General features: G+C 71.5%; 107 protein-coding genes (1 of these 107 only partly in view). 31 read left to right on the top strand and 76 right to left on the bottom strand.

Translation table 11 applies throughout. The annotated features are described in order from the left end of the window. On the top strand, positions 1-1033 hold a 1033-nt coding region (locus tag ABT070_RS22495; protein WP_351763389.1), incomplete at its 5' end, for a PucR family transcriptional regulator. Between the two features lie 409 nt (positions 1034-1442). Here ABT070_RS22495 and ABT070_RS22500 read toward each other — a convergent pair. From ABT070_RS22500 to ABT070_RS22530, 7 genes are all read right to left on the bottom strand, one after another. Then, entirely contained in the window at positions 1443-1895 is a 453-nt protein-coding gene (locus tag ABT070_RS22500) for a bifunctional DNA primase/polymerase (RefSeq protein WP_351763391.1), read from the bottom strand. A 124-nt stretch (positions 1896-2019) separates the two neighbouring features. Further along, positions 2020-3438, bottom strand: a complete 1419-nt coding sequence (locus tag ABT070_RS22505) for an NAD(P)/FAD-dependent oxidoreductase (protein WP_351763393.1) — start codon at positions 3436-3438, stop codon at positions 2020-2022. Between the two features lie 30 nt (positions 3439-3468). Continuing rightward, the gene (locus ABT070_RS22510) at positions 3469-4269 is read right to left on the bottom strand and encodes an ABC transporter permease (protein ID WP_351763395.1); all 801 of its coding nucleotides are present in this window, start codon (positions 4267-4269) and stop codon (positions 3469-3471) included. After that, positions 4270-5199, bottom strand: a complete 930-nt coding sequence (locus ABT070_RS22515; protein WP_351763397.1) for an ABC transporter permease — start codon at positions 5197-5199, stop codon at positions 4270-4272. Then, the gene (locus ABT070_RS22520; RefSeq protein WP_351763758.1) at positions 5199-6353 is read right to left on the bottom strand and encodes an ABC transporter ATP-binding protein; all 1155 of its coding nucleotides are present in this window, start codon (positions 6351-6353) and stop codon (positions 5199-5201) included. The genes ABT070_RS22515 and ABT070_RS22520 overlap by 1 nt, the downstream gene beginning before the upstream one ends. 5 nt (positions 6354-6358) lie before the next feature. After that, on the bottom strand, positions 6359-7606 hold the full coding sequence (locus ABT070_RS22525) for a polyamine ABC transporter substrate-binding protein (protein WP_351763399.1): 1248 nt from the start codon (positions 7604-7606) through the stop codon (positions 6359-6361). A 57-nt stretch (positions 7607-7663) separates the two neighbouring features. Then, positions 7664-9178 (bottom strand): gamma-aminobutyraldehyde dehydrogenase, encoded by a 1515-nt coding sequence (locus ABT070_RS22530; protein ID WP_351763401.1) that lies wholly within the window; start codon positions 9176-9178, stop codon positions 7664-7666. Positions 9179-9400: 222 nt separating this feature from the next. Here ABT070_RS22530 and ybiA point away from each other — a divergent pair, with 222 nt between their 5' ends. Then, the gene (gene ybiA / locus ABT070_RS22535) at positions 9401-9961 is read left to right on the top strand and encodes a riboflavin biosynthesis intermediates N-glycosidase (RefSeq protein ID WP_351763403.1); all 561 of its coding nucleotides are present in this window, start codon (positions 9401-9403) and stop codon (positions 9959-9961) included. A 360-nt stretch (positions 9962-10321) separates the two neighbouring features. On the opposite strand, the gene ABT070_RS22540 is transcribed toward ybiA, so the two are convergent. Further along, entirely contained in the window at positions 10322-11251 is a 930-nt protein-coding gene (locus tag ABT070_RS22540; protein WP_351763405.1) for a DUF4190 domain-containing protein, read from the bottom strand. Positions 11252-11622: 371 nt separating this feature from the next. On the opposite strand from ABT070_RS22540, the gene ABT070_RS22545 reads away from it, so the two are divergent. Further along, positions 11623-12744 carry an adenosine deaminase gene (locus ABT070_RS22545; protein ID WP_451101385.1) on the top strand — a complete coding sequence of 374 codons (1122 nt, stop codon included), beginning with the start codon at positions 11623-11625 and terminating at the stop codon, positions 12742-12744. A 27-nt stretch (positions 12745-12771) separates the two neighbouring features. Continuing rightward, positions 12772-13458 carry a glycerophosphodiester phosphodiesterase gene (locus tag ABT070_RS22550; RefSeq protein WP_351763407.1) on the top strand — a complete coding sequence of 229 codons (687 nt, stop codon included), beginning with the start codon at positions 12772-12774 and terminating at the stop codon, positions 13456-13458. A 14-nt stretch (positions 13459-13472) separates the two neighbouring features. Here ABT070_RS22550 and ABT070_RS22555 read toward each other — a convergent pair whose 3' ends face one another. Beyond that, positions 13473-14066 (bottom strand): NADPH-dependent F420 reductase, encoded by a 594-nt coding sequence (locus tag ABT070_RS22555; protein WP_351763409.1) that lies wholly within the window; start codon positions 14064-14066, stop codon positions 13473-13475. Between the two features lie 136 nt (positions 14067-14202). Here ABT070_RS22555 and ABT070_RS22560 point away from each other — a divergent pair, with 136 nt between their 5' ends. Then, a complete protein-coding gene (locus ABT070_RS22560; RefSeq protein WP_351763411.1) occupies positions 14203-14562 on the top strand; it encodes a winged helix-turn-helix transcriptional regulator in 360 nt (119 codons plus the stop codon). Here ABT070_RS22560 and ABT070_RS22565 read toward each other — a convergent pair. After that, the gene (locus tag ABT070_RS22565; RefSeq protein WP_351763413.1) at positions 14544-16244 is read right to left on the bottom strand and encodes an RNA polymerase sigma factor; all 1701 of its coding nucleotides are present in this window, start codon (positions 16242-16244) and stop codon (positions 14544-14546) included. The two genes, ABT070_RS22560 and ABT070_RS22565, sit on opposite strands and share 19 nt — an antisense overlap. 260 nt (positions 16245-16504) lie before the next feature. Here ABT070_RS22565 and ABT070_RS22570 point away from each other — a divergent pair, with 260 nt between their 5' ends. Continuing rightward, complete coding sequence (locus ABT070_RS22570) at positions 16505-17653, top strand: serine hydrolase domain-containing protein (RefSeq protein WP_351763414.1); 1149 nt, start codon at positions 16505-16507, stop codon at positions 17651-17653. 13 nt (positions 17654-17666) lie between these two features. On the opposite strand, the gene ABT070_RS22575 is transcribed toward ABT070_RS22570, so the two are convergent. The 6 genes from ABT070_RS22575 to ABT070_RS22600 all read right to left on the bottom strand — a co-directional run bounded on the left by ABT070_RS22575 (position 17667) and on the right by ABT070_RS22600 (position 22778). Beyond that, positions 17667-18188, bottom strand: coding sequence for a hypothetical protein (locus ABT070_RS22575; RefSeq protein WP_351763416.1), 522 nt, complete (start codon positions 18186-18188; stop codon positions 17667-17669). After that, positions 18172-18672, bottom strand: coding sequence for an RNA polymerase sigma factor (locus tag ABT070_RS22580; RefSeq protein WP_351763418.1), 501 nt, complete (start codon positions 18670-18672; stop codon positions 18172-18174). Before ABT070_RS22580 ends, ABT070_RS22575 begins: the two co-directional genes overlap by 17 nt. Further along, complete coding sequence (locus tag ABT070_RS22585) at positions 18669-19280, bottom strand: class F sortase (protein WP_351763420.1); 612 nt, start codon at positions 19278-19280, stop codon at positions 18669-18671. Before ABT070_RS22585 ends, ABT070_RS22580 begins: the two co-directional genes overlap by 4 nt. Beyond that, the gene (locus ABT070_RS22590; protein WP_451101382.1) at positions 19277-19651 is read right to left on the bottom strand and encodes a GVDTG sorting domain-containing protein; all 375 of its coding nucleotides are present in this window, start codon (positions 19649-19651) and stop codon (positions 19277-19279) included. Before ABT070_RS22590 ends, ABT070_RS22585 begins: the two co-directional genes overlap by 4 nt. Positions 19652-19750: 99 nt before the next feature. Continuing rightward, positions 19751-20944, bottom strand: coding sequence for a polyamine ABC transporter substrate-binding protein (locus ABT070_RS22595; protein WP_351763422.1), 1194 nt, complete (start codon positions 20942-20944; stop codon positions 19751-19753). Between the two features lie 385 nt (positions 20945-21329). Beyond that, positions 21330-22778: a gamma-aminobutyraldehyde dehydrogenase gene (locus ABT070_RS22600; protein ID WP_351763424.1), complete on the bottom strand. Its 1449-nt coding sequence runs from the start codon at positions 22776-22778 to the stop codon at positions 21330-21332. Between the two features lie 164 nt (positions 22779-22942). Here ABT070_RS22600 and ABT070_RS22605 point away from each other — a divergent pair, with 164 nt between their 5' ends. The 7 genes from ABT070_RS22605 to ABT070_RS22635 all read left to right on the top strand — a co-directional run bounded on the left by ABT070_RS22605 (position 22943) and on the right by ABT070_RS22635 (position 29858). Next, positions 22943-23461, top strand: coding sequence for an Lrp/AsnC family transcriptional regulator (locus ABT070_RS22605; protein ID WP_020128673.1), 519 nt, complete (start codon positions 22943-22945; stop codon positions 23459-23461). Positions 23462-23480: 19 nt separating this feature from the next. Beyond that, entirely contained in the window at positions 23481-24845 is a 1365-nt protein-coding gene (locus ABT070_RS22610; RefSeq protein ID WP_351763426.1) for an aspartate aminotransferase family protein, read from the top strand. 195 nt (positions 24846-25040) lie between these two features. Continuing rightward, the gene (locus ABT070_RS22615; protein ID WP_351763428.1) at positions 25041-25784 is read left to right on the top strand and encodes an ABC transporter ATP-binding protein; all 744 of its coding nucleotides are present in this window, start codon (positions 25041-25043) and stop codon (positions 25782-25784) included. Then, a complete protein-coding gene (locus ABT070_RS22620) occupies positions 25766-27289 on the top strand; it encodes a hypothetical protein (protein WP_351763430.1) in 1524 nt (507 codons plus the stop codon). Before ABT070_RS22615 ends, ABT070_RS22620 begins: the two co-directional genes overlap by 19 nt. A 113-nt stretch (positions 27290-27402) precedes the next feature. Continuing rightward, complete coding sequence (locus tag ABT070_RS22625) at positions 27403-27822, top strand: VOC family protein (RefSeq protein ID WP_351763432.1); 420 nt, start codon at positions 27403-27405, stop codon at positions 27820-27822. A 35-nt stretch (positions 27823-27857) separates the two neighbouring features. Beyond that, positions 27858-28985, top strand: coding sequence for an LOG family protein (locus ABT070_RS22630; protein WP_351763434.1), 1128 nt, complete (start codon positions 27858-27860; stop codon positions 28983-28985). Between the two features lie 162 nt (positions 28986-29147). Continuing rightward, complete coding sequence (locus tag ABT070_RS22635; RefSeq protein WP_351763436.1) at positions 29148-29858, top strand: LAETG motif-containing sortase-dependent surface protein; 711 nt, start codon at positions 29148-29150, stop codon at positions 29856-29858. Positions 29859-29967: 109 nt separating this feature from the next. Here the strand turns inward: ABT070_RS22635 and ABT070_RS22640 are convergent, their stop codons facing one another. The 9 genes from ABT070_RS22640 to rpsB form a co-directional block, all read right to left on the bottom strand. Continuing rightward, entirely contained in the window at positions 29968-30987 is a 1020-nt protein-coding gene (locus tag ABT070_RS22640) for an ABC transporter ATP-binding protein (RefSeq protein ID WP_351763438.1), read from the bottom strand. After that, positions 30988-32658 (bottom strand): ABC transporter permease, encoded by a 1671-nt coding sequence (locus tag ABT070_RS22645; RefSeq protein ID WP_351763440.1) that lies wholly within the window; start codon positions 32656-32658, stop codon positions 30988-30990. Continuing rightward, the gene (locus tag ABT070_RS22650; protein ID WP_351763442.1) at positions 32634-33710 is read right to left on the bottom strand and encodes a thiamine ABC transporter substrate-binding protein; all 1077 of its coding nucleotides are present in this window, start codon (positions 33708-33710) and stop codon (positions 32634-32636) included. The genes ABT070_RS22645 and ABT070_RS22650 overlap by 25 nt, the downstream gene beginning before the upstream one ends. Positions 33711-33967: 257 nt before the next feature. Further along, positions 33968-35074: a dual-specificity RNA methyltransferase RlmN gene (gene rlmN, locus ABT070_RS22655; protein ID WP_351763444.1), complete on the bottom strand. Its 1107-nt coding sequence runs from the start codon at positions 35072-35074 to the stop codon at positions 33968-33970. A gap of 351 nt (positions 35075-35425) precedes the next feature. After that, positions 35426-36607, bottom strand: coding sequence for a phosphatidate cytidylyltransferase (locus ABT070_RS22660; RefSeq protein ID WP_351763446.1), 1182 nt, complete (start codon positions 36605-36607; stop codon positions 35426-35428). Further along, positions 36607-37164 (bottom strand): ribosome recycling factor, encoded by a 558-nt coding sequence (gene frr / locus ABT070_RS22665; protein ID WP_020128692.1) that lies wholly within the window; start codon positions 37162-37164, stop codon positions 36607-36609. The genes ABT070_RS22660 and frr overlap by 1 nt, the downstream gene beginning before the upstream one ends. A 170-nt stretch (positions 37165-37334) precedes the next feature. Continuing rightward, positions 37335-38093: a UMP kinase gene (pyrH, locus tag ABT070_RS22670; protein WP_351763448.1), complete on the bottom strand. Its 759-nt coding sequence runs from the start codon at positions 38091-38093 to the stop codon at positions 37335-37337. A gap of 185 nt (positions 38094-38278) precedes the next feature. After that, on the bottom strand, positions 38279-39115 hold the full coding sequence (tsf, locus tag ABT070_RS22675) for a translation elongation factor Ts (protein WP_351763450.1): 837 nt from the start codon (positions 39113-39115) through the stop codon (positions 38279-38281). Positions 39116-39261: 146 nt separating this feature from the next. Continuing rightward, entirely contained in the window at positions 39262-40215 is a 954-nt protein-coding gene (gene rpsB, locus ABT070_RS22680) for a 30S ribosomal protein S2 (RefSeq protein WP_351763452.1), read from the bottom strand. Positions 40216-40495: 280 nt separating this feature from the next. Here rpsB and ABT070_RS22685 point away from each other — a divergent pair, with 280 nt between their 5' ends. Continuing rightward, positions 40496-41071: a M23 family metallopeptidase gene (locus ABT070_RS22685; protein WP_351763454.1), complete on the top strand. Its 576-nt coding sequence runs from the start codon at positions 40496-40498 to the stop codon at positions 41069-41071. Positions 41072-41340: 269 nt separating this feature from the next. Here ABT070_RS22685 and ABT070_RS22690 read toward each other — a convergent pair whose 3' ends face one another. From ABT070_RS22690 to proS, 18 genes are all read right to left on the bottom strand, one after another. Then, on the bottom strand, positions 41341-41898 hold the full coding sequence (locus tag ABT070_RS22690; protein WP_351763762.1) for a TetR/AcrR family transcriptional regulator: 558 nt from the start codon (positions 41896-41898) through the stop codon (positions 41341-41343). Positions 41899-42006: 108 nt separating this feature from the next. Then, positions 42007-42849, bottom strand: coding sequence for an RNA polymerase sigma factor WhiG (gene whiG, locus ABT070_RS22695; protein WP_307165625.1), 843 nt, complete (start codon positions 42847-42849; stop codon positions 42007-42009). Positions 42850-43113: 264 nt separating this feature from the next. Next, the gene (gene dprA / locus ABT070_RS22700; RefSeq protein ID WP_351763456.1) at positions 43114-44274 is read right to left on the bottom strand and encodes a DNA-processing protein DprA; all 1161 of its coding nucleotides are present in this window, start codon (positions 44272-44274) and stop codon (positions 43114-43116) included. Continuing rightward, the gene (locus tag ABT070_RS22705) at positions 44271-45896 is read right to left on the bottom strand and encodes a YifB family Mg chelatase-like AAA ATPase (RefSeq protein ID WP_351763458.1); all 1626 of its coding nucleotides are present in this window, start codon (positions 45894-45896) and stop codon (positions 44271-44273) included. The genes dprA and ABT070_RS22705 overlap by 4 nt, the downstream gene beginning before the upstream one ends. Position 45897: 1 nt before the next feature. After that, complete coding sequence (locus tag ABT070_RS22710) at positions 45898-46305, bottom strand: YraN family protein (protein ID WP_351763460.1); 408 nt, start codon at positions 46303-46305, stop codon at positions 45898-45900. A gap of 87 nt (positions 46306-46392) precedes the next feature. Beyond that, the gene (locus ABT070_RS22715; protein WP_005311352.1) at positions 46393-46701 is read right to left on the bottom strand and encodes a DUF2469 domain-containing protein; all 309 of its coding nucleotides are present in this window, start codon (positions 46699-46701) and stop codon (positions 46393-46395) included. A gap of 56 nt (positions 46702-46757) precedes the next feature. Continuing rightward, entirely contained in the window at positions 46758-47294 is a 537-nt protein-coding gene (locus tag ABT070_RS22720; RefSeq protein ID WP_351763462.1) for an NUDIX hydrolase, read from the bottom strand. After that, the gene (gene lepB / locus ABT070_RS22725) at positions 47284-48060 is read right to left on the bottom strand and encodes a signal peptidase I (protein WP_351763464.1); all 777 of its coding nucleotides are present in this window, start codon (positions 48058-48060) and stop codon (positions 47284-47286) included. Before lepB (ABT070_RS22725) ends, ABT070_RS22720 begins: the two co-directional genes overlap by 11 nt. A gap of 122 nt (positions 48061-48182) precedes the next feature. Continuing rightward, a complete protein-coding gene (gene lepB, locus ABT070_RS22730; protein ID WP_351763466.1) occupies positions 48183-49163 on the bottom strand; it encodes a signal peptidase I in 981 nt (326 codons plus the stop codon). After that, positions 49051-50148 carry a signal peptidase I gene (gene lepB, locus ABT070_RS22735; protein ID WP_351763468.1) on the bottom strand — a complete coding sequence of 366 codons (1098 nt, stop codon included), beginning with the start codon at positions 50146-50148 and terminating at the stop codon, positions 49051-49053. Before lepB (ABT070_RS22735) ends, lepB (ABT070_RS22730) begins: the two co-directional genes overlap by 113 nt. Next, on the bottom strand, positions 50141-50875 hold the full coding sequence (gene lepB / locus ABT070_RS22740; protein ID WP_351763470.1) for a signal peptidase I: 735 nt from the start codon (positions 50873-50875) through the stop codon (positions 50141-50143). Before lepB (ABT070_RS22740) ends, lepB (ABT070_RS22735) begins: the two co-directional genes overlap by 8 nt. A gap of 45 nt (positions 50876-50920) precedes the next feature. Beyond that, positions 50921-51271, bottom strand: a complete 351-nt coding sequence (gene rplS, locus ABT070_RS22745; RefSeq protein ID WP_020128707.1) for a 50S ribosomal protein L19 — start codon at positions 51269-51271, stop codon at positions 50921-50923. A 137-nt stretch (positions 51272-51408) separates the two neighbouring features. Continuing rightward, a complete protein-coding gene (trmD, locus tag ABT070_RS22750) occupies positions 51409-52242 on the bottom strand; it encodes a tRNA (guanosine(37)-N1)-methyltransferase TrmD (RefSeq protein WP_351763472.1) in 834 nt (277 codons plus the stop codon). After that, positions 52242-52868: a ribosome maturation factor RimM gene (gene rimM / locus ABT070_RS22755; RefSeq protein WP_351763474.1), complete on the bottom strand. Its 627-nt coding sequence runs from the start codon at positions 52866-52868 to the stop codon at positions 52242-52244. The genes trmD and rimM overlap by 1 nt, the downstream gene beginning before the upstream one ends. Before the next feature lie 105 nt (positions 52869-52973). Then, positions 52974-53213 carry an RNA-binding protein gene (locus tag ABT070_RS22760; RefSeq protein WP_003973401.1) on the bottom strand — a complete coding sequence of 80 codons (240 nt, stop codon included), beginning with the start codon at positions 53211-53213 and terminating at the stop codon, positions 52974-52976. Between the two features lie 5 nt (positions 53214-53218). Beyond that, entirely contained in the window at positions 53219-53638 is a 420-nt protein-coding gene (gene rpsP / locus ABT070_RS22765) for a 30S ribosomal protein S16 (RefSeq protein ID WP_351763476.1), read from the bottom strand. Between the two features lie 285 nt (positions 53639-53923). Next, complete coding sequence (locus ABT070_RS22770; RefSeq protein WP_351763478.1) at positions 53924-54520, bottom strand: hypothetical protein; 597 nt, start codon at positions 54518-54520, stop codon at positions 53924-53926. Positions 54521-54781: 261 nt separating this feature from the next. Continuing rightward, the gene (gene proS, locus ABT070_RS22775; RefSeq protein WP_351763480.1) at positions 54782-56197 is read right to left on the bottom strand and encodes a proline--tRNA ligase; all 1416 of its coding nucleotides are present in this window, start codon (positions 56195-56197) and stop codon (positions 54782-54784) included. A gap of 199 nt (positions 56198-56396) precedes the next feature. On the opposite strand from proS, the gene ABT070_RS22780 reads away from it, so the two are divergent. Then, positions 56397-57278 carry an SAM-dependent methyltransferase gene (locus ABT070_RS22780; protein WP_351763482.1) on the top strand — a complete coding sequence of 294 codons (882 nt, stop codon included), beginning with the start codon at positions 56397-56399 and terminating at the stop codon, positions 57276-57278. A 30-nt stretch (positions 57279-57308) separates the two neighbouring features. Here ABT070_RS22780 and ABT070_RS22785 read toward each other — a convergent pair whose 3' ends face one another. The 7 genes from ABT070_RS22785 to nsdA all read right to left on the bottom strand — a co-directional run bounded on the left by ABT070_RS22785 (position 57309) and on the right by nsdA (position 67918). Further along, positions 57309-58244: an alpha/beta fold hydrolase gene (locus ABT070_RS22785; RefSeq protein WP_351763484.1), complete on the bottom strand. Its 936-nt coding sequence runs from the start codon at positions 58242-58244 to the stop codon at positions 57309-57311. A 253-nt stretch (positions 58245-58497) separates the two neighbouring features. After that, a complete protein-coding gene (locus ABT070_RS22790) occupies positions 58498-59790 on the bottom strand; it encodes a COG1361 family protein (protein WP_451101370.1) in 1293 nt (430 codons plus the stop codon). A 479-nt stretch (positions 59791-60269) separates the two neighbouring features. Then, entirely contained in the window at positions 60270-61820 is a 1551-nt protein-coding gene (gene ffh, locus ABT070_RS22795) for a signal recognition particle protein (RefSeq protein ID WP_351763486.1), read from the bottom strand. A 122-nt stretch (positions 61821-61942) separates the two neighbouring features. After that, a complete protein-coding gene (locus ABT070_RS22800) occupies positions 61943-64390 on the bottom strand; it encodes a [protein-PII] uridylyltransferase (RefSeq protein WP_351763488.1) in 2448 nt (815 codons plus the stop codon). Between the two features lie 26 nt (positions 64391-64416). Beyond that, positions 64417-64755, bottom strand: coding sequence for a P-II family nitrogen regulator (locus tag ABT070_RS22805; protein ID WP_003997576.1), 339 nt, complete (start codon positions 64753-64755; stop codon positions 64417-64419). Continuing rightward, positions 64752-66098 carry an ammonium transporter gene (locus ABT070_RS22810; protein WP_351763489.1) on the bottom strand — a complete coding sequence of 449 codons (1347 nt, stop codon included), beginning with the start codon at positions 66096-66098 and terminating at the stop codon, positions 64752-64754. Before ABT070_RS22810 ends, ABT070_RS22805 begins: the two co-directional genes overlap by 4 nt. 335 nt (positions 66099-66433) lie before the next feature. Continuing rightward, positions 66434-67918: a transcriptional repressor NsdA gene (gene nsdA / locus ABT070_RS22815; protein ID WP_351763491.1), complete on the bottom strand. Its 1485-nt coding sequence runs from the start codon at positions 67916-67918 to the stop codon at positions 66434-66436. A gap of 447 nt (positions 67919-68365) precedes the next feature. On the opposite strand from nsdA, the gene ABT070_RS22820 reads away from it, so the two are divergent. Beyond that, positions 68366-69022 (top strand): bifunctional DNA primase/polymerase, encoded by a 657-nt coding sequence (locus ABT070_RS22820; RefSeq protein WP_351763493.1) that lies wholly within the window; start codon positions 68366-68368, stop codon positions 69020-69022. 161 nt (positions 69023-69183) lie between these two features. On the opposite strand, the gene ftsY is transcribed toward ABT070_RS22820, so the two are convergent. Continuing rightward, positions 69184-70389 carry a signal recognition particle-docking protein FtsY gene (gene ftsY / locus ABT070_RS22825; RefSeq protein ID WP_351763495.1) on the bottom strand — a complete coding sequence of 402 codons (1206 nt, stop codon included), beginning with the start codon at positions 70387-70389 and terminating at the stop codon, positions 69184-69186. 57 nt (positions 70390-70446) lie between these two features. Then, positions 70447-70650 carry a hypothetical protein gene (locus tag ABT070_RS22830; protein ID WP_351763497.1) on the bottom strand — a complete coding sequence of 68 codons (204 nt, stop codon included), beginning with the start codon at positions 70648-70650 and terminating at the stop codon, positions 70447-70449. Between the two features lie 90 nt (positions 70651-70740). Here ABT070_RS22830 and ABT070_RS22835 point away from each other — a divergent pair, with 90 nt between their 5' ends. After that, positions 70741-71712, top strand: a complete 972-nt coding sequence (locus ABT070_RS22835) for an LLM class flavin-dependent oxidoreductase (protein ID WP_351763499.1) — start codon at positions 70741-70743, stop codon at positions 71710-71712. Between the two features lie 87 nt (positions 71713-71799). Here the strand turns inward: ABT070_RS22835 and ABT070_RS22840 are convergent, their stop codons facing one another. From ABT070_RS22840 to ABT070_RS22855, 4 genes are all read right to left on the bottom strand, one after another. After that, complete coding sequence (locus tag ABT070_RS22840; RefSeq protein WP_351763501.1) at positions 71800-73218, bottom strand: sugar porter family MFS transporter; 1419 nt, start codon at positions 73216-73218, stop codon at positions 71800-71802. Positions 73219-73434: 216 nt separating this feature from the next. Further along, positions 73435-77016 carry a chromosome segregation protein SMC gene (gene smc / locus ABT070_RS22845; RefSeq protein WP_351763503.1) on the bottom strand — a complete coding sequence of 1194 codons (3582 nt, stop codon included), beginning with the start codon at positions 77014-77016 and terminating at the stop codon, positions 73435-73437. Between the two features lie 267 nt (positions 77017-77283). Beyond that, entirely contained in the window at positions 77284-77487 is a 204-nt protein-coding gene (locus ABT070_RS22850) for a hypothetical protein (protein WP_020128723.1), read from the bottom strand. Between the two features lie 379 nt (positions 77488-77866). Beyond that, entirely contained in the window at positions 77867-78148 is a 282-nt protein-coding gene (locus tag ABT070_RS22855; protein WP_351763505.1) for an acylphosphatase, read from the bottom strand. Between the two features lie 210 nt (positions 78149-78358). Between ABT070_RS22855 and ABT070_RS22860 the strand changes: the two genes are divergently transcribed. Continuing rightward, entirely contained in the window at positions 78359-79489 is a 1131-nt protein-coding gene (locus ABT070_RS22860) for a CAP domain-containing protein (protein ID WP_351763507.1), read from the top strand. Between the two features lie 317 nt (positions 79490-79806). Next, the gene (locus ABT070_RS22870; protein ID WP_351763509.1) at positions 79807-80967 is read left to right on the top strand and encodes a tyrosinase family protein; all 1161 of its coding nucleotides are present in this window, start codon (positions 79807-79809) and stop codon (positions 80965-80967) included. 96 nt (positions 80968-81063) lie between these two features. On the opposite strand, the gene ABT070_RS22875 is transcribed toward ABT070_RS22870, so the two are convergent. Continuing rightward, complete coding sequence (locus ABT070_RS22875) at positions 81064-81651, bottom strand: flavodoxin family protein (protein ID WP_351763511.1); 588 nt, start codon at positions 81649-81651, stop codon at positions 81064-81066. Between the two features lie 107 nt (positions 81652-81758). Between ABT070_RS22875 and ABT070_RS22880 the strand changes: the two genes are divergently transcribed. Then, a complete protein-coding gene (locus ABT070_RS22880) occupies positions 81759-82160 on the top strand; it encodes a winged helix-turn-helix transcriptional regulator (protein ID WP_351763513.1) in 402 nt (133 codons plus the stop codon). Here the strand turns inward: ABT070_RS22880 and mutM are convergent. The 8 genes from mutM to recG form a co-directional block, all read right to left on the bottom strand. Then, positions 82133-82993 carry a bifunctional DNA-formamidopyrimidine glycosylase/DNA-(apurinic or apyrimidinic site) lyase gene (mutM, locus tag ABT070_RS22885; protein ID WP_351763515.1) on the bottom strand — a complete coding sequence of 287 codons (861 nt, stop codon included), beginning with the start codon at positions 82991-82993 and terminating at the stop codon, positions 82133-82135. The two genes, ABT070_RS22880 and mutM, sit on opposite strands and share 28 nt — an antisense overlap. Positions 82994-83088: 95 nt before the next feature. Beyond that, complete coding sequence (gene rnc, locus ABT070_RS22890; RefSeq protein WP_351763517.1) at positions 83089-83901, bottom strand: ribonuclease III; 813 nt, start codon at positions 83899-83901, stop codon at positions 83089-83091. A gap of 19 nt (positions 83902-83920) precedes the next feature. Next, positions 83921-84094: a 50S ribosomal protein L32 gene (gene rpmF, locus ABT070_RS22895; protein WP_007493396.1), complete on the bottom strand. Its 174-nt coding sequence runs from the start codon at positions 84092-84094 to the stop codon at positions 83921-83923. Positions 84095-84096: 2 nt separating this feature from the next. Next, on the bottom strand, positions 84097-84750 hold the full coding sequence (locus ABT070_RS22900) for a YceD family protein (RefSeq protein ID WP_351763519.1): 654 nt from the start codon (positions 84748-84750) through the stop codon (positions 84097-84099). A gap of 163 nt (positions 84751-84913) precedes the next feature. Next, positions 84914-85978, bottom strand: coding sequence for a F0F1 ATP synthase subunit B (locus ABT070_RS22905; protein WP_351763521.1), 1065 nt, complete (start codon positions 85976-85978; stop codon positions 84914-84916). 111 nt (positions 85979-86089) lie between these two features. Continuing rightward, on the bottom strand, positions 86090-86569 hold the full coding sequence (gene coaD, locus ABT070_RS22910) for a pantetheine-phosphate adenylyltransferase (RefSeq protein WP_351763766.1): 480 nt from the start codon (positions 86567-86569) through the stop codon (positions 86090-86092). Positions 86570-86595: 26 nt separating this feature from the next. Next, positions 86596-87180 (bottom strand): 16S rRNA (guanine(966)-N(2))-methyltransferase RsmD, encoded by a 585-nt coding sequence (rsmD, locus tag ABT070_RS22915; RefSeq protein ID WP_351763522.1) that lies wholly within the window; start codon positions 87178-87180, stop codon positions 86596-86598. Positions 87181-87447: 267 nt separating this feature from the next. Then, positions 87448-89679, bottom strand: a complete 2232-nt coding sequence (gene recG, locus ABT070_RS22920) for an ATP-dependent DNA helicase RecG (protein ID WP_351763524.1) — start codon at positions 89677-89679, stop codon at positions 87448-87450. A 167-nt stretch (positions 89680-89846) separates the two neighbouring features. On the opposite strand from recG, the gene ABT070_RS22925 reads away from it, so the two are divergent. Further along, on the top strand, positions 89847-91703 hold the full coding sequence (locus ABT070_RS22925; protein ID WP_351763526.1) for an HSP90 family protein: 1857 nt from the start codon (positions 89847-89849) through the stop codon (positions 91701-91703). After that, positions 91703-94702, top strand: coding sequence for a tetratricopeptide repeat protein (locus ABT070_RS22930; RefSeq protein ID WP_351763528.1), 3000 nt, complete (start codon positions 91703-91705; stop codon positions 94700-94702). Before ABT070_RS22925 ends, ABT070_RS22930 begins: the two co-directional genes overlap by 1 nt. An 88-nt stretch (positions 94703-94790) precedes the next feature. On the opposite strand, the gene ABT070_RS22935 is transcribed toward ABT070_RS22930, so the two are convergent. Then, positions 94791-96512: a DAK2 domain-containing protein gene (locus ABT070_RS22935; protein WP_351763530.1), complete on the bottom strand. Its 1722-nt coding sequence runs from the start codon at positions 96510-96512 to the stop codon at positions 94791-94793. Between the two features lie 279 nt (positions 96513-96791). Here ABT070_RS22935 and rpmB point away from each other — a divergent pair, with 279 nt between their 5' ends. The 3 genes from rpmB (at position 96792) to ABT070_RS22950 (ending at position 101517) form a co-directional block, all read left to right on the top strand. Next, the gene (gene rpmB, locus ABT070_RS22940; protein ID WP_013000438.1) at positions 96792-96977 is read left to right on the top strand and encodes a 50S ribosomal protein L28; all 186 of its coding nucleotides are present in this window, start codon (positions 96792-96794) and stop codon (positions 96975-96977) included. 148 nt (positions 96978-97125) lie between these two features. Continuing rightward, positions 97126-100203: an AfsR/SARP family transcriptional regulator gene (locus tag ABT070_RS22945; protein ID WP_351763532.1), complete on the top strand. Its 3078-nt coding sequence runs from the start codon at positions 97126-97128 to the stop codon at positions 100201-100203. A gap of 108 nt (positions 100204-100311) precedes the next feature. Further along, positions 100312-101517, top strand: a complete 1206-nt coding sequence (locus tag ABT070_RS22950) for an FAD-dependent monooxygenase (RefSeq protein WP_351763534.1) — start codon at positions 100312-100314, stop codon at positions 101515-101517. Here the strand turns inward: ABT070_RS22950 and thiD are convergent. Together thiD and ABT070_RS22960 are read right to left on the bottom strand one after the other, a co-directional pair. Further along, complete coding sequence (thiD, locus tag ABT070_RS22955) at positions 101492-102307, bottom strand: bifunctional hydroxymethylpyrimidine kinase/phosphomethylpyrimidine kinase (RefSeq protein ID WP_351763536.1); 816 nt, start codon at positions 102305-102307, stop codon at positions 101492-101494. The two genes, ABT070_RS22950 and thiD, sit on opposite strands and share 26 nt — an antisense overlap. Further along, positions 102304-103269: a thiamine-phosphate kinase gene (locus ABT070_RS22960; RefSeq protein WP_351763538.1), complete on the bottom strand. Its 966-nt coding sequence runs from the start codon at positions 103267-103269 to the stop codon at positions 102304-102306. The genes thiD and ABT070_RS22960 overlap by 4 nt, the downstream gene beginning before the upstream one ends. A gap of 206 nt (positions 103270-103475) precedes the next feature. Between ABT070_RS22960 and ABT070_RS22965 the strand changes: the two genes are divergently transcribed. After that, a complete protein-coding gene (locus tag ABT070_RS22965; protein WP_020128743.1) occupies positions 103476-103709 on the top strand; it encodes an Lrp/AsnC family transcriptional regulator in 234 nt (77 codons plus the stop codon). Between the two features lie 20 nt (positions 103710-103729). Continuing rightward, a complete protein-coding gene (locus ABT070_RS22970) occupies positions 103730-104212 on the top strand; it encodes a DUF3515 domain-containing protein (protein ID WP_351763540.1) in 483 nt (160 codons plus the stop codon). A 25-nt stretch (positions 104213-104237) separates the two neighbouring features. Here the strand turns inward: ABT070_RS22970 and ABT070_RS22975 are convergent, their stop codons facing one another. The 3 genes from ABT070_RS22975 to ABT070_RS22985 are packed head-to-tail and all read right to left on the bottom strand — an operon-like array spanning position 104238 to position 107403. Next, entirely contained in the window at positions 104238-105395 is a 1158-nt protein-coding gene (locus ABT070_RS22975) for a D-alanine--D-alanine ligase family protein (RefSeq protein WP_351763542.1), read from the bottom strand. Positions 105396-105454: 59 nt separating this feature from the next. Then, positions 105455-106465: an NAD(P)H-dependent glycerol-3-phosphate dehydrogenase gene (locus ABT070_RS22980; RefSeq protein ID WP_351763544.1), complete on the bottom strand. Its 1011-nt coding sequence runs from the start codon at positions 106463-106465 to the stop codon at positions 105455-105457. Beyond that, positions 106462-107403 carry a lysophospholipid acyltransferase family protein gene (locus ABT070_RS22985; RefSeq protein WP_351763546.1) on the bottom strand — a complete coding sequence of 314 codons (942 nt, stop codon included), beginning with the start codon at positions 107401-107403 and terminating at the stop codon, positions 106462-106464. Before ABT070_RS22985 ends, ABT070_RS22980 begins: the two co-directional genes overlap by 4 nt. A gap of 164 nt (positions 107404-107567) precedes the next feature. On the opposite strand from ABT070_RS22985, the gene cofC reads away from it, so the two are divergent. Next, a complete protein-coding gene (gene cofC, locus ABT070_RS22990) occupies positions 107568-108206 on the top strand; it encodes a 2-phospho-L-lactate guanylyltransferase (RefSeq protein ID WP_351763548.1) in 639 nt (212 codons plus the stop codon). 9 nt (positions 108207-108215) lie between these two features. Continuing rightward, the gene (locus ABT070_RS22995; RefSeq protein ID WP_351763550.1) at positions 108216-108419 is read left to right on the top strand and encodes a hypothetical protein; all 204 of its coding nucleotides are present in this window, start codon (positions 108216-108218) and stop codon (positions 108417-108419) included. Positions 108420-108523: 104 nt separating this feature from the next. Here ABT070_RS22995 and ABT070_RS23000 read toward each other — a convergent pair whose 3' ends face one another. The 4 genes from ABT070_RS23000 to leuC all read right to left on the bottom strand — a co-directional run bounded on the left by ABT070_RS23000 (position 108524) and on the right by leuC (position 111873). After that, positions 108524-109198 (bottom strand): HU family DNA-binding protein, encoded by a 675-nt coding sequence (locus ABT070_RS23000; RefSeq protein WP_351763552.1) that lies wholly within the window; start codon positions 109196-109198, stop codon positions 108524-108526. Positions 109199-109336: 138 nt separating this feature from the next. Beyond that, positions 109337-109567, bottom strand: coding sequence for an SCO5555 family protein (locus ABT070_RS23005; RefSeq protein ID WP_028806672.1), 231 nt, complete (start codon positions 109565-109567; stop codon positions 109337-109339). Positions 109568-109842: 275 nt separating this feature from the next. Next, entirely contained in the window at positions 109843-110436 is a 594-nt protein-coding gene (gene leuD / locus ABT070_RS23010) for a 3-isopropylmalate dehydratase small subunit (protein WP_351763554.1), read from the bottom strand. A gap of 6 nt (positions 110437-110442) precedes the next feature. Then, positions 110443-111873, bottom strand: a complete 1431-nt coding sequence (gene leuC / locus ABT070_RS23015) for a 3-isopropylmalate dehydratase large subunit (RefSeq protein WP_351763556.1) — start codon at positions 111871-111873, stop codon at positions 110443-110445. A 189-nt stretch (positions 111874-112062) separates the two neighbouring features. Between leuC and ndgR the strand changes: the two genes are divergently transcribed. Next, positions 112063-112779, top strand: a complete 717-nt coding sequence (gene ndgR, locus ABT070_RS23020) for an IclR family transcriptional regulator NdgR (RefSeq protein ID WP_267027425.1) — start codon at positions 112063-112065, stop codon at positions 112777-112779. Positions 112780-112936: 157 nt separating this feature from the next. On the opposite strand, the gene ABT070_RS23025 is transcribed toward ndgR, so the two are convergent. Further along, the gene (locus ABT070_RS23025) at positions 112937-113431 is read right to left on the bottom strand and encodes a DUF4188 domain-containing protein (protein ID WP_351763558.1); all 495 of its coding nucleotides are present in this window, start codon (positions 113429-113431) and stop codon (positions 112937-112939) included. A gap of 38 nt (positions 113432-113469) precedes the next feature. Here ABT070_RS23025 and ABT070_RS23030 point away from each other — a divergent pair, with 38 nt between their 5' ends. After that, positions 113470-113916, top strand: partial view of a MerR family transcriptional regulator gene (locus ABT070_RS23030; RefSeq protein WP_351763560.1) — the 5' portion only. The gene runs 198 nt beyond the window's last position; 447 of the gene's 645 nt are visible here — the first part of the coding sequence; its start codon is at positions 113470-113472; the stop codon falls past the right edge of the window.

Raw genomic sequence — 113916 nt, forward strand, 5'->3', positions numbered from 1 at the left:
CCCCGAACGCGGGCAGCAGCTCCTGCATCACCACCGCCGACACCTGGCGGGCGGTCACCGCCTCCGTCAGCGCTATGGCCACGACCGGATCGAGCTGCACTCCCTGGGCACCGGCCGGCGCCCGCGCGCCGCGCTCGCGGTCGGCACCGCCTCGGCGCCCGGCACCGCCGAGCGGTACGCCGTCCACTCGGCCATCGCGCTGCTCACCCTGACCACCGAACGCTCCCGCTCGCTGCACGCGGCGCAGCAGCGGATCGGTGCGGCGGTGCTGTGCATGCTGCTGGCGGGCGAACCGGACCACGCGCGGGCCGTCGCCGGGGACCTGTACGGCGATCTGCTCGACGCCCCGTTCCGGATGATCGTCGCCGACGCGGCGGGCGCTTCGGCCGCGGGCGACGCGGGCGGTGACCCCTTCGACGGACTCACCGAGGCCGTCGAGTCGGCGGCCGCCCGGGCCGGGGAGGCCGTGCTGGTGGTGCCCGAGGGCGACCGGCTGGTGGCCCTGGTCGCGGACGGGGGCGCGGCGGAGGCGGCGTGCGCGCAGTACACGTCGGCGCTGGAGGGCAGCCGGGCGGCCGGGGGCGCCGGGCCCGAGTCCCACGGCGAGGACGGACTCGTCGTGGGCCTGTCCGCGCCGGCCGGGCCGATCGCCGCGGCGGCGGCGTACAAGCAGGCCGAGCAGGCCCTGTCGGTGGCCCGGCGCCGGGGACGGGTCCTCGTGGAGCACGAGCAGCTCGCGGCGGGCTCCGTGCTGCCCCTTCTCGCGGACGACGCCGTGAAGGCGTTCGCGGACGGTCTGCTGCGCGCCCTGCACGAACACGACGCGACCGGCCGCGGCAACCTGGTGGCCTCGCTGCGGGCCTGGCTCTCCCGTCACGGCCAGTGGGACGCGGCGGCGGCCGACCTGGGCGTCCACCGGCACACCCTGCGCTACCGGATGCGGCGGGTGGAGGAGATCCTCGGACGTTCACTGGACGACCCGGACGTCCGGATGGAGCTGTGGCTGGCGCTGAAGGCGACATCGACGGAGTAGCTCGACGGACAGAACGACGCGAGGCCGCGCGGGGCAACGCGGGCCCGGACAGGACAGCGCGGGCCCGAACAGAGCAGCGCGGGCCCGGACAGGGCAACGCGGGCCCGGACAGGGCAACGCGGGCCCGGACGGGGCGGAGGCGGCAGAGCGGGGCAGCGTCTTCGGCAGCATGCGCGAGCACGCACCGGCAGACCGCAGGCGGCAGGCACCGTCAGGCCGCAGGCACCGGCAGGCGGCAGGCGGCGGTGCCGGGCGGTCGTCGCTGTGCCGGAGGCGGACGCGTCCGCGTCGGCCGCGCGGGCGGCCGACGTGAAAGGGATCCACCTAGCCTCCCGGTACGGGGGACGTGGAGGCGCGTCGGCCCCGACCGGGTCGGTGGCCGGGTACCGCGGCGGAGACGTCCGGTCGGTCAGCCGCCCTCTCCGCGGGCCAGCTCCGCCGCCGCCTCGTGCATCGCCAGTTCGAGCAGCGCCGGATCGGTCAGGGTGCCGGAGCCGTCAGGCGGGACCAGCCAGCGGACGCCCCGGGTCGAACGGCCCGGATACGGCACGACGATCCAGGTGCCGGCCCCGGCCGTGCGGATACCGGTGCCGAGCCAGCGGGCGGCCGTGCCGGGCGCCACGAAGAAGCCCATGCGGTTGTCTCCGAAGTCGACCAGCACGGGACCCGGTCGGTGCAGGATCCGGGTGAGCACGTCGAGGGTGGGATAGCCGAGCTCGCCCGGCAGGATGAGTACGTCCCAGGCCCTGCCCGCGGGCAGCAGCGCCACCCCCAGGGGGTTGCGTTCCCACTCCCAGCGGCATGCCTCGGGATCCGGTGCGACGGATGCCAGCCATTCGACAGCCGTCTTCGCCCCAGCCATGAGAAGACCTCCCTTTCCCTCGTGGACGCGGTCGCGTCACGAGGGAGAGGGAGGTTCCCGGCCGGCATTACGCGGGTCGGGGCCACCCGTTGGAGTGAACCGGGTCACAGCTCACCGGAATCGGTCAGCTGTCGAAGCCCAGCCCCAGCCGGTCCATCGTCCTCAGCCACAGGTTGCGCCGCCCGTCGTGCGCGTCGGCGCGGGCCAGCGACCACTTGGTGAGGGCGATGCCGGTCCAGGCGAAGGGCTCGGGCGGGAAGGGCAGCGGCTTCTTGCGGACCATCTCCAACGACGTCCGCTCGGTGCTCTCCCCCGACAGCAGGTCGAGCATCACCTCGGCCCCGAAGCGGGTGGCTCCGACGCCCAGGCCCGTGTACCCGGCCGCATAGGCCACCTTCCCCTGGTGGGCCGTGCCGAAGAACGCCGAGAAGCGCGAGCACGTGTCGATCGCCCCGCCCCACGCGTGGGTGAAGCGCACGCCCTCCAGCTGCGGGAAGCAGCCGAAGAAGTGCCCGGCGAGTTTGGCGTACGTCTCCGGCCGGTCGTCGTACTCGGCGCGCACCCGGCCCCCGTAGGGGTAGACCGCGTCGTACCCGCCCCACAGGATCCGGTTGTCGGCGGACAGCCGGAAGTAGTGGAACTGGTTGGCCGAGTCCCCGAGGCCCTGCCGGTTCTTCCACCCGATCGAATCGAGCTGCTCGGCGCTCAGCGGTTCGGTCATCAGCGCGTAGTCGTAGACGGGGACGGTGTACGCCCGCACGCGCTTGACCAGGTTGGGGAAGATGTTGGTGCCGAGCGCGACCTGCCGGGCCCGCACCTGCCCGTAGGGGGTGCCCACGGCCATGCCGGCGCCGTAGGGCTTCAGCGTCAGGGCGGGGGTGTGCTCGTAGACGCGGACGCCCAGCCGCAGGCAGGCCTGCTTGAGACCCCAGACGAGCTTGGCGGGGTGGAGCATGGCCACGCCCCGGCGGTCGTGCAGACCCGCCTGAAAGGTGGGCGAGGCGACCTGCTCGCGCACCGCGTCCGCGTCGAGGAACTCGATCCCGCCGGCGAGACCCTTGCCTTCGAGCTCCTCGTACCAGTCGCGCAGTTCCCGCGCCTGGTACGTCTCGGTGGCGACGTCGATCTCGCCGGTGCGCTCGAAGTCGCAGTCGATGCCGTGCCGGGCGATCGCCGCCTCGATCTCGTCGAGGTTGCGCGTCCCCAGCTCCTCCAGCCGGTGGATCTCGTCCGGCCAGCGGGCGAGCCCGTTGGCCAGCCCGTGGGTGAGGGAGGCCGCGCAGAAGCCTCCGTTGCGGCCCGAGGCGGCCCAGCCCACCTCGCGGCCCTCCAGCAGCACCACGTCCCGCTGCGGCTCGCGCTCCTTGGCGACGAGCGCGGTCCACAGTCCGCTGTAGCCGCCGCCGACGACCAGCAGATCGCAGGTCTCGGGGCCGGTGAGCGCGGGTTCGGGGTGCGGCTTGCCGGGATCTTCCAGCCAGTACGGGACCGGCTGTGCGTCGGAAAGAGAAGTGATCCACCGGTTCATGGCGCTTGGGGCCATGATTTCAACTCCCTACAGGGGCTTTTCTGATTACGCCTTTTGCTTGTTGCGGCGATTTCCGATGACCATCGAGGTCAGGACGAACAGTACGGCGATCAGGAACATGGCCGTACCGATGACATTGATCTGAACGGGCGTTCCGCGCTGCGCCGAACCCCAGACGAACATGGGGAAGGTGACGGTCGAGCCCGCGTTGAAATTGGTGATGATGAAATCGTCGAAGGAGAGCGCGAAGGCGAGCAGCGCGCCCGCGGCGATTCCGGGGGCGGCGATGGGCAGCGTCACGCGCAGGAACGTCTGCGCCGGCCCGGCGTAGAGGTCCTGGGCGGCCTGCTCCAGGCGCGGGTCCATCGACATGACGCGCGCCTTGACCGCCGTCACGACGAAGCTGAGGCAGAACATGATGTGCGCGATGAGGATCGTCCAGAACCCCAGCTGGGCACCCAGGTTGAGGAACAGGGTGAGCAGCGAGGCGGCCATGACGACCTCGGGCATCGCCATGGGCAGGAAGATCAGCGAGTTGACGGCGCCCCGTGCGCGGAACCGGTAGCGGACGAGCGCGAAGGCGATCATCGTGCCGAGCGCGGTCGCGCCGATGGTCGCCCAGACGGCGATCTGGAGGCTGAGCGACAGCGACCCGCACAGCCCGGCGACCCCGCACGGATCCTGCCAGGCATCGGTGGAGAACTGCTGCCACTGGTAGTTGAAACGCCCCTTCGGTTTATTGAAGGAGAACACCGTGACGACGACGTTCGGCAGCAGGAGATAGGCGAGCGTGAGAAGCCCGGCGATGACCACGAAATGGCGCTTGAGCCAATTGACGAGAGGCATTTAGACCAGATCCTCCGTCCCGGACCTGCGGATGTAGAGAGTGACCATGAGCAGAATCGCGGCCATCAGGATGAAGGAGAGGGCCGCCGCCGTCGGATAGTCCAGCACCCGCAGGAACTGCGTCTGGATCACGTTTCCGATCATGCGGGTGTCCGTCGAGCCGAGGAGTTCCGCGTTGACGTAGTCGCCGGCCGCCGGGATGAAGGTCAGCAGCGTCCCGGAGACCACGCCCGGCATCGACAGCGGGAAGGTGACCTTGCGGAAGGTGGTGACCGGCCTGGCGTAGAGGTCCCCGGCCGCTTCGTGCAGCCGCCCGTCGATGCGCTCGAGCGAGGTGTAGAGCGGCAGGACCATGAAGGGCAGGAAGTTGTACGTCAGACCGCAGACCACCGCGAGCGGGGTGGCCAGGACGCGGTCGCCCGCGGTCCAGCCGAGCCAGCTGGTGACGTCGAGGACGTGCAGCGTGTTGAGGGCTCCGACGACCGGGCCGCCGTCCGCGAGGATCGTCTTCCAGGCGAGGGTGCGGATCAGGAAGCTGGTGAAGAACGGCGCGATCACCAGGATCATGATCAGGTTCCGCCAGCGGCCCGCCCGGAAGGCGATCAGATAGGCCAGCGGATAGCCGAGCACCAGGCACAGGACCGTCGCGGCGGCCGCGTAGAGGACCGAGCGCAGGAACTGCGGCCAGTACTCGCTCAGCGCGTCCCAGTAGGTCGCGAGGTGCCAGGTGACCTTGTAGCCCTCCTCCAGGGAGCCCGTCTGCACGGACGTGGAGGCCTGGTAGATCATCGGCAGCGCGAAGAACACGAACAGCCAGAGCAGACCGGGCAGCAGCAGCCAGTACGGCGTCCAGCGCCCGCGTTTGCGGGGCGGCTTCTGCGCCGGCGCCGCCGGGGAGAGAGGCGGGGGCGCCTCGGTGAGCGTCGCCATCAGAGGGCCGCCTCTTCCTGGATGCCCGCGTCGATGTCCTGGGCCGCGTCCAGACCGAAGGTGTGGGCCGGGCTCCAGTGCAGGACGACCTCGGCGCCGGGGGCGAGCCGGGCGTCCCGGTCGATGTTCTGGGCGTAGACCTCGAACTCGGGGCAGACCGAGCTGTCGATGACGTACTGGGTGGAGACTCCGATGAACGACGAGTTGGCGATCCGGCCGGTGATGCGGTTGCGGCCCTCGGGTATCTCACCGGCGTCGTCGGCGTGGGTGAGGGAGATCTTCTCCGGGCGGACGCCGACCAGCACCTTGCCGCCGGTCGTCGTGGGCGCGGAGCAGCGCGACTCGGGCAGGACGAGCTTGCCGCCGCCCGCCTTCAGCACGATGTCGTCGCCGCTCTTGGTGTCGACCTCGGCCTCGATGAGGTTCGACGTGCCGAGGAAGTTGGCGACGAAGGTGGTGTTCGGGTTCTCGTAGAGGTCGGCCGGCGAGCCGAGCTGCTCGACCCGGCCCGCGTTCATCACGGCGACCGTGTCGGCCATCGTCATGGCCTCCTCCTGGTCGTGCGTGACGTGCACGAAGGTGATGCCGACCTCGGTCTGGATGCGCTTGAGCTCCAGCTGCATCTGGCGGCGCAGCTTGAGGTCGAGGGCGCCGAGGGGCTCGTCGAGCAGCAGCACCTTGGGGGTGTTGATCAGAGCGCGGGCCACGGCGACCCGCTGCTGCTGGCCGCCGGAGAGCTGGTGCGGCTTCTTGCGGGCCTGCTCGCCGAGCTGCACGAGCTCCAGCATGTCCTCGACCTGCTTCTTCACGCTCTTGATGCCGCGCCGGCGCAGACCGAAGGCGACGTTCTCGAAGATGTCGAGGTGCGGGAAGAGGGCGTAGGACTGGAAGACGGTGTTCACCGGCCGCTTGTACGGCGGGAGTGCCGTCACGTCCTGGTCGCCGAGGTGGACGGTCCCGGAGGACGGTTCCTCCAGACCGGCGATCATGCGCAGGGTGGTGGTCTTGCCGCAGCCGGAGGCGCCGAGCAGGGCGAAGAAGGAGCCCTGCGGGACGGTCAGGTCGAGCGGGTGGACGGCGGCGAAGGAGCCGTAGGTCTTGCTGATGCCGGTCAGGCGGACATCGCCGCTGCCGCTGTCGGTGGTCTTGATCATCGTCGTCACGCCCCGGTGAGCTTCGCGAACTTCGCCTCGTAGGCGGTCTCTTCCTTCGAGCTCAGCGAGCGGAAGGAGTGGGACTTCGCCTGCATGGCCTTGTCAGGGATGATCAGCGGGTTGTTCGCCGCATCCTCGTCGATCTTCGCCAGCGCGTCCTTCACGCCGTCCACGGGACAGACGTAGTTGATGTACGCGGCGAGTTCGGCGGCCGGCTCCGGCTCGTAGTAGTAGTCCATGAGCCGTTCGGCGTTCGTCTTGTGACGCGCCTTGTTGGGGATCAGCATGTTGTCGCTGGACGTCAGATAGCCGCTGTCCGGGATGACGAAGTCGACGTCGGGACTGTCCGCCTTCAGCTGTACGACGTCACCGGCCCAGGCGATACAGGCCGCGAAGTCGCCGCTGGTGATGTCGGAGGTGTAGTCGTTGCCGGTGAAGCGGCGGATCTGACCGCTGTCGACGCCCTTCTGGAGGCGGGCGATGGCGGCGTCGTAGTCGTCGTCGGTGAACTTCGCCGGGTCCTTGCCCATGTCCAGCAGCATCATGCCCATGCTGTCGCGCATCTCGGTGAGGAAGCCGACGCGGCCCTTGAGCTTGGGGTTGTCGAGCAGGTCGGAGACCGACTTCACCTCGACGCCGTCGAGCGCCTTCTTGTTGTACGCGATCACCGTGGAGATGCCCTGCCAGGGGTACGAGTACGCCCGGCCCGGGTCCCAGTCGGGGGTGCGGAACTGGCCCGACAGATTGGCGTAGGCGTGCGGCAGGTTGGACGGGTCCAGTTTCTGGACCCACCCGAGGCGGATGAGACGGGCGGCCAGCCAGTCGGTGAGGACGATGATGTCGCGGCCGGTGTCCTGGCCCGCGGCGAGCTGCGGCTTGATCTTGCCGAAGAACTCGTTGTTGTCGTTGATGTCCTCGGTGTACTTGACCTTGATGCCGGTGCGTTTCGTGAAGGCGTCGAGCGTCGGGTGGTGCTTTCCGCTGTCGTCGACGTCCATGTACTCGGTCCAGTTGGAGAAGCTGACGGTCTTCTCCTTCGCCGAGTGGTCGTCGGCGGACGTGCCGCCCTCGGTCTTGCCGGCCGCGGGGATCCCGCAGGCGCTGAGCGCGCCGAGGCCGCCCAGCGCCAGGGCGCCTCCCGTGGAGGCGCGCAGCAGCGACCGGCGGGTCATGGCAGCCCTGCCGTTGCGGAGGCTGCGCCGCATGGCGGCCACTTGGGCCGGGCTCAGGCGGTCGGGCTCGTACTGCTCCATGCGCGTGGTGCCCTTTCGGGAGGGTCGGCCGTGGTCGGGCGGCCGGTCGTCGTCGCTCTAACAGTCCCCGAAGATGGTGCGGTGCCAGGGCTTGCGGGCCACCGCCGTGTTATCGAACATAACGTGCTTTACCTGTGTGTACTCCTCGAACGAGTACGCTGACATGTCCTTGCCGTAGCCGGAGGCCTTGTAGCCGCCGTGGGGCATCTCGCTGATGATCGGGATGTGGTCGTTGACCCACACGCACCCGGCCTTGATCTCGCGCGTCGCCCGGTTCGCCCGGAAGACGTCCCGGCTCCACGCGGAGGCGGCCAGCCCGTACGGGGTGTCGTTGGCGAGTGCGATGCCCTCGTCGTCACTGTCGAAGGGCAGCACCACCAGGACCGGGCCGAAGATCTCGGACTGGACGACCTCGCTGTCCTGTGCGGCGTCCGCGATCAGGGTGGGGCGATAGTACGCGCCGTTCTTGAGATCCCCCTGCGGAACCTCACCGCCGGTCACCACGCGCGCGTAGGCACGCGCCCGGTCGACGAAAGCGGCGACCCGGTCGCGCTGGACGTGCGAGACCAGCGGGCCGAGGTCGGTTCCGGGGGCGAAGGGATCACCGAGCCGGACGGTCTCCATCAGGGCGGCCGTCCGCTCCACGAACGCCTCGTAGAGAGGACGCTGCACGTACGCGCGCGTGGCGGCCGTGCAGTCCTGCCCGGTGTTGATGAGCGCCCCCGCGACCGCGCCGTTGGCCGCGGCCTCCAGGTCGGCGTCGTCGAAGACGACGAAGGGCGCCTTGCCCCCCAGCTCCAGGTGGAGCCGCTTGACGGTCGCGGTGGCGACCTCGGCGACGCGCTTGCCCACGGCGGTGGAGCCGGTGAAGGAGGTCATGGCGACGTCGGGATGCCCGACGAGGCGCTCACCGGCCTCCCGTCCGGTCCCGTTGACGATGTTGATCACACCGTCGGGGATCCCGGCCTCCGTCGCCGCCTCGGCGAAGAGGAGCGAGGTCAGCGGGGTGAGCTCGGCGGGCTTGAGCACGATGGTGTTGCCCGCCGCGATCGCCGGGAGGATCTTCCAGGCGGCCATCTGGAGGGGGTAGTTCCAGGGCGCGATGGAGCCCACGACGCCGATGGGTTCACGGCGGACGTAGGAGGTGTGGTCGCCGGAGTACTCACCGGCGGACTGGCCCGCGAGGTGGCGGGCCGCGCCGGCGAAGAACGCGGTGTTGTCGATGGTGCCCGGCACGTCGAACTCGCGGGTCAGCTTCAGCGGCTTGCCGCACTGGAGGGACTCGGCGCGGGCGAGTTCCTCCGCGCGGTCGGCGAGGACGGCGGCGAACCGGTGCAGCGCGTCGGAGCGCTCACCCGGTGTGCTGCCGGCCCAGCCCGGGAAGGCGGCGCGGGCGGCGGCGACGGCCGCGTCGACGTCGTCGGCGCCGGCCAGCTCGTAGGTGAAGACGTCCTCGCCGGTGGCGGGGTCGACCACGGAGTGGGTCCGGCCGGATGTGCCGTGTCTGAGACGGCCCCCGATGTACTGAGCGCCGTCCGCGAAACGTTCCTCTGCGGGGAACCGGTCCTGCATGTCGCTCTCCTCCGCCTTCGCCCCGCTGTGCGCGGCGGCGGCTGGCGTAGCTCCAGCTTGATTTGATTGCCGATCCTGACAGAGCAAGGGCACTCCAACAAGTGATTCCGTTGTTGCCTTTTGGTTACGCGACGAAATCTGTCGGCGGCGGGTCGACCAGGTGTCGAGTCGCGGCGGAAAAGGCAGGACGCAGTGTCAGTGGCGCGTGCCAGACTCCCGTGCATGGAGAAGATCGACTGCCTGGAAGCCCTGGTCAGCCAGGTCCGGGCCGGGGCGAGGATCAAGTACCTGCACTTCTGGGGACACCGGCCGCGGCCCGACGGCCGGCTGGGCTCGAGCTGTCTGAGCCAGTGGTGGCCGTCACCCTTCGTGGTCGACGGTGTCCATTATCCGACGGCCGAGCACTGGATGATGGCCGGCAAGGCCCGCCTGTTCGAGGACGCGGAAGCGGAGAAGCGGGCGCTGGCCGCGAAGTCTCCCGCCCAGGCGAAGAAGGAGGGGCGGCTGGTGCGCGGCTTCGACGAGGCGACCTGGCAGCGGGAGCGGTTCCGCATCGTGGTCGAGGGCAGCGTCCACAAGTTCGCCTCGGAGCCCGGGCTGCGGTCGTTCCTGCTGAGTACGGGCGACAGGGTGCTGGTGGAGGCGAGCCCCGTGGACCGCGTGTGGGGCATCGGCCTGGCCGCGGACGACGAGGCGGCGATGGATCCGCAGCGCTGGCGGGGCCCGAACCTGCTGGGGTTCGCACTGATGGAAGCCAGGGAGAGAGTACGGGCGGCAGCCTGATTCACGACTGCCACCGAGGCACGGGGCCGACGGGGCCGACGGGACCGCGGCGCGGCCGCATCACGGCTACGCCTGGGTCGCCGCGGCGGCTGGAGTCGAGGGGCGCAGCGGTTGGAGCCGGGGGCAGTCCGAGTCGAGGCTGCGGCCGAGCCGCGGGGCGGCCTGAGCCAAAGCTTCGGCCGGAGTCGCCGCAGCGGCCGGCGCGCGGGTCGGACCGAGTGGAGGCCGTCGAGGCTGCGGCCGAGTCGCGCCCGGGGCGCGGGGCGCACCGTGCCTGGGCTGCGGCCCGAGTGGCGGCTGGGCCCGGTCGCGGATGCGGCCGGGGTCAGGACTGCGGCCGTGCCCGCACCTGCCGGGGGCTCAGGGCTGCACGATCAGCAGCACGCCCAGTCCGATCGCGAGCACGATGCCCACGCTTCCGCAGATGATCCCGGCCAGCGCCTGACCGGGATTCGAGGCCTCGCCCCGCCTGGCCTTCCCGCGCCCGACCGCGCCGAAGGCGACGCCCAGGATGCCGAGGACGACGGCCAGCGGCCACATGCAGAAGCCGACGGCCGAGACGATCCCGAGCACGAGCCCGGCGATGCCCATGCCGTTGCTGTCCCCCGCCCCGTTGGGCCAGCCGTAGGGCCCCGGAATCCCGCCCCCGTAGTAGGGCTGGGACGGGTAGCCGTAGCCGCCCGGATATCCGTACGGGATCGGGCCGGGCCCGTGGGGCGCGAGGGGCGGCGGCGGGACCATCCCGCCCGGGCCGGGGGGAGCGAAGGGGTTGACCGGGGGGCCGCCTGCCGCCGCCGCGCCGGGGTGGGGCGGCGGGAAGGACCCGAGCGGGCCGTTCGCGGGCGGATTCCCGAAGGGTGCGGCCCAGGGCTGCGGGGTGCCGTCCGTGGGCGGCGGGGGCACGCTGGGCAGCGCGGTGACCGTCCGCTGGTCATGGACCGTCGGCGGCGCCTGGTCCGAGGGGACGGGGGCGGAGCCTGGGACGGGCGCAGGGGCGGAGCCGGGGCCGGGGGCGGGGGTCAGCGGTTCGTTCGCGGCGAACGTGTAGCCGGGCCCGCCCTGCGCGCTGTCGTCCGGGGCGGCCCAGGGGTTCGGCGCAGCCGAGGGAGCGGCGGAGCCGACACCGTTTTCCGTCGTACCCGTCGTACCCGTCGTACCCGTGTCCGTCCTGCCCTTGTCCAACGGGACCTTGGGAGCCGCGTCCTGGGGAGCGTCCGCCCCGTCGGAAGCGGGCGCGGGCCACGGGTCTCGGGCGGCGTCACCGGCCGGAGTCGGCGCGTCGTCGGACATGCGTGGATCCCCTCTGTCGCCCTCTGCCCCGCGTTCCGCCAGGCGTTCCGTCTCACGCGCTCGCGCTTGCGCGTTCCCTCTGGTGTTCCCTCTGCGTTCCGTCATCCGTACGCCGTTCCGTCCTGCGTACGTTCCGTCATGCTACGGCCCGCGGCCGGTGCGGTGGGCGGCGGCCGGTGCGGCGGGCGGGTGGCGAGCGGGCTCCCGGCGGGTGGCGGACAGGCTCCCGGCGGGTGGCGGGCGGGCCGGGAGTGAGGCCGACGACCGTCTCCCGCCCGCTCCGCCTACGATGATCCCGACTCATCGATCAGCCGATCACCCGCGTCCCGTCCGGCCCGCTCGGCCCGGGGCGCCGTCCCGGGGAGGACCCCATGACCGACCGCTTCGACGCATCCGCGGCAGCCCCCGGCTCCCCCGCCTCCGGCGCACCCGCCGGTCCCACTTCGGCCGCCGCGGCCGGCGCCCGTGACGTGCACGCCTTCATCGCGGGGCTGCCCAAGGCCGAACTGCACGTCCACCACGTCGGCTCCGCCTCCCCCCGCATCGTCTCCGAGCTGGCCGCCCGGCACCCCGACTCCAAGGTGCCCACCGACCCCGAGGCGCTGGCCGACTACTTCACGTTCACCGACTTCGCCCACTTCATCGACGTGTACCTGTCCGTCGTGGACCTCATCCGCACCCCGGAGGACGTCCGGCTGCTGACGTACGAGGTCGCCCGGGACCTGGCCCGCCAGCAGGTGCGGTACGCCGAGCTGACCATCACCCCGTTCTCCTCGACCCGGCGCGGTATCGACGAACTCGCCTTCATGGACGCCATCGAGGACGCCCGCAAGGCGGCCGAGGCCGAGTTCGGGACCGTGCTGCGCTGGTGCTTCGACATCCCCGGCGAGGCCGGCCTCGAGGCCGCCGAGGAGACGACGCGGCTCGCCACCGACGACCGGATCCGCCCCGAGGGGCTGGTCTCCTTCGGGCTCGGCGGGCCCGAGATCGGCGTACCGCGCCCGCAGTTCAAGCCCTACTTCGACCGGGCCATCGCCGCCGGGCTGCGGTCGGTGCCGCACGCCGGCGAGACCACGGGACCGCAGACCGTGTGGGACGCGCTGACCCACCTGCGCGCCGAGCGCATCGGCCACGGCACCAGCTCCGCGCAGGACGAGAAGCTGCTCGCGCACCTCGCCGAGCACCGCATCGCCCTGGAGGTGTGCCCGACCTCGAACATCGCCACGCGCGCGGTCCGCACCCTGGACGAGCACCCGATCAGGGAGTTCGTGCGGGCCGGCGTCCTGGTCACGATCAACTCCGACGACCCGCCGATGTTCGGCACCGACCTCGACACCGAGTACGCGGTCGCCGCCCGCCTCCTCGACCTCGACGAGCGGGGTCTCGCCGCCCTCGCCGGGAACGCGGTCGACGCGTCCTTCCTGGACGCGGCGGGCAAGGCGCGCCTGAGGGCCGAGATCGACGCCTACACGACGAACTGGCTCGCCCCCTGAGGAGCGGCAGACCGCCACAATGGGCCCATGCGCAACGTGACTGCCGTGGCCCATCGCGGCGACCCCTACCGCTTCCGTGAGAACACCCTCGACTCGCTGCGTTCCGCGCTCGACCAGGGCGCGGACGCCGTCGAGCTCGACGTACGGCTCACCCGCGACGGCGTGCCCGTCCTGCTGCACGACGAGACGCTGAAGCGGCTGTGGGAGCAGGACCGGCCGCTGCGGTCGCTCTCCGCCGCCGAGGTGCGCGGGCTGACGGCCGGCGGGGTGCCGACCCTCGCGGAGGCGCTCGCGGCGACCCCGGGCAGCCGGCTGATGCTCGACCTGCCGGGGACGCGGGAGGTGCGCACGGCACAGCGGATCGTGGACACCGTCCGCGAGGCCGGGGCGGCGGACCGGGTCCTCTACTGCGCCGACGCCGTCGCGATGCTGGCCGTGCGCGCCGCCGATCCGTCCGCCGAGATCGCCCTGACCTGCACCAGCCTGGCGCCGCCGCGGTCGGCGCTGCTCGACGCGGTCAAGCCGCGCTGGCTCAACTACCGCTTCTCCCTGGTGGACCGGGACCTGGCCGCCCGTGTCCACCACGACGGCCACCTGCTCTCGGTCTGGACCCCCGACACCCGCCGTTCCATGCGCCGGCTCATCGACCTGGGCGTCGACTCCATCACCACCAACCGGATCGAGGTGCTGACGGCTCTGCGCGGGCAGGGCTGACCGCGCCCGCAGGTCTAACCCGCCGCGTACGCCAACGGCGGGCAGATCGCCTGGGCGTCCGCGCCCTCCCCCAGCCACAGCCGGATCAGCAGCGCCGCCGTCGCCTCCAGCAGGCCGGCCCTGTCGAGTCCCCCCGCGTTCAGCGGCTCGCAGCCCAGGTCGCGGACGAGCCGGCGTACGACGGACAGGGCGGCTTCGTCGTCCCCGCACAGCGGGACCGCCAGGCGGCGGCCGTCGAACACGGGCGGCTTCAGGCGCCAGACGTCGACATGGCACAGGTTGAAGGCCTTCACGACGTGCGCGGTGGGCGCGGCGGCGGCGACGCGTTCGGCCGCCGACGGGCCGTCCGCCGTGAGCAGGCCGAAGTCCGGGCCCACCGGATTGGTGCAGTCGATCAACACCCGTCCGCGCAGGGCTTCCTCCAGCCCGCCGACCACCTCGACCACGGCCTCGTACGGCACCGCCAGCAGTACCGCGTCCGTCCCGGCCGCCGCGGCCTCCCGCAGCCCTCCCGAACGGCCGCCGGTGACCACCTCGTGCCCGGACCGCCGCCACTGGGTGCCCAGCGCGTCCGCCATTCCGCCCGTACCGAGAATTCCCACGCGCATGATTCCTCCTCCTGTCCCACGGGTCTGCTCCCACGGGTCTGCTTCCACGGCTCTCCGCCCCGCCGTCCGCGGTCCGCGGTCCGCGTTCCATGGATCTCCCCTGACAGTAGGAAGCCGCTCAGGCACCATTCGGTACGTGACCACCGACCTCGCGTTCCTCGCCGACTGCCGGACCCGGCTCGCCTTCGACCTCGTCTCCCACACCTGGAACCCGGTGGTGATCTGGGCCCTCAAGGACGGGCCGGGACGCCCCGGTGAACTGCGGGCGCGCATCGGCGGGATAAGCCAGAAGGTACTGACGGAGACGCTGCGCAGGCTGGAGTACAACGGGCTCGTCACGCGGCAGGCGTACGCCGGTTCGCCGCCGCGGGTGGAGTACGGACTCACCGGCCTGGGACGGACGTTGCTCCCGGCGATCGAGGCCTTCGGCACCTGGGCCCATGACCACGGGGACGAGGTGATCCAGGCCCAGGACCGCTACACGCGTGACGCCTGAGGGACCGTCGCCGGGTCGGCCGGGGTCTCGCGGGTGACGTACTGCGGGACCGGTGTGTCGTCCTCGCCGGTGTCACGGACCAGGCCGTAGCGCCCCGCGCCCTGCCCGGGGCCGCTCGTGACGTCCTTCTCCACGGCGTCCCAGGTCGTCGGGAAGACGTTGAGGCCGTAGTCGGCGCCCCGCTCGTTCACGGTGAGGGTGACGCTGCCTGCGAGGTAGAAGTACTCGTTCTGCCACATCTGCTGGGTGCCGGACGGCAGGACGACGTAGCCGGTGGTCGTGCTGCCCATGCCGGTGGCGGTGGCGTCCGTGGCGCCGACGGGGTCGTCCATGCGGCGGCCGCCGCCGGAGGCCACGTGGAAGAGCTTGCCCTTCAGCCCCGTCCAGCTCGGCATGACCAGGCCGCCGGACCGGTACTGGGGCGATATCTGCCAGCGCACGAGGACATAGCCCTGCCCGCTGAGCGTCACGCCGTCCCCGCGGTGGTTCATGGTGGCGTGCGCGCCGCCGCTGCTGGTGACGCCCGCCGCGGGCCGCCGCGGCAGGGCGGCGGGCGGTGTGTCCGGGTCGGGCGCGCTGTCGACGGCGTCGACGGCGCTCCCGTACCGGGCCGTCCCGCGCTCGCTCGCCGACGCCGACGGAGACGGAGACGGAGACGGCGAGGCCGAGCGGGACGGGGCGGGGCCGGGCGAGAACGGCGCGCCGGCGGGTGTGCTCGCCGCCGTGGGCACCACGGCGGCGCGGGCGGGCGGATCGTCGGGGGTCTGTACGACGACATAGGCGCCGCCCGCGGCGAGTGTCGCGCCGGCCGTGACCGCGACGGCCGGCTTGGTGAGCGCGGTCAGCACCTTCGCGGACCAGCCGGCGGAGGCCGCGCCGGTCGCCGCGGCGGCCGTCTTGCCACCCAGGGCCAGGGAGATCGTGAAGCCGGCCGGCACCGGGACCAGCGCGATCCCGACGAGCAGCCGTTCCGCCGGTACGAAGGACTCACGGGTGTCGCCGCAGTAGCCGCAGCCGCGGATGTGCCGGGCCAGCCGCTTGCGCCACACGGAGTCCGGCCGGCCGTTCCAGCGGGTGGTCAGTTCGCGCAGGTCGGAACAGGCGCCGTCGAGGGCGCGCACGATGCCCCGGGAGACCTCCAGGCGTTCCTTGACCCGCTGGACCCGTACGGCGGCGTGCTGCCTGCTGATGCCGACGGCCGCGGCCAGTTCGCGGCGGGTGAGTTCGCCCGCGACCTCCAGCCACCACAGGGACAGCAGTTGCCGGTCCTCGTCGTCGAGCCAGCGTGCCGCCTCCGCGACCTCGCGCCGCTGCCCCTCCAACTGGAGCCGGAGAACGGTGAGTTCGGCGAAGTCGGCGGCCTCGCCGGACGGCACGCTCTCGTCGAGGCGCTGCGGGGTCCGGCGGCGTGCGCGGTCCCGGATCTGCCGCATGGCGATCGCGACCAGCCAGGAGCGGAAGCTGTCGGGGTCCCGCAGCGAGCCGAGGTTGTCGACGGCGCGCAGCATCGTCTCCTGCACGACGTCGTCGACGTCGGCGTGGCCGTTCAGGGCGCGGCCGACGATGTTGTAGACCAGCGGCAGCCAGCCCGCCACCAGCTCGTCCAGCGCCCGCCGGTCGCCGGCCTGCGCGTCGGCGATGGTGGCACTCCAGTGCCGGCCGGCCTCGGCGTACGTCCTCATGCCCGCACCCTCTCAGCCGGGACCCCACTGTCGGCAAGGTCGGAGATCACACCGGGGAGACGGCCCCGGCGGCCGCCGGATAACACTTTTCCGGCCCCCGTAGGGGACACCCCCGGCAACTCCACTATTTTGTAAGGCAGTTGCTCAGGGTTCCTCCAGGGGCGGCCCCCTCCTCGGCGACGATACGCAGCGGGCGCCCGCCACCGGAGGATCGGCACCAGTCCCTCCGACCAGTCCGACGCCCTGACCCTGGAGCCCGTATGCGCGCCCGCCGCCGCACCACCGTCCTCGCCGCCTCGCTCGTCCTCGCTCTCACAGCGGCCGGACCGCTGGCCGCCCCCGCCTTCGCCGGGCCCGCCGTCACGCGGCACGCGAACAGCCTCGACACCGAGGCCCTCGCCGCGGCGATCACCGGGCTCCCCGACGCCGACGCGACCGCCGCCCTGGTCCGGGTCGGCGGCACGGACGGCGCCTGGCGCGGCAGCGCGGGCGTGCACGACCTGGCGAGCGGGGCCCCGGCCGACGCCGACGCCCGCTTCCGGGCCGGTTCGACGACGAAGGTGGTGACGGCGGCGGCCGTGCTGCGACTGGCGGCCGAGCGGAGGATCGACCTGAACACGCCGGTCCAGCACTACCTGCCCGGGCTCCTCGGCAGGCAGTACCGGCCGATCACCGTACGGCAGCTGCTCGACCACACCAGCGGCATCCCGGCGGGCGACGGCCTGGGCGAGACCTTCGCGGAGGTGTACGCGCACCGCTTCGACACCCTGACCCCGCAGCAGGTCGTGGCCTCGGCGGCGGCCAAGCAGCCGGAGTTCCGCCCGGGGACGAAGCAGCACTACCTGAACATCAACTACACGGTCCTGGGCCTGCTGATCGAGAAGGTGACCGGCCGGTCGTACGCGTCCGAGGCCACCCGCCTGGTGCTGGCGCCCGCCGGCATGCGGGACACGTACTTCCCCGGCACCGACCCGCGCGTCCTCGGCCCGCACAACCGCGGCTACCAGGCGGTGGAGAAGGCCGACGGGACGACGGAGTTCGTGGACGTCACCGAGTGGAACCAGGCGGACCGGTTCGCGGCCGGCGACATGATCTCCACGACCGCCGACCTGGAACGCCTGCTCACCTCCCTCTTCAAGGGCCGGATCGTGCCGCAGCCGCAGCTGCGGGAGATGTTCACGGTCCCGGCGCACATCGACGGCGCCACCTACAGCGCGGGCCTGCAGCGCTTCGAGTACGAGGGAAGGGTCTACTGGCTCAAGTCGGGCGCCCGGTACGGCTACAGCGCGCTGATCGCCGGCACCCGCGACCTCGGCCGCACCCTCGTCTACTCCGTCAACTCCACGGACGCCAAGAGCGAGGACATGAACCCGGTGGCCCAGCGGATCGCGATGGCCGCGCTCAAGTGACGGCGCGCCGGCCTCACTCCGACGAGCCCGACTCCTGCGCGACGGTCGGGGTGGGCCGCGCCGTCGAGGACCTGCTCGCCTCGCCCGCCGTGGTCGGCTCGGGCGACCGGCTACGGTCGTGACCGGGGGTCGGGACAGCGGTGTCGACGGGGGCAGTCGACGGCCGCGGATCCGCGGCCGGGGTCGGGGCCCCCTCGGTAGGGCGGTCGGTGGCCGGTACGGGCGAGGACGACGGCGACGGCACGGCCGACGGGCCGCTCACCGACGGCGGGGCGAGCGGGACCACCGGGCGCGCGGGCGCGTCGGACGCCGTCAGGCGCAGCGGCAGCAGGACGGCGAACACGGCGATCCCGCAGGCCGCGCCGACCCCGGCCGCGGTGCGCAGCAGCCGGCGGCGGACCGCGCCGCGGCGGATCTCCTCGTAGCGGCCGGGCGGCGGGCCGAGGTGGCCGGGGACGGGCCCCAGGATGACGGTGAGGGGGTCGTCGGGGTCGAGGTCCGGGCCGTCGTCGAAGTCGTCAGTGGGTGTGATCAAGGCTTCTCCTCAGGTGGGCGCGGAGCAGTTCGCGGGCCGCGTGCAGGTCGGCCTTGACGGTTCCTTCCTTGCGCCCGGTCAGCACGGCCACCTCCCGGATCGGCATGTCAGCGTAGTAGTGCAGCAGGATCGGGACGCGCAGCCGGTCGGGCAGGGACTGCACGAGCAGCCGCACCGAGGGGTCGGCGGGCTCGGCGGGCGGGGCGACGGCGGCCTCGACGGTGACCCGGCGCAGGGCCCGGCGCTCGCGTTCGAGCTTGCGCCAGTGGTCACGGACCAGGTTGGCGGCGGTGACGAAGAGGAAACCCTGGGGCTCCGCCACGGCCGTCCAGCGGGCCCAGAGCCGGGTGAACGCCTCCGAGGCGATCTCGTGCGCCGTCTCGTCGTCGTCGACGAGACGGCGGCACCAGCCGGCGAGGCGCGGGTAGAGGGCGGCGAACAGCTCGGACGCCGCCCTCTCACGGGACCGAGAGGGCCGTTTCAACGTTCTCCCGCGGGAGTCAGGGCGGCGAAGACGATCACGTTGTCGCGGTATCCGTCGCCGGTACGCGGCCCGCCGCAGGTGATGAGACGCAGTTCGGGCCGGTCCACGTTCCCGTAGACCCTCTCGGTCGGGAACTCGGCCTTGTCGACGGTCGTCACCTCGGTGACGGCGAACTCGGCCGTCGTGCCGTTCTCCAGACGCGCCCCGATCCGGTCGCCCCGCTTCAGCCGGTCGAGGTGCCGGAAGACGCCGTCCCCGTACGTGCCGACCGTGACATGGGCGAGGATCACCGACGGCCCGGTCTGTCCCGGTGTCGGCGAGTTCTCGTACCATCCCGCGCGGTCGTGCTCCTCGACCGGAGGCACCGCCACGCTGCCGTCGGCGGCCAGCCCCAGCCGCATGACCGGGGTGTCGACCCCGATGGCCGCGATCCGCAGCCCGACCGGCACCGAGCGAGCGAGGGGATGCGCCGCCCGGACGGAGGGGGCCGGGGAGGTGCCCGACGTACGTGCGGCGGCGCCCGGGGCAGCCGGGTCGCCGGCGCAGCCCGCGACCAGTGGCGCCGCCAGGGCCGAGAGGATCAGGGCGCGCCTGGAGAGCGGGCTCATGCGCCGGTCGCCCTCCGGCGCCGTACGACGTAGAAGCCCGTGCCGGCCGCCGCCAGCACCGTGGCCGCGCTGCCGCCGATCAGCCCGCCGTGCCCTTCGGAGGTCTCCCCGACACCGGTGTCGGCCCCGCCCCGCGGCACGACACCGACCTGGCTCGGAACGGCGGACGGTCCCGTGGCGGGCTCGGTCGGGGCCGGGACCGGGGTCGCGTCGCCGCCCGCCTCGGCGGGGGCCGGTGTGGCGCTCCGGTCCGCGGTGGTGGGGCCGGGCGTCGGCGTCCCGCTGTCGGCCAGTGCGGGCGCCGCGCCCACCAACAGGGCGGTGCCCGCAACTACCAGGGCGGCGAGGCCCGTTCGCGGCATGAGTCGCATGAATCGCTCTCCTTCATCGGTCCGTTGACGGATCGAGCGAAGAGACGAGACAGCCGGGACACAGGTTGTAAAGAGATGGCAAAGCCGGAGAGGCCGCCGTCACAGCCCCGCGATGGCGTTCCACCGCTTGGCGAACTCCAGGCGCTCCGTGGAGGTGATGTCGCGCGCGATGGCGAGGCGTTCGCGCATTTCGGCGTTCGGGAAGATGAGCGGGTTCTCCGCGAGGGCCGCCGTCTCCTCGTCGTCGGAGTCGGCGAGGACCGCCTGTGCGGCGGGGACCGGGCACACGTAGTTCACCCAGGCCGCGAGCTCGGCGGCGACCTCGGGCCGGTAGTAGTAGTCGATCAGCTTCTCGGCGTTCGCCTTGTGCCGGGCGAGGTTGGGGATCATCAGGGACTCCGCCCACAGTTCGGCGCCCTCCTCGGGCACGACGAAGCGGATGTCGGGGTTGTCGGCCTGGAGCTGGATGACATCGCCGGAGTACGCCTGACAGGCCAGGACATCGCCGCTGACCAGGTCCTTGGTGTAGTCGTTGCCGGTGAACCGGCGTATCTGGCCGCGGCCGACCTGCTTCTCCACCTCGTCGCAGACCTGGTGGAAGTCGTCGGCGGTCCACTTCGTGACGTCCACGCCGTTGCCCTGCATCAGCAGCGCGAACGCCTCGTCCAGGCCGGACAGGAGCGTCACCCGCCCCTTGAGGTCGTCGGCCCACAGCTCCGAGACGCTGCGTATCTCGCGGCCCAGCTTCCGCCGGTTGTAGGCGATGCCGGTGATGCCGGACTGCCACGGCACGGTGCACGCGCGTCCGGGGTCGAAGGCGGGCGAACGCAGCAGCGGGTCGAGGTACTCGGTGACGTGGGGCTGTGCGGCCCGGTCCATCTCCTGCACCCAGCCGAGCCGTACGAACCGGGCGCACATCCAGTCGCTGATGACGATCAGGTCGCGGCCGGTCTGCTGATGGTTCATCAGCGCGGGGCTGATCTTGCCGAAGAACTCGTCGTTGTCGTTGATCTCCTCGACGTAGTCGACGGAGATGCCCGTGCTCTTACGGAAGGCGTCGAGCGTGGGCCGCCGGTCGGGGTCGTCGTCGTCCGTGTCGATGTACAGCGGCCAGTTCGACCAGGTCAGCCGCTTGTCGCCGGCGGAGAGGTCGGCTCCGGCGCGGTCACTCGGCCGCACATACGCGGCGGGCACTCCGCAGCCGGCGAGCCCGCCGAGAGCGGCGGCGCCCCCGAGCGCGTGCAACAGGGAACGGCGGGACACGGCGCGCGAGAACGAGGGAGTCTGGGGCACGCCGTCAGCATGCCGTGGTGCCGGCCCGCGGACAATCAACACTGCGTCGAGCACACCGCGCACGAACCGACACCTTGTCCACCACCGCTCCACCGGACAACAGACGAAACGGCCCCCGGTCCAGGAACCGGAGGCCGAACTCCCCGAGAGACACGGAGAACAAGAAGCGCACACACCACACGCACAGCCCAACTCCCCCAGGGGCGAGGAAAACAAGGGGCGCGCGCACCATACGTTCAGCCCAACTCCCCCAGGGGCGCGGGGAACTGCGCGACCGGCCACAACACACCCGCACCCGCCCACAGGCGCCGCCACCGGCACAGGTACCCGCACCCACGCAGCACGCAGGCACCCGCACCGGAACAACGCGCCGGCCCGCGGAGCGCTACGCGTCCAGGGACGTCATGACGTGCTTGATGCGCGTGTAGTCGTCGAAGCCGTAGCCCGACAGGTCCTTGCCGTAGCCGGACTTCTTGAAGCCGCCGTGGGGCATCTCGGCGACCAGCGGGATGTGCGTGTTGATCCACACGCAGCCGAAGTCGAGCTTCTTGGACATCCGCATCGCGCGGCCGTGGTCCTTGGTCCACACCGAGGAAGCGAGGGCGTAGTCGACGCCGTTGGCCCACTCGACCGCCTGGTCCTCGTCCGTGAAGGACTGGACGGTGATGACCGGCCCGAAGACCTCATTCTGGATGATCTCGTCGTCCTGCTTCAGCCCGGAGACGACGGTCGCCGCGTAGAAGTAGCCCTTGTCGCCGACCCGCTGTCCACCGGCCTCGACCTTGGCGTGGGCGGGCAGCCGCTCGATGAAACCGGTGACCTGCTGGAGCTGGTTGGGGTTGTTCAGCGGGCCGAAGAGCACGTCCTCGTCGTCCGGCTGCCCGGTCTTGGTCTCCGCCGCCGCCTTCGCGAGCGCGGCCACGAACTCGTCGTGGATGCCCTCCTGGACGAGGACGCGGGTGGCCGCCGTACAGTCCTGGCCGGCGTTGAAGAAGCCCGCCACGGAGATGTCCTCGACGGCCTTGGCGATGTCGGTGTCCTCGAACACGACGACCGGCGCCTTGCCGCCCAGCTCCAGGTGGACGCGCTTGAGGTCCTTCGACGCCGACTCGGCGACCGACATGCCGGCACGCACGGAGCCGGTGATGGAGGCCATCGCCGGGGTCGGGTGCTCGACCATCAGCCGGCCGGTGTCACGGTCGCCGGTGACGACGTTGAAGACGCCCTTGGGCAGGATCGAACCGATGATCTCGGCGATCAGGACGGTGGAGGCCGGCGTGGTGTCGGACGGCTTGAGCACCACCGTGTTGCCGGCCGCGATCGCCGGGGCGAACTTCCACACGGCCATCATCATCGGGTAGTTCCACGGCGCGACCTGCGCGCAGACGCCGACCGGCTCGCGGCGGACGATCGAGGTCATCCCGTCCATGTACTCGCCGGCGCTGCGCCCCTCCAGCATCCGGGCCGCGCCCGCGAAGAAGCGGATCTGGTCGACCATGGGAGGGATCTCCTCGGAGCGGGTCAGCCCGATCGGCTTCCCCGTGTTCTCCACCTCGGCCGCGATGAGCTCCTCGGCCCGCTCCTCGAACGCGTCCGCGATCTTCAGCAGGGCCTTCTGGCGCTCGGCGGGCGTCGTGTCGCGCCAGCCCGGGAACGCCTCGGCGGCGGCCGCCATCGCGGCGTCGACGTCCGCGGGGCCGGACAGCGGGGCGGTCGCGTACGCCTCGCCCGTCGCGGGGTTGACCACTTCGGTGGTCCGTCCGTCGGCGGCGTCCCGGAACTCGCCGGCGATGTAGTTGCGTAGCTTGCGCAGCCGTCCCAGCTCGGTGCTCACTGCCGGCCCTCCAGTTTCGGTGTCCATTGACTGAGACACCCACACTAATCCTTGCTCTGACGTTTTCAACACCCCTGATCCCGTCGAGGCTGCGGAATCCGCAGATCTTCCTTACGTAAACAACGAATTTCATCGCCCCGACCTTGCGGAACTGTCGAGACGTCGTGCACAGTGAGGCCGTGGCCAGTCGAAGCGCAGAGCACAGGGACTCCCGCGAGTCCAGGAACGGCAGCACCCCTCACCTGGATGCCGTCAGCCTCGCCATCATCCAGCAGCTCCAGGAGGACGGCCGCCGGCCGTACGCCGCGATCGGCAAGGCCGTCGGCCTCTCCGAGGCGGCCGTGCGTCAGCGCGTCCAGAAGCTGCTCGACCAGGGCGTGATGCAGATCGTCGCCGTGACGGACCCGCTCACCGTGGGCTTCCGCCGGCAGGCGATGGTCGGGATCAACGTGGAGGGTGATGTCGAGTCCATAGCGGAAGCGCTGACCGACATGGCGGAGGTCGAGTACGTGGTGATGACCGCGGGCTCCTACGACATCCTCGCCGAGATCGTCTGCGAGGACGACGACCACCTGCTGGACGTCATCAACAAACGCATCCGTGCCCTGCCGGGCGTGCGCTCGACCGAGAGCTTCGTCTACCTGAAGCTGAAGAAGCAGACCTACATGTGGGGAACCCGATAATCGTGAGGACCCGATAACCGTGAGCACCAAGGACCTCAGCCGCACCGCGTACGACCACCTGTGGATGCACTTCACCCGCATGTCCTCGTACGAGAACTCCCCCGTCCCGACCATCGTCCGGGGCGAGGGCACCTACATCTACGACGACAAGGGCAAGCGCTACCTCGACGGTCTCGCGGGCCTGTTCGTGGTCCAGGCCGGCCACGGCCGCGTGGAGCTCGCCGAAGCGGCGTTCAAGCAGGCGCAGGAGCTGGCGTTCTTCCCGGTGTGGTCCTACGCCCACCCGAAGGCCGTGGAGCTCGCCGAGCGCCTCGCGGACCACGCGCCCGGCGACCTGAACAAGGTCTTCTTCACCACCGGCGGCGGCGAGGCCGTCGAGACCGCCTGGAAGCTCGCCAAGCAGTACTTCAAGCTCACCGGCAAGCCGACCAAGTACAAGGTCATCTCCCGCGCGGTCGCCTACCACGGCACCCCGCAGGGCGCCCTGTCGATCACCGGCCTGCCGGCCCTGAAGGCCCCCTTCGAGCCGCTCGTCCCGGGCGCGCACAAGGTCCCGAACACCAACATCTACCGCGCCCCGCTCTTCGGCGACGACCCCGAGGCCTTCGGCCGCTGGGCCGCCGACCAGATCGAGCAGGAGATCCTCTTCGAGGGCGCCGACACTGTCGCCGCGGTCTTCCTGGAGCCCGTCCAGAACGCCGGCGGCTGCTTCCCGCCCCCGCCCGGCTACTTCCAGCGGGTCCGCGAGATCTGCGACAAGTACGACGTCCTGCTGGTCTCGGACGAGGTCATCTGCGCCTTCGGCCGCCTGGGCACCATGTTCGCCTGCGACAAGTTCGACTACGTCCCGGACATGATCACCTGCGCCAAGGGCATGACCTCGGGCTACTCCCCGATCGGCGCCTGCATCATCAGCGACAAGCTGGCCGAGCCGTTCTACAAGGGCGACAACACCTTCCTGCACGGCTACACCTTCGGCGGCCACCCGGTCTCCGCGGCGGTCGGCCTCGCCAACCTCGACCTGTTCGAGCGCGAGAACCTCAACCAGCACGTGCTCGACAACGAGGGCGCGTTCCGCTCGACCCTGGAGAAGCTGCACGACCTGCCGATCGTCGGCGACGTCCGCGGCAACGGCTTCTTCTACGGCATCGAGCTCGTGAAGGACAAGCACACCAAGGAGTCCTTCGACGACGAGGAGACCGAGCGCGTCCTGTACGGCTTCCTCTCCAAGGCGCTGTACGACAACGGCCTGTACTGCCGTGCCGACGACCGCGGCGACCCGGTCGTCCAGCTCGCCCCGCCACTGATCTCCAACCAGGAGACCTTCGACGAGATCGAGCAGATCCTGCGCGCCACGCTGACGGAGGCGTGGACGAAGCTGTGATCGTCAGCCTGATCAGCTGATCAACACCGGCCCCGGTGTCGACCGTTCGAGTGAGAAACGGCGACCCGGGGCCGTGTGCTGTCCGGCCTTCCCCTCCTGGCTGCCTAGCGTGCGAGTGACCGATCGGCCCTGTCTTCGTTCCCCCGCACGGGGGATTGGCACGGGAACCACAGATCTGAACCGAGGTGTACGCCCATGGAGGCCCCGCCGGACAACGACGTGCTGTGGGCACGCTCCCTCTACTTCACGCACCGCGACGGCTCACCGGCGCTCGGCGGTGTCTCGCTGGGCGTGCGGGAGGGCGAGATCCTCGCCGTCGGCGGCCCGCGCGGCAGCGGCAAGACGACCCTGCTGCACTGTCTGTCCGGCCTGGTGCCCGCCCAGCGCGGCGAGGTCTGGTTCAACAGCGTCCCCGTCCACACGATGGGCCCGATGGCCCGCGAACGGCTGCGCCGCGACCGCTTCGCCTGGATCGACCCGGCACCGGTTCTCGTCCCCGAACTCAATGTCTGGGAGAACGCGGCCCTCCCCCTGATGCTGCGCGGCACCAGCCGCCGCCGGGCCAAGGCCGCGGCGCTGGAATGGCTGGACCGACTGGACATCGGCGACCGGTCCCGCAGCCGCCCGCACGAGCTCACCCAGGCCGAGCGCCAGCGGGTCTGCATCACGCGCGCCCTGGCCCCGGCCCCCTCGGTCCTCTTCGCGGACGAGCCGACGGCCCCCCTGCACCGCGCGGACCGGGCCCAGGTCCTGCGCACCCTGACGACGGCGGCCCGCTCCCACGGCATCACCGTGGTGCTGGCCACCCACGACCCGGAGACCGCCGCCCTCGCCGACCGCACGGTGACGCTGATGGACGGCCGCCGGGTCAAGACGGTCCATCTGCCGCCGGTCACGGAGTCGGAAGGCCGGGGGGCCGCGTGCTCGCTCTCCGTCTGACGCGCAGCGCCCACCCCGCCGTCCAGCTCCGCCGCCTCCTGGTGGCGACGGCCTCGGCGGGTACCGGCTTCCTCCTCCTGTGCACCCTCGGCCGCGCGCTCACCCACCCCGAGGCCCCGGCCGCGTCCGTGCTCCGCCTCGCCTGGTGCGCGGTCCCGCTGGCCGCGACGGTCTACTTCGCCCTGGCGGTGGCCCGCACGGACCCCGGCACCCGCCCCCGCCCCGGCCTGGCGGCGATCGGCCTGGGCCCGGCCCGCCTGATGGCCGTGTCGGCGATGACGACGGCTCTGTCGACGCTGCTCGGCTCCATGCTGGCCCTGCTGCTCTTCCTGCATCTGCGCGGCGACCTCACGGGCATGCCGTTCGACGGGGCGGCCGACGACTTCCTGGCCGCGGACCGGCCCCTGCCGCTGCCCGCGTCCCTGACCCTGCTGGCGCTGGTCCCGGTGACCTCGTCCCTCGCGGTGGCGCTGATGCTCCGCCCGCGGGACACGCGCGTGGCGGCCCAGGCGGCCCCGAGGCTGCTCGGTCGGTTCGGCGCGTTCGGAAGGACGGGGGCGGGCGACAGGTTCGGCGAGTACGGCCGCTTCGGGGCGAGGACGAGGAGCCCCCGGCCGACGCTCCCGTCGGCGGACGCCCCCCTCGCCGAGACGGCTCCCGGCCCGGCGGCGGACGGCCCGCCCGCCCGCCCGGCTCCGGGCGGGCACCCCGCCGAGGCGGTCTCCGGCCTGACGGCGAACGGCATCCCGTCGGCACCGGGCACCACGACCCTGCCCGCGGCCGCAGCACCGGCCGTGGTCAACGGCACGGCGGAGACCTCCGCCGACGGCGTCCCCGAGATCCAGCCACAGCCGCAGCCCCAGGCACCCACGCAGACGCAGACGCGTCCGCCCCACCCCACCGCCCTCCCCTGGGGCATGGCTCTCCTCGCCGCCGGCCTGGCCGTGGAGGCGTACGCGAACCGCACGGCGAACCCCAGCACCCTCCCCCTGCCCGGCGGCCTCCCCACCGGCCCCGCCGCGGTCCTCCTCGGCTGGACCCTGACCGCCGTGGGCCTCGCCCTCGCCGGCCCCGGTCTCACCCACCTCTGCGGCCGTCTGCTGCAATCGGCCCGCCCCGGCGCCCTCCGCCTCCTCGCGGGCCGCGGCCTGATGCAGGAGGCGGACCGGATCGGCCGGCCGCTGGGCGTGGTCTGCGCGGTGGCGTCCGGCGCGTTCACGATGGCCGCGCTGTACGACCCTGCCGACCCTGCCGACCCTGCCTTCGGCCCGCTCACCACCCTCGGCGCCCTGGTCGTGGCGGGCTGCACGGTCGCCACGCTCCTGACCGCGGCCGTGGAGGCGCGGCAGGTCCGCGCCGACACCACCGCCGCCCTGCTCCGCCTCGGCGCCCCGGCGAAGACACTGCGCAGCGCCGCCGCCCTGCGCACCGGCGCCCTGCTCGCCCTCTTCGTCCCGCTCACGCTGATCGTGGCCGAACTGGCGGCCCTCCCGCTGACCCGCTGAAGCCCGCCCGCGCACGAAAAAGATCCCCGCTCCGCGATGAGTTCCGCACGGCCCCCCGGTCTACCCCGACGAACACCCCGCACGAGCAACGCGAACCCCCTGGGAGAGACCCGATGACCACTCCGGCCTATCAGCAGATGATCTTCGTGAACCTGCCCGTGAACGACCTCGACGCCTCGAAGAAGTTCTTCACGGAGCTCGGCTACACGATCAACCCGCAGTTCAGCGACGACAACGCGGCGTCCGTGGTGATCAGCGAGACGATCGTGGCGATGCTGCTCACCAAGCCGTTCTACTCGACCTTCACCAAGAAGGAGATCGCGGACGCCTCGAAGACCAGCGAGGTCCTGATCGCCCTGAGCGCGCAGAGCCGCGCGAAGGTCGACGAACTCGTCGACAGGGCGCTCTCGCTGGGCGGTTCGCCGAGCGGCGAGACGCAGGACATGGGCTTCATGTACGGCCGTTCCTTCGACGACCTCGACGGCCACACCTGGGAGGTCGTCTGGATGGACCCGTCGGCCATCGAGAGCTGACCCACCGCTGGTCCGGCGCTGCCTAGCATGGGCGGGTGCATCCGACGACACCCGCCCAGCCGTTCGACGGCTCCCACGACCGTGAGATCGAGTCCCTCGCCGAGTTCGACGAGGTGGCCCGCACCCACGGCACGCTCTCCCACTTCCGCGTCCAGTCCGTCGACCTGACGGCCCGTACGGACGCCCTCCTCGCCCTGGACACCTCCGGCGCCGTCTTCCTCGGCTGCCCGATGGACCCGGCGGCGGCCACGAAGTCCCGCGCCTCCGGCGCCCTGGTCTTCCCGCCCGTACCGGGTCTGTCCTTCGACCCGTACCGCGGTTTCCTCTACTCCCCCGACGAGTTGTTCGCGTCCCTGGACGAGGGCTACGAGGCGACGCCGGACGCCCTCACGTACGCGTGGTTCCAGCGCACGAAGACGGACGGCGACATATTCGGCTCGATGCTCCGCTCGATCCACGACGACGCCATCTCCGACGCGCTCGACGAACTCCTCGTCGGGGAGCGCGTGGTGGGTGTCATGGGCGGCCACGCCATGGCGCGCGGTACGGAGGCCTACGCCGGCGCGGCCCGGCTCGGCCGCGCACTCGCCCGGGCCGGGCTCATGGTGGCGACCGGTGGCGGACCCGGCGCGATGGAGGCGGCGAACCTCGGCGCGTACGCGGCCCCCTTCGACGACGAGATGCTCACGAACGCCCTCCGACTCCTCGCCAGGGCACCGAAGTTCACACCCTCCGTCACCGACTGGGCGGCGGCCGCCTTCGAGGTGCGGGCCAAGTGGCCGGGCGGCGGCCCCTCGGTCGGCATCCCGACGTGGTTCTACGGCCACGAGCCGCCGAACCCGTTCGCCGCGCACCTCGCCAAGTACTTCTCCAACGCCACCCGTGAGGACGGCCTGCTGGCCCGCTGCACCGCGGGCGTGGTGTTCCTGCCGGGCGCCGCCGGGACCGTACAGGAGATCTTCGACAACGCGACGCCCAACTACTACGGGTCGCGGGGAGAGCCGACGCCGATGGTGCTCGTGGACCGGGAGCACTGGACCCAACGGCTGCCCGCCTGGCCGCTCTTGCGGTCACTCGCCCGGGAGCGGTCCATGGAGTCCCGTATCGCCCTCGTTGACCGGATCGAGGAGGCTCCGGAGGCGTTGAAACGTCTCGGTGGTTAATAAGCGGGCAAAGCCAGCCGCTCGGAGGCGTCCCCGCATTGACACTTCTTATGGAACGCTTATAGACCTGTGAGTCTGCTGGGGATGGTGACGCACTCGGCTCACCGGGGGCGCCATCTTCCCCTCCACCCCCCGCAGTTGCGCTTCCCGTAAAGGACAAACGTGTCCATTTCCCGCCGTACCGCCGCCCGTTCGGTGCGCATGCTCGGTGTCACCGCCGCCTCCGCCGCCCTGGCGCTCAGCGCCGCCGGCACCGCGCTGGCCTGCGACATCAGCGAGTTCTCCGCCACTGCCGCCTGTGACGGCGCGAAGGGCGTCATCACTGTCACCGACAAGGACCCCACGGGCGTCCCGGCCGAGATAACCGTCTTCCTCGAGAACAACGGCGGCGACCTGAGGCAGGTCGGCAAGGCCCAGACCGTCAAGGGTTCGGCGCTGGGCGTCTCCGTCTCCTTCGCCGAGGACTGGGAGCCGAACGCCGAGTACCGGATCCACGTCAAGGCCGCCGAGGGCGAGAAGGTCATTCTCGACAAGGACATCGCCGGCAACCTGACCACCCCGTCCAAGGCCTGCAAGGCCGACGACACGTCCACGCCGTCCACCACGCCGTCCTCGACGCCGTCGGACAGCACGACCACTCCGCCGCCGGCCGAGACGATCACCCCGTCCCCGTCCGGCTCGGCGAGCGACAGCGCCGCGCCCGCGCCCTCCGCGAGCAACGCCCCCTCGGCCGCGGCCCAGGAGTCCAACCTGGCCGAGACCGGCGCGAGCTCCAACACCGGCCTCGTCGTCGGCATCGCGGCCGTCCTCGTCGCCGTCGGCGGTGGCGCGGTGTTCTTCGGTATGCGGCGCCGCGGGTCCAGCCAGCGCTGACCCGCACGACCGACCGGCCCGCCGGACGTACACGTGTGGCCCGCCCCTCTCCGGGGCGGGCCATCCGCGTCTCCCGTGCCCTCGGCCGGACCTCGTCCTCCGCCGGCGGTCAGTCCAGTACGACGGTCTCGGCCGCGTCGAAGGACACTCCCACCACGCTCCCGACCTCCGGCGCGTCCCGCAGCGTGCACGCCGCCTCCAGCCTCGGCGCGCCCTCCGGCTGGAGCCGCACGGCGACATGGGTGCCACGGAAGGTACGGGCGGCGACCGTGCAGCGCAGCCCCTCGTCCGCGCCCACCAGGCGCACCCCGGCGGGCCGGACGAGCAGCGAGCGCGCCCCCTGCCCCGACCCGGCCGGCACCGGCACCTTGCCCCACGGCGTGACCGCGGCCTCCTCCGTGACGGTCGCCTCCACCACGTTGTCGAAGCCGAGGAAACGCGCCACGAACGCGTCCGCCGGCCGCTGCCACACCTCCAGGGGCGTACCGGACTGGGCGATCCGCCCGTCCCGCATCACCACGACCCGGTCCGCGAGCGCGAACGCTTCCCCCTGGTCGTGGGTGACCGCGAGCACGGTCGTCCCCAACCGGCCGAACAGCTCGCGGAGTTCGACGACCAGGCGCTCCCGCAGCGACCGGTCGAGCTGGCCGAGCGGCTCGTCGAGCATCAGCAGCCGGGGTCGCGGCGCGAGGGCCCGGGCCAGCGCCACCCGTTGCTGCTCACCACCGGAGAGCGCGGCCACCGCACGGCCCGTGGCACCCGGAAGCCCGACCAGTTCGAGCAACTCCGCCACCCGCTCGCCCTGCCGGGCCCTGGGCATGCCGTGCATCCGCAGCCCGAAGGCCACATTGCCGCCCACGTCCCGCTGCGGGAACAGCTGATGGTCCTGGAACATCAGCCCGAGCTCCCGCTTGTGCGCGGCCACCCCCGCCTGGTCGCGCCCGTCGAGCAGCACCCGCCCGGCGTCCAGTGGCTGGAGCCCGGCCACCGCCCGCAGCAGCGTCGACTTGCCGCTGCCGCTCGGCCCCAGCACACACACCACCTCGTGCTCGGCGACCGCGAGATCGACGGCGTCGAGCACGGGCCGCCCGCCGAACCGCACGGTGGCGCGCTCCAGTTCCAGCAGCATCTACAACTCCCCCGTCCGGTCGGTCCGCAGTCGCTCCAGCACCAGCAGCGCCACCACGCACACCACCATCAGAATCGTCGAAAGGGCCATCGCCTGGCCGTAGTTGAGCTCGCCGGCCCGCCCCAGCAACCGCGCGACGGCGACCGGCAGCGTCGGGTTGTCGGGCCGTGCGATGAACACCGTCGCCCCGAACTCCCCCAGCGACACCGCGAAGGCGAACCCGGCCGCGACGAGCAGCGCCCGCCACACCATCGGCAGGTCGACCTCCCGCCACACCCGCCAGGGCGACGCCCCGAGCACGGCCGCCGCCTCACGCAGCCGCTGGTCCACCGCCCGCAGCACCGGCAGCATGGTCCGTACGACGAAGGGGACGCCGACCAGCGCCTGCGCGAGCGGCACCAGGATCCAGGTACCGCGCAGGTCCAGCGGAGGCTCGTCGAGCGCGATCAGGAACCCGAAGCCGACGGTCACCGCGGAGACGCCCAGCGGCAGCATCAGCAGCGCGTCGAAGCCGCGGACCAGCCGTCCGGCGTCCCGTCGGGTGAGCGCGGCCGCGGCGAGCCCCCCGACGGCCAGGGCGATCGCGGTCGCGGCCGCGGCGTACTGCAGCGAGTTGCCGATCGCCTCGATCGGCGGGACCAGGAAGACATTGCCGTCGTCACTGGTCAGCGCCCGGTAGTAGGCGAAGCCGGGCGCGTCGAGCGAGCGCTGCGCCAGCACCGCCAGCGGCAGCACCAACAGGACGGCGATCGTGCCGAGCACCCCGGCCAGCAGCGCCCACTGCCCGGCCCCGCGCGGCCGCCGAGCCGTCACCGACGCGTCCACCAGCCGCAACGCGGTCTCCCGCCGCCGTACGGTCCGGGCGTGCACCGCGAGGATCGCGCCGACGGCCAGGAACTGGACGATCGTGAGGACGGCGGCCGTGGACAGGTCGAAGATCTCTGAGGTCTGCCGGTAGATCTCCACCTCGAGGGTGGAGAAGGTGGGGCCGCCGAGAATCTGCACCACTCCGAAGGAGGTGAAGGTGAAGAGGAAGACCATCAGCGCGGCGGCCGCGACGGCGGGCCCCAGGGCGGGCAGGGTGACCGTGCGCCACGCGGTCAGGCGGGACGCACCGAGCGTCCGCGCCGCCTCCTCCTGCCGCGGGTCGAGCTGCGACCACAGCCCGCCCACCGTCCGTACGACGACCGCGTAGTTGAAGAAGACGTGCGCCAGCAGGATCGCCCACACCGTGGTGTCCAGCCGTACGCCCCACAGGTCGTCGAGCAGCCCACCGCGCCCGACGAGCGCCAGGAACGCCGTACCGACGACGACCGTCGGCAGCACGAACGGGACGGTGACGACGGCGCGCAGCACCTGCTTGCCCGGGAACTCCAGGCGGGCGAAGACGTACGCGGCGGGCAGCGCGACCAGGAGCGTGAGCGCGGTGGAGGCCAACGCCTGCCAGGTGGTGAACCACAGGACGTGCCGGATGTCGGACTGCGCGAGCACGTCCCACAGCCGCCCGAAGCGCCAGCCCCCGTCGGAGCCGAGCCCCCGGGCGACGATCGCCGCGACCGGGTAGGCGAAGAAGACCGCGAAGAACGCGACGGGCACGGCCATGAGCCCGAGCCGCGCCGCGTTCCCCGCGCGGGCCGCGCGCCCGGTCACTTCAGTACGAGCGAGGTCCATGACTTGACCCAGTCGTCACGGTTGTCGGCGATCTTCGCCGGGTCCAGCGTCTCGGGGTCCTCGGCCTGCGGGCCGTACTTCGTGAACTCCGCCGGCACCGCGGCCCCCTCCCGCACCGGGTAGACGAACATGTTGAGCGGCATGTCCTGCTGGAACTCCTTGGTGAGCAGGAAGTCGAGGAGCGCCTTGCCGCCCTCGGGGTGGGCTGCGTTGCTCAGCAGACCCGCGTACTCGACCTGCCGGAAGCAGGTGCCGGTGGAGACACCGGTGGGGGCGGTGGTCGGCTTGGGATCGCCGTAGATCACCTCGGCGGGCGGCGAGGAGGCGTACGAGACGACGAGCGGCCGGTCGGCCCCGGCCTTCTTGCCGCCCGCGGACCCGGAGAACTCCTCGTTGTAGGCCTGCTCCCAGCCGTCGACGACCTTCACGCCGTTGGCCTTCAGCTTCTTCCAGTAGTCCGCCCACCCCTCGTCGCCGTACTTCGCGGCGGTCCCGAGGAGGAATCCCAGCCCCGGGGAGGAGGTGGCGGCGTTCTCGGTGACCAGCAGGTTCTTGTACGCGGGCTTCAGCAGGTCGTCGAAGGAGGCGGGCGGGGTCAGCTTGTGCTCGCTGAAGTACGCCTTGTCGTAGTTGACGCAGATGTCGCCGGTGTCGACGGGCGTGACCCGGTGCTTGCCCTGGTCGGCCCGGTACGCGGGCAGGACCTGGTCGGAGCCCTTCGCCTCGTACGGCTGGAACAGCCCGTTGTCGAGGGCGCGCGACAGGAGCGTGTTGTCGACGCCGAAGAAGACGTCGCCCTGCGGGTTGTCCTTGGTCAGGATGGCCTTGTTGACGGCCTGACCTGCGTCGCCGTCCTTGAGGACCTTCACCTGGTAGCCGGAACTCTTCTCGAAGTCCGCGAGCACGCTCTTGGAGACGGCCCACGAGTCGTGGCTCACGAGGGTGACGGTCTTGGAGCCCGCCGCCGAACCGTCGTCGTCCGACGATCCGCAGGCGGACAGGGTGACGAGGCCGAGGCCGACGGCCGCGGCCACGAACGTCCTGGTGTGCACTGGATTCCTCCTGGGGTTGACCAGGAAGAGACGCGGCCCTGCCCGGGCACCCGCGGAGGCTTCCACCGGTGCCCGGGCAGGGCGCAACAGCTTGAGTGATGTCCGAACTTCCTACCCAGAATGACCTGGGCAAGGTTCAGAGGGTCTGCGGACTCTCCCGCACTCTCAGCGCTGTGGCGCTCCCCTGTCGGAATATGAAGATGTACTGATACGGATGTACCGATACCCGATAAGTATGACCTGATACCGGGGTCAGACTACCGCTCGGTGGCCGCGAGCTGACCGCACGCCCCGTCGATCTCCTGGCCACGGGTGTCCCGGACCGTGACGGGCACCCCGTGCGCGGCGATCGCCTCGACGAACGCCTTCTCGTCCTCGGGCCGGGAAGCCGTCCACTTCGAACCCGGGGTCGGGTTGAGCGGGATCAGGTTGACGTGCACGGGCTTGCCGCGCAGCAGCCGCCCGAGCCGGTCACCACGCCAGGCCTGGTCGTTGATGTCGCGGATCAGCGCGTACTCGATGGACAGCCGGCGCCCGGACCGCTCGGTGTACTCGAACCCGGCGTCCAGCACCTCGCGCACCTTCCACCGCGTGTTCACGGGGACGAGGGTGTCGCGCAGCTCGTCGTCCGGCGCGTGCAGGGAGATCGCGAGCCGGCACTTGAAGCCCTCGTCGGAGAACCGGTGGATGGCAGGCACCAGCCCGACCGTCGACACGGTGATCCCCCGCTGCGAGAGCCCCAGCCCGTCCGGAGCCGGGTCGGTGAGCGCGCGGATGGATCCCACGACCCGCTTGTAGTTGGCGAGAGGCTCGCCCATCCCCATGAAGACGATGTTGGAGAGCCTGGCAGGACCCCCGGGCACCTCCCCGTCCCGCAGCGCCCGCATCCCGTCGACAATCTGGTGCACGATCTCGGCGGTGGACAGATTGCGGTCGAGACCCGCCTGCCCGGTCGCACAGAACGGGCAGTTCATCCCGCACCCGGCCTGCGAGCTGATGCACATCGTCACCCGGTCCGGGTAGCGCATCAGCACCGACTCCACGAGCGTGCCGTCGAACAGCCGCCACAGGGTCTTACGGGTGTTCCCCTGGTCCGTCGACAGATGCCGGACGACCGACATCAGATCCGGCAGCAGCGCCTCACGCAGCTTCTCGCGGGCACCGGCGGGGATGTCGGTCCACTCCGCCGGGTCGTGCGCGTAGCGCGCGAAGTAGTGCTGCGACAGCTGCTTGGCACGAAACGGCTTCTCCCCGATCTCCGCCACGACCTCCTTCCGCTCGGCGGGCGAGAGGTCGGCGAGATGCCGCGGCGGCTTCTGAGCTCCGCGGGGGGCGACGAAAGTAAGTTCTCCGGGCTTCGGCATAACCCTTCCAGTGTCGCAGATCGAATGGCATGGCCTCCGCCCCGAGCCAGGCGGCATGATCGCTGCCGGTCGGGTGCGGAGAACGGCGCACTCGTGAGGGTCAGGCACTCCACCACTCGTCGGTGCCGCAGCCGGCTTCTCGGTGCCGCAGCCGACTTCGTGCTGCCACCGGCCCTCCTCTCGCCGGTGGACCGGAAGTGCCCAGCGCCCTCGCCATCACCGCCCTCGCCATCGCCGCCCTCGCCCTCGCCCGGACATGCGTCGCCATCGGCCGGACATGGCAACGGGCCCCTCTCCTGAAGCGCGAAGCACAGGAAAGGGGCCCGCAGGAGCCGATCGGGCCGGAGTGGGTCAGCCGGAGCCCACGAACAGTACGAGCAGCAGCCACACCACGGGAGCCGTGGGCAGCAGCGAGTCCAGCCGGTCCATGATGCCCCCGTGGCCCGGAAGCAGCGTGCCCATGTCCTTGATGCCCAGGTCCCGCTTGATCATGGACTCGCCGAGGTCGCCGAGCGTGGCGCTGGCCGCGACCGCGAGGCCGAGCAGCAGGCCCTGCCACCAGGTGCCGTCGTCGATCACGAACTGCATCAGCAGCGCGCCGGCGACCATCGCGAACGACACCGCGCCGAGCAGGCCCTCGCGGGTCTTGCCCGGGCTGATGCGCGGGGCGAGCTTGGTCTTGCCGAAGCGCCAGCCGACGGCGTACGCGCCCGTGTCGCTGACGACCGTCAGGACCAGGAACGTCATGACGCGGAAGGCTCCGTCGTCGGCGGTGAGCATCAGGGCGACGAACGTGGCCAGGAACGGGACGTAGAAGGCCGCGAAGACGCCGGCCGTGACGTCCTTGAGGTAGCCCTCGGGCGGTTCGGTCATCCGCCAGACCAGCACCGCGAGCGCGGTGAGGGCCATGGCGACCCAGGCGCCCTCGGGACCCCGGACGTATCCGGCGACGACCATCGCCGCGCCGCCGACCGCGAGCGGCACGAGCGGCGCCTTGATGCCCTTGCGCTCCTGCAGCCTGCTGGTCAGCTCCCACAGGCCGACGACGACGGCCACGGCTATCACGCCGATGAACACGGCCTTGACGACGAACAGCGACGCGACGATCACTACGCCGAGCCCGACCCCGACTCCTATGGCCGCGCCCAGGTCTCGGCCCGCACTCTTCTTCTGCGGTGCGGGCGCCGGGTGAGAGGCGTCGGGCATGGGCTCCGGATTCTGCGGCACCGCCGCGTGGGGCTGTGCCGACGGTGTGTCGTGGCCGTGGGCGGCGTCGCCGTACGGCTGGGTGCCGTAGGGCCGGTCCGGGAACAAGGGGCCGCCCGACCGAGCGGCCCCCCGGTCGTCATCCTGGTTTCCGCCGTGCGCGGGTACGTCGGGGACGATGGGCATGGGGCGAGTCTGCTGCGCCTCAGGCGCATCGTACGCGGGACCCGCCGGGGCGGCCCCCTGGACAGGCCCCTGGGCGACGGGCCCCCAGTACCCGGCCCGCGACCCGGCGTGTGGCGGTGAGCCCCAGGAAGAGTCGTTCATCAGACCTCGAGCAGCTCCGCTTCCTTGTGCTTCAGGAGCTCGTCCACCTGGGCGACGTACTTCGCGGTGGTGTCGTCGAGCTCCTTCTCCGCACGGCGGCCCTCGTCCTCGCCGACCTCGCCGTCCTTGATCAGCTTGTCGATCGCGTCCTTGGCCTTGCGGCGGACGGCGCGGATGGACACCTTGGCGTCCTCGCCCTTGCCCTTGGCGACCTTGATGTAGTCGCGGCGGCGCTCCTCGGTCAGCTCGGGGAACACCACTCGGATGATGTTGCCGTCGTTGCTCGGGTTGACGCCCAGGTCGGAGTCGCGGATCGCCTGCTCGATGTTGCGCAGCGCGGTCTTGTCGAACGGGGTCACGACCGCCATGCGCGGCTCCGGCACGGAGAACGAAGCCAGCTGGTTGATCGGCGTCGGTGCGCCGTAGTAGTCGGCAACGATCTTGTTGAACATCGCCGGGTGCGCACGGCCGGTGCGGATCGCGGCGAAGTCCTCCTTGGCGACCACGACGGCCTTCTCCATCTTCTCCTCGGCCTCGAGGAGGGTCTCTTCGATCACCACTTGCTCCTGCGTGTCTTGAGTAGGCCCGGCTGCGGTTCCTTGCGGAGGCGGGCCGGCTGCGTCGCGTCTTCTTCCTGCACGGTTCCCGACCGGCAGGACATTGTCCATCCCCCGACCAGGGTCCGTCCCCGGTCAGGTGTTGTCGTACGAAACCGGGGTTCCACCGGTCAGGCCCGGCTGCCTTGCTCACCCACGAGCGTGCCGATCTTCTCACCCTTGACGGCGCGAGCGATATTGCCCTCGGTCAGAAGCTCGAAGACGAGGATCGGAAGCTTGTTGTCGCGGCACAGCGTGATCGCGGTCATGTCGGCGACCTTCAGGTCGCGGGTGATGACCTCGCCATAGCTGAGAGCGTCGAACTTGACGGCCGCCGGGTTGGTCTTCGGGTCGGAGTCGTAGACGCCGTCCACGCCGTTCTTGCCCATCAGCAGCGCCTCGGCGTCGATCTCCAGGGCGCGCTGGGCGGCGGTGGTGTCGGTGGAGAAGTACGGCATGCCCATCCCGGCGCCGAAGATGACCACGCGGCCCTTCTCCAGGTGCCGCACGGCGCGCAGCGGGATGTACGGCTCGGCGACCTGGCCCATGGTGATGGCGGTCTGCACGCGGCTGTCGATGCCCTCCTTCTCCAGGAAGTCCTGGAGGGCGAGGCAGTTCATGACCGTGCCGAGCATGCCCATGTAGTCCGAGCGGGCGCGGTCCATGCCGCGCTGCTGGAGCTCGGCGCCGCGGAAGAAGTTGCCGCCGCCGATCACGACCGCGATCTCGGCGCCGTCACGGACGACGGCGGCGATCTCACGGGCGATCTTGTGCACCACGTCGGGGTCCACGCCCAGGCCCCCGCCACCGGAGAATGCCTCCCCGGACAGCTTCAGCATGAACCGGCCGCGTAGTTTGCCGTCGTCGCTCTTCTGGGCCTTGGTGGTCATGGGAGATCCCGCCTCTTTCACGTGGTGCACATGCGAAGAAGGCCATTGCCGGTGGGGTGTTCCAACCCGTGCGCGGCAATGGCCTCCTCGTCAGATCTGCTGTCGTCCGTCACGCACGCGCGTGACGGCGTACCGGACGACTGCGTCCGACCCTATCGGGCCGGCGCGTCGATCGCGGCACGGACTCAGATGCCGACCTTGATGCGCGTGAAGCGCTTCAGGGTGACACCGGCCTCGTCCAGGATCTTCTGGACGGACTTCTTGTTGTCCAGCGCGTACGGCTGGCCGAGCAGCGTGGCGTCCTTGAAGAAGCCGTTGAGGCGACCCTCGACGATCTTCGGCAGGGCGGCCTCGGGCTTGCCCTCGGCGCGGGTGGTCTCCTCGGCGACGCGGCGCTCGGACTCGACGACGTCGGCCGGCACGTCCTCCTTGGAGAGGTACTTCGGCGCGAAGGCGGCGATGTGCTGGGCGATGCCCTTGGCGACGTCGGCGTTCGGCTTGTCCAGCTCGACGAGGACACCGATCTGCGGGGGCAGGTCGGGCATCGTGCGGTGCATGTACGCGGTCACGAAGCCGTCGGCGAACTGCGCGAAGCGGTCCAGCACGATCTTCTCGCCGAGGTTGGCGTTAGCCTCGTCCACGAACGCCTGGACGGTCTTGCCGGTCTCGATCTCGGACGCGAGCAGCGCCTCGAGGTCGGCCGGGGAGGTCTTGACGACGTGCTCGGCGATCGCGTTGGCGACGGCCTGGAACTTGTCACCCTTGGCGACGAAGTCCGTCTCGCACTTCAGCTCGACGAGGACGCCGGAGGAGTTGTCGTCGGCGATGATCGAGACCACGGCGCCGTTCTCGGCGGAGCGGCCCTCACGCTTGGCGACGCCCTTCTGGCCCTTGATCCGGAGCGCCTCGACGGCCTTGTCGACGCTGCCCTCGGCCTCGTCCAGCGCCTTCTTGCAGTCCATCATGCCGGCGCCGGTGAGCTCACGGAGCTTCTTGACGTCAGCGGCGGTGTAGTTCGCCATGATCTGTGAATCTCTCTCGGAGTTCGAAGTCTCGAAGATCGGGGGGCTGTGGGTGAACGGCGGGCGGCGCACTGGGCACCCCCCGCCGTCACTTCACCCCTGGGGCCGTACGGACGACCTGTCGACCGTACGGCCTACGGCCTGACTCAGGCCTGCTCGCCCTCGGCGGCCGGAGCGGCCTCGGCGGCGGGAGCCTCAGCAGCGGGGGCCTCGGCCTCGGCGGCGGGAGCCTCGGCGGCCGGGGCGTCGACGGCGGGGGCCTCGGCCTCAGCAGCGGCCTCGGCCGGCTTCTCGGCGGCCTCGTCCGTGGTCTCGGCGTCGGCCTTCTTCTCGCCCTCGAGCAGGTCGCGCTCCCACGCGGCCAGCGGCTCGCCGGCGGCCTTGTCACCCTTGTCGCCGGTGGCGACGCCGGAACGGGAGATGAGGCCCTCGGCGACGGCGTCGGCGATCACGCGGGTGAGCAGGGTGACGGAGCGGATCGCGTCGTCGTTGCCCGGGATCTTGTAGTCGACCTCGTCGGGGTCGCAGTTGGTGTCGAGGATGGCGACGACCGGGATGTTGAGCTTCCGGGCCTCGCCGACCGCGATGTGCTCCTTCTTGGTGTCCACGATCCAGACGGCGCTGGGCACCTTGGACATCTCGCGGATACCACCGAGGGTCTTCTCCAGCTTGGCCTTCTCACGCGAGAGGACCAGGAGCTCCTTCTTCGTCAGACCCGAGGCGGCGACGTCCTCGAAGTCGATGAGCTCGAGCTCCTTGAGGCGCTGAAGGCGCTTGTAGACGGTCGAGAAGTTGGTGAGCATGCCGCCCAGCCAGCGCTGGTTGACGTAGGGCATGCCGACGCGGGTGGCCTGCTCCGCGATGGCCTCCTGCGCCTGCTTCTTCGTACCGACGAACATGACCGTGCCGCCGTGGGCGACGGTCTCCTTGACGAACTCGTAGGCGCGGTCGATGTACGACAGCGACTGGAGCAGGTCGATGATGTAGATGCCGTTGCGCTCGGTGAAGATGAAGCGCTTCATCTTCGGGTTCCAGCGACGGGTCTGGTGACCGAAGTGGACGCCGCTTTCCAGCAGCTCCCGCATCGTGACGACGGCCATGGCCGTTCTCCTTGAGTTTCTCGGTTGTGCCGCGGGGGCCGGACGGCTCCCGCGCCTGACGCCCGCTGTGCGCCGAGCCACGAAGGACCGAGGGGCGCGGATACCGAGGGACCGACCGTGACCGGCCCCCGATACCGGGGCGTGCGAAGTCGACCCGGTGACCCGGATCGCCAGAAGAAGTGTACGGGACCGGCGAGGCAGCGGGTGACGCCGCTGTCCACAACCGCGGGGTGGTCCACAGACCCCGGCCGGGGCCGCGGGAACACGGAACGGTGTCGCCATGCACGCACAGCGATTCACGGCCCTGCTGCCGGTCCTGTCGATCATGACGGTGGTCTCGGTGGCGTGGGCGGACCCACAGGTCGCCACCGGAGCCCGGGCGCTCCCCCCGCCGCCCGTCCCGGCGATCGGCCGGGCCTGGCCGGTGGGCACCCGTCCGGCGGTGCTACGCGGCTGGGAGCCCCCGGCGAGTCCCTACGCCCGCGGCCACCGAGGCGTCGACCTCGCGGCCGCGCCGGACGCTCCGGTACGGGCGGTGGCGGCCGGCCGGGTGTCCTTCGCGGGCCGGGTCGCGGGCCGGGGCGTCGTCTCGGTGGAACTGTCGGCGTCGGGCCGGCCGCCCCTGCGGACCACCTACGAGCCGGTACGGGCGTCGGTGCGCAAGGGCGACGAGGTGGCGCCGGGCCAGGTCGTCGGCACGGTGGAGCCGACGGGCTCGCACTGCGCCCGCACGTGCGTGCACTGGGGGCTGCTGAGCGGCGAGACCTATCTGGACCCGCTGTCGCTGCTGCCCCCGTGGCTACGGCGGAGCGGCCCGTCGCGACTGCTGCCGGTGCTCGGCGTACCCCTACCGTGACTCGACCCTGCCGGGCTCAGCCCTGCGGTGACTCGGTCCTACCGTGGCTCGGTCCTGCCAGGCTCGGCTCTGCCGTGGCTCGGCTCTGCCGTGGCTCGGTCCTGCTGCTTCTCGGTCCTGCGGTGACTCAGCTCTGCCGTGGCTCGGTCCTGCTGCTACTCGGCCCTGCGGTGACTCAGCCCTGCCGTGGCTCGGTCCTGCCGGGGGCAGCCCTGCCGTGACTCGACCCTGCCGCGGCTCAGCCCTACCGTGACTCGGCCCCGCCGGGGTCAGCCCCGGACGCCCCTCAGCACCATTCCCACCGCGGCGTCCGTGATCGCCGAGGGATCCTCCGCGGCCCCGAGCTCGATCCGCCGCACCGCCGCGTCCACCACGCCCTGCAGCAGCATCGCCGCCAGCCGGGGCTCCGCGTGCCCCAGTTCCGCCAGCGCCGCCCCGATCATCGCCACCAGCCCGCCGTGCGCCGCCCGGATCTTCTCCCGGGCCCCCGCGTCCAGCTCGCTCGCCGAGATCGCCACGACGGCCCGGTGCCGCCGGTCCCCCACCAGAGCGAGCTGCCGGCGGACATAGGCCTCGACCTTGGCCTCGGCCCCGTCGGCCGCGGCCATGGCCGCCTCGACCTCCGCCGTCCACACGGGGAAGTCGACCTCGCACAGTTCCTCGACCACGGCGGCCCGGGACCGGAAGTACTCGTACACGGACGAGCGCGCGAGACCCGTGCGCTCGGCGAGGGCAGGGAAGGTCAGCGCTTCCGTCCCGCCCTCGGACAACAGGGAGCGTGCCGCGTCCAGCAGGGCGGCACGCTGCATCGACCGGTGCTCGGCCACGGAGGCCGCTCGAATCCTTGGCACGTCGACCACTCTACGGACGCTCCACCCCCGGCGGGAGGGACTCCGCCCGCACTTCCGTCGTCCGGCCGGGCCGGTCCGGCCCGTTCAGCGGCCGAAGCTCGCCAGTTTCGCGCGCAGCTGGAGGACGGACTTGGTGTGGATCTGGCTGACCCGGCTCTCGGTCACGCCCAGCACGTTCCCGATCTCGGCGAGCGTCAGGCCCTCGTAGTAGTAGAGCGTGACGACCGTCTTCTCCCGGTCGGGCAGTGTGTTGATCGCCCGTGCGAGGAACCGTCTGAGCTCCCGGTCCTCGGCCACCTCCACGGGGTTGTCCGCGGCGGTGTCCTCCAGCGTGTCCATGAAGCTGAGGCCGTCCCCGTCCTCCCCTCCGACGTGCAGCAGCTCCTCCAGTGCCACCACGTTGGCCAGCGACAACTGACTGAACACGGCGTGCAGTTCGTCCACCGCGATGCCCAGCTCGGCTGCCACCTCGCACTCCGAGGGGGTCCGCCGCAGCCGCGCCTCCAGCGTCGCGTAGGCCCGCTCGACGTTGCGCGCCTTCTGCCGCACCGACCGCGGGATCCAGTCCAGCGCCCGGAGCTCGTCGATCATCGCGCCCCGGATCCGGGTGATCGCGTAGGTCTCGAACTTGATCTCTCTTCCGATGTCGAACTTCTCGATCGCGTCGATCAGTCCGAAGACCCCGGAGGACACGAAGTCGGCCTGCTCCACATTGGGCGGCAGGCCGACGCTCACCCGGCCCGCCACGTACTTCACCAGCGGTGAGTAGTGCAGGATCAGCTGCTCCCGCAGCCGTTCGTCCCCCGTCGCCTTGTACGACCGCCACAGCTCGTCGAGTGTCGAGGGAGCGGGCGGTCGCACGCTGCCGCCGTCACGGGCGGCTGGGGTGATCGCCGCCCGGTCGGACCCGGAGGTGTGCTGGGGCATTCGTCGCCTTGTGCCGTTCTGCCGTGAAGTGCGTGAGGTGGGTACCGCGTGGTGCAGAGGTGCCGTTCTGTGCCGGAATCCTCGTGAGCGTAGCGTGACTGCGGTGTCGCGGTGCGCGAAGGGCGTGCCCGGACCGGTGCGCAGATACGTTCCGCTGGACGCACTCCGGGGTCACGGCGGTCACGGCGGTCGACCCCGGGGGTAGGTCAACTACCGGAATCCCCAAGGCTTTCGGCGTTCCCCCGGACGGCCGAACACCGTGCGTCAACACGGGCGTCGACCCCCTCGAACGGAGACCACCGCCTGGCGTGTCAACTTCCAGCCGTCGCCGTGTCGTTCGACGTAGCCGAGCGCCCTGAGCTCGTACAGCCTCGCGATCGCGTCGTCCGGTGTGGTCCGGGCCTCGCGGGCGACCTCGTCGACCGCCGCGGGTCTGCGGGCGGGCAGCGCGGCCAGGACCCGCCGGGCAGCCGGCTCCAGCAGATCGCGCGGCAGCTCGGGGCCACGCCGGTCGGGGGCCAGCTCGCCCATGTCGCCGACCAGTTCGACGACCTCCGCGGCGTCGGTGACCAGCACGGCCTCTCCCCGCAGCAGTTCGTGCACACCTGCGGAGAGACCACTCGTGGCCGGCCCCGGCACCCCCATCGTGTGCCGGCCCAGCCGCAGGGCCGCCCGAGCGGTGACCAGCGAGCCGCTGCGGTAGGCGGCCTCGACGACGACCGTGCCCCGGGTGAGCGCGGCGATCACCCGGTTGCGCAGGATGAACCTGCTCGGGGTCGGATGGTCGCCGGGCGGCAACTCGCCGATCACCAGTCCCTGTTCGGCGATCCTGTCGAGCAGCGCCGTATGGCCGCGCGGGTAGGGCTGGTCGACCCCGCAGGCGAGGACGGCGACGGTGGCGCCGCCCGCGCCGAGGGCGCCCCGGTGGGCGGCGCCGTCCACCCCGTAGGCGCCGCCCGACACCACCACCCAGCCCTGCTCGGCGAGGCCGGCGGAGAGGGTGGCCGCCATGTGGGCGCCGTACTCGGTGCAGGCGCGGGCACCGACGACGGCGACCGACCGCAGCGCCCACATCCGCAGGCTGGGCCGACCCCGCACCCAGAGCCCGAGCGGCCGGGCGTCCCCGAGTTCGTCCAGCGTCCCCGGCCACTCGGCGTCCCCCGGGCACACGAACCGCACCCCGGCCTCCCGGGCGACGGCCAGATCCCGCTCCGGCTCGGCCTGCTGGGCCCGCGCCCGCAAGCCGGCCCAGCGCCGCGCGGTCACCCCCGGCAGCGGCTCCCCGTCCTCCCGCAGCCGCCGCACCACCTCCGGCACGCCCCGCTCCCGCACCCACTGCCCGCCCACCTCGTCGCCGGGCTCGAGGACCCGCCCGAGGAAGACCCGGGCGAGCCGCTCGCCGGACGGTTCGCCGCCGCCGCTCACGTCAGGGCCCCGAGGGCCATCGGCACGCCGCGCGGCACCCCCGTGCGCAGTTGCAGGGCCAGGTTCACGTCCATCGCGCCGGGCCGGTCGTGACCGACCAGGTCGGCGACGGTCCAGGCGACGCGCAACACCCGGTCGAGTCCCCGGGCGGTCAGCACCCCGCGCTCCAGGCTGCGCTCCGCCTCGTCCATGGCGCCGATCGCGGCATGCCAGCGGTTGCGCAGCTCCCGCCCCGGCACCTCGCTGTTGGTCCGCCACGGAGTGCCCGCCAGCCGGGCCGCCGCCCGTTCCCTGGCGGCCCTGACCCGGTCGGCGACGACCGCCGTGGACTCGCCTCCGGGACCGCGGTGCGCGAGGTCGGCCCGGCTGACCGGGTCGACCTCGACGCGCAGGTCGACGCGGTCGAGCAGCGGGCCGGAGAGCCGCGCCTGGTAGCGGCGGATCGCGGAGGGCGGGCACTCGCACAGGGTGTCCCGCTGCGAGAACCGGCCGCACGGGCAGGGGTTCGCCGCGAGCACCATCAGGAAGCGTGCCGGGAACCGCACCACTCCGGCGCTGCGCGCGATCACCACGTGCCCGGCTTCCAGGGGCTGCCGCAGGGCGTCGAGGGCGTGGCTGCCGAACTCGGGGGTCTCGTCGAGGAAGAGCACTCCCCGGTGGGCCAGCGAGACGGCCCCGGGCCGGGCGAACCCTGCCCCGCCCCCGACCAGCGACTGCATCGTGGCCGAGTGGTGCGGGGCGCAGTACGGGGCCACGTCGATGAGGGGCTTGCCCGGCGGGAGCAGCCCGGCCACCGAGTGGACCGCGGTGACCTCCAGCGACTCCTGCCGGCTCAGCCGGGGCAGTACGGCGGGCAGGCGCTCGGCGAGCATGGTCTTGCCGGTCCCGGGCGGTCCTTCCAGGAAGAGATGGTGTCCGCCGGCCGCGGCCACCTCGACCGCGGTCCGTGCCGAGCACTGTCCGACCACGTCCGCGAGGTCGTGCTCCTGTTCCTGATGGGCGGCGCCCATGCTGTGCATCCCGGTGGCCGCTCCCGTGCCGGGCATCCGCAGGCCGGCCAGGAGCGGATCCGGGCGGCCCGCCTCGTCCGGTTCCTCCTCGGGCACCGGTTCGTCGGCGAGGACGGCGATCAGCTGCCGCAGGCTGCGCACCCCGAGCACGGACACGCCGGGGACCAGCGCCGCCTCGGCGGCGGCGCACTCGGGCACGACCACCTGCTCGTATCCGGCCTCGGCCGCGGCCAGCACCGCGGGCAGGATGCCCCGGACCGGGCGCACCCGTCCGTCCAGGCCGAGCTCTCCGATCATGACGATGTCGGCGAGCACCCGCGGGTCGATCCGTTCGGCCGCGCCGAGCACCGCGCTGGCGATGGCCAGATCGAAGCCGCTGCCGCCTTTGGGCACCGATGCCGGGCTGAGTCCGACGGTGAGCTTCTTCTGCGGCCATTCGCCGCCCGAGTTCACCACCGCCGCCCGTACCCGGTCCCGGCTCTCGGTCAGGCTCTTGTCCGGCAGCCCCACCAGCGTGAACGCCGCCACTCCCGGTTCGAGGTCGGCCTGCACCTCGACGAGGACCCCTTCGACGCCCACCAGCGCCACCGAGCACGTACGCGCGAAGCCCATCTCAGGCCACCCCCCGCGCGTGCTCGACGACGGCCGCGCCTCGGCGGGGCAGGAGGACGCCGATCAGATCGATGCGGACGCCGCCCGGCGGGGCTCCTCCGTGCGCCTGGATCCACCGTTCGGCCAGGGAGCGCAGGCGTTCGGCCTTCTCGGGCGTCACCGAGGCCATCGGGTGCTGGAATCCGCCGCCGCTGCGGGTCTTCACCTCGCAGACGACCAGGACGTCGCCGTCCCTCGCGACGATGTCGATCTCGCCGGTCCTGCCGCAGCGCCAGTTGCGCTCCAGGACCGTCATCCCGGTCTCGACCAGCCGCCGTGCGGCCAGTTCCTCGCCGTACCTGCCGAGTGCGCCTCGGGCCAGATCCGTGTTCGTGTCCATGTGGGCACCACCTCCGGCACCCACGCTCACGCATCCGCCGCCGCGGAAAGGATCTTGGTGGAGAACCCGGCGGCTGTGGAAAACCCCGTCACCCGCACGAGCGCTCCACGAAGGGGATCAGCTCCCGGGAAGCTCCAGATCGCTCTTGTTGAGCTCCTCGATGTTCACGTCCTTGAACGTGAGCACCCGCACCTGCTTCACGAACCGGGCCGGCCTGTACATGTCCCACACCCAGGCGTCCGCCATCGACACCTCGAAGAACACCTCACCCTGGACCGAGTGCACCTGCATCTCGTAGTCGTTGGTGAGGTAGAAACGCCGCTCGGTCTCGATCACGTATTTGAACAGACCGACGACATCGCGGTACTCCCGGTAGAGCTTCAGCTCCATCTCGGTCTCGTACTTCTCGAGGTCCTCGGCGCTCATGGCATGTTCCCCTTCAGCCGTGCGATCTCCCCATTGTGCGCCAGTCCCGCGCGCCCCTAGACGATTTCCGTGTCCAGGGTGACGGGTCCGGCCGGAGGACCTTCGTCGAGCAGCGTGCGCAGCAGCTCGGCGAGTCTGGTCGGATACACCGTCTCATGTGCCCGGGTCAGTTCCTGACACGTCCACCAGCGCGCTCCGGCGACACTGCGCCGTTCCAGTTCGGTCAGGGCCGTGGCACGGGTCGCCGTGACCGTCGTACGGGCCAGGTAGTACCACTCGTCCTGGTCCCAGCGGCGGCCGGCGAAGGGGAAGGAGCACATCCGCCGCCACAGCACCGGGCCGAGCTCGACCTCGGCGATGCCGGTCTCCTCGACGAGTTCCCGCAGAGCCGCCTCCTCACGGGTCTCGTCGCCCTCCACCCCGCCACCGGGGGTGAACCACCAGTTGTCGGCGGGGTCGTCCGGCTCATGACCGTGCAGCAGGAGGATGCGGTCCTGCGGGTCGAGGAGGACGACCCGGGCGACCTTGCGCAGCCCGCCCTCGTAGGAGTCGACGCCCGCGCCGGTCGGCTCGTCCGTGGGGTCAGCGGGCACCGGCCGCCTCCGGCCGGGCACGGCGGCCGGACGTCCGCTTGGCGATCGGGCCGTAGGCCGCGCCACCGAGGACCAGCACACCACCGGCGACGATCAGCCAGCCGATCGTGCCCAGCGGGCCCGGCTGGGAGAGGGCGCCGAGCGCCTTGAAGCCCGTGGGGCGCTCCAGCATGCCCTTCATGGGCCAGACGACGGCGTCGACCCGGGCCGCGACGGCGCTGCGCGCGACCGTGCCCTGGGCCGCGTCCGTGAGGTGGGCGGTGGAGTCCAGGGAGCCCTCCCGCTCGTCGCCGAGCAGGAACAGCCTGCCGTCCGGGACCTTCACGGTCGGGACGTTCTTGTTCTCGGCGAGGCTGCCCGCGGGCAGATACGGTTCCTCGATCTGCTTGCCGTTGACGGTCAGCTTGCCGTCGGTGCAGCAGGAGACCGTGTCGCCGCCGACCGCGACGACCCTCTTGACCACGGGCGCGTTGCTCGCCCAGGTCTTGTCGGTGAAGACGACGACGTCCCCGCGGCGCACCTCGTCGCCGTCGACGCGCTGGGCCAGCACCCGGTCGCCTGCGGCGATCGTCGGGCTCATGGAACTGGTGGGCACGGTGTACGGCCGGTAGATCAGGGCTCCCCAGCCGAATCCGCCGAGGAACAGCACGAGGCCCAGTGCGACGGCCAGTCCGGACAGGCGCTGTCCGGTCCGGCTGCCCACCGGGCCACTGCTGGTGCCACCGCCGCTGTGCGGGGCCGTACGTGTCGTGCTCTCGCCACCCATGGATCCGCACCCTACCCGGCGGTACCGAACCGGGTCAGCCCTTCTTCGCCGGTCTTCCCAAGCCTTGGTCACAAGCTTGGGAAAGGGTTTGCCGAGTGGCGGCCGGCGCGGAAGCCGGAAGGTCAGCGGGCCGCGGAGTCCTCGGTGCGCCGACGACGCCACAGGACCACCGGGACGACACCGACGAACGCGAGGCCCTGCGGGGCGACCGTCAGCGCCGCGGACGCCGCGGACTGGGTGTTCAGACCGTCCTGGTCGAAGGTGTCCGGCACCGGCAGCGTGCCCCAGCGGGTGATCGGCCAGGCCTTGACGACGGCACGGCCGACGACCTGGTCGACGGGGACCATGCCGTGGTTCTTGTCCGACTGGTTGTAACGCGAGTCGCGCGAGTTCTGACGGTGGTCGCCCATGACCCAGATGAAGCCCTTGGGCACCTTCACGGTGAACTGGCCGCCCTGGTCGTCCTGGCTGCACGGGGTGTTGCCGGGGTAGACGTACGGCTCGTTGAGCGCCTTGCCGTTGACCGTGAGCGGGCCCGTGCCCTTGCACGAGATGGTGTCGCCACCGACGCCGACGACCCGCTTGATCAGGTCCTTCTCCTCGGCGGACGGCATCAGGCCGATCCAGCTGAGGACGGTCTGGAAGGCGTTCGGATCGACGGTGGCCTCGCCCGCCAGCCAGTTGTCGGGGTCGTGGAAGACGACGACCTCGCCGCGCTCCGGCTCGGAACCGAACCACGGGGTCAGCTTGTCGACGAGGACCCGGTCGCCCTCCTTGAGGGTGTTCTCCATCGAGGCGGACGGGATGGAGAACGCCTGCACCAGGAAGGTCTTGATCAGCAGCGCGAGGACGAGCGCGATACCGATCAGGATCGGCAGCTCCTTCCAGAAGGAGCGGGGCTTCTTCGGCTTCGGGGCCGGGCCGCCCGACCCCTCGCCGCCGGTCCGGGGCGGCTCGTCCGCCGGCGGGCCGTCGCCGCCCGCCGCCGGGTCACTCCCGGAGGTCACGGCGCTGTCGGAAGCCGGGTCGGCGGCTTCCACGGGATGACCGCGGTGCTCCTCGCCGTCGTGCCCGGACCGTGCGCCAACCGCCACATCCCCCACGCCAACTCCTCACTCTGTGCCACTGCCTGCCCCACGTACGACGCAGGACCACCACTCCCATAACGAGCGGGAGTTCCGCAGGGCTCGGGAGTTGTCCAACGGATCCGTTCGGATCGCCGGGAGCAACCCTATGCGACAGCTGGGCGGACGCGGTCGCCGTGGCGGCCGAGCCGGTCACGGACGCAAAAGTTTGCGGTTCCTTGAGGCGGACCCAGTGACCCAGCGGCCAGGCGATGACCATGGCCCGCCCCACCACCTCGTCCTCCGAGACGGTGCCGCCGTAGTCGGTGTTCTGGTGGGCCCGGGAGTCGGCGGAGTTGGCCCGGTGGTCGCCCATCACCCACAGCCGCCCCTGGGGGACGGTGATGTCGAACGACGTGCTGGAGGGGTCGTTGCCGGGATACAGATACGCCCCCTCCTCCAGGGGCACGCCGTTGACGGTGACCCGCCCCTGGGTGTCACAGCACACGACGCGGTCGCCGCCCACGCCGACCACCCGCTTGATGAGGTCCTTCTCGTTGTCGGACGGCAGCAGACCGATGAAGGTGAGCCCTTCCTTGATCTGCTTGACGACGACCGGGTCCTCCTTCTTGGCGGTGGTCTGCTCGTCGTTGAGCCAGCCTCCGGGGTCCTTGAAGACGACGACGTCCCCGCGCTCGGGCTTGGAGCCGAACCACGGGGTGAACTTGTCGACCAGGACACGGTCGCCGATCCGGATCGTCTGCTCCATGGAGCCGGACGGGATCACGAAGGCCTGCACGAGGAACGTCTTCAGGACCAGCGCTATCAGAACGGCGACGCCGACCAGCAGCGGTATCTCCCGGACGGCCGAGCGCCTGCGCTTGCGCTTGACCTTGCGCTGGAGCTTGCGCCGCTCCGCGCGCGTACGGCCGCTGCCCGAGCTGGAGGTGCGCCGGGCGCCGGTGGGCAGCAGGTTGTCCGCGGCGCTGGTCGGGATGCCGCGCGGCCTGCCGCGGTTACCCACGGGCGCCCTCCGCGCCGGGCACCCGCGCGTAGGCGCTCGGGCGGGACAGGCGGGTGAGGTGCGCGTAGGGCCAGAGGATCCAGTCGGCGCGGCCGATCACCCGGTCGACGGGGATCATGCCGCCGCCCGGCGAGCCGAGGTGGTCCCGGGAGTCACGGGAGTGACTGCGGTGGTCACCGAGGACGAACAGGGTGCCGTCGGGCACGACCACGTCGAAGTCCACCGTGGACGCACGGTCGCCGGGATACAGGAACGTCGACTCGTCGACCGACCGGCCGTTCACCTTGATCCTCCCCTCCTTGTCGCAGCAGACCACGTGATCTCCCCCTACACCCACGACGCGCTTGATGTAGTCGAAGTTCCCGAAGTACCCGGTGCCGTCGAACACCACGACATCGCCGCGCCGCGGCTCGGCACCGAAACGGTACGCCAACTTATTTACGAGAACGCGGTCGCCGATCCTCAATCCGTTTTCCATGGATCCGCTGGGAATCTGGAATGGTTGTGCCACGAATGCGTTGAGGGCCAGCAAAAACAGCAGGCAGATCAGCAGGGTCAGACTGATCCGGCCGCCCGGGAGCCACCCCGTGATCCGCGCCGCCAACGCGAAACGCGACCGTCCCTCCGGTCCCTCCGCCTCCCGGGTCGTCTCCTGGGAGACGTCCGCGGGAACGGAAGGGTGGGAGGAGCGGTCGCGCTCCGTCGTCGGCTGAGCTTCGGTGTCCATCGGGGCCAGATGCTATCCGGCCGCTCTATGAACCCCTCAGGGCGCTCAGTTGTCGCGCTTCTCCTTGATCTTCGCGGCCTTGCCGCGCAGCTCGCGCAGGTAGTAGAGCTTGGCGCGACGCACGTCACCGCGGGTGACGAGCTCGATCTTCTCGACGATCGGGGTGTGCACCGGGAAGGTGCGCTCGACGCCGACGGAGAAGGAGACCTTGCGGACCGTGAAGGTCTCGCGGACACCGGCGCCCTGGCGGCGGATGACTACGCCCTTGAACTGCTGCACACGGGAGCGGTTGCCCTCGATGACGCGGACGTGGACGTTGACGGTGTCACCCGGGCGGAAGGCCGGGACGTCGCTGCGCAGCGACGCGGCGTCGACAGAGTCGAGCAGGTGAGACATTTCGTCTGCTTTCTTCGCTGATGCCACAGGTCATCAACGGAACTAGATGTTCGAGGATTGAGTGCCGTGTGCCCGTCGAGGCGGGCGTCGTGTCCCCCTGCGGCAGGGGCGCACACCGGACGGCGCACAACAGCGACTCATTCTTCCACGTCGTCGGTCCTGCGCCAAAATCGACCGTACGACGCACCCTCCGGGTCGGGCATCCAGCCCAGGATGGAGAGCATCTCGCGGTCCTTCTTGTCGAAGGTCGCGGGCTCGCAGCGCTCGATCAGGTCGGGCCGGTTGGCCGTCGTGCGCCGCAGGGCCTCGTCGCGGCGCCAGCGGGCGATCCTGCCGTGGTGGCCGCTGAGCAGCACCTCGGGGATCTCCCGGCCGCGCCAGGCGGGCGGCTTGGTGTAGACGGGGCCCTCCAGGAGGCTGGCCATGGCGCCGGGGGCGAAGGAGTCGTCGCGGTGGGACTCGGCGTTGCCGAGCACACCGGGCAGGAGTCGCGCCACGGCCTCGGTGACGACCAGGACGGCGGCTTCCCCGCCGGCCAGGACGTAGTCGCCGATGGAGACCTCGTAGACCGGGATCCGGGTGGCGTACTCGTCGATGACCCGCCGGTCGATGCCCTCGTAGCGGGCCGGGGTGAAGATCAGCCAGGGACGCTCGGAGAGCTCGACCGCCAGCTCCTGGGTGAAGGGCCGGCCGCTGGGGGTCGGGACGACGATCGCGGGCGTGTGCGAGCCTCGCTCGTAGCCGTCGGCCAGGACGGTGTCGAGGGCGTCGCCCCAGGGGTCGGTCTTCATGACCATGCCGGGTCCGCCGCCGTAGGGGGTGTCGTCGACCGTGTTGTGCCGGTCGTACGTCCACTCCCGCAGGTCGTGCACCTGTACGTCCAGCCGGCCACGCGCGCGTGCCTTGCCGACGAGGGAGACGTTCAGCGGGTCGAGGTACTCGGGGAAGATCGTGAGAACGTCGAGGCGCATTACGGCCGGTCCCCGTCCGCCGTGTCCCCGTCCGCACCCTCGTCCCCGTCCGCACCCTCGTCCCCGTCCGCCGCGTCCCCGTCCTCGGCCGCGTCGCGGGAGGACACGATCTCGGCGCGGTCGTCGATCAGACCGGGCGGCGGGTCGATGACGGCCCGCTGCTGCTCGAGGTCGATCTCGGTGACGATCGACTCCACGAAGGGGATCATCACCTCGCTGCCGTCGGGCCGCTCGACGATGAAGAGGTCCTGGGAGGGCAGATGCGAGATCTCGGTGATCCGGCCGACCTCGGCGCCGTCCTTGGTGACCACGTCCAGGTCCATCAGCTGGTGGTCGTAGTACTCGTCGTCCTCCTCCGGCAGCTCCTCGGGATCGATCTCGGCGATCAGGAGGGTGTTGCGCAGGGCCTCGGCGGCGGTGCGGTCCCGCACCCCCTCGAAGCGCAGGAGGAGACGACCGCTGTGGACGCGGCCGGTCTCGATGGTCAACGGGCCGGTCGAGGCCGGGTCCGTGGACAGGACGGCGCCGGGCGCGAGCCGCTGCTCGGGCTCGTCGGTGCGTACCTCGACGGTGACCTCGCCCTTGATGCCGTGGGCGCGGCCGATCCGCGCGACTACGAGCTGCACTTCTGAAGATCTCCTGTCGTACCTGTCGTCACGACTGCCGTAACGACTACGGGCCGGGGACGGCCCAGTGGCCCTCCCCGGCCCGAGCCGGTGCTGCGAAACGCGTCAGCGGACGTGATCCACGTCGACGAGGTCGACGCGGACGCCACGGCCGCCGATGGCGCCCACGACGGTGCGCAGAGCGCGTGCGGTGCGGCCGTTGCGACCGATCACCTTGCCGAGGTCGTCCGGGTGGACCCGGACCTCGAGCACGCGCCCGCGGCGCAGGTTGCGCGAGGCGACCTGCACATCGTCGGGGTTGTCGACGATGCCCTTCACGAGGTGCTCAAGCGCCTCTTCGAGCATGCTGCTCAGGCCTCGGTCGACGTGGACTCGGCGGCAGCCTCGTCCTTCTTCTCAGCCTTCTTCTTCTGGGTGATGGCCTCACCCTTGCCCGAGTCGTCGCCACCGAGGGCCTCGAACACCGGGCGAGCCTTCTTCGGCTCGGCGACGAGCAGGGGCGCCGGGGCGGGCTCGCCCTTGAACTTCTGCCAGTCGCCGGTCTTCTTCAGAATGGCGAGCACGGGCTCGGTCGGCTGCGCGCCGACACCCAGCCAGTACGCCACGCGGTCGCCGTCGACCTCGATGATCGACGGGTGGTACGTCGGCTGGTACTTGCCGATCTCCTCGATCGCACGACCGTCACGACGGGTGCGGGAGTCGGCGACGACGATGCGGTAGTGAGGCGCGCGGATCTTGCCCAGACGCTTCAGCTTGATCTTGACTGCCACGGAAGTGGTGTCTCCTGGTCTTGACGTGGTTGGGCACGGCAGATTGCCGCGTGGGGTTGCGGTACCCGAGTGCCCGATGGACGCGTCAGCCGGAGGAGAGAGGGGTCCTGTGCGACTGTCGAGTACAGCTAGCCATTGTGCCACACCACGCGGGCCCCTTCCGGCCGCGGGTGGTCTGCGGGCATGCGGCAGCGACGCCCGGCGCTTGCGGGGCGCCGCCTTCGACGGCGCCCCGCATCACGCTGAACCGGCAGCCACGAGATGCCGGTGCATGACGGCACGCGCCTAGGCCGCGCCCGCGATCTCCGGGATCCGGAACGGCTTGCCGCAGCCCCCGCACACGATCGGCGCCTGGGCCAGGACCGACGGTACGACCCGCACATTGCGGCCGCAGTCGCACACGGCCTTGACCCGGACACCGCCGCCGGAGGAACCGTGCCGGGCCGCCGGACCGCGGAAGGTACGGGTGGTGTCGGCGGAGGTGGCCGCCAGATGGGCCTTGAGGGCCCGCTGGAGGCGTTCGATCGTCGGGCGGTAGCGCCGCTTGGCCTCGGGGTTGAGCGTGACCAGGGAGAAACCGCTGCTGGGGTGGGGCTCCTCGGGGTGGTCCAGCCCCAGCTCCTCGGCGATCGCGAGGAATCTGCGGTTGTGGTAGCGGCCGGCGCGGGAGGTGTCGCGGACGCCGCGGGCGGCTGCGATGCCATGGACTGCCTCGTGAAGCAGCCGCTCGAAGGAGAGCTCGTGACCGCAGGCGGACGACGACTCCCCGATCAGGGACTCTGGCGCGGCAAGATCCGGCAGCTCGGGGTGGTACCGCTGAATGTCGGCCCACGCCTCTGCCAGTTCTGCGGCGAGAACAGGTGGTGTCTGTGTCGTGCTCACGTAATGACAACGAGCGGGGGTGCCCCAGTGTTCCTATTCCGGGCCATCCCAAATAATTTGCACGTACCCGTCAGTTGCCGCTGATGCGTCCTGACGAGGGCGGGTGCGCTGATCTGCGGAGAAGCCTCACAGCTCCTACCAAGCTGGTGCGTAGGCCCACGTACGACCCGGCGCGTAGACGAGGTCCGCGCGCCGGGGGAGGGATGTTCCGCAGGGGCGCAAGAGACGTTTCGGTCGCTCTCGCGCGCGGAGGGCGCTGTCTCAGTAAGCGCGCGCGACGATCGCGACGTTACCGGGGGCGTCCCCGTCGTCCGGCACCGACCCGTCCTCCGCGATCAGACACCGTACGGTCAGCGACTGCTCGGCCAGCCTGGCCTCGCCTTCTTCGCCGAGCGTCGCCCACGGGACGCGCGCCCAGCCGCCGGCGGCGGCCGCCTCGGCCGCCTCCTGGATCGTCGACACGTCCGTGGTGCGGGACTCGCGGCGCTCACGGGACTGCTTCAGCAGCAGCGCTTGGTCCTCCTCGAGGACGACGGGCAGCAGTCCAACGAGCGCGTCGATCGCCACCGGCTCCTTGCCTCCCGGGATACGGCGGGCCAGCATCGCGGTGCCGTTCTCCAGGTCACGGGGTCCGATCTCGACACGGACGGGCACGCCCTTGAGCTCCCAGTCGACCGCGCGCCGCCCGAAGGGGACGTCGGTGCGGTCGTCGACCCGGACCCGCAGCCCGGCCGCCTTCAGCCGGTCGCCCAGCTCGCGGACCTTGGCCAGAACCGCCTCGTCGTCCTTGATCGCGAGGACGACGACCTGGACCTGCGCCAGCCGCGGCGGCACCCGCAGTCCGTCGTCGTCGCCGTGGGACATCACCAGGGCGCCGATCATGCGGGTCGTCGATCCCCAGGAGGTCTGCCAGACGAGCTCCTGAGTGCCCTCCTTCGACAGGTAGCGGGTGTTGAAGGCCTTGGCGAAGTTCTGGCCCAGCTCATGGCTGGTGACCATCTGGAGGGCCTTGCCGTCGCCCATCATGCTCTCGAGGGTGAGGGTGTTGACGGCTCCCGCGAAGCGCTCCTTGACCGTCTTGCGGCCGGAGACGAAGTCGATCGCGAGGACGTTCTCCAGGAAGTCGCCGTAGACCTCGCGCTGGATGCGCGCGGCGAAGTCGCGGGCCTCCTCGTACGTGGCGTGCGCGGTGTGCCCCTCCTGCCAGAGGAACTCGGACGTCCGCAGGAAGAGCCGGGGCCGCAGCTCCCAACGCACCACGTTGGCCCACTGGTTGATCAGCAGGGGCAGGTCGCGGTAGCTCTGCACCCACTTGGAGAAGTACTCGTTGACGATGGTCTCGGAGGTGGGCCGGACGACCGCCGGCTCCTCCAGCTCCTTGCCGCCCCCGTGCGTCACCACGGCCAACTCGGGTGCGAATCCCTCGACATGGTCCGCCTCACGCGTGAGGTAGGACTGCGGGATCAGCAGCGGGAAGTACGCGTTCTCGGTGCCCGTCTCCTTGATGCGGGCGTCCATCTCCGCCTGCATCCGCTCCCACAGTCCGTAACCGTACGGTCGGATCACCATGGTGCCGCGCACCGGGCCGTTGTCGGCCAGTTCCGCCTTGTTGATCAGATCCTGGTACCAGCGGGGGAAGTCGTCCGCCCGCGGGGTGAGAACGGGAGCCTTTGCCATGGCGCGATGGTACGGCCCCAGGTTGCCGGGATGTGAATTCTCGCCACAGGCACAGCGGGCGCGCAAAGGGGTGCCCGAGACCTCTGGACGCGGTCGCGTACGGGGAGTTACCTGGCATACGGGGGAAGTGCGAGCGCACTGCACGGGGGCCACCTGACCGGAAACTGCGGCAAATCTCGGCGGATTGGGGCGCTTATCCATGACACCTACGCTCGTGCGGCAGCACCTGCCACTCGCGGGGCCGACGCCCCGCGCGGACCCGGGTGCACGCGCGCGTGACTGGTCGGAGATCCAGGAGCGGATGCTGGTCCCGCTCTACGAGGCCGTCTACGAGCGACTCGACGTAGGGCCCGGCACCCGGCTCCTCGCCCTCGGCTGCGGCTCCGGGCTCGCCCTGCTGATGGCGGCCTCCAGAGGTGCGGCGGCCCTCACCGGTGTCGAGTCCTCCTCCCCCGAACGGCTGACCCTCGCGCGCGAACGCCTGCTGCCGAAGGAGCCCGCGAAAGGGGCCGCGGGCCCGCGAGGGGACAGCGGCGGCATCCGCCTCACCGACCGGTTGCCGAAGGACACGGCCGGCCCGGGCACGCGCGCGTACGACCTGGTGACCGCCTTCGAGCCGATCGGCTGTCTCGCGGGCGACGCGGACGGGCTCGGCGCCCTGCTCGCGGGCACGACGCCGCTCGCCGCGCGCGGGACGCCCGTGGTGCTCGTCGGCTGGGGCCCGCCGGAACGCTGCGCGACGTCCGCGGTGCTGCGGGTCGCGGTCAAGCTGGCCGATCCGCTGCGCGGCGGCACGGTCCGGCTGCGCCCGGCGCTGCGCGACGACCTGGAGGAGGTCGCCGGGCGGGCCGGTCTCAAGCCGGACGGATCGGGGCGGGTGGCCTGCCCCTTCGGGTACGCCGACGTGGAGAGCGCCCTCAAGGGCCTGCTGTCCACCGGGCTGTTCGACGCGGCGGTCGCGGCGACGGACCTGGCGCAGGTCGAGAAGGAACTGACCGAGGCACTGCACCCGTACCGGCGCGCGGACGGGACGGTATGGATGCCGAACGTGTTCCGGTACCTGATCGCGCGAACTCCCTGAAGCGGTCGCGTCCCCCGAGGAGCACGCCCGTCAGTGCTGTGTGGCGACCATGCTTTCGATCTCCTCGAGCACGAGGTCGGGGCGGTCCTTCGGGACGTCGTGGGAGCTGCCCTCGGCGGTGACGAGCGTGCGATGGGGGCCGGCCTGGACGAACGAGGCGGCGGCGTCCCGCCAGCGCCGGGCGTCCTCGGGAGATCCGTCGAACGGGGTCTTCTCCGAGACGATGACCGTGGCCGGTACCGCGTCCGGCCAGGTGACCTCGTGGTAGGCCCGGTTCGTCGGGACGAAGCTCTCCGCGGTGGAGATGAGCTGGCGGTTGCGGGGATCGTCCGGGTTCTTCTTCGCCACGTCGACCTGGGGCCGACTGAAGGCCACGAGGCGGGCGATCTCCTCGTCCGTGAAGAGCTGGGGCAGGTTGGCGTCGACGAGGACCGCACCGGAGAGCATCTTCGGATTGCTCCTGGCGAAGTAGGTCGCGATCTCGCCGGCCTGGGAGTGGGACACCAGGGTCACGTTCTTGGTGACGCCCAGCTGCCGGAGCCCCGCCTCGAGGTCGCTGACGGCGCCTTCGACCTTCCACGGGCCGGGCACCACGTCGCTCTGGCCGAGTCCGGCCCGGTCGTAGGTGACGACAGTGGCGCCGGTGGCCGCGTGCAGCCTGGGGACGAGGTCCTTCCAGTAGGAGGAGTCCTCGCCGCCGCCCGAGTCCAGGACGATGGTGGAGCCGTGGCCCTGTGTGACGTGGAAGGCCAGACGGTGACCGCCGTTGTCGATCAGGCGCTGCGTCGTTTCGCCCGCCCGGCCGGTCCCCGGCGAGGCGGACGAGGTGGCGGACGGCGCGGTCGGGTGCCGGGCGGCGGAGTCATGGTCGCCGCAGGCCGTGACGGCTCCGGCGGTCACGGCCACCAGGGCGAGGGCCGACAGGGCCCGGTTCACGGACCGGCGGTGGGGGGTGGCTCGCGGCATGACTGATCCTTTGGACTACGGGTGCTGGGGAGACTGCGATATCCATCATTCGGTGAATGGATCGACCACAGAATCCGGCTGGCACGCGTGTCGGTGGTGCGGCTGATACGAGCGTGCGAGGTGGGGCTACCCCCCCCCCGTAGGCGATCAGCGATCTGACGTCTCCGGCCGCCGCCCGGGGAAACAGACCTCCGCAAGGGCCGGGCGGTTCAGAGCCGCCGCTCGAACGGCTGCCCCGAACCTCCCGGGCCGGTCAGTTGACGGCCAGGACCGCCGTGTTGTTCGTGAGGTCCGGGTCGAAGGTGTTCTCGTACTCGCCGAACTCGCCGAACGAGGGGTGGATGCTCACGGCACCGGTCGCGCCGGGCACCACCGTGTCGATGCGTACGGGGAACGCGAACGTGCGCTGGGTGTCCTCCAGCACCCAGTACGGCAGATAGCAGTCGTAGCGCGGGGCGCCCGCCGGCCTCGGGTAGTAGCCGCCGTCGAGGGTGTGCGGGTAGCAGCCCGACGGCACGCCAGTGACCTTGGTGCCCGGGGGCACGATCAGCCGGACCACGGCGACCGGATCGCCGGAGCCGAGGTGGCCGAGCCAGGCCGGTCCGTTGTTCTTGAACGTGAGCTCGGCCGTGGCCGTCTCGCCCGCCGCGCCGGAGATGGCATCACCGGTCACGGAGAAGTCCGCGGTGTTCACCGCGCGGATCTGGAGGGCCGTGTAGTCGTTCCGGGGGTCGAGGTCCTGAGCGCCGGCACTCGGCTCGACATCGATGTCGAAGCGCTCGGCCAGTGCGCGCGGGGTGAGTCGTACCGTCAGCGGCTCGGGCAGTTCGAAGGAGTCTCCCGGCGCCAGGACCTGGTCGAACGTGCAGTGGGCCGTGGCCGTCGGCGGATAGCCGTTGTCCTCCGCCGCGGTGTAGGTGCAGGCGTCGTACCGGGTCAGATCCGTCAGACCGTACGAGGTGTGGAACGTGACGGTGAACCCGTTCGCGCTCTCGTTGCCGTTGTTGGTGACCTTGAACGGGATCGTCCGCTCGTCGCCGGGCTGAGCGTCCTTGATGTCGTCGAGGGGGGCGATGGCGAGGTCGGGCCCGGAACCGACGGTGAGCGTGGTCTCGAAGCTCTCGTGCGGCGCGGTGAGCGTGCCGTCGGGCCCACCGGTGGCCGTCGCCTCGTACGTGATCCTGCCCTGTGCGCCGACCTCGGCGCCGTCGGCCGCGCGCACGGTCAGGAGTACCTGGTCGGCTCCCGTGGTGGGAACCACGGGGATGTCGCACACGGCGCTGGCGCCGCTCGGCGTGCAGTTGTCGGGCCAGGTCACCTCGGCGACCCCGGCGAGCTCGGAGACGTCGACGGTGAGCCTGCCGTCGGTCACCGTGAAGTTCCCGTTGTCGTGGTAGATGCCGACGCCGAGGGTGCGGGACTGCGGCTGACCGCCGTCGATGCCGAGCGGCAGTGTGTGCTGGTACGGCTTCTTGATCCACAACTGGTCGGTCTGCGGCGGGTCGTCGGCGGCGAACGCGGGTGCGGCGACACCGGCAGTCAGCAAGCAGGCCACCAGCACGGCGGCGCCGGATCTGAGGTGTAACGGGCGTCCGGCAGAGAACAGTCTCATTGCTACCCCCCAAGGGTGTGGTAACACGACTGACGCACCGGCAGCCCCGGCGCGCCGGCAGGATCATCACATGGCAGGGCAGCCCGCCGCGCCCGGGTTTTCCGGCCCTGTCGGAGAACATGCGGCTGCCGGCCAACCCGCTCGCCTCACGAGAACCCGCAGAGCAGGCAGGGCACCACCTCTGGCCGCCCCGGCCCGACGTCGTGGTCGTGGTCGTGGTCGACGACCTCCGCGGAGTGCCCATCACCACCGTGCGAGCCCACCCGTCCCGGGGCCGGATACGCCGTGTGGGGCGCCCCTCCGTGAACGGAGGAGCGCCCCACATGGCCTACGAACGGGATCGGCCCTGCGCCGGGCCGGGTGCGTCAGGCCGTCGGGCCGTCAGTCATCGGTCAGCCGTCAGCCGTCAGCCGTCAGCCCATGAACTTCTTGAACTCGTCCGGCAGCTCGAAGTCCTGGGCGCCCTGCTGCGGCAGTCCGAGCGCGTTGCCGCCCTGGGCCTGGGCCTCGCGGCGCTGGGCCTCCTCCAGCTCCTGCTGCTTGCGCTTCATCGGGTTGCCGGAGCGCTGCTTGCCCTTGGCCTGCTTCGGCTGCTTCTTCTGCCGGCCGGCGCCGCCGCCCATGCCCGGCATCCCCGGCATCCCGGGCATGCCGCCGCCCTGGGCCATCCGGGACATCATCTTGCGGGCCTCGAAGAACCGCTCGACCAGGCCCTTGACCGCGCTGACCTCGACACCGGAACCCTTGGCGATACGGGCGCGGCGCGAGCCGTTGATGATCGTCGCGTCCTGGCGCTCGGCCGGGGTCATCGACTTGATGATCGCGGCCGTGCGGTCGACGTCACGCTCGTCGAGGTTGGCGATCTGGTCCTTGATCTGACCCATGCCGGGCAGCATGCCGAGCAGCTTGCTGATGCTGCCCATCTTCCTGACCTGCTCCATCTGGGCCAGGAAGTCGTCCAGGGTGAAGTCCTGGCCCTTCTTGGACGCCAGCTTGGAGGCCATCTTCTCGGCCTCTTCCTGACTGAACGTCTTCTCCGCCTGCTCGATCAGGGTGAGGAGGTCACCCATGTCGAGGATGCGGGAGGCCATCCGGTCAGGGTGGAAGGCGTCGAACTCGTCCAGCTTCTCGCCGTTCGACGCGAACATGATCGGCTTGCCGGTCACCGAGGCGATCGACAGGGCCGCGCCACCGCGGGCGTCGCCGTCGAGCTTCGAGAGCACGACACCGTCGAAGCCCACGCCGTCGCGGAAGGCCTCGGCGGTGTTGACGGCGTCCTGGCCGATCATCGCGTCGACGACGAAGAGGATCTCGTCGGGCGAGACGGCGTCGCGGATGTCCGCGGCCTGCCGCATCAGCTCGGCGTCGATGCCGAGGCGGCCGGCGGTGTCCACGATCACGATGTCGTGGACCTTGACCTTGGCGTACTCGATGGAGTCCCTGGCGACCTGGACCGGGTCGCCCACCCCGTTTCCGGGCTGCGGAGCGTACACGGCCACACCGGCGCGCTCGGCGACGACGCTGAGCTGGTTGACGGCGTTGGGGCGCTGGAGGTCGGCGGCGACGAGCAGCGGCGAGTGGCCCTGCTCCTTGAGCCAGTGGCCGAGCTTGCCGGCGAGGGTGGTCTTACCGGCGCCCTGGAGACCGGCCAGCATGATCACGGTCGGCGGCTGCTTGGCGAACCGCAGTCGCCGGGTCTCGCCGCCGAGGATCGTGACGAGTTCCTCGTTGACGATCTTCAGGACCTGCTGGGCGGGGTTCAGCGCCCGGGAGACATCGGCGCCGAGGGCGCGCTCCTTGACGTTCTTGATGAACGTGCGGACGACCGGCAGAGCCACGTCGGCTTCGAGGAGGGCGATGCGGATCTCGCGCGCCGTGGCGTCGATGTCCGCTTCGCTCAAGCGCCCCTTGCCGCGCAAGTTCTTGAAGGTCGCTGAAAGGCGATCGGAAAGAGTATCGAACACGGCGGCGTCGGTCCTCGGAGTCGGGGGCAGTCTGAGCGTCTTCCAGGGTATCCGGCCGCGCAAGACATTCGTCCCCGCCTGCTGTATTCAGCGGGCGGGGACGCGTGCCACGCGACACACGGTCACGCCCGCAGGGTCTCCTCCAGCTTGCGCGTCACCGAGGCGGCCTCGTCGCCGGGCAGCGGTGTGCCCTCGGTTCCGGTGACGTAGAAGGCGTCCACGGCGTTCGCGCCGAGGGTCGAGACGTGCATGCTGCGGACCCGCAGACCCTCGTCCTCCAAGGCCTGTCCGATCCGGAACAGCAGCCCCGGCGCGTCCTGCGCGCGTACCTCGATGACCGTGGCGTGCCGGGAGGCCGCCGACGCCACCGTCACCCGCGGCGGCGGCGCGACCACGCCCCGCCGGCGGGGGTAGGCGGCATCCCGTTCCGCCAGCCGTCCGGCGATGTCCAGCGAGCCGTCCAGGGCGCGTACGAGGTCGGCGCGCAGCCGGGCCGCCTGGGGCAGGGAGCCGTACTCGGCGGCGACCCGCCAGTTCAGCAGCAGGACGGAACCCTCGACCCCGCTCGGCAGGTCCAGGGCGCGCAGCTCGGCGGTGCGGACGGTCAGACGGTGCATGGCGAGGACACCGGCGACCGCGGGCAGCACGCCCTCCTGGTCGGGTACGGCGATGAGCAGCTCCACGCCGAGCGGCTCGGGGTCGTCCGCAGGCCGGTCCTCCGTGGAGGGCTCGGTCTGGGCGCGGAGGGCCAGCACCGGGCTGCCGGTGGCGACCGCCTCGATGGCGAGCCGTTCCTGTTCGGCGGTGGGCGCGGCGGCGTCGGGCTCTTCGGGCTCGTCCCCGGCGAGCACCGCCGCCACCCGCTTGACCAGGTCCGCCACGAGCGAACCTCGCCAGGACGACCAGGCGGCGGGGCCGGTGGCCAGCGCGTCCGCCTCGGTGAGCGCGTGCAGCAGCTCCAGGGTGCTCTGCGAGCCGACCGCGTCGGCGACCGAGCGGACCGTGGCCGGGTCCTCCAGGTCACGCCGGGTGGCCGTCTCGATCAGCAGCAGGTGCTGCCGTACGAGCGTGGCGAGGACGGCGACGTCGGCGCGGTCGAAGCCGATCCGGGCGGCGACGTCCTTGGCGATGATCTCGCCCGCGACCGAGTGGTCGCCGGGCCAGCCCTTGCCGATGTCGTGCAGCAGGGCGGAGACCAGGAGGAGGTCGGGGCGGCTGACCCGGCGGGTGAACTCGGAGGCGCGCACGGCGGTCTCGATGAGGTGCCGGTCGACGGTCCAGATGTGCACGGCGTTGCGCTGCGGCCGGCAGCGCACCCGCTCCCAGTCGGGCAGCAGCCGGGTGATCAGGCCTTCGGCCTCCAGCGCCTCCCAGACCTCGATGGTGGGCTGGCCGGAACCGAGCAGGGTCACGAGCTGCTCGCGGGCCTCGGCGGGCCAGGGCGTGGGCAGCGGGCGCACGGTGGCGGCGAGGCGCCGTACGGCGTGCAGGGAGAGCGGGAGACCGGCCTGCGCGGCGGCCGCCGCGGCGCGCAGGGGGAGCACGGGGTCGCGTTCGGGGCGTGCGGCACGGGCGAGCACCACCTCGCCGTCCTGCTCCACCACCCCTTCGGCCAGCGGAGAGCGCTCGGCGACGGGCTTGCCGCCCCCGAGCATGGCGCGCAGCCGGGGCCGCACGGCGCGCGACCGCAGCACGCGCCCCACTTCGCGCCAGGTGACATCACTCGCGTACGAGATGACGCGGGCCGCCTCGTACACCTGCCGCAGCAGTGTGTCGGCGTCCAGCAGGCCCAGCTCGACGGCCACCTGGTCCTGTTCCTGGAGGGCCAGGCGGTCGGTGGCGCGGCCGGTGGTCAGGTGCAGGGCGTCCCGTACGTCGAGGAGCCGGCGCCGGGCGTCGTCGAGGCCCTCGCGGGGCGCGTCGGCCAGCCAGGAGGCGGCGACGGCCCGCAGCGCGGTGGCGTCCCTCAGCCCGCCCCGCGCCTCCTTCAGGTCCGGCTCCAGCAGGTACTGGAGCTCGCCCTGGCGTTCGGCGCGCTCGGCGCAGAGTTCCTGGAGCTCGGGGAGGCGCTTGGGCGCCTGGTTGCGCCAGTCGGCGAGGACGGCCGTCCGCAGTCCCGCGGTCAGTCCGGGGTCGCCGACGAGGTGGCGGGCGTCGAGGAGGCCGAGCTGGACCTTGAGATCCTCCCCGGCGGTCCTGCGGGCCTCCGCCGGGGTGCGGACGGAGTGGTCCAGGGCGAGGCCCAGGTCCCACACCGGGTACCAGAGCCGGTCGGCGAGGGCGGCGACCGCCTTGGGGTCGGCGCCGTCATGCAGAAGGAGGAGGTCGAGGTCGCTGCGCGGGGACAGCTCGCCCCGGCCGTAGCCGCCGACGGCGACCAGGGACACGCCCTTCAGATCCTCGGTGCCGGCCGTGAAGAGCCCCGACAGCCAGTCGTCGGTCAGTTCCGCGAGGGCGGAACGGCGCGGCGGCCCGGACCGCGCCCCCTCGGTGAGGAGGCGCAGCCGGGCCGCCGCGTAGCCGCTGGGTCCCGAGTCCTCTGCATCCTTGCGCACGTCCGTACTCGTCACCCAGCGACTCCTGTTCTGTTCTGCCGTCAGAGCGCGTCCGGGCCGCGCTCGCCGGTGCGGACCCGTACGGCCGTCTCGACCGGGAGGGACCAGACCTTGCCGTCACCGATCTTGCCCGTGCGGGCCGCCTTGACGATGACGTCGATCAGCTGCTCGGCGTCGTCGTCCTCGGCCAGCACCTCGATGCGGATCTTGGGAACCAGGTCGACCGTGTACTCGGCGCCGCGGTAGACCTCGGTGTGTCCCCGCTGACGACCGTAACCGCTGGCCTCGGTGACCGTGAGACCGTGGACGCCGAAGGCCTGCAGGGCTTCCTTGATCTCGTCGAGCCGGTGGGGCTTCACGACGGCGGTGATGAGCTTCATGCGTCCACCTTCTTGCTCGCGTCGGTGACCGCGGTCGGGAGGGCGGTCGTACGGGCGGAGCCGCCGCCGGCCCCGCTGAAGTCGTATGCGGTCTCGGCGTGCTCGGCCTGGTCGATGCCGGCCACCTCGTCGTCCTCGGAGACCCGCATGCCGATGGTCTTGTCGAGGATGAAGGCGAGGATCGCGGAGGCCACCAGCGAGTAGGCGAGGACCGCGAAGACTCCGGCGCACTGCTTCCACAGCTGGTCGAAGGAGTGGTTGCCGTAGAAGACACCGGTCGCCGTGGACTGGCCCTTGCCGCTGGCGAAGAAGCCGATCAGCAGGGAGCCGACGACACCGCCGACCAGGTGGACGCCGACGACGTCGAGCGAGTCGTCGTAGCCGAACTTGTACTTCAGGCCGACGGCCATGGCGCACAGCAGACCGGCGATGGCGCCGACGGCGATCGCGCCGAGCGGGGTGACCGCACCACCCGAGGGGGTGATGGCGACCAGACCGGCGACCGCGCCGGAGGCGGCGCCCAGCGTGGTGAACGCGCCGTGGCGGATCTTCTCGTAGACGAGCCAGGCGAGCATGGCGGCGGCGGTGGCGACCTGCGTGTTGACGAACATCAGCGCGCCGACGCCGTCGTCGTTGCCGAGCCACGAGCCGGCGTTGAAGCCGAACCAGCCGAACCACAGCAGACCGGCGCCGAGCATGACCAGCGGCAGGCTGTGCGGGCGCATCGGGTCCTTCTTGAACCCGACCCGCTTGCCGATGACGAGGATCACGCCGAGGGCGGCGGCACCGGCGTTGATGTGCACCGCCGTACCACCGGCGAAGTCGATGACACCCAGCTCGAAGGCCCAGCCGCCGGCGCCCCAGACCCAGTGCGCGACCGGGAAGTAGACGACCGTGGCCCACAGGGCGACGAACAGCGCCCACGCGGAGAACTTGACGCGGTCGGCGAGGGCACCGCTTATCAGGGCGGGCGTGATGATCGCGAACATCATCTGGAAGACCATGAACACGAAGATCGGGATGGTGTAGCCGTCCCACAGCTCCGTCAGGCCGATGTTGCTGAGGCCCACCCAGTCGGAGTTCCAGCCGATGAGGCTGCCGGAGTCGGTACCGAAAGCGAGGGAGAAGCCGTACAACACCCACAGGATGGTGACGATCCCGATGCTGATGAAGCTCATCATCAACATGTTGAGCGTGCTCTTGACGCGGACCATGCCTCCGTAGAAGAAGGCGAGGCCCGGGGTCATGATCAGTACCAGTGCGGAACAGATGAGCATGAAGCCTGTGTTCGCGGACGACAGCGTGGGTGCGTCCGCCGCAAGCGTGATGGCGGCCTGTGCCATCGGCGTCTCCTCGTCGTAGGTACGGCCCCGTGCGGGCGAAGCCAGAGCGGGTCGTGAGGGGTGGGCCGGTTATGCGCCATGAGATTCGCGCAGCGCCGTTTCGGTGGACGCCCCTCGTTGTTTCGCCGCTGTGACGAAGGTGCCTTGTGCGTTACGCCTCGATGAACTGCCTGATGTTCGTCGAATGGATCGTTATCGTGGCGCAACCTTCGAAGAACGCAACAAACCGGCCGCGGACGGCCTTCCGAATGACCTGGCTGGGGGAGCCGAGTCGGGCAGTTCGGGAGGGCCGGCCGCGGCCGGAGTTCAGGGTCCTGCTCTGTGGAGCAGCCGGATCAGACAGCTTCGGCCGTCTCCGGCAGCTCGATGGTGAGCCGCTCGGTCAGGTCCACGACCTCGGAGAGATCCCCGAAATCGCGTACGGCGCTGTCGACCGTCTTTCGGATACGAGTGTTGACGCGCTCGGAGCGCACCTTCTTGGCCTCCTTCATGGCCTGTGTGGCGAGGGTGGCGCTCTGCGCGGGCTCGCGCTGGAGGAGGTGCACGGTGGCCATGCCGATCAGGTTCAGCACATATGACCGCTGGTGGTCGTGGTCGCCCTCGAACAGCTTCACGGCCTTGCGCATCAGGGGCTCGGCCAGCGAGGCGTACGTGGGACTGCGGCCGGCGACATAGGCGAGGTCGCGGAACGAGTGGCTGTTCTCGCCGTAGAGCTCGGCCTCGGAGAAGAAGCGGATCCAGTCGGGGTCCGGCTCGTCCCACTCGTCCGACTCGGCGAAGGTGTCCTCGGCCATCCGCACCGCCCGCTTGCACCGGCCGGGCTGACCCATGTTGGCGTAGGCGCGGGCCTCCATCGCATACAGCATGGACTGGGTGCGCGGGCTCGCGCAGTCCCGGCTGCCGTACTGCGCGAGGTGGATCAGTTCCAGGGCGTCCTCGGGCCGGCCGAGGTGGATCATCTGACGGCTCATGCTGGACAGCACGTAACTTCCGAGCGGCCGGTCGCCGGCCTCCTTCGCCGCGTGCAGGGCGAGGACGAAGTACTTCTGCGCGGTGGGCTGGAGTCCGACGTCGTAGCTCATCCAGCCCGCGAGCTCGGCCAGTTCGGCGGCGACCTTGAAGAGCCTCCGCGCGGTGGACTCGGGCTGGGGCTCCTGGAGCAGATCCGTCACCTCGTGCAGCTGCCCGACGACCGCCTTGCGGCGCAGCCCGCCGCCGCACTGGGCGTCCCACTGCCGGAACATCACGGTGGTGGACTCCAGCAGGTCCAGCTCGGGCCGGGAGAGCCGGCCGCGGGCCCGGCTGGTCGGAACCGAGTCCGGCTCCTCGAGCGGGGCGGGCGGCGAGGGGACGAGCCAGCGCTGCATGGGCTCGATGAGGGACGGGCCCGCGCACAGGGCCAGCGAGGTCCCGAGGAAGCCACGCCGTGCCAGCATCAGGTCGCTGCGCGAGAACTCGCTGAGCTGGGCCACCGTCTGCGGGGCCGTCCACGGCAGGTCGACGCCGGTCACGGAGGGTGCCTGGCGCGCGGCCCGCAGCCCGAGGTCCTCGACGGAGACGACACAGCCGAACCGCTCGGAGAACAGCTCCGACAGGATCCTGGGGATGGGCTCGCGCGGGTTCTCGCCGTCCAGCCAGCGGCGCACGCGCGAGGTGTCCGTGGAGATGTGATTGGCGCCCAACTGGCGCGCCCGGCGGTTGACTTGACGGGCGAGTTCGCCCTTCGACCAGCCGCTGCGCACGAACCACGAAGAGAGCAGCTCGTTCGGGCGCTTGTCCCCACCCGCAGCGTTGTTTCCGCTTCCGCCGTTGCCGCCCACTGGAACGCCCCCATCCCTGAGACCACTTGTCACTGAGTGCGCCAAGCCTTATCAGAATGCCGGTAAATACAGCCCGCCGTACGGTACTTGTCACCCTTCGAACGGAAAGCCGACTTGCCTCCGGCATACCCACAAGCGCATGTGCCTCCAGGACCCGCACACTCAAAGTAATCCTACGATCACGGCTCCGGCCACGAGGATCCCGGAAACGCCACCATTCGCCACCCCTTCGAATGAACTCCCGGTGGCTCGTACGCGATTCACTTGACATAGGACGGCCGGGAGTGGGCGGAGCGAAGCATTCAGGGGCGCGCACGACCCGACACACCACCCGGAGCGCTTCCAGGCGCTGCCTGGATCGGGCGGTCGACGGGAAGCGGAAGCACACAGAGTCACGACGACCGATCACTGCGTAACCATCGGCGCGTCGAACCCGTTGGAGGGGGCATGGGCTTCACGATCGGCGGCATTCGCGAGATCCGCTCCGGCGCGCGCAGGCGCGGTCGCTCGTCCGAGTGCACCGCCGTCGCCGAGTTCACGGGACTCTGGGGCTGGGACGCGCTGCCGGGCGCGCGGGCCGCGGCGGGCGTCTGCTCGTGCGGGCGCCCCGACTGCCGCGAACCCGGCGCGCACCCCCTGCCGTTCGCCCCCCGGGTCCCCGCCGGAGCCACTCTCGACGACGTGAGCAGGACCTGGTCGGAGTTCCCGGGCGCCGCGATCATGCTGCCCGTCGGACGCGCGTTCGACGTGATCGACGTCGCCGAACCCGCCGGCCGTCGCGCCCTGGTCCGGCTGGAGCGCATGGGACTCCCCCTCGGCCCGGTCACCGCCACCCCCGAGGGCCGTACCCAGTTCTTCGTCGCCCCGGGCGCCGCCGCCGAACTGACCGGCCTGCTCTACCGCATGGGGTGGGACGACCCGACCGCCCTGGACCTGCGCGGCCTCGGCCCCGGTACGCACATCACGGCCCCGCCCTCCGACCGCGGCGGCCTCGGCCCGGTCCGCTGGCTGCGCCCACCCGCGCTGGACTCGGCGACCCGCCCCCCGGAGGCCCGCCTGCTGCTGGGCACCCTGGCCTATCTGGCGCACCGCTCGCGCGCCTGAGCCGTACCGCCCGCGGACAGCCGAGCGCCCGCTCCCACTGCACCTGGGGGCGGGCGCTTCGGCCTTCGTACGTCCGGCGGTGTCGCTCTCGCGGACCTGGCCGGTCACCGTCGCGGTACCTCAATCGACGGTCGCGGTCCGTGGACGGTATGCAATGGCGCTCAGTCGCCGATAAGAGCATCCACGAACGCCTCCGGTACGAACGGCGCCAGGTCGTCCGCACCCTCGCCGAGTCCGATCAGCTTGACCGGGACGCCCAGCTCGCGCTGGACCGCGACCACGATGCCGCCCTTCGCCGTACCGTCCAGCTTGGTCAGGACGATGCCGGTGATGTTCACGACCTCGGCGAAGACCCGGGCCTGGACGAGACCGTTCTGCCCGGTGGTGGCGTCGAGGACGAGCAGCACCTCGTCGAGCGGCGCGTGCTTCTCGACGACCCGCTTGACCTTGCCGAGCTCGTCCATGAGGCCGGTCTTGGTGTGCAGCCTGCCCGCGGTGTCGATGAGGACGACGTCCACCCCCATCTCCTTGCCCTCCTTCACCGCGTCGAACGCGACGGAGGCGGGGTCGCCGGCCTCCGGGCCGCGCACGGTGTGGGCGCCGACGCGCTCGCCCCAGGTCTGGAGCTGGTCGGCGGCGGCGGCGCGGAAGGTGTCGGCGGCGCCCAGGACGACGGTCCGCCCGTCGGCCACCAGCACCCGGGCGAGCTTGCCGGTGGTGGTGGTCTTGCCGGTGCCGTTGACCCCGACGACCATCACGATGCCCGGCTTGCGCTCCTCGGGCTCGGTCTTCACGGTGCGGTCGACGTCGGTGCCGACCAGCTTGAGCAGCTCCTCGCGCAGCAGGGCGCGCAGCTCCTCGGGGGTGCGGGTGCCGAGCACCCGGACGCGCTCGCGCAGCCGCTCGACCAGTTCCTGGGTGGGCTGCACGCCGACGTCGGCGGTGAGCAGCGTGTCCTCGATCTCCTCCCAGGTGTCCTCGTCGAGGTGCTCGCGGGAGAGCAGCGTGAGCAGGCCCTTGCCGAGGGCGTTCTGCGAGCGGGACAGCCGGGCGCGGAGGCGGATCAGCCGCCCCTCGGTGGGCTCGGGGATCTCGAGCTCGGGAACCTCGAGAACGGGCGGTTCCTCGACGGCGGTGCCGGTCGAGCCGCCGTCGGGAAGATCCACCTCCTCTATCGTGCGGCGCGGTTCGTCGCGCGGTGTCTCGGCCTCGTCGCCGACGTGCGGTTCGGCCGGAGGGGCGGTGATGTCGGGCGCGGTGGGGGGCGGCGGGGGCAGCGACTTCTTCCGTCGACTGCCGACCACGAGCCCGCCGAGCACACCGAGCACGACCACGGCGATGACTACAGCAAGGATGACGGTTTCCATAACGCGTCCAGTATCCATCCCTCCCCGCCCAGGGGCCCTGATCCCCGGTCCGTACGGCTAGTCGGCCGCGCCACTCTTGTGCAGCGCGGCCCACGCCCGGAAGCGCAGGCGCAGGCAGCGGTCCGCCTCCTCCTCCGACGCGTCCTCGGGGCAGCAGCAGTGCTCGGCGAGCCACCGCAGGTCGTCGGCGTCGAGCCAGAGGGCGACGCGACCCCGGTCGGCCTCGTTCCGCGGGTCGGTCGGCACGACGGGTCGAGTCATGGCCCGAGCCCACGGTCGGGCGGCCCGACCCATGGCCATCTGACATACCGTCAGCTACGGTCCCCACACATCCGCCGAAGGGGGTCTCCCATGCCCGTCACCGTCGTCCGTTTCAACCTCGTCGCTCCCGGCGCGACCCCGGCCGAGCTCGGTGTGCGGTATCGGGCCGCTCTGGAGATGGCCGCGTACGCCGACGAGTGCGGGGTCACGACCGTGCAGACCGAGGAGCATCACGGGGCCGAGAACAACTGGCTGCCGTCGCCGTTCGCCTTCGCGGGCGCCGTGCTCGGCGCGACCCGGCGGCTCGCGGTCACGGTCTCGGCGGTGATCGGCCCGCTGCACGACCCGCTGCGGCTGGCCGAGGACATCGCGGTGCTCGACCTGCTGAGCGGCGGCCGGCTGGTCACGGTCGCCGGCATCGGCTACCGGCCCGAGGAGTACGAGCGCGCGGGCGTGGACTGGAAGCGGCGCGGGCGGCTGCAGGACGAACTGCTCGACACCCTGCTCAGAGCCTGGACCGGCGAGGAGTTCGAGTACCGGGGCCGTACGGTACGGGTCACCCCGCGTCCGTCCTCCGAGCCGCACCCCCTGCTGCTGGTCGGCGGCTCCTCCAAGGCCGCCGCCCGCCGGGCCGCCCGGCTCGGCCTGCCCTTCTTCCCCAGCGCGCACCTGCCGGAGCTGGAGGCGTACTACAAGGAGCGGCTCGTCGAGTACGGGACCGAGGGCTGGACGATGATGCCGGCCGCCGAGACCCCGCTGCTGCACATCGCCGAGGACCCGGACCGGGCGTGGGCCGAGTACGGCGAACACTTCCTGCACGAGGCACGGACGTACGCCTCCTGGCAGTCGGGCGAGATCCGCTCGGCGGTGCGGTCGGCGGCGGGCAGCGTCGAGGAGCTCCGGGACGAGGGGGTCTACCGGATCCTCACGCCGGACGAGTGCGTGGCGCAGGGGCTGGACAACCTCGTCCTGCATCCGTTGGCGGGCGGGATGCCGACGGCGGAGGGATGGCGCGGACTGCGGCTGTTCTGCGAGAACGTGCTGCCCCGGCTCGACGGGTGAGCCGGGGCAGCGCGTCCTACGGGTATCGAGGAGCGGGCAGCGGGGACTTGGCCCGGCTCCTCGAGATCAGGGGCCTCTTCACGAGGCTCAGCCCATCTCCTCCAGCGCCTTGCCCTTCGTCTCCTTGACGTACTTGAGGACGAACGGGATGGAGAGCGCGGCGAAGACCGTGTAGATCACGTAGGTCGCGGAGAGGTTCCAGTCGGCCAGCGACGGGAAGCTCGCGGTGATGGCCCAGTTGGCGATCCACTGCGCGGACGCGGCCACGCCGAGGGCGGCGGCACGGATCCGGTTGGGGAACATCTCGCCGAGGAAGACCCAGACGACGACACCCCAGGACAGGGCGAAGAAGAGGACGAACACGTGGGCGGCGATCAGGGCGATCCAGCCCTGGGTGGCCGGCAGCTTGCCGTCGACCAGGTCGAAGGAGAACGCCCAGGCCTCCAGCGCGAGACCGACGACCATGCCGACGGAGCCGATGAGGGCCAGCGGCCTGCGGCCGACGCGGTCCACGAAGATCATCGCGATCACGGTGCCGACGATGTTGATGATCGACGTCGTGAAGGAGTACAGGAACGAGTCCGTCGGGTCGACACCGACCGACTGCCACAGCGTCGAGGAGTAGTAGAACGCGACGTTGATGCCGACGAACTGCTGGAACACCGACAGGCCGATACCGACCCAGACGATCGGCCGGAAGAAGAAGGAACCGCCGAGCAGGTCCTTGAACGTGGACTTGTGCTCGCTGTTCATCGCGTGCTCGATCTCGGCGACGCGGGCGTCCAGGTCGATCTTGTCGCCCTCGACCTCTTCGAGGATGTCGCGGGCCCGCTCGCGCCTGCCGACGGAGATCAGGAACCGCGGGGACTCGGGGATCGCGAAGGACAGCAGGCCGTAGAGGACGGCCGGGACCACCATGACGCCCAGCATGACCTGCCAGGCCTCCAGGCCCATGAGTTCGCCGCGCTGGTCGCCGCCGGCGGCGTTCAGCAGGCCCCAGTTGACCAGCTGCGAGATCGCGATACCGATGACGATCGCGGCCTGCTGGAAGGACCCCAGGCGCCCGCGGTAGGCGGGCGGGGCGACCTCGGCGATATAGGCCGGGCCGATCACGGAGGCCATACCGATGGCGAAACCGCCGACGACCCGCCACAGGGCGAAGTCCCACAGCGCGAAGGGCAGCGCCGAGCCCACGGCACTCACGGTGAACAGCACGGCGGCGATCTGCATGACCCGGATGCGGCCGATCCGGTCGGCGATACGGCCGGCGGTCGCGGCACCGACGGCACACCCGATCAGGGCGATGGCGATGACCTGCGCCAGGGCCGCGGAACCGACGTCGTAACGGTCCCGGATGGCCTCGACGGCGCCGTTGATGACGGAACTGTCGTAACCGAACAGGAACCCGCCCATCGCGGCCGCCGCCGCGATGAAGACGACATGCCCGAGATGATCGGGATGAGCCGTCCCGGCTCCTGACTTCTGCGCCTGCTCTGTGCTGGCCACGTTCAACTCCTCGGACCGCCGGCAACGCCGCCGACGGGATCAGCACCTCCAGATAGGTGGTACCTGAAGGTAAAAGCAACGGTGCCGAGACTATGCCTTCAAGTGTCGAAGTCAAGAGGGGGTGGCTGTGACTTTTCAGTACACACTTGAGGTCGATGTGTTCAACTCTTGAAGAACCGCCCGGAGCTTGGATACAGGTACCCCGCTTCGGGCCGCTCAGCGCAGGCGCTGGCTGATGACCTTCGACACACCGTCGCCCTGCATGGACACGCCGTACAGCGCGTCGGCGACCTCCATCGTCCGCTTCTGGTGCGTGATCACGATCAGCTGCGAGGACTCCTGGAGCTCCTGCATGATGCGGATCAGCCGCTGCAGGTTGGTGTCGTCGAGGGCCGCCTCGACCTCGTCCATGACGTAGAACGGGCTGGGCCGGGCCTTGAAGATCGACACCAGCATGGCGACGGCCGTCAGCGACCGCTCGCCACCGGAGAGCAGGCTGAGCCGCTTGACCTTCTTGCCGGGCGGCCTGGCCTCGACGTCGACGCCCGTGGTGAGCATGTTGTCGGGGTCTGTCAGGATCAGCCGCCCCTCGCCACCCGGGAAGAGCCGGCCGAACACACCCTCGAACTGTCGTGCGGTGTCCCGGAAGGCCTCGGTGAAGACCTGCTCGACCCGCTCATCGACCTCCTTCACCACTTGAAGGAGGTCGGCACGGGTCTTCTTGAGGTCCTCCAGCTGCTCACTGAGGAACTTGTGCCGGTCCTCCAGCGCGGAGAACTCCTCCAGGGCCAACGGGTTCACCTTGCCGAGCTGCTGATAGGCGCGTTCGGCCGCCCGCAGCCGCTTCTCCTGCTCGGCCCGCAGGAAACGCCTCGGCTGGTTGCGCGGGTCCTCGGGGTCCTCCGGCAGCACCTCGCCCTCGGCGGGCGGCGAAGGCGGGACCGGCTGGTGGGGCCCGTATTCGGAGACGAGCCCCGCGGGCTCCACCCCCAGCTCCTCCAGCGCCTTGGTCTCCAGCTGCTCGATCCGCATCCGCTTCTCGGCGCCGAGCACCTCGCCCCGGTGCACCGAGTCCGTCAGCTTGTCCAGCTCGGCCTTGAGGTCGCGCCCGGCGGTGCGGGCGGCGGCCAGTTCCTGCTCGCGCCGCGCCTTGGCGGCGTCGGCGGCGACCCGCTCCGCCTCGGCCCGCCCGAGGGACACCTCGACATGCGTGAGCAGTTGCCGCGCACCGAAGGCGACGGCCTCCGCTACGGCGGCCTCGTGCCGCAGCCGCGCCCGCCGCTGCTCGGCACGCGCGCGTGCCTCGCGTTCCACGCCCGCGGCCCGGTCCAGCGAGTCGGCCCGCCCGGCCAGCCCCTTCACCCGCTCCTCGTGCGTACGGACCTGGAGCCGCGCCTCCATCTCGGTCTGCCGGGCGTTCGCCCCGTCCGCGGCGAGCCGGTCGCGCACGGAGGTGTCGGGCTCCTCCTCGACCGGCATCTCCTCGGCGACAGCCAGCCGTTCGGCCAGCTCCTCGGCCTCCTCCACCGCCCGGTCCAGCGCCTCCTGTGCCCGCGCCGCGGCCGCCGCGGACCGCTCGGCCTCGCCGGCGGCGCCCCGCGCCTGTCCCGCGAGCCGCCCCAGTTGCTGGGCCACGGCCGACTTCTCCCGGTCGGCGGCCCGCCGCCGCTCCCCCGACTCCTCGACGAGCGCGGCACACTCCTTACGGTGTTCCTGGGCCGCGTGTTGCGTTCGCGTCAGCTCCGCGCACCGGACGGCCAGCTCCTCCAACTGCGCGGCCGCCTCGTCCACGGACGCCTGCACTTCGAGAAGGCTGGGCGCGCCCGCGGAGCCGCCCTGCGCGAAGTGGGCGCCGAGGAGGTCGCCTTCGGCGGTGACGGCGGTCAGTTCCGGGTACCGGTGGACCAGTTCCTCGGCGTCCTCCAGGGTGCCGACGACGACGATGTCGTGGAGGAGGCGGCGGACGGCGGGCATGAGCTCGGCGGGGGCGTGGACGAGGTCCGCGGCGAGTTGTCCGCCGGCTGCGGGTGCGTCATGGCCGGTCGCGTCGTTGCCCGTGCCCCGTCGGGGCGCTGCCGGTGCTCCGGCGAGCAGAAGCGCCGCCCGTCCCGCGTCCTGTTTGCGCAGCAGGCGGAGTGCCTCGGCGGCCGCGGCCGGGGTCGTCACGGCGAGGGCGTCCGCCGCCGCCCCGAAGGCCGCCGCGAGCGCGACCTCGTGTCCCTGCGTCACCGTCAGCAGTTCGGCCGCCGGGCCCAGCAGTCCGCTCAGCCGGTCCCGCGCACCGAGCAGCGCGCCCGTGCCGTCCTTGCGGCGCAGGCCCAACGCCAGCGTCTCGTGGCGGGCCTTGGTCGCGGCGCGGCCGCGTTCGGCCTCGGTGACCGCCTCGCGGGCGGTGCTGAGAGCGGCCTCCGCCTCGACGAGCCGCCGCTTGGCCGTCTCGTGCTGTTCCCCGAGCTCCTGGTCGTCCGCGTCGAGGCCGTCGACCTCCGCCTTGAGCTCCTCGTACTCCTCCTGCGCGGTGACGGCCCGTTCCTGGGCCTCGTCGCGGGCGGCGGCGAGCCGGTCGATCTCGGCCTGGGCGGAGGCGGCACGTGAACGGGCCGCGTTGACCTGGCCGTTCAGCCGGGCCAGGCCCTCGCGGCGGTCGGCGATGGCCCGGGCGACGTCCTTCAGCCGCCGTTCCTCGACGGCGAGCTCCCGCTCCAGGTCGGCGCGGTGGGTGACGGTGTCGTCGAGCGCGTGCTGGGCCGCTTCCAGGGCGGCCTCCAGCTCGGCCTCCTGCTCGCGGACGCGGGCGGCCTCGCGCTCCATGTCCTCGGGATCGCGGCCGCGGCGCTCCTCGGGCGGCGCGGAGGTGGCGCTCTTCACGCGCGCGTCGGCGAGCGAGATCGTGCCGCGGACGCGTTCGGCGAGCTGGGACAGCTCGTACCAGGTCTGCTGGGCGCGCTGGAGGCGCGGTGCGAGCCGGCGGACCTCGTCCTCCAGCAGGGCCTCCCGCTGGAGGGCCTTGCGCAGTTCCTGCTCGGCGGCCTCCTTGCGCTCCTTGAGGGCGGCCTCGTCGGCGACTTCGGTCTGCAGGGCCTCCCGGAGCCGTACGAGGTCGTCGGCGAGGAGGCGCAGTCGGGAGTCGCGCAGATCGGCCTGGATGACGGCGGCACGGCGGGCGACGGCGGCCTGACGGCCGAGGGGCTTGAGCTGACGCCGCAGTTCGTCGGTCAGGTCCTGCACGCGCGCGAGGTTGGCCTGCATCGCGTCCAGTTTCCTGAGCGCCTTCTCCTTGCGCTTGCGGTGCTTGAGGACGCCCGCGGCCTCCTCGATGAAGGCGCGGCGGCCCATGGGATCGGCGTGCAGGACGGAGTCGAGCTGGCCCTGGCCGACGATGACGTGCATCTCGCGGCCGATGCCCGAGTCGGACAGCAGGTCCTGGATGTCGAGGAGCCGGCAGGTGTCGCCGTTGATCTGGTATTCGCTGCCGCCGTTGCGGAACATGATCCGCGTGATGGTGACCTCGGCGTACTCGATGGGCAGCGCCCCGTCGGAGTTGTCGATGGTCAGGGACACCTCGGCGCGGCCCAGCGGGGGGCGGCCGGTGGTGCCGGCGAAGATGACGTCCTCCATCTTGCCGCCGCGCAGCGACTTCGCGCCCTGCTCGCCCATGACCCAGCTGAGCGCGTCGACGACGTTGGACTTGCCCGAGCCGTTGGGTCCGACGACGCACGTGATCCCCGGTTCGAACCGGAGCGTGGTCGCTGATGCGAACGACTTGAACCCCCGGAGGGTCAGGGCCTTGAGGTGCACGGCGCTGGACTCTACCTTCCGGGGGTGTCTCACTCCATGAACCCGCGGTTTCACCCATGAACGCGCAGGGCACACCAAACGTTAAGAGACTGAAAGGGTGCGCGGGGGAAGCAAAAGAGCGAGCAGGACGACGGCGGGGAAGACGGGGCGGGGGAAAGAAAGAAGGGACGCCGAAGCGTCCCTTGCAAACTCTGACTACTTAGCGGTCCGACGCGGCGGGATGAGCCGCCCGACCACTGCGTGTGCCGTTGTGCAGCGGTGCAGCGATCAGGTGAGCGCAGGCTCCGCCTGGCGTGCGTCGATGCTCTCGAGAAGCGATTCGTGAGAAGCGGCAGCCGTGAGCGCGTCGTTCTCGGCCTGGATGCGTCCGAGCTCGGATTCCAGGTCCTGTACGCGCTGCTGGAGCCGTCGCATCTCGGCGAGGAGTCGCGGGTCGGAGCCGCCGACGTAACCGAGAAGCGCCTTTGCCATGATGGATGGTCCTCCACAATGAGTGACCGACCGAAGCGGTGTGGGTCGTGAGGGATTCGCACCCGCGGTGCTTGCCAGGATCTTGGTTGTGCTGCCGTTCATCCATGCCAAACAGCTGAGGTGCGCGGGGTGCTTTCAGCGTCTCACCAAAAAGTTTGACGGTCAACACGATCACGCCCCGTATTGGCGGGCATCCCGGTGGCGCGCGGCCTGAACGGCGGCGCTGCGACTCCTGCGGGGCTCTCGGGGCGTGGCGATCATCCTGACGTGCGGAGCCTCCCACTGCAAGCGATTCTTGGCAACCACCTGCCCCTTTCCGCCCGGGCAGGTGCCATTGGCATGTACCGGCGCCCGCCCGGGGTCGCTCCGCGCGGATTCCTCAACGGATCGCGAAGCCGTCGTAGCCGCCGCGCGGTGTGTCCCATATCTCGGTGACGCCCTCCACCCGTCCGGGCGTGTCGTCACCCAGGAGCCACCCGAGCAGTCCCTCACAGCCCTCCCGGGCCCCTTCCGCGACGACCTGGACCCGTCCGTCGGCCAGATTGAGAGCAAAACCACTCAGGCCGCCGATCTCCAGCGCCTTGGCCCGGGTGAACCAGCGGAAACCCACACCTTGGACATGTCCACGCACCCAGGCGACCAGCCGTACATCCTCGCTCATGGGTGCAACCTAACCGGGCAAAGTCGCTCGGAGCACTTCCTCCCCCAGAGCCATGCGGTACCGTCCCCACCCAATGATTCTCATATGAAACTCACTCGATCGGGTGAGTCTGGTTGACCAGAGGGAGCAGGAGGCGCCCGTCGCCCCAGCACCTCGGCCGATCGCCGAGAACACCGCCGGGAACACCGCTTGGACGAGGAAGGCAAGGACATGGGACGCCACCGACGCTCCGCCGCCGGCCGCGCCGCCACGGGCCGCGCCACGGGGGTCACACAGACGCACGGCTCGCACGCGGACAGTCACGCCCCGCAGGACTCGTACGACGACGACCGCCCCACGATGGGCATCGCGCCGTATCTGAACCCGGAGGCCTACGCCGACACCGTCGCCAGAAGCCGGGACTACCTGTACGCCACCGGCGACGGCTACACCGACACCGCGGTCTTCGCGACGGACGGCTTCCGGCCCGACGACGGCCCACTGCGGCCGGGCCCGGACCGGGCCGCCGGGGCGGGCCGCCGCCGCAAGCGGAAGGTCGCCACACCGGTCAAGACGGGACTGCTGGGTGTCTCCGCGGCGGTCGCGATCGGCACCGTCGCGGTGGCCACGGGCGTGGTGCCCGGTCTCGACAACTACCAGCTCGGCGGCGGCAACGGCTCGGGCGACAAGGTGCAGGCCGCCGACTCCCCGACCAACTCGGCCTCCGAGCAGGGCGGCACGTCCGGCGCCGCCGACGACGAACGCGGTGGTACGTCGACCAGCCGTGACGCCGGCCGGTCGACCTCGCCCGCCACCTCGCAGACGCCTTCCCCCTCCGCCTCCACCGCGTCGGCGTCGCCGACCGAGACGGCCACCGAGAAGCCGCAGGCCACGCCTTCCAAGGAGCCGAAGGCCACTCCGTCGAAGTCGAAGACGGCCACCAAGGCGCCGGACAAGTCCGAGTCCCCGGTGACGGTCCCGGCCGAGGCGCAGGCCGCGGCCGAGGTGCTGAAGCTGGTCAACGAGGAGCGGGCCAAGGTCGGGTGCAGTGCCGTCTCCGCCAACAGCGCGCTGTCGGATCTCGCCGAGGCGTTCAGCGACGACATGGCCGCGCGCGGCTTCTTCGACCACACCGACCCGGACGGGGCGACCCCGTGGGACCGGGCGGCGAAGGCCGGGATATCCGATCTCGGCGGCGAGAACATAGCCCGTGGCCAGGCCGACGCGGCCGCGGTCATGGAGGCCTGGATGAACAGCCCCGGCCACAAGGCGAACATCCTGAACTGCGACTTCAAGACGCTGGGCGTCGGTGTCCACCTGGGCTCAGGCGGCCCTTGGTGGACGCAGGACTTCGGCTACTGAGATAACCGCAGGTCAGACACCCAGGACGGCCCCTGGGCCGGCTCCGGGCCGTCTTCCGCCGCCTTGACGCTCTCCCCCGCGTCCAGAAACACCGAGGCGTAGACGTGCCTCAGCGCGTGCATGCCGTTGTCCCGCCCGGTCTCCACGCCTGAAGCGCAGGCCGCCACACTCGATCGTGGAAGCGCATGCGGCGGCGACGTCCACGAGAGCTGGGTAGTCACCCGAATGGCGTACTCCGGGTGGCGACGAGCCGGCTGCGATCCGATGTTGGTCGAGGGACATTCACCCATTCGGCCGATCGTCGGGAGAGGCGTGCCATGACCCAACTTGTCCGCAGGAACCAGGCTCTGCTGTCCGAGGACCAGAAGCGGCTGCTCGTCACAGCGGTGTGGAACGTAAAATCCCGAGGCAGTTACGACCAGTTCACCAAGGCGCACGCGGAAGGTGCGAACTACTACCACCACGTCCCCACCTTCCTGCCCTGGCACCGGGAGTTCCTCCGAATCTTCGAGACGGCACTGCCGATCCCGCCCGGCCAGCAGCCGCTCACCATTCCGTACTGGGACTGGACGGGCGCCGACGATCCCTGGGCCGACTACTTCATGGGCGGCAACGGCAGGGAGAGCGACGACCGGGTGATGACCGGTCCGTTCGCCGTGAGCGCCGGATGGTCCTGCGTCGATCCCACTCGGGAGATCCCGTCGTACCTCAGGCGGCAGTTCGGTGCCGGCATCGACCACCTGCCGACAGCCGCCGAGGTGTCCGCCTGCCTCTCGATGACGCCGTACGACAGCGCGCCGTGGGAGGGGGTGAGCCAAAGCTTCCGCAAGTCCCTGGAAGGCGTGATAACGCCGGACATCCACAACAGGGTCCATCGGTGGATCGGCGGCAACATGGAACTCGCCAGTTCGCCCAACGACCCCGTCTTCTGGCTGCATCACTGCAACGTCGACCGGCTCTGGGCCGAGTGGCAGCGGCAGCACCCGACCGACCTGTACCGCCCGCAGAGCGGCGGCCCGCAGGGACAGAACGTCGACGACCTGATGCCCCCGTGGTCGAACGTGCGGGTGAGCGCGGTGCTCGACCACCGCAGCCTGGGCTACGTCTACGACACCGAGAACCCCACCGCCCAGGGCGACCACATGTATCCCGGGGACACCCTGCGCGGCGGCGACTCGATCAGCTCGGAAGGCGGCCGGTACCGGCTCGTCTACGAGACCGACGGGAACCTGGCCCTGTACCAGGACGGCGAACACACTCCGCGGTGGTCGTCCCAGACACAGCGCAGGTCTCCTGGAATGTGCGTCATGCAGATGAACGGCGACCTCACCATCGACGACGCCGACGGACAGCGGGTGTGGAGCCTGGGCATCAACGGGCGCGGCAACCGTCTCCGGCTGACGGGGGACGGAGATCTGGAGGTCACCGGCCTGACCGGGGCGATCGCCTGGCGGTCCACCCGTCGTGTGATGGCCTGACCGGATCAGCGACAGCAAGGGACAGACCCCCGTCGCTTCGCCGCGGCGGGGGCCTCTTTCAGATCGAACCGCGGGTGCCGGGCCCCGCGGGAACGGTCAAGCGGCCAGGGCGCGGCCGGCCAGGAAGACCCTCGCGGTCTCGGCGACGCGCCGCCCCAGGTGCTCCGCCGTCGCCACGTCGGCCTTGTGCACGGCGTCCGGGCCCTCGTCGACGTTGGTCTGCGCGGCCGCGCCCAGGAAGACGCCCAGGCGGTTGAGGTCGTGCTCGGACGCGGTGCTGCTGTTCCAGCCGGGCAGCAGGCCGAGGTTGACCCAGTGCATGCCGAGCTGCGCGGCGAGGATCTGGAAGTACTGGAGCGTGTGCAGCTTGTCGCCGCTCTTGGAGCCGGAGTTGGTGAACCCGGCGGCCAGCTTGTCCTTCCACTGCTGGGTGGCCCAGCGTGCGGAGGTCGCCTCGGCGAAGGCGTGGAAGGCGCCGGAAGCGGTCCCCATGTAGGTCGGCGAGCCGAACACGATCGCGTCCGAGCCGTCGAGCAGCGTCCACTGCTCCTCGGTGATCTCGTCGACCTTGATCAGCCGCACCTCGGCGCCGGCGTCGGCGGCCCCGGCACGGACGGCCTCGGCGAGGACGGCGGTGTGGCCGTAGCCGGAGTGGTAGGCGACAGCGATGACGGGGGTGGACATGCGGCACTCCTCGAATAGGGCAGGTCGAATGCGGTAACCACAGGAAAGCACTAACTTTTGGTTAGTGCAACCTGTCGGATAGCGCTGCCGTCGAGTAGGCTTGACGCATGGACATCACCCAGGAGCGCGCGGGGGACCAGGACCTCCCGTTCAACGTGTTCGCCAAGGCCTGCCCCTCACGCGGCACGCTGGAACACGTCACGGGCCGCTGGGGTGGGCTCACGCTCGGTGCGCTCCACGAGGGTTCGCTGCGCTTCAACGAGTTGCGCCGACGGGTCGACGGCGTGAGCGAGAAGATGCTGTCCCAGACGCTGCACGCGCTGGAGCGCGACGGCCTCGTGCACCGCGAGGCCCAGCCGACCAACCCGCCTCGCGTGGACTACGAACTGACGCCGCTGGGGCGCGAGGTGGCCGAGCGACTGCTGTCCCTCATCCACTGCGTCGAGGGGCGCATGGACGACGTCCTGGCCGCCCGCGAGCACTACGACGGGACGCGCGGCACCTTCTGACACTTCGGGCAGAAGTAGCTGGACCGGTTCATCCACGGGCGCCGGAGCATCGGCGTGGCACACCGCTTGCAGGGCAGGCCCTCGCGGCCGTAGGCGTCCAGCGACCGGTCGAAGTAGCCCGACTCGCCGTTGACGTTGACGTACAGGCTGTCGAAACTGGTGCCGCCCACGGCGAGAGCCGCGTTCATCACGTCCCGGACATGACCCAGGAGTTCGAGCGTGCGGGGGCGGGTGAAGTTCGCGGTCGGACGTTCGTAGTGCAGACGGGCACGCCACAGCGCCTCGTCCGCGTAGATGTTGCCGACGCCGCTGATCAGCGACTGGTCGAGCAGAGCGCGCTTGATGGTGGTGCGTTTGCGCCGCAGGGCCTGATGGAACGCCTCGTCGTCGAACAGCGGGTCGAGGGGGTCACGGGCGATGTGCGCGATGACGTCCGGAAGGCCGTCGGGGGTGGTGTCGTGCAGCGACAGCCCGCCGAAGGTGCGCTGGTCGACGAAGCGCAGTTCGGTGTCGACCTCGTCCGCGAAGCGCACCCGGACGCGCAGATGCTTCTCGTCGGGCGCCTCGTGCGGCTGGACCAGGAGCTGACCGCTCATCCCGAGGTGGGCGAGGACCGCCTGGTGCGTGTCCGCCAGCGGCAGCCACAGATACTTGCCCCGGCGGCTGGGGGTGCCGATGCGGTGACCCTCGAGCCGGTGCGCGAAGTCGTCGGAGCCGGCGATATGACGGCGTACGGCACGCGGGTGCAGCACCTCGGCGCCGGCGACCGTGCGATGGGCGACCCACCGCTCCAGACCGCGCCGGACGACCTCGACCTCGGGCAACTCGGGCATGGGATCCCCCGTACGGAGCGCCCGCCTCCCAACGGGGGGCGGGCGCTCGTCTCGTACCGCTGTTCTGCTTGCTTCTCCTGCTGTACCGCTGTTCGTCAGGCGGAGGCGGACTCGGAGTCCGGGCTGCCGTCGGGGGCCTCGACGGCCTCGACGGACTTCGCAGCCTTGGCACGCTCGTCCGCCGCGGCCCGGATGGACCGCCATGCGGACTCGGCGGCCTGCTGCTCCGCCTCCTTCTTGCTGCGGCCGGTGCCGGTGCCGTACGAGACGCCTCCGACGCGGGCAGCAGCAGTGAAGGTCTTCTCGTGGTCGGGGCCGGTCTCCGTGACCAGGTACTCGGGAACACCGAGCCCTTCGGTCGCGGTGAGCTCCTGGAGACTGGTCTTCCAGTCCAGGCCGGCACCGAGGTTCGAGGACTTCTCGATCAGCGGGTCGAACAGGCGGTGCACCAGTTCGGAGGCCGCGTCGAGGCCCTGATCGAGATAGACCGCGCCGATCACCGCTTCGAGGGTGTCGGCGAGGATGGACGCCTTGTCCCGGCCGCCCGTGCCCTCTTCACCCCGGCCGAGCCGGATGAAGGAGCCCAGGTCGAGGCCACGACCGACCTCCGCCAGCGCACGCGAGTTGACCACCGCGGCCCGCAACTTGGCCAGCTGGCCTTCGGGCAGGTCGGGGTGGGTGCGATACAGCGTGTCCGTGACGACGAGGCCGAGCACGGAGTCCCCGAGGAACTCCAGCCGCTCGTTCGTCGGCAGACCGCCGTTCTCGTATGCGAAGGAACGGTGGGTCAGCGCACGCACCAGAAGGGCGGACTCGAGCCGATAGCCGAGCCGCCCTTCCAGAAGCGTGTGGGACGAGGCCGTGTCCGCCTTGTTCTTGGCGGTCGTGTCCGCCTTGGCGTCAGACATGAAGCCTCTCACCAGCCGCTCAGACCTCGAGGACCTGGCGCTTGTTGTAGGTGCCGCAAGACGGGCACGCGATGTGCTGCAGCTTGGGCTCGTGGCAGCGCTCGCACGCAACCAGGGTGGGGACCGCAGCCTTCCACTGCGACCGGCGGTGGCGCGTGTTGCTGCGCGACATCTTCCGCTTCGGAACAGCCACGGCTACTTCTCCTGCTTCTCGTTGGCGGGCGCCGATCGAGGCGCTTCGCCACTCATCTCGTCCTTCTCGCCGTCTTCGAGTGAACCGGCGAGTCCCTGCAGTGCCGCCCAACGGATGTCGGTGGCATCGTGGTGGTGGTCCGGGTCGTCCGTGAGCCGGGCTCCGCACTCGGAGCACAGGCCCAGACAGTCGTCCTGGCACACCGGCTGCATCGGCAGTGCAAGCACCACCGCATCACGCAGCACGGGTTCGAGGTCGAACAATCCGTCCTCGATGAAGAGCCTGTCCTCGTCTTCCTCGGCGTCGTCGACCGGCTCCGCTTTGGGGCGGCCCCGGTCGTCGGCGTCAGGGTACGAGAACATCTCCTGGAAGTCCGCTTCGAGCTCCAGCTCCAGCGGCTCCAGACACCTTACGCACTCCCCCTCGGCCTGTGCACGGGCGGTGCCTGTGACGAGCACCCCTTCCATGACCGACTCGAGTCGGAGCTGCAGTTCCACCGGGGCGCCTTCCGGCACTCCGATCACTCCCTGGATCCCGAGGTCCTGGGGAGCGTCGAACTCGCGGGTCAGGCGCTGTAGCGCACCAGGACGCCGCCCCAGCTCGTGCGTGTCGAACACGAGAGGCTTGCGGTGGTCGAGGCGGGCGTTCAGGGCCATTCCTGCTTTCGATCTTCTGAGCTCGGGGGACGCTGCCCTACTACGGTGCTGCGGGCAGCTGTGATCGCGGACGTACACGCGACCGAAGAGCCAGGATACTGGAGCATTCGCCCACAGCCCAATCCGGGCTCTTTCTCCGGTCCGCCCCGGTGCTGCGCCGGTGCTACAGGCCGCGTTCCTGCTCGTAGGCGCGCAGCTGCTCGGCACTGATCATGCCGGTGTCGAAGAGGCTGGTCTCGTCGAGGGCGTATCCCTGCTGGACCTGCTGCTGGGGCTGCTGCACGGCCTGGTTCGGGTCGTAGGGGGCCTGCTGGGTGTCGTAGCCCTGGTACGCGTACGGGTCGGCCTGCTGCTGGTAGCCGTACGCGTCCTGCTGACCGTAGCCCTGCTGCTGCTGTTGCTGCTGATAGCCGCCGTAGGGGTCCGCCTGCTGCTGGTAGCCGTACGCCGGCTGCGGTTCCTGCTGGTCGTACGGCTGCTGCACGGGCTGTGCCGCCGCGGCGTCCTGCTCCGCGAGGGCGGTCAGGTCGGCGAGGTAGTCGGCGTCGGAGGAGTGCTGGAACGTGGTGGCGTCGTCGGCGAGCAGGCCGAGGTCGTCCGAGGCGATGCGGCCGTGCAGCTTCTGGCGGCCGCGGCCGACCGCGTCCAGGGTCTTGGCGAGGACCGCCTCGAAGGCGCCCAGCTTGGTGTCGACGTAGGAGTCGGCGTCGCGGCGCAGGGTCTCGGGGTCGTGGCTGCGCTCGGGGGCGTCCTCGTCCTCGTAGCCGTTCTCGTCGGTGCCGGGGCCGGTGCCGAGGAGCTTCTCGCGGCCGCGGCCGACGGAGCCGAGCGTCTTGGTGAGGACGACCTCGAAGTTCGCGAGCTTGGAGTCGACGTAGTCGTCGGCCTCGGCGCGGACCTCCTCGGCCTCCTTGCGGGCCTCGGCGAGGATGCGGTCCGCCTCGTTCTGGGAGCGGCGGGCGATCTCGGTGTCGGAGATCAGGGAGCCGCGCTCGGCGTGCGCGGTGGTGATGATCCGCTCGGCCTCCTGGCGGGCCTGCTCGACCATCTGCTCACGGCCGCCGATCAGCTCCTCGGCCTGGGCGAGGGAGTCGGGAAGGGCCGCGCGCACCTCTTCCAGCAGGGCGAGCAGGTCCGCGCGGTTGACCACGCACGAGGCCGACATCGGCATCGACCGGGCACTGGAGACCGCCGTGACGATCTCGTCGAGCTTCTTCTGCACGTCCACCGGTTGCTCGCCACTCTCTACAGCTGGGTTGGAGACGGACGGAACGACTGTACGGCCATGGGGTGTCCGCCGGACACCGGGTGACGGGCCGTCAGGAGACCGGTCCCCGGGTCAGTCCTTCCTGAGCCGCTCGCCCAGGGCCTGGAGGACCAGCGGGGGCACCAGGTGGGAGACGTCGCCGCCCCAGGTGGCGACCTCCTTGACCAGGGAGGAGGAGAGGAAGCTGTACGTGGGGTTGGTGGGCACGAACAGCGTCTCGACGCCCGACAGACCGTTGTTCATCTGGGCCATCTGGAGCTCGTAGTCGAAGTCGCTGACCGCCCGCAGGCCCTTGACGATGGCCGGGATGTCGCGCTGCTTGCAGAAGTCGACGAGGAGGCCGTGGAAGGCCTCGACCCGGACATTGCCGTACTCGGCGGTGACCTGGCGGATCAGGTCGATCCGCTCGTCGATCTCGAACAGGCCCTTCTTGGCCTTGTTGATCATGACCGCGACATAGACCTCGTCGTACAGACGAGACGCGCGGGAAATGATGTCGAGGTGTCCGTTGGTGATCGGGTCGAACGACCCGGGACAGACGGCACGGCGCACTTGTGGTCCCTCGCTCTCCAGTCCGGTCATCGTGCGTCTTCGCACGTAGAGGCGGCGCGACCGTACCAAAACGTTCCCTCGCCGTAGCGACGGGCCCTGAGTGCCTCGAACCCGTCCGGCCAGGGGAACTCCCCGCCTCTGGTGCTGCGCTCCACGGTGACGAGAGCATCGGCCGCGAGCCAGCCCCCCGAGCGGAGTGTGAGCAGAATCTCCCGAAGATCGTCGTTCGTGACGGCGTACGGGGGATCGAGGAAGACGAGGTCGTACGGGTCCGCCGGCGGTGTCTGGATGATCTGCTGGGCCTTGCCGGCCCTGACCTCGGCGCCGGGCAGCCCGAGGGCCTTCACGTTCTCCCGGACGGTGCGGGCCGCCCGCGCGTCGGCCTCGACGAGGAGGGTGTGGCCCGCGCCCCGGGAGAGCGCCTCCAGGCCCACGGCGCCGGAGCCCGCGTACAGGTCGAGGACGCGTTCGCCGCCTAGGGGGCCGCCCAGCAGGGACTGCCAGGTGGAGAAGAGACCCTCGCGTGCGCGGTCGGAGGTGGGACGGGTGCCGGTGCCTGGCGGGACCGCCAGGCGACGTCCACCGGCTGCGCCGGCGATCACGCGGGTCATCTCGGGGTCCTTGTTCGGGGGCGGTTACGCGTCCAGTCTGGCAGGCGGAGCTGCGGGGGCGCTCTGTGCCAGGAGGGGCTCTGCGCCGGGAAGGGCTCTGCGTCGTCCACGGCCGTCGCGTACGTCCCGGGAGCGGCTGCGGGCCGTCCGTGGCTCGTCGGCTCGTCGCGCCCGGACGGCGAAGCCGCGCACCGCGCCGTGCGGGGCTCGCCGGTCCGGCGGCCGGCGCCGCGCACCGGCGGCGCCCCGCGTCCGGGTCGGCCGCCGTCAGCCCTTGTCCAGGTACTGCTCCCGCTCCTCGTCCAGGAGGGCGTCCAGGGCCGTGCGCAGGCCGGGCAGGCTCTCCAGCTCCGGGTCGGCGGCGACCAGGCGGGCCGCCTCCTCGCGCGCCTCCGCGATGACCTCCTCGTCCTCGATGACCGCGAGGACCCGCAGGCTGGAGCGGGCGCCGGACTGGGCCTGGCCCAGGACATCGCCCTCGCGGCGCTGTTCGAGGTCGATGCGGGAGAGCTCGAAGCCGTCGAGGGTGGCGGCGACGGCGTCGAGACGCCGGCGGGCCGGGCTCGCCTCCGGCATCTCGGAGACCAGGAGGCACAGACCGGGCGCCGAGCCGCGGCCGACGCGACCGCGCAGCTGGTGCAGCTGGGAGACGCCGAAGCGGTCGGCGTCCATGATCACCATCGCGGTGGCGTTCGGGACGTTGACGCCGACCTCGATGACGGTCGTGGCGACCAGGACGTCGGTGTCGCCCGCGGCGAAGCGGCGCATGACGGCGTCCTTGTCGTCGGGGGCCATGCGGCCGTGCAGGACCTCGACCCGCAGGCCGTGCAGGGGGCCCTTGGCGAGCCGGCCGGCGATGTCCAGGACGGCGAGCGGCGGCCGCTTCTCGGCTTCGTCCTCGGGGGACCTCTTCTTGGCCCCGGCCTTCTTCGAGCCGGCCGGTTCGTCGGCGTCGTCGCCGATGCGCGGGCAGACGACGTACGCCTGATGGCCGTTGCCGACCTCCTCGCGGACCCGCTCCCAGGCGCGGGCCAGGAAGTGGGGCTTGTCGGCGGCCGGGACCACATGGCTGGCGATGGGCGAGCGGCCGGCCGGGAGCTGGTCGAGGACGGAGGTCTCCAGGTCGCCGAAGACGGTCATGGCGACGGTGCGCGGAATCGGCGTGGCCGTCATGACGAGCAGGTGCGGGGGTTGCTTGCCCTTGCCGCGCAGGGCGTCGCGTTGTTCGACGCCGAAGCGGTGCTGTTCGTCGACGACGACCAGCCCGAGGTCGTGGAACTTGACCTTGTCCTCGATCAGCGCGTGCGTGCCGATGACGATGCCGGCCTCTCCGGTGACGAGGTCGAGCAGTGCCCCGCGGCGGGCGGCCGTGCCCATCGACCCGGTCAGCACCACGACCTTGGTGGCCCGCTCGGACCCGCCCAGCATCCCGCCCTCGGCCAGCTCGCCCATCATCTCGACGACGGAGCGGTGGTGCTGCTGGGCGAGGACCTCCGTGGGCGCGAGCATGGCCGCCTGCCCGCCGGCGTCGACCACGGCGAGCATGGCGCGCAGGGCGACCATGGTCTTGCCGGAACCGACCTCGCCCTGGAGCAGCCGGTGCATCGGATGGTCCGTCGCCAGGTCGTCGAAGATCTCCTTCGAGACCTTCTGCTGGCCTTCGGTGAGAGTGAAGGGGAGCCGGTCGTCGAAGGAGCTCAGCAGGCCGTCGGCGGCGGGCACCCGGGGGACGGCCGGGAGTTGGGCGTCCGCGTGGCGGCGGCGGGCGAGGGCGACCTGGAGGACGAACGCCTCGTCCCACTTCAGCCGGGCGCGGGCGTCGGCGATGTCCGCCTTGGTCCGGGGGCGGTGGATCTTCAGGAGCGCCTCGGGGAGGGAGACCAGGCCCCGGCCGTCCCGCAGGGAGTCCGGGAGGGGGTCGACCGCCTCCTGCGCGTGCGGCAGGACGGTCTGGATCGCCTTGCCGATCTTCCAGGACTCCATTTTCGCGGTGGCGGGGTAGAGCGGGATGAGGGCGCCGGCCCAGGTCTCGACCGATTCGTCGGTGTCGGCCCGCAGCAGTTCGTAGGCCGGATGGTTCAGCTGGAGACGGCGGTTGAAGACCGAGACCTTGCCCGAGAACATCGCGCGCGTGCCCGGCAGGAGGTCCTTGTGGGGTTTGTGGACGCCGCTGTTGAAGAAGACCAGCTGGAGCCGGCCGCTGCCGTCGGTGATGGTCACCTCCAGGCGCTGGCCCTTGCCCCGGGGAGCCTTGGCCGAGGCGAAGCTGTGCAGACGGGCGTCGGCGACCTGGGCGACCACGGTGACGTGCTCGTCCATGGGGAGGTCGGCGAGGTGGGTGAGCTGGCCGCGCTCCTCGTATCTGCGGGGGTAGTGGTGCAGGAGGTCGCCGACGGTGTGCAGGCCGAGGTGCTCGGCCATCACCTTCGCGGTGGCGGGGCCGAGCACTGACTTCAGTGGCTGTTCCAGTGGTTCTTCCAGTGCGGGCACGAGATCCATTGCACACCACGTCACTGACATTGCCGTATATGTGTCCCGAAACCCCTGGTCAGGCGGCTCGTTCGGGCTCTAGGATGACGCGCTCCGGCCATCATCCGCGGTCACCGCCCCACCGGGACCGCCCGACCCCGCGCCGTGCTCCTCCCCCAGCCCGCGGCGCAGCAGCGATGGACTCCCAGACCTCACAGTCATCCCAGGCATCCCAGCCGTCTCACACGTTCCAGGTCGACCTGCGTGGTCTGGTGGACCTGCTGTCCCATCACCTCTATTCCAGTCCCAAGGTCTACCTGCGCGAACTGCTTCAGAACGCCGTGGACGCGATCACCGCCCGGCGGGCCGAGGAGCCCGACGCCCCGGCGCGCGTGCGGCTGTCCGCGGCGGACGGCGGGCTGCGGGTGGAGGACTCGGGCATCGGGCTCACCGAGGCCGACGTGCACGACCTGCTGGCCACGATCGGGCGCAGCTCCAAGCGCGCCGAGGGACTCCAGGACGTCCGTTCGGACTTCCTCGGGCAGTTCGGCATCGGGCTGCTGGCCTGTTTCGTGGTGGCCGAGCGGATCCGCGTGGTCAGCCGCAGCGCCCGCACCCCGGACGCGCCGCCCGTGGAGTGGACGGCACACGACGACGGCTCCTACACCGTGCGGACGCTGCCCCACGAGGAGCACCCCGAGCCGGGCACCACCGTCCATCTGGTGGCGCGGGCCGGCGCCGGTGAGTGGCTCGCGGAGCCGCGGGTGCTGGCGCTGGCGCGGGACTTCGGAGCGCTGCTGCCGTACGACGTCCGGGTCGGCGACGAGGCGGTCACCGATCTGCCGGCGCCCTGGAACCGGTCCTACCCCTCCCCCGCCAACCGGCGGGTGGCGCTGGCCCGGCACTGTCACGCGCTGTTCGGTTTCACGCCGTTGGACTCCGTCGAGCTGGACCTGCCGGTGGCGGGGGTCCGCGGGGTGGCGTACGTGCTGCCTTCGGCGGTCAGCCCGGCGCAGCGTGCCGGTCACCGCGTGCACCTCAAGGGGATGCTGCTCACCGAGCGGGGCGAACAGCTGCTGCCCGACTGGGCGTTCTTCGTGCGCTGCGTCCTGGACACCGACAGTCTGCGGCCGACGGCCTCGCGGGAGTCGCTGTACGAGGACGAGACGCTGGCCGCGGTACGGGAGGCGCTCGGGGAACGGATCCAGTCGTGGCTGACGGGCCTGGCCGCCGGTGATCCGCAGCGGCTCGCGGCCTTCCTCGAGGTGCACCACCTGGGCGTGAAGTCCCTGGCGCGGCACGACGAGGAGATGCTGCGCACGATGCTGCCGTGGCTGCCCTTCGAGACGACCGACGGGCGGCTGTCGCTGGAGGAGTTCGCGCAGCGGCACCCGGTGGTGCACTTCACGCGGACCGTGGAGGAGTACCGGCAGGTCGCGCCGATCGCGTCCGCGCAGGGCATCGGGGTGGTCAACGGCGGTTACACGTACGACAGCGAGCTGGTCGAGGCGCTGCCGTCGGTGCGGCCGGGGACGGTGGTCGCCGAGCTGGACGCGGACACCGTGACCGCCCACCTGGACACCGTCGCCGCGGCCGACGAGCCGGCGCTCGCGGGCTTCCTGGCGGCGGCGCGGGCGACGCTCGACCCGCTGGGCTGCGATGTCGTCCTGCGGGCGTTCCACCCGTTGTCGGTGCCCGCGCTGCACCTCGACGACCGGGGGGCCCGGCACGAGCAGGCACGCGTGCAGGCCGAGGCGCAGGCCGACGACCTGTGGGCGGGCATTCTGGGCTCGCTGCGTGGGAGCGCCCCACGCGCGCGGCTGGTGCTCAACCATCTCAACCCGCTGATCCGGCGGATCAGTTCGTTGAACGATCCCGAGTTGATCGGCACCGCCACGGAGTCGCTGTACGGGCAGGCGCTGCTGATGGCGCAGCGCCCGCTGCGGCCCGCGGACTCGGCGCTGCTGAACCGGGCGTTCATAGGCCTCCTGGAATGGGCCACGCACGGGGAGTCGGCACACGGGGAGCCGACAGAGGAACAAGGCGGTCAATGATGAGCGAGATCACGGACTTCGACTCCCTCCGCCGGGCGATGGCGGAGAACGGCGAGCAGCCGGAGGGCCCGGCCCGCAACGCGCGCGCGGAACAGCTGCTGCTGGAGGCCGAGACGCTGGGCGTCCCGCTCGCCGTGATCGAGGCGCTCGGGCACCAGCTGAAGGTCTACAACTACAGCTCCGAGAAGGCGAAGATGTTCGTCCCGTTCGCGCGGCTGCTGCGCATGTGGGACGAGCGGCCCGAGGACTTCGACGAGTACGAGACGCACTCGCTGCACTGGGTCTTCAAGTGGATGTCGTCCGGCATGCTCGACCAGCCGCACGTGCCGCTGGCGTCGGTGGAGAAGTGGCTCGGCGAGATGGAGCACCGCTACCGGCTCGCCGGGCACTCCGCGCGGGCGGTGCGCAGCGCCGAGTTCAGCGTGGCCGCGCACGTGGGCGACGTGGAGCGGGCGGAGCGGGCGTTCACCGCGTGGCTGGCCGCGGACCGGGACACCATGGCCGACTGCCACGCGTGCGAGCTGCACGGGCAGGGCTGGTGGCGGGCGGAGCGGGGCCGGGACGCGGAGGCGCTCGCGCTGTGGGCGCCGGTCCTGGAGGGCGAGTACGCGTGCGCGCACGAGCCGCACACGGTGCTCGCGTCGTCCCTGGTGCCGTTGCTGCGGCTCGGCCGGCTCGAGGAGGCCCGCGCCCACCATCTGCGGGGTTTCCGGCTGGTGCGGTCCATGGAGAGCATGCGGGGCGCCTACGCCGACCACGTCGAGTTCTGCGCGCTGACCGGCAACGAGGCGCGGGGACTGGAGCTGCTCGCGGAGCGCCCGGCGTACTTCACCGACGAGGGGCATCCGCACAGCAGGCTGGAGTTCCTGAGCGTGGTGGTGCTGCTCATGGAGCGCCTGTCCGAGCTGGGGCTCGCCGGTCAGCGGGTACCCGGGCCCGACGGGCGCGAGTGGACGGCCCGGGAACTCGCGGCGGAAGCGCGCGCGCAGGCTCTCGCGCTGGCCGCGCGCTTCGACGAGCGCAACGGCACGTCGTACGTCGGCGAGCGGGCACGCGCGCGTATGGCACAGCTGCCCCTGGTGGAGCGGCTGCCCCTGGGCGTACGGGCGGCTCGCCCCGCCTCCGCCGTGGCCGCCGCGACGGCGGCGCCCGGGATCTCCGCTCCGGCTCCGGCGCCGGTCCAGGAGGCCGCCGGACCGGACCTGGCGGTCCTGCTCGCCGAGGCCAAGCGGCTGTCCGACACGCTCCAGCCGCTTGCCGTCGAGGCGTGGGCGCGGGTGGCCCGGCTGGCCGAGGAGGCGGAGGGCGTCGAGCTGGAGGCGCGTGACCGCGCGGAGATCGCCGACCACGAGGCGATAGGTCTCGGCCCGGAGGGCGCCGACACGTTCGAGCGCGCCGCCGTGCTGTACGCGCAGGCGGGCGACCCCGGCGAGGCCCTGGCGGCACGCGCGCGTGCCGCGTACATCCGCGCGCTGGCCGGCGAGATCGACGAGGCGCTCGCGGCGGTCGCCGACCCGTACGACCGGGTTCTCGCGCTGTACGCCGAGGGCGGCACGGAGGTGCCACAGGCGGCGGGCGTGCTGATGGGCCGGGCGCGGATCCTGATGCGGCGCGTCCACGAGGCCGAGGGAGAGGTGGTCGACGAGGCGGTCCTGGCGGACGCGGAGGCGGCCGTACGGGAGCTGCTGGCCCTCGTCGAGGGGCGCGCGGGGAACGACGTACGCCTCGCCGCCCGGGTGGCCGAGGGGCACGCGATGCTCGCCGAGCTGGCGACGCACTCCGGGAACCCGGAGGCGGGCGCCGTGCTGTTCGCTCGGGCCGCGCGGGAGTTCATCGAGACGGGTCTGCCGTGGTTCGCCGTGGAGTACGAGGCCCGGCTGGCCGGTCTCGCCCACCAGCTGGGCGACATGAGGGAGGCGGAGCGGGCCCTGCGGGCCGCCCTGGAGCACGGCGGACCGTACCTGGAGGCCGTCGGGCGGGCCCAGCTGCACCTCCAGCTCGCCGAGGTCGTCGGGGGCCGGGGGGAGGCCGAGGAGGCCGCGGAGCACGCCCTGGAGGCGGCGCACTGGGCGGACGAGGCGGGCGCGGGCCCCACGCTCGGCGCGTGGGCGCGGCACCAGCTCGGCGGGTTCCTGGTCCGGCAGTGCCGCTGGGCCGAGGCCGCGGAGGTGCTGGAGTCCGCGCTGGCGGAGCTGACCGCCGAGACCCACGGCGACGGCGCGGTCGTCCAGACGCAGTGGTGGCTGGGTGACTGTCTGAGCGAGCTCGGGGAACACCGGGACGCCGCCGAACGCCGGCTCCAGGCCGCCGAGATCGCCCGGCACTGGCCCGAGCAGCACGACCACGCGACCCTCGCCCACCTGGCCGCCGAGTCGCTCGGCCAGGCCGGTCTGCGCACCGAGGCGGACCAGGCCTACGCGCGGGCGGGCGAGTTGTGGCGCGGTCTCGGCAACGTCCACGGGCTCGTCCGCTCGCTGCGCGCCCGCGCGTGGCTGGCGTTGCGCACCGAGGACGGGACCGACGCGGCGCGCGACCTGATGGCGCGTGCCGTGGAGGAGTGCGCGGACGCGTTCGACGGGGCCGACGACGACGAGGCGCGGCTGCGGCTCGTCGCCGAACTCGGCCACACGCACCGCCAGTTCGGGGACCTGCTGGCCCGTTCCGCCGCCGAGGACGCCGACGACGACTCGATCCGGGCCGCTCTGGACGAGGCGCTCTCCCAGATGGCCGAGGCCGTCGCGGTGTTCGTCGCCCTGGGCGAGGACGCCGTGCACGCCCGGACCGGGGCGGAGCTGGCCGCGGGCTGGCTGGAGACCGATCTGGGAGACCCGGCGGCGGCGGCCGCACGCGCGCGTGCGGTGCTGCGGGCCTACGCCGATGCCGAGGACGACGACGCCGGCATCGTCAGCGGCGAGGAGGGGGAGGACGAGACGGTGCGGGCGCGGCGGGCCGAGGCGGAGCAGCTGTTGCAGGCGGCGGAGGAACAGAGGGATCGTTGAACGGTCCTCGGCGGACACAGGGGTCGTTCAGCAATCCCCGCCTCGCTCGGGGGATTGTCCAACAATCCCCCGTGTGCTCCACCCCGGTCTACTCCACCCCGATCAGCACCAACGCGCCCTGCCGTCCTCCCCGGTACACCACCGTGTCCACGGCGAGGTACGCCTCCCGTACCCGTGCCTCCAGATGCTCGGCGACACCCTCGGGGGCCTCGTCGCCGAGCACGAGGGTGACGAGTTCGCCGCCCGCCGCCAGCATGCGGTTCAGGACGGTCTCGGCGGCGGCGGTGACATCGGACCCGATGACGGCCACGTCGCCGTCGATCAGCCCGAGGACGTCACCGGCCTGGCAGATGCCGGCCATGGTCCACGACTGGCGCTCGGCGACGGTGACCTCGGCGTAGCGGGTGGCGCCCGCCGCCGAGGTCATGGAGACGACGTCCTCGTCGAAGCGGCGGTCCGGCTCGTGCACGGCCAGCGCCGCGATCCCCTGGACCGCCGACCGGGTGGGGATCAGCGCCACCCGGATGCCCTCCGTGCGGGCCTGTTCCGCGGCCGCTGCGGCGGTGTGCCGCAGATCGGCGTCGTTGGGCAGCAGCACGACCTCACGCGCGTGTGCCCGTCGTACGGCCTCGACGAGCTCGCCGCTGGCGGGCGGCTCCCCGGGGCGCGCGAGCACGGTGGTCGCGCCCGCCTCCCCGTACAGCCCGGCCAGGCCCTCGCCGGGCACCACGGCGACGACCGCCCGCTGGACGCGCTCGCGCGGCGGCCGCTCACCACCGCGCGTGTGCGCGTCGTCGGCGCCGAAGTGGGTGATGCGGATCCGGTACGGCCGACCCGCCTCGACGCCCGCCTCCACGGCGGCCCCCGCGTCGTCCACGTGCACGTGCACGTTCCACAGGCCGTCGCCGCCGACCACGACCAGCGAGTCGCCCAGGGCGTCCAGCCGTTGCCGCAGCCGCGCCACGGCCGGGTCCTCGGCCTCCAGCAGATAGATCACCTCGAAGGCCGGACCGCCCTCGCCGCCCTCGCCCCCGCCACCGTCCGCCCCGTCGTCGGCGCAGTCCGCCGCCTGAACGGTCTCCACGCGCCCGTGGGCCGCGGCAGCACCCGCGGCCGCGGCGCCGGAGAGTCCCGGCGCCTCCCCCGTGAACGTCTCCACCAGTGCGGCGAGAACCGCCACCAGCCCGCGGCCGCCCGCGTCCACCACTCCGGCGCGCTGGAGCACGGCCAGTTGGCCCGGGGTCGCGGCGAGCGCCGCGCACGCCCCCCGGTAGGCCGCCCGGGAGACCGTCCCGCAGTCCCCCTCGGCTCCCTCCGCCGCGTCGGCGGCGGCCGAGGCGACCGACAGCACGGTGCCCTCGACGGGATGGGCGACGGCCTGGCGGGCGGAGTCGGCCGCGTGCCGAAGGGCCAGCCGCAGCCCGTCCCCGTCGGTGTGAGGGGTCTCTGCCTCGGCGGTGAGCACCTGGGCCATGCCGCGCAGCAGCTGCGCGAGGATCGTCCCCGAGTTCCCGCGCGCCCCGATGAGCGCGCCGTGCGCCATCGCGCGCGCGGCGTCCGCGAGAGAGGGCTTCCCCGCGGGCACCGAACCGGCGCCGGAACCGGCCTCGTACCCGGCGAACACCGCCTCCACGGCGGTCGCCGCCGACTCGACGGTCAGGTACAGGTTGGTGCCGGTGTCCCCGTCCGCGACGGGGTAGACGTTGATCGCGTCGATCTCCTCGCGCGCCCGGCCCAGCGCCGTGAGCGCCAGGCCGCACCAGGTGCGCACCGCGAGAGCATCGAAGAATGTCTGCGGCACCTGCGCCACCTGCGCCTCCTTGAGCTGCTGGACTGGACGCAGCGTAGACCCCGGGCCGGTGTCCGCGGGAAAGCGGGCCGGGCAGGAGCGGGCGGGGGCCGACCGGGGCGGGGGACAGGTCCCTGAGCAGCCATGGTAGTTTCGTTGCACTGGCGCAGTCGTTGTATGCTGCTCCGGTTGCCCGATCCGCATCGGGCCATCCCCCTGGCAGCGCCACTCAGATCCTAGATCCTGATCCCGGCATGCCGGGATCATCCGTAAGTGCATCTGAAGTCTTTGGAGTGACCCGTGGCTGCCAACTGCGACGTCTGTGGCAAGGGGCCGAGCTTCGGCAACAACATCTCGCACTCGCACCGCCGTACGTCCCGTCGCTGGAACCCCAACATCCAGCGCGTCCGTACCGTGGTCGGCGGGACGCCGAAGCGCGTGAACGCTTGCACCTCGTGCATCAAGGCCGGCAAGGTCTCGCGCTGACGCATATCCCTCTGCTCTCGACTCCGTTCGAGCCGGGGGGAACCCCAACGCGCGCGGCCACTGCTGGTTCGCTGCATGAAGCCGGTCCACCCAGGTGGGCCGGCTTTCTGCTGTGCCCGTGATCCAGGCGCCTGTCACACTCCGGGGAATGCGCTTCGGCATCCTGGGCACCCTCGACCTCCGCGCCGGCGACGGCACCCCCGTCGACCCCGGCGGCCCCCGTCCCCGCGCCCTGCTCAGCCTCCTGCTGCTCGAGGCCGGCCGGAGCGTCTCCGTGGAGCGCCTGACCGACGGCCTGTACGGCGCCGAGCCGCCCGCCGGAGCGGGCAACGCGCTCCAGTCCCAGGTCTCCCGGCTGCGCCGCCGCCTCGCCCCGCACGCGGAGATCGAGGCCACTCCCGCCGGCTACCGGCTGACCGTCCCGCCCGACGCCGTGGACCTCCACCGCTTCGAGCGGCTGGCCGGGCAGGGGCGGGCCGCTCTCGCCGCCGGGGACCCCGCCCGGGCGGCCACCCCGCTGCGCGAGGCCCTCGCCCTCTGGCGCGGGCCGGCCCTGCCCGACCTCCCCGACGCGCACGCCGAGCGGGCCCGGCTCGACGAACTGCGGCTGAGCGCCGTACAGGACCGGGTCGAAGCGGATCTCCTGCTCGGCGGTGGGCCCGACCTGGTGCCCGAGCTGCGGGGCCTGCTGACCGCGCACCCGCTGAGCGAGCGGCTGTACGGGCAGCTGATGAGGGCCCTGCACGCGGGTGGGCGGCCCGCCGAGGCGCTCACGGTGTTCGAGGAGGCGCGGCGTGCCCTCGCCGAGGAGCTGGGCGCCGACCCGTCGCCCGAGCTGACCGCCCTGCACCTGGAACTCCTCCGGGGCGGCGGACCCGTGCGGTCCTCCGTACCCGTGCAGCTCACCCGCTTCATCGGCCGCGAGAGCGAACTGGCCCGCATCGCCGAGGCGCTGTCCGAGGCGCGGCTCGTCACCCTCACCGGGCCGGGCGGGGCCGGCAAGACCAGGCTGGCGATCGAGGCGGCACGCGCGCGTACCGAGGCACCGCTGCTCCCCTCCCCCGCGGCGGCCCGCGAGGACGTGTGTTTCGTCGAGTTGGCGCCGCTCACCGACGGGACGCGGATCCCGTACGCCGTTCTCGCGGCCCTCGGGGTGCGTGAAGGGTTCCGTACGCCCGCCGGGGACGGCGCGGGCCGTCTGTCGGCGGTGCTGGAGGACCGGGAGCTGCTGCTGGTGCTCGACAACTGCGAGCACCTGGTCGAGGACGCGGCCCGGCTGTCGGCCCTGCTGCTCGCGTCCTGCCCCGGGGTGCGGGTGCTGGCGACCGGCCGGGAGTCGCTCGGGATCACCGGCGAGGTGCTCGTCCCGGTGCCGCCGCTGCCGCCGGATCCCGCGGTACGGCTGTTCCTGGACCGCGCGCGTGCCGTGCGGCCCGGCTTCGAGGGTCACGCGCGCGTGCCCGGCGTCTGCGCGGCCCTGGACGGGCTGCCGCTGGCGATCGAGCTGGCGGCGGCCCGGCTGCGCACCCTGACCCCTGACGAGCTGGCCGACCGGCTCGACGACCGGTTCCGGCTGCTGTCGCGCGGCGACCGTTCCAAGGCGCCCCGGCACCGCACCCTGCGCGCCGTCGTGGAGTGGAGCTGGGACCTCCTGGACGAGGAGGAGCGGGAGCTGGCCCGCCGGTTCACGGTGTTCTCCGGAGGTGCCACGCTGGACGCGGTGGAGACGGTGTGCGGGCTGCCGTACCCGGAGGACCTGCTGGCCTCGCTGGTGGAGAAGTCCTTCCTGGAGGTGACCGAGAGCCCGGCGGCGGCCGAGGGCCGGTACCGCATGCTGGAGACGATCCGGGTGTTCGCCGCCGAGAGCTGCGCCGGTGAGGCGGCCCTGCGGGACGCGCACGCCCGGTACTTCCTGCGGCTGGCCGAGCGGGCGGAACCGTGTCTGCGCGGCCGGGACCAGCTCCCCTGGCTGGCCCGGCTGGACGCCGAGCACGACAACCTGGACGCGGCCACGGGTCTCCTGACCGCCACCGATCCCGCCGCCGCGCTGCGGCTCATGGCGACGCTCACCTGGTTCCGGCGACTGCGCGGGCTGTACGGCGAGCAGCTGACGCAGGCCCGCGCGCTGCTGGCGGCCGTCGGCGACGAGCCGCCCGGCGAGCCGACCGAGGAGTACGCGCTCTGCCTGATGAACTCCGTCGCCGGGCTCGGCGACGACCCCGGCGAGGCGGCGCGCGTCGCACGCGCGGTGGCCGTGATGCGGACCCTGGACCGGCCGCTGCGACTGCCGTTCACCGTGATCGTGTGGTCGCTCACCGGCGGTCCCCTGCTCGCCGCGGACGAACAGGTCCGCGTCCAGGTCGGTGCGGAGCCGTGGGGTCACGCGCTGCTGGACCTCGGCCTGGCCTACCAGGAGCTCTACTCCGGCCGCGCGACCGCCGCGGAGGCCTCCTTCGCCCGTTCGCTGGAGGGCTTCCGGGCCACCGGCGACCGCTGGGGCAAGGCGAACTGCCTCGATCCGCTGGCCCTGTTCGCCGACGGGCGGGGCGACCACGCGCGCGCACTGGAGCTGCTCGACGAGGGGCTGGTCCACGTGCGGGAACTGCGGGCCCCGGAGGAGATCGCGGACCTGCTGCGCTCCCGCGCGGTCGTGCTGCTGCACCAGGGCGACGCCGAGGAGGCGGCCGCGCACTTCACCCGCTCCGCGGACCTGGCCCGCACCGCGGGTGTGCCCGACAAGGTGGCCGCCGCGCGGCGGGGCCTCGGTGACGTGGCCCGGCTGTCCGGCGACACCGCCCACGCGCGCGTGCACTACGAGAGCGGTCTGGAACTGTGCACCGCCACCTGGTTCAGCACGAGCGAGACGGTGCGGCTCCTCGTCGGGCTCGGACGCACGGCCGCGGCGGAGGGCCGGCCCGAGGCGGCCCGCGAGTGGCTGGAGCAGGCCCGTGGACCGGCGCTGGAGTCGTTCGACGTCCTGGCGCTGGCCGATCTGGCCGACGCCCTGGCCTCCGTCGCCCCGCGACCCGAGCGCGCGGCCGAGCTCCTGGGCGCCGCCGCGGGCCTGCGGGGCACCGTCCTCCTCGGCGACCCCGATGTCGTCCGCACGCTGAACGACGTCCGCGCACGGCTGTCTCCGCGGGCGTACGACACGGCCTTCGAGCGCGGCCGCGGCCGTCGGTCGGCGGCGGTCGGCGAACCGCAGGGGCCGGCGGGCGGGCGGTAGGGGGCAGCAGACGGGCGGTAGGCGGGCAGTGGGGCAGCAGACGGGCAGTAGGCGGGCGGTAGGCGGGCGGTAGGGAAACGGTCAGCGGACGCCACGAGGCTGCCGGGCATGACGAAGACCCGCAACAGCCTCGACCACCTGTCCGTCCTGATCTCCGGCGCGAGCGTCGCCGGCCCGGCGCTCGCGCTCAACCTGGCCCGGTACGGCGCCCGCGTCACCGTGGTCGAGCGGTCCACGGATCTGCGCGCGGGCGGCTTCGCCGTCGACTTCCGGGGCCACGTCCACCGCGAGATCCTCACCTCCATGGGCATCTGGGACGAGATCCACGCCCGCCGGACCCGCATGGGCCGCCAGATCGTGGTCGCCGAGGACGGCACGCCGCGCGTGGACCTGCCGGCCGAGATGATGAGCGGTGACGTCGAGATCCTCCGCGGCGACCTCGCGCAGATCATGTACGAGCGCACCCGGGACGACGTCGAGTACGTCTTCGGCGACTCGATCGCCACCCTCACGGACACCGCCGCGGGCGTCGACGTGACCTTCGGGGAGAACGCCCCGCGCCGCTTCGACCTCGTGATCGGTGCCGACGGCCTGCACTCGAACACCCGTGGGCTGGTCTTCGGCGACGAGTCCCGCTACCTGCGCTTCTTCGATCACTACGTGGCCGCCTTCGAGGTCCCCAACGCCCTGGGGCTGCACCGTACCGGCCGGCTGTACAGCGAGCCCGGCCGCGCGATCGCCCTGGGCAACTACGACGGCGACCCCGACCACGCCGGTGCGCTGCTGGTCTTCCGGTCGGAGCAGATCGCCTACGACCGTCGGGACACGGCCGCGCAGAAGCGGATCCTCGCCGAGCGGTTCGCGGGGATGGGCTGGCAGGCGCCGAAGGTGCTCGATGCGCTCGCGGACGCCGACCGGCTGTACTTCGACGCGATCGCGCAGATCCACGTGGACCGCCTCGCCGAGGGCCGGGTGGCGCTGCTGGGGGACGCCGGGTACGGCGCGACCATGGGCGGCATGGGGACGGGCGCGGCGATCGTCGGCGCCCACGTGCTGGCCGGTGAGCTGGCCCTGGCGGGCGGCGACCACCGGACCGCGTTCGCCGAGTACGAGAGTCGGATCCGGTCCTTCGCCAAGGGCTGCCAGAAGATCTCCGGCAACGCGGGCCCGTTCTTCGCCCCGCCGACCGAGCGGCGCATCCGCAACCGGGACCGGATGTACCGGCTGCTCGGCTCGCGCCCGATGGCCGGCGTCTTCCGGCGGCTCACCGAGAAGGCGGCGACCGACATCAGGCTCCGGCCGTACCCCGGGTGAGATCCCATCCGTGGTCCACGGGACCGATGCCGGCGCCGAGTGCGAACCCGGCGGCGATCGCCCCCGTGACGTACCGCTTGGCCGCCGCCACCGCCTCCGGCACGGTGCTCCCCTTCGCCAGCTGCGCCGCGATCGCGGACGCGAGGGTGCAGCCCGTGCCGTGCGTGTGCCGGTTGTCGTACCTCGGCGCCCGCAGCCAGTGCTCCTCGCCGCCGTCCGTCAACAGGTCGACGGCGGCACCGGGGAGATGGCCGCCCTTGATGAGCGCCCAGCGCGGCCCGTACGCCAGCACGGCGGCCGCCGCGTCCCTCAGCTGCTCCTCCGACTCGACCCGCACGCCCGTCAGTTGGGCCACCTCGTCGAGATTCGGAGTGGCGACGGTGGCGACCGGCAGCAGTTTCGTCCGTACGGAGTCCAGCGCGGAGGCGGCCAGCAGCGGGTCCCCGTGCTTGGAGACCCCGACCGGGTCGACGACGACGGGAGCGCCGGTGTCCGCCAGCAACTCGGCCACCGTCTCGACGAGTTCGGCGGAGGCAAGCATGCCCGTCTTCACCGCCTGGACTCCGATGTCGTCGACGACGCTGCGGTACTGGGCGCGGACCGCCTCCACCGGCAGTTCCCAAGCGCCCTGCACGCCCCGCGAGTTCTGCGCGGTGACCGCGGTGATCACGCTCATGCCGTGCACGCCGAGCGCGAGCATCGTCTTCAGGTCGGCCTGGATGCCGGCGCCGCCGCCGGAGTCGGAGCCGGCGACGGTCAGCACCCGGGGCGGGGTTCCGGGCGCGCTCACGACTCCAGGTCCCCGAAGTGGTCCCAGCCGCCCTTGCTGGTCCAGGGCGCCCCGTCGACCGTCACGTGGGGCAGGGCGGACGGGTTGAGCACCTCGCCGATCACCTTCCAGCGGGCGGGCAGTTTCACGTCGGGCGGGAAGGTCGCCACGATCGCGTGGTCCTCTCCCCCGGTGAGCACCCACTGCATCGGGTCGACGCCGACGGCCTGTCCGATGTCGTTCATCTGGGTGGGGATGTCGATGGCGCCGGAGCGGATGTCGATGCGGACCTTGCTGGCCTCGGCGATGTGCCCGAGGTCGGCGATCAGCCCGTCGCTGACGTCGCACATCGCCGTCGCGCCGAGCCCGGCGGCGGCCGGACCCGCGTGGTACGGCGGTTCGGGTCGGCGGTGGGCCTCGACGAAGGCGCGGGGCGAGCGGAAGCCGCGCGAGAGGACCGCGTACCCGGCGGCGGACCAGCCCAGCCAGCCGGTCACCGCGACGAGGTCGCCGGGCTGGGCGCCGCCCCGGGTGACCGGCTCCTGGTTGCGCAGGTCGCCGAGCGCGGTGATCGACACCATGATCGTGTCGCCCCGTACGACGTCGCCGCCGACCACGGAGGCGCCGGCGACCTGGCACTCGTCGCGCAGGCCGTCCATCATCTCGGACGGCCAGGTGACCGGCAGTTCGGCGGGGACGACGAGGCCGAGCAGCAGGGCCGTCGGCACCGCGCCCATGGCGGCGATGTCGGCGAGGTTCTGCGCGGCGGCCTTGCGGCCGACGTCGTAGGCCGTGGACCAGTCGCGACGGAAGTGCCGGCCCTCCAGCAGGATGTCGGTGCTGGCCACGACCCGGCGGTCGGGCGCGGCGACCACCGCGGCGTCGTCGCCGGGGCCGACCCGGACCGCGGGGGTGGTGGTGAGACGGGAGGTGAGCTCCCTGATGAGCCCGAACTCCCCGAGCTCACCAACAGTGCCCTTCATTGCCCTTTCGCCCCTTCTGTACCTGTCTGTGCCCGGTCGCGCGTAACCAGTGTCCTCGATACGGTCGAGTCAGCCGTCAACTTCTGTCCTGTCCGCACCCCGGCGCGCGAGCCGTGGTTCCCGCAGGTCTCCCCGCGGCGAGCGGCGACGCGATACCGTGGCGTTCCTTTTCCCCACATGATCCTCGTGGCCGCCCTGGAGGTTCCGTGGTACAGGCGTACATCCTGATCCAGACGGAGGTCGGCAAAGCGTCGACCGTCGCCGAAGAGATCGGCAAAATCCCTGGCGTCGTCCAGGCCGAGGACGTGACGGGACCTTATGACGTGATCGTGCGGGCCCAGGCTGACACGGTGGACGACCTCGGCCGCATGGTGGTGGCCAAGGTCCAGCAGGTGGACGGGATCACCCGCACACTGACCTGCCCGGTCGTGCATCTGTAGCCCCCGTCTAACCTTGGCCGGTGAACCTTTTCCGTCACCGGCCCATCGGCCTGCCCTCGCTCGCCCTCCTGCTGCTTGCGGTGGGCTGCTCCTCAGCAGACGGTGACACGTCGGCGGCGGTTCCCAGCCCCTCGGCATCGGTCACCGAACTGTGCCGGAACCTGGACGAGGCGCTGCCGTCCACCGTGGACGACCTCGACCGCGGGGATCCCTCACCCGCGTCCGCGCTGACCGCGGGCTGGGGGAACCCGGCGATCATACTGCGCTGCGGTGTCGAACGACCCGAGAAGATGAGCGACGGGAGCGCGGACGGGGTCGAGGTGGACGGCGTGGGGTGGCTGCTGGAGGAGCGGGACGGCGGGGCGTTCCGGTTCACCACCACCCTGCGCAGGGCGTACGTCGAGGTGACGATCCCGAAGGACCGCGCGGGAGACGGCATGGCGCCGCTCGTCGACCTGGCGCCCTCCGTCAGGAAGGCGATCCCCGAAGGGATCGCCGACTAGGACGGGACTGTGGGCCGAGCCCGGGTCAGCGCAGACCCGTCGGCCTGCGCAGGGCCGCCTGGACCAGGCGGTCCACCAGCTCGGGGTAGCCGATCCCGGTCGCCTGCCACATCTGGGGGTACATCGAGATCGGGGTGAAGCCGGGCATCGTGTTGATCTCGTTGATGACGAACTCGCCCCCGTCCGTGAGGAAGAAGTCCGCCCGCACCAGGCCCTCGCAGGAAGCCGCCTCGAAGGCGTCCACCGCGAGCCTGCGGACCTCGGCCGTCTCCTCGTCCGTCAGCGGCGCCGGGACGATCCCCGGGGTCGAGTCGATGTACTTGGCGTCGAAGTCGTAGTAGGCGTGCGCGTCCGGCGGCGGGATCTCGGCCGGCACGGAGGCGCGGGGGCCGTCCTCGAACTCCAGGACGCCGCACTCGATCTCGCGGCCCCGCAGCGCCGCCTCGACCAGGATCTTCGGGTCGTGGCGCTGGGCCTCGGCGATCGCCTCGTCGAGCCCGGACAGGTCGTCGACCTTGGTGATGCCGATGGACGAACCCGCGCGCGCGGGCTTCACGAAGAGCGGCCAGCCGTGCTCGCCGGCGAAGTCGACGATCTTCTTGCGGGCGGCGGACTCGTCCTGCGCCCACTCACGCGGCCTGATCACCACGTACGGGCCGACCTTGAGCCCGAAGGAGGTGAACACCCGCTTCATGTACTCCTTGTCCTGGCCGACGGCCGAGGCGAGCACGCCCGCGCCCACGTACGGGACGCCCGAGAGCTCCAGCATCCCCTGCAGGGTGCCGTCCTCGCCGTACGGGCCGTGCAGCACCGGGAAGACGACGTCGACCTCGCCGAGCGCCTTCGGCACCGATCCCGGCTCGTAGTAGACGACTTCGCGGTTGGCGGGGTCGACGGGGAGCACCACGCCGCCGTCCCGCGACTCGGCGAGTTCGTCCACGTCGGGCGTACGGCGGTCGGTGATCGCCATGCGCTCGGGTGCGTCGGCGGTGAGGAACCAGCGGCCCTCGCGCGTGATGCCGATCGGCAGGACCTCGTACTTGGTCCGGTCGATGGCCCGCAGGACCGCGCCGGCCGTGACCACGGAGATCCCGTGCTCGGAGCTGCGACCGCCGAAGACAACGGCCACCCGCGGCTTGCGGACGGGCTGCTGAGGGCTCTGGGGGAGGTTCTCGGTGCTCATATCGGGTTGAGGGTACCCGGTGGTAGGGCCGGGAGTCAGCGTCCGCCCACCGGGTTCGCTCAGCGTCGCTCGGGCTTCGCGCTGCGCGACATCAGCTCCTTGAGAGCGACCACCGGGGGCTTGCCCTCGTGGACGATGCCGACGACCGTCTCGGTGATGGGCATGTCGACGCCGTGCCGGCGGGCCAGATCCAGGACCGACTCACAGGACTTGACGCCCTCGGCGGTCTGCCGGGTGACCGCGATGGTCTCCTGGAGGGTCATGCCCTTGCCGAGGTTGGTGCCGAAGGTGTGGTTGCGGGAGAGCGGCGAGGAGCAGGTCGCCACCAGGTCGCCGAGTCCGGCGAGTCCGGCGAAGGTCAGCGGGTCCGCGCCCATCGCCAGGCCCAGCCGGGTGGTCTCGGCGAGGCCGCGCGTGATCAGCGAGCCCTTGGCGTTGTCGCCGAGGCCCATGCCGTCCGCGATGCCGACGGCGAGGCCGATCACGTTCTTGACCGCGCCGCCCAGCTCGCAGCCCACCACGTCGGTGTTGGTGTACGGGCGGAAGTACGGCGTGTGGGAAGCGGCCTGGAGCCTCTGGGCGACGGCCTCGTCGGTGCAGGCGACCACGGCCGCGGCGGGCATCCGGGAGGCGATCTCCTTCGCGAGGTTGGGCCCGGTGACGACGGCGATCCGGCTCGGCCCCACCTTGGCGACGTCGTCGATGACCTCGCTCATCCGCATCGTCGTACCGAGCTCGACGCCCTTCATCAGCGACACCAGGACGGTGTTCGGGGCGAGCAGCGGCGTCCAGTCGGCGAGGTTGGCGCGCAGGGTCTGCGAAGGGACCGCGAGGACGGTGAAGTCGGCGTCCCGGGCGGCCTCGGCCGGGTCGGCGGTGGCGCGCAGGTTGCGCGGGAGTTCGACGCCGGGGAGGTAGTCGGGGTTGGTGCGCGTGGAGTTGACCGCGTCGACGAGCTCGGGGCGGCGCGCCCACAGCGTCACCTCGCAGCCCGCGTCGGCGAGGACGGTGCCGAAGGCGGTCCCCCATGATCCGGTACCGAAGACGGCCGCCTTCACGGACTTGCTCACTTGCTGTTCTCCCCCTCGTGGCTGGTCTGCGCGTGACTGGTCTGCGCCTGACTGGTCTGCGCGCGGTTCGGCTGCGGCCGGTTCGTATGCGCGCGGCTCCTCTGCGCGTGTCCCGACGCCGTGCCGTTGATCTCCGCCCGGGTGTCCGCACCGGCTTCCGCGCGGGTTTCGGCACCGCTTTCCGCAGCGGTCTCCGTGCCGACCTCCGCCTGTGTGCGGCGGCGCTGCTCGATCCGCTCGCGGCGCGGGTCGTAGGGCGTCTCGGGCGCCTTCTCGCCGCGGATCTCCTCCAGCTGGGCGGTCACGGCCGCCATGATGACCTCCGTCGCCTCCTTGAGGAGTTCCGGGGTCATCTCGTGGCCGTAGAACCGTGTGAGATCCACGGGCGGGCCCGCGAGGACGTGATGGGTCTTGCGCGGAAGGATGTCGGGCTTCCTGGCGTACGGCGGCAGCAGTTCGTTGGCGCCCCACTGGGCGACGGGGATCACCGGGCACCTGGTCTGCAGGGCGACGCGCGCGGCACCGGTCTTGGCGGTCATCGGCCAGCCGTCGGGGTCGCGGGTGAGGGTGCCCTCGGGGTAGAACGCGACGCACTCGCCGCGCTCCACGGCGTCGATCGCTGCCCGGAAGGCGCTCAGCGCGTCCGTGCTCTCGCGGTAGACGGGGATCTGCCCGGTGCCACGCATCGCGGCGCCGACGAACCCCTCCTTGAAAAGACCGCTCTTCGCGAGGAATCGCGGAACGCGTCCGCTGTTGTACTGGAAGTGCGCGTATGCAAAGGGATCGACATGCGAATTGTGGTTCACCGCGGTGATAAAGCCGCCCTCAGCCGGAATATGCTCCATTCCGTGCCAGTCCCGCTTGATCAGAAGCACCAGCCAGGGTTTGCAGAGGACCGCAGCGAAGCGGTACCAGAAGCCGATTCTGCGGCGGGGCACGCGGACACCTTCCTCTAGGACTTCCCATGGCCTGCTCCGGGGCCTGGGGGCCGCACAAGTGTCGCCCCGGGCCGCCGGTCTGTCGAGAACACGGTACGCCCGCGCGTCCGACCGGCGGATGGGCCGGGTGACAATGGCCGCGACACGAGAGGGACGGTACGCCGGTGCAGTGGACCTTGGTCATACCCCTGAAGCCCTTGGCGCTGGCCAAGAGCAGGCTCGCGGACACCGCCACCGACGGGCTGCGCCCGGGCCTCGCCCTCGCCTTCGCCGAGGACACCGTGACGGCGGCACTGGCCTCACCTGCGGTGCGGGATGTGGCAGTAGTCACGGACGACGCCCTGGCCGGGCGGGTCCTGGCGGCCCTGGGCGCCCGGATCGTCGCCGACGAACCGCGCGGGGGCCTCAACGCCGCCCTGGCCCACGGGGCCGCCGCCGTCCGCGCTTTCCGTCCCGATTCCCCGCTCGCCGCCCTCAACGCCGATCTGCCGGCTCTGCGCCCGCCGGAATTGGCCCGGGTACTGGACGCCGCGGGGGAATTCCCCCGTTCTTTCCTCCCCGACGCGGCCGCGATCGGCACCACGCTTCTCGCCGTCGCCGCGGGCCGTGAATTGCTTCCCGCATTCGGCGCGGATTCCCGCGCCCGGCACCGCGCCTCCGGGGCCGAGGAACTCCGCCTGCCGGGGGTGGATTCCGTTCGCCAGGACGTCGACACCGGCGAGGATCTGCGGGCTGCGCTGTCCCTGGGCGTGGGCCCCCGGACGGCCGCCGCGGCGGCGCGTCTGCTGATTCCGGGGCAGTAGGCTGCCGCCATGCAGGCGACCGCATACACGTACGACCCCGGCACGCGCAGCGGACAGGTGCTGCTGGACGACGGCACCCCGGTGCCCTTCGACGCACCGGCGTTCGACGCCGGCGGGCTGCGGCTGCTGCGGCCCGGGCAGCGGGTGCGGATCGAGGTGGAGGGGCCGAAGGACAGCCCCCGGATCACCCTGGTGACGCTGCAGACGTTCTGAGGGGCCCGGACTCTCGCCGAGGGCCCTTCGGGCACCCTCCCGACACGCCGCGGGCCGGACTTCCGAGAGGGAGTCCGGCCCGGCGCGTGAGTGCCCCTGCTGCCCTACGCCTTGCGGGCGGTGGTCTTCTTGGCGGTGGTCTTGCGCGCGGTCGACTTCTTGGCGGGGGCCTTGGTCGCCGTCGCCTTCTTCGCGGCCGGGGCCTTCTTGGCCGTCGTCTTCTTGGCGGTGGCGGACTTCGCGGTGGTCGTCTTCTTGGCGGCCGCGGTCGCCTTCTTGGTGGTGGCCTTCTTCGCGGTGGTCTTCTTCGCGGTGGCCGTGGTCTTCTTGGCGGCGGCCGTCGTCTTCTTCGCGGCGGCCGTGGTCTTCTTCGCGGCGGCCGACGCCCTCTTCGCGGGGGCGGCCTTCTTCGCGGCCGCCTTCTTGACCGTGGCGGAAGCGCCGCCGGTCAGGCTGCCCTTGGGGGCCTTCTTCACGGCGACCTCGCCACCGCGCGGAAGCTTCTTCGAGCCGCTCACCAGGTCCTTGAAGCCCTGTCCTGCGCGGAAGCGCGGCACGGACGTCTTCTTGACCCGAACCCGCTCGCCCGTCTGGGGGTTGCGAGCGTAGCGGGCAGGCCGGTCGACCTTCTCGAACGAACCGAAGCCGGTGACCGAGACCCGGTCGCCCGCGACCGTCGCGCGGACGATGGCGTCCAGGACCGCGTCGACCGCCTCGGCGGCCTGCTGGCGGCCGCCCACCTTGTCGGCAATCGCTTCTACGAGCTGCGCCTTGTTCACGTCTTCCCCTTCGGAGACATTAGCCGGAACGAAACTGTTCAAGCTTTTTCGCACGTTAGGCAGATATATACCGCAAATCAAACACGAAACGGGCTAATCACCCTTGTGCCGCAACGAAATCGGCTGCTCCGGAGACGATCAACGCTCCCCTTCGGGCATTCGCCCCTCGTCGAGGTCCGCCATGAACCGCTCCAGACGCCTTGTCGCATCGGCGAGATCGTGCTTGGCCGCGGCCGTAATGACCAGCAGCTTCCGGGTCAGCGCCATCCGTACGCCCTCCGGGACTTGCAGTGCGCGCACTCTTGTGTGCGCTTCCTTGAGCTGGTTCGCGACCGCCGTATAGAGCTCGAGTTGGCCGTCGTGTTCCATGCACAGATTGTGCCATCTGGGGCGAGTTGTCGCCCGCCCAGGGGGCAACTGCCGCCTCGAACGGCCGCCCGGACACATCCGGCGGCCGGGTCCGCACAAGGCGCGTACCCAGGCAACAACCGCTCTAACGTGGGAAGTTGGGAGCAAGGGCGAAGATCCACGGGGCCGAACGGGTACAGACACAGCCGTACCCCCGATCGGACCGATCGGGGGTACGGCGGGGGTGTCGCGGTGGCCGAAACTCGACCTGCTCAGGGCCTTCTCGGCCCTCGGGGTCAGACCCGGAGCGTCTTCGGCTTGTACGTCGGGCGCTTGGCCTCGTAGGTGGCGATGTCGCCCTCGTTCTGGAGGGTGATGGAGATGTCGTCCAGCCCGTTCAGCAGCCGCCAGCGGGAGTTCTCGTCCAGCTCGAAGGAGGCGGTGACGCCCTCGGCCCGCACCTCACGCGCCTCGAGGTCCACCGTGATCTGGGCCTGCGGGTCCTTCTCGGTGAGCTCCCACAGCGCGTCCACGATCTTCTGCTCCAGAACCACCGTGAGCAGGCCGTTCTTCAGCGAGTTGCCCCGGAAGATGTCGGCGAAGCGGGACGAGATCACGGCCTTGAAGCCGTAGTTCTGCAGTGCCCAGACGGCGTGCTCACGGGAGGAACCGGTGCCGAAGTCGGGACCGGCGACCAGAACGCTCGCGCCCTGCCGCTCGGGGCGGTTGAGGACGAAGGTCTCGTCCTTGCGCCAGGCCTCGAACAGACCGTCCTCGAACCCGTCCCGCGTGACCTTCTTGAGCCAGTGAGCAGGGATGATCTGGTCGGTGTCGACATTGGAGCGACGCAGCGGGACGGCCCGGCCGGTGTGCGAGATGAATGCTTCCATGACTGATCAGACTCCAGCGGGCGTACGGGTCTCGGCGTCGGACAGGTCGGCCGGCGAGGCCAGGTGGCCCAGGACGGCCGTGGCGGCCGCGACCTGCGGCGACACCAGGTGCGTACGACCGCCCTTGCCCTGCCGGCCCTCGAAGTTGCGGTTGGAGGTGGACGCCGAGCGCTCACCCGGGGCGAGCTGGTCGGGGTTCATGCCGAGGCACATCGAGCAGCCCGCGTGCCGCCATTCGGCGCCGGCTTCCTTGAAGACGACGTCCAGCCCCTCGGAGACGGCCTGGAGGCCGACCCGCACCGAGCCGGGGACGACCAGCATCCGTACGCCGTCGGCGACTTTGCGGCCCTCGACGATGGCGGCGGCGGCCCGCAGGTCCTCGATCCGACCGTTGGTGCACGAACCTACGAAGACGGTGTCCACGTTGATGGAGCGCAGCGGCTGCCCGGCCTCCAACCCCATGTATTCCAGGGCCTTTTCGGCGGCGTGGCGCTCCGAAGCGTCTTCGTACGAAGCAGGGTCGGGGACGGCGGCCGAAAGCGGCGCGCCCTGACCGGGGTTGGTGCCCCAGGTGACGAACGGCGACAGCGCGGCACCGTCGATGACGACCTCGGCGTCGAACTCGGCGTCCGCGTCCGTCTTCAGCGTCTTCCAATACTCGACCGCCGCGTCCCAGTCCGCGCCCTCGGGGGCGTGGTCGCGACCCTTGATGTACGCGAAGGTGGTCTCGTCGGGGGCGATCATGCCCGCGCGGGCGCCGGCCTCGATCGACATGTTGCAGATGGTCATCCGGGCCTCCATCGAGAGCTTCTCGATGGCCGCGCCGCGGTACTCCAGGATGTAGCCCTGGCCGCCGCCGGTGCCGATCTTCGCGATGATCGCCAGGATCAGGTCCTTGGCGGTCACAGCGTCGGGCAGCTCGCCCTCGACCGTGATCGCCATGGTCTTGGGACGGGCCAGCGGCAGGGTCTGGGTGGCCAGCACGTGCTCGACCTGCGAGGTGCCGATGCCGAACGCCAGCGCGCCGAACGCGCCGTGCGTGGACGTGTGGGAGTCACCGCAGACGACGGTGGTGCCGGGCTGGGTCAGCCCCAGCTGCGGGCCGACGACGTGCACGACGCCCTGCTCGACGTCGCCGAGCGGATGCAGCCGGACACCGAACTCGGCGCAGTTCTTGCGCAGCGTCTCCAGCTGGACGCGCGAGACCGGGTCGGCGATCGGCTTGTCGATGTCGAGGGTCGGGGTGTTGTGGTCCTCGGTCGCGATGGTGAGGTCGAGACGGCGCACCGGGCGGCCGTTCTGCCGCAGTCCGTCGAAGGCCTGCGGGCTGGTCACCTCGTGCAGGAGGTGCAGATCGATGAAGAGGAGGTCGGGCTCGCCCTCGGCGCGCCGGACGACGTGGTCGTCCCAGACCTTCTCCGCGAGTGTCCTACCCATCGCTTTCCCTCCGGCCGGCAATGACGCACCGGCCCAACTAGAGATCTTGTGGAGGCGACGCCCGTTGCCCCTGTTCCCGGGCACCCGCCGCCAGGCCCGTTGGTCCGCGGGCCACCATGTGTCCAAGGGTTGCGCGTCTCACGGAAAAATGAACTTGCGTTTCACAGAGTGAGACGGGAGTATCGTTGCATGGACAACAGTAGCGGCGTCGGCGTTCTGGACAAGGCAGCCCTTGTCCTGAGCGCCCTGGAGTCCGGTCCGGCCACCCTCGCAGGCTTGGTCGCTGCCACCGGACTCGCACGACCCACGGCTCACCGGCTGGCCGTGGCTTTGGAACACCACCGTATGGTGGCGCGCGACATGCAGGGCCGGTTCATCCTCGGCCCCCGCCTGGCCGAGCTGGCCGCGGCCGCCGGCGAGGACCGGCTCCTCGCCACCGCCGGACCGGTGCTGACTCATCTGCGTGACATCACGGGCGAGAGCGCGCAGCTCTACCGTCGCCAGGGCGACATGCGCATCTGCGTGGCGGCGGCGGAGCGCCTGTCCGGCCTTCGGGACACGGTCCCGGTCGGTTCCACGCTCACGATGAAGGCCGGCTCCTCGGCCCAGATCCTGATGGCCTGGGAAGAACCCGAGCGTCTGCACCGCGGCCTGCAGGGCGCCCGCTTCACGGCGACGGCCCTCTCGGGCGTACGGCGCCGCGGCTGGGCCCAGTCCATCGGCGAGCGCGAGCCGGGCGTCGCCTCGGTGTCGGCACCCGTACGCGGCCCCTCCAACCGCGTGGTGGCCGCCGTCTCCGTCTCGGGCCCCATCGAGCGCCTGACCCGCCACCCCGGCCGGATGCACGCCCAGGCGATCATCGACGCGGCGGCCCGCCTCTCGGAGGCCCTGCGCCGCACCGGCTGACGCCGACCGGGGAAGGGGCGGCCTCAACGCCGCGGCAGCCCTTGAACCGACGGCTCACCGACCGACCCGGGGGCGCGGGGCCCCGTGCCGATGCGCGACTGCGTCACGCGGGCGCGCCGAACCACGACGGACCCGCACCCCGCAGAGGACGGAAACCCTACGACGCGGACCGGTGGGCAAACCGGTCCTTCGCATACCGCCCGCGCGCGGCGAGCGGCACCTGCCCGTGCGCGGCCGCGAGGCCGAACGCGGGCATGTCCCCGTAGATCGCCTCGTACGACCCCTCCGGCACCACATACGTCTCGTGCCAGATCCCCACGTGCCCCCGCGTCTTCCCGCCCCGCTCCAGGCGGTTGATCTTCGCCCACGCCTCGTGGTGGAACGCGTCGGGCGCGCTCGCGTAGGCGTACAGCTTCTCCTTGGACTCCCAGTACTGGACGACGTAGTACGTCCGCGGCGAGGCCGTCAGGAGCACCCGGGAGAGCAGGCCGCGGCCCGGCTCCCTCTTCAGCTCCGCCAGCATGCGGAACATGGCCGTCATGACGGGCACCCACTGGTGCACGGCCCAGAAGTGGTTGACGCGCATCCCGATCAGCAGGACGACCACGTCTCCCCGGGCGTCGGCGGTGGTACGGCTGACTGTGGAGGACATACTTGGATAGTGACGCTGACCAAGGAAGGGCGCAAGGCATGCGGCTGGCCGAACTGAGCGAGCGCAGCGGTGTGTCCACCGCGACGATCAAGTACTACCTGCGCGAGGGCCTCGTGCCGCCCGGCCGCCAGGTGAACGCCACGACCGCCGAGTACGACGAGGAGCATCTGCGCCGGCTTCGTCTGGTGCGGGCGATGATCCAGGTGGGCGGACTGCCCGTGGCCACGGTCCGCGCGGTCCTCGGCCATGTCGACGACGACTCCCTGGGCCGTACGATCCGGCTCGGCGCGGCCCTGTGGGCGCTGCCGCAGGTCCCCGAGCCGGACGCGGAGGACGAGTACGTGCGCGCCGCCCATCTGGAGGCGGACGAACTGCTGCACACCCTGGGCTGGTCGAACGCCCGGCTGCTGACGACCATCTCCCCCGCCTACCGCTCACTGGTGGTGGCGGTGGCCGCACTGCGCCGGCTCGGCTACGACTGGAAC

Source organism: Streptomyces sp. NPDC002884 (assembly GCF_040295245.1).
Taxonomy (GTDB): domain Bacteria; phylum Actinomycetota; class Actinomycetes; order Streptomycetales; family Streptomycetaceae; genus Streptomyces.

Coding starts and splice junctions, on each gene's coding strand:
- ABT070_RS22500 (WP_351763391.1), bottom strand. CDS start 1,895: ATGGCTGGGGCGAAGACGGCTGTCGAATGGCTGGCATCCGTCGCACCG.
- rplS (WP_020128707.1), bottom strand. CDS start 51,271: ATGTCTCACCTGCTCGACTCTGTCGACGCCGCGTCGCTGCGCAGCGAC.
- ABT070_RS22900 (WP_351763519.1), bottom strand. CDS start 84,750: ATGGCCCTGAACGCCCGCCTCGACCACCGCAAGCCTCTCGTGTTCGAC.
- ABT070_RS22820 (WP_351763493.1), top strand. CDS start 68,366: ATGGGCTTCACGATCGGCGGCATTCGCGAGATCCGCTCCGGCGCGCGC.
- ABT070_RS22850 (WP_020128723.1), bottom strand. CDS start 77,487: ATGGCAAAGGCGCTTCTCGGTTACGTCGGCGGCTCCGACCCGCGACTC.
- mutM (WP_351763515.1), bottom strand. CDS start 82,993: ATGCCCGAGTTGCCCGAGGTCGAGGTCGTCCGGCGCGGTCTGGAGCGG.
- ABT070_RS22960 (WP_351763538.1), bottom strand. CDS start 103,269: ATGAAGGGCACTGTTGGTGAGCTCGGGGAGTTCGGGCTCATCAGGGAG.
- ybiA (WP_351763403.1), top strand. CDS start 9,401: ATGGAGAAGATCGACTGCCTGGAAGCCCTGGTCAGCCAGGTCCGGGCC.
- leuC (WP_351763556.1), bottom strand. CDS start 111,873: ATGGGTAGGACACTCGCGGAGAAGGTCTGGGACGACCACGTCGTCCGG.
- ABT070_RS22715 (WP_005311352.1), bottom strand. CDS start 46,701: ATGAGCGCCGAGGACCTCGAGAAGTACGAGACCGAGATGGAGCTGAAG.
- ABT070_RS22860 (WP_351763507.1), top strand. CDS start 78,359: ATGGGACGCCACCGACGCTCCGCCGCCGGCCGCGCCGCCACGGGCCGC.
- ABT070_RS22585 (WP_351763420.1), bottom strand. CDS start 19,280: ATGAGCCCGCTCTCCAGGCGCGCCCTGATCCTCTCGGCCCTGGCGGCG.
- ABT070_RS22555 (WP_351763409.1), bottom strand. CDS start 14,066: ATGCGCGTGGGAATTCTCGGTACGGGCGGAATGGCGGACGCGCTGGGC.
- ABT070_RS22660 (WP_351763446.1), bottom strand. CDS start 36,607: ATGAACGACTCTTCCTGGGGCTCACCGCCACACGCCGGGTCGCGGGCC.
- ABT070_RS22625 (WP_351763432.1), top strand. CDS start 27,403: ATGACCACTCCGGCCTATCAGCAGATGATCTTCGTGAACCTGCCCGTG.
- lepB (WP_351763464.1), bottom strand. CDS start 48,060: ATGGGTGGCGAGAGCACGACACGTACGGCCCCGCACAGCGGCGGTGGC.
- pyrH (WP_351763448.1), bottom strand. CDS start 38,093: ATGACCACCAAGGCCCAGAAGAGCGACGACGGCAAACTACGCGGCCGG.
- proS (WP_351763480.1), bottom strand. CDS start 56,197: ATGGCAAAGGCTCCCGTTCTCACCCCGCGGGCGGACGACTTCCCCCGC.
- ABT070_RS22515 (WP_351763397.1), bottom strand. CDS start 5,199: ATGGCGACGCTCACCGAGGCGCCCCCGCCTCTCTCCCCGGCGGCGCCG.
- ABT070_RS22870 (WP_351763509.1), top strand. CDS start 79,807: ATGACCCAACTTGTCCGCAGGAACCAGGCTCTGCTGTCCGAGGACCAG.
- ABT070_RS22830 (WP_351763497.1), bottom strand. CDS start 70,650: ATGACTCGACCCGTCGTGCCGACCGACCCGCGGAACGAGGCCGACCGG.
- leuD (WP_351763554.1), bottom strand. CDS start 110,436: ATGGAAGCATTCATCTCGCACACCGGCCGGGCCGTCCCGCTGCGTCGC.
- ABT070_RS22615 (WP_351763428.1), top strand. CDS start 25,041: ATGGAGGCCCCGCCGGACAACGACGTGCTGTGGGCACGCTCCCTCTAC.
- ABT070_RS22510 (WP_351763395.1), bottom strand. CDS start 4,269: ATGCCTCTCGTCAATTGGCTCAAGCGCCATTTCGTGGTCATCGCCGGG.
- ABT070_RS22995 (WP_351763550.1), top strand. CDS start 108,216: ATGCAGGCGACCGCATACACGTACGACCCCGGCACGCGCAGCGGACAG.
- ABT070_RS22540 (WP_351763405.1), bottom strand. CDS start 11,251: ATGTCCGACGACGCGCCGACTCCGGCCGGTGACGCCGCCCGAGACCCG.
- ABT070_RS22705 (WP_351763458.1), bottom strand. CDS start 45,896: ATGGGCTTCGCGCGTACGTGCTCGGTGGCGCTGGTGGGCGTCGAAGGG.
- ABT070_RS22520 (WP_351763758.1), bottom strand. CDS start 6,353: ATGATCAAGACCACCGACAGCGGCAGCGGCGATGTCCGCCTGACCGGC.
- ABT070_RS22685 (WP_351763454.1), top strand. CDS start 40,496: ATGCACGCACAGCGATTCACGGCCCTGCTGCCGGTCCTGTCGATCATG.
- ftsY (WP_351763495.1), bottom strand. CDS start 70,389: ATGGAAACCGTCATCCTTGCTGTAGTCATCGCCGTGGTCGTGCTCGGT.
- ABT070_RS22545 (WP_451101385.1), top strand. CDS start 11,623: ATGACCGACCGCTTCGACGCATCCGCGGCAGCCCCCGGCTCCCCCGCC.
- ABT070_RS22570 (WP_351763414.1), top strand. CDS start 16,505: ATGCGCGCCCGCCGCCGCACCACCGTCCTCGCCGCCTCGCTCGTCCTC.
- tsf (WP_351763450.1), bottom strand. CDS start 39,115: ATGGCGAACTACACCGCCGCTGACGTCAAGAAGCTCCGTGAGCTCACC.
- rsmD (WP_351763522.1), bottom strand. CDS start 87,180: ATGACCCGCGTGATCGCCGGCGCAGCCGGTGGACGTCGCCTGGCGGTC.
- ABT070_RS22950 (WP_351763534.1), top strand. CDS start 100,312: ATGACGAAGACCCGCAACAGCCTCGACCACCTGTCCGTCCTGATCTCC.
- ABT070_RS22550 (WP_351763407.1), top strand. CDS start 12,772: ATGCGCAACGTGACTGCCGTGGCCCATCGCGGCGACCCCTACCGCTTC.
- ABT070_RS22640 (WP_351763438.1), bottom strand. CDS start 30,987: ATGCTGCTGGAACTGGAGCGCGCCACCGTGCGGTTCGGCGGGCGGCCC.
- trmD (WP_351763472.1), bottom strand. CDS start 52,242: ATGCGCCTCGACGTTCTCACGATCTTCCCCGAGTACCTCGACCCGCTG.
- ABT070_RS23025 (WP_351763558.1), bottom strand. CDS start 113,431: ATGTCCTCCACAGTCAGCCGTACCACCGCCGACGCCCGGGGAGACGTG.
- ndgR (WP_267027425.1), top strand. CDS start 112,063: ATGGACAACAGTAGCGGCGTCGGCGTTCTGGACAAGGCAGCCCTTGTC.
- rlmN (WP_351763444.1), bottom strand. CDS start 35,074: ATGCCGAAGCCCGGAGAACTTACTTTCGTCGCCCCCCGCGGAGCTCAG.
- ABT070_RS22780 (WP_351763482.1), top strand. CDS start 56,397: ATGACACCTACGCTCGTGCGGCAGCACCTGCCACTCGCGGGGCCGACG.
- ABT070_RS22505 (WP_351763393.1), bottom strand. CDS start 3,438: ATGGCCCCAAGCGCCATGAACCGGTGGATCACTTCTCTTTCCGACGCA.
- ABT070_RS22945 (WP_351763532.1), top strand. CDS start 97,126: ATGCGCTTCGGCATCCTGGGCACCCTCGACCTCCGCGCCGGCGACGGC.
- ABT070_RS22785 (WP_351763484.1), bottom strand. CDS start 58,244: ATGCCGCGAGCCACCCCCCACCGCCGGTCCGTGAACCGGGCCCTGTCG.
- rnc (WP_351763517.1), bottom strand. CDS start 83,901: ATGTCTGACGCCAAGGCGGACACGACCGCCAAGAACAAGGCGGACACG.
- ABT070_RS22525 (WP_351763399.1), bottom strand. CDS start 7,606: ATGGAGCAGTACGAGCCCGACCGCCTGAGCCCGGCCCAAGTGGCCGCC.
- ABT070_RS22835 (WP_351763499.1), top strand. CDS start 70,741: ATGCCCGTCACCGTCGTCCGTTTCAACCTCGTCGCTCCCGGCGCGACC.
- ABT070_RS22975 (WP_351763542.1), bottom strand. CDS start 105,395: ATGAGCACCGAGAACCTCCCCCAGAGCCCTCAGCAGCCCGTCCGCAAG.
- ABT070_RS22645 (WP_351763440.1), bottom strand. CDS start 32,658: ATGGACCTCGCTCGTACTGAAGTGACCGGGCGCGCGGCCCGCGCGGGG.
- ABT070_RS22530 (WP_351763401.1), bottom strand. CDS start 9,178: ATGCAGGACCGGTTCCCCGCAGAGGAACGTTTCGCGGACGGCGCTCAG.
- whiG (WP_307165625.1), bottom strand. CDS start 42,849: ATGCCCCAGCACACCTCCGGGTCCGACCGGGCGGCGATCACCCCAGCC.
- recG (WP_351763524.1), bottom strand. CDS start 89,679: ATGGATCTCGTGCCCGCACTGGAAGAACCACTGGAACAGCCACTGAAG.
- ABT070_RS22590 (WP_451101382.1), bottom strand. CDS start 19,651: ATGCGACTCATGCCGCGAACGGGCCTCGCCGCCCTGGTAGTTGCGGGC.
- ABT070_RS22855 (WP_351763505.1), bottom strand. CDS start 78,148: ATGAGCGAGGATGTACGGCTGGTCGCCTGGGTGCGTGGACATGTCCAA.
- ABT070_RS22875 (WP_351763511.1), bottom strand. CDS start 81,651: ATGTCCACCCCCGTCATCGCTGTCGCCTACCACTCCGGCTACGGCCAC.
- lepB (WP_351763470.1), bottom strand. CDS start 50,875: ATGGACACCGAAGCTCAGCCGACGACGGAGCGCGACCGCTCCTCCCAC.
- ABT070_RS22760 (WP_003973401.1), bottom strand. CDS start 53,213: ATGCTCGAAGAGGCGCTTGAGCACCTCGTGAAGGGCATCGTCGACAAC.
- ABT070_RS22930 (WP_351763528.1), top strand. CDS start 91,703: ATGAGCGAGATCACGGACTTCGACTCCCTCCGCCGGGCGATGGCGGAG.
- ABT070_RS22880 (WP_351763513.1), top strand. CDS start 81,759: ATGGACATCACCCAGGAGCGCGCGGGGGACCAGGACCTCCCGTTCAAC.
- ABT070_RS22925 (WP_351763526.1), top strand. CDS start 89,847: ATGGACTCCCAGACCTCACAGTCATCCCAGGCATCCCAGCCGTCTCAC.
- ABT070_RS22565 (WP_351763413.1), bottom strand. CDS start 16,244: ATGAGGACGTACGCCGAGGCCGGCCGGCACTGGAGTGCCACCATCGCC.
- rpsB (WP_351763452.1), bottom strand. CDS start 40,215: ATGGCCGTCGTCACGATGCGGGAGCTGCTGGAAAGCGGCGTCCACTTC.
- ABT070_RS22810 (WP_351763489.1), bottom strand. CDS start 66,098: ATGGCACAGGCCGCCATCACGCTTGCGGCGGACGCACCCACGCTGTCG.
- ABT070_RS23005 (WP_028806672.1), bottom strand. CDS start 109,567: ATGGAACACGACGGCCAACTCGAGCTCTATACGGCGGTCGCGAACCAG.
- ABT070_RS22805 (WP_003997576.1), bottom strand. CDS start 64,755: ATGAAGCTCATCACCGCCGTCGTGAAGCCCCACCGGCTCGACGAGATC.